Below are 115,343 nucleotides of genomic sequence, written 5' to 3' on the forward strand. Positions count from 1 at the left end.
TTCACAGCAAATTGATCAGTCAATTTACTATTATAATAATTTAAGACCGCACTTTTCCTTGAATTACAACATTCCAAGTCAGGTACACATCAATAATAATGTGAAATTGAAAACTTATAAAAAACAAAATCAGAATAGAAAGATTCTACTCTGATTTAATATATTTGATTTATTAAACTAGTCAACCTTTTTCAGGACTAGTCATTATGAAGTTTTAGGCTCTTTTTCTTTCTTTTTAGGAGACTTCTCTGCTTCAAGAGCATCTTTTGCCTCATTAAGCTTCAGAACGATTTTATCCCCTTCTTTCATCTGTTTGTTTACAAGCATCTCTGCAAGCAAATCTTCAATATATTTCTGAATTGCACGCTTCAAAGGGCGGGCTCCAAAATCTTTATCCCAACCTTTTTCCGCAATGAATTCTGTAGCTTCTTCGGAAAGCTCAACATGGTAGTCAAGTTTTTCCAGTCTGCTGTATAATTTGCCTAATTCCAGATTAATGATTTTCTTAATATCATCTTTTTCCAGAGAGTTGAAGATAATGATATCATCTATTCTGTTCAGAAATTCAGGAGCGAATGCTTTTTTAAGAGCGTTTTCAATGGTGCTTCTCGCTCTGGTGTCTGATGTAGATTTTTTAGCCGAAGTTCCAAATCCTACACCGTCACCGAAATCTTTAAGATCTCTGGTTCCGATATTTGAAGTCAGGATAATAATGGTATTACGGAAGTCTACTTTTCTGCCCAAGCTGTCAGTAACATGTCCTTCATCCAGAATCTGAAGAAGAATATTGAATACATCAGGGTGAGCTTTTTCAATCTCATCCAGAAGAACTACTGCATAAGGCTTTCTGCGCACGGCTTCTGTAAGCTGTCCACCTTCTTCGTAACCTACATATCCCGGAGGCGCACCAACTAATCGGCTCACAGCAAATTTCTCCATGTATTCACTCATGTCTATTCTGATTAGCGCTTCGTCTGAATCAAAAAGTTCACGAGCCATTACTTTGGCTAGTTCTGTTTTACCAACACCAGTTGTACCAAGGAAAATAAATGTTCCGATAGGTCTGTTCGGATCTTTCAATCCGGCACGGTTTCTCTGAATTGCTTTTACAACCTTGCGAACGGCATCTTCCTGACCGATAACTTTACCGTTAAGCATAGCATCCATCTGGGATAGTTTATCCAGCTCGTTTTTACCTACTTTGGTTACCGGAACACCACTCATCATAGATACAACTTCAGCAACATTCTCTTCAGTAACAACTTCTTTCTTCTCTTTTACCTCTTTATCCCAGTTTTCCTGAGCAAGGTTAAGTTCGATTTGCAGACGTTCTTCCTCATCTTTAAGCTTGCGGGCTTCAAGATAATCCTGTGCTTTTACAGCTTTCTGTTTTTGCTCTTTTACCTCTTCTATCGCTTTTTCGTACTCGATAATTTCGGTAGGAACTTTCATGTTTTTGATATAAACACGAGATCCGGCTTCGTCTAAAGCATCAATTGCTTTATCCGGTAGGAAACGGTCGGTAATATATCTTGCTGTTAAATTAACACAAGCTTTGATAGCATCATCAGTGTAAGTTACATTGTGATACTCCTCATATTTATCTTTAATCTGGTTAAGGATCTGAATACTTTCTTCAATAGTGGTAGGTTCTACCATTACCTTTTGGAAACGACGCTCTAAAGCACCATCTTTCTCGATGTACTGACGGTATTCGTCCAGAGTAGTAGCACCAATACATTGGATTTCGCCTCTTGCCAAAGCAGGTTTGAACATATTTGAAGCATCCAGAGATCCTGTAGAACTTCCGGCACCTACAATAGTATGAAGCTCGTCTATAAACAGAATTACATCTCTGTTTTTCTCAAGCTCAGACATAATAGCCTTCATTCTCTCTTCAAACTGTCCTCTGTACTTAGTTCCTGCAACAAGACTTGCCAGATCCAGAGTGATTACTCTTTTATTGAATAATACACGGGACACTTTTTTCTGGTGTATTCTTAATGCTAAACCTTCGGCGATAGCAGATTTACCTACTCCTGGTTCACCGATCAGAAGAGGATTATTTTTCTTTCTTCTGGAAAGAATTTGAGATACTCTCTCAATCTCTTTTTCACGGCCGATTACAGGATCCAGTTTTCCGTCTCTTGCCAGTCCGGTAAGATCTCTACCGAAATTATCAAGAACCGGAGTTTTACTTTTACCTGTTCCCAGATTTCCGGAAGGTTTCTTCATCTGACTGAATGCATCATCTTTGTCTTCGTCATCATCGAATGCCTGATTTTTAGGCAAATCGCCGTTTTCCTTCAGCATAGATTTATAATGCTTGGACACAGCTTGATAATCGATGTCATAAGACTCCAGAATGCTGGTTGTCGGATCTTCGGTTTTATACAAAATACCCAGTAACAGGTGTACAGTATTTACTTCTGTAGATTTATACAATCTGCATTCAAGTGCTGCACGTTTAATAGCCTGATCTGCCATCTTAGTTAACGGAATTTTCTCCGTTACCATAGCATTCGGGTTGTTACTAGTTATGTTAAGGCTTTCAATCTTTCTTCTTATTTGTGTTAAGTCGGCGTTGAAATCCTCAAGAATAGCGTAAGCGGAAGAATTTTCAGACTTTATAATACCCAATAATAAATGTTCAGTATTGAGGAATTCACTCTGCAATCTCTTGGCCTCATTACGGCTATTGTTGAACACTTGGTTCATCCCTTTTGAGAATTGATATTCCATGATTTTAAAATGTATACTAATTTAAAAGTTATTTCTGAAAAATTTCTTGTTTTGTTATAGAAGTTTTTCAGGTAATTGAAATTTGCAAACATCTTACCAAAGAAAAAATGTGCCGTTATGGCACAAAAATATTTGATTTTAAGCGAATTGTTTATTAGGTTTGCGCCAAAATTATATTCGTTATGAATGAAAGCTGGGTCGAAATTGTAGGTTATTTAGCGTCGGTACTAATAGTTCTGGGCTTTATACCGAAAGATGTATTAAAAATCAGACTTATTAATCTGGCGGGTTGTATTTGCTTTGTAATTTATGGTATTTACAGAGGGATGCTTTGGCCTGTTATTATACCCAATGCGATTATTTGCTTCATTCAGGTTTACTACCTTCTTCAGAAAAAGGTAAAAAAGTAGATTTATAATCATTTCTTCCAAAATCTTTACCTTTGCATAAAGCATTTTAATAATGACAATTCAAGAAAAACAGAAGGCTTTAGTAGATGATTTTGCTTTCCTGGAAGACTGGGAGCAGAAATATGAATATATCATTGATTTGGGTAAAGAATTAAAAGGATTATCTGAGGATAAGAAGACTGACGAGAACCTTATTCGGGGGTGCCAGTCCAAAGTATGGATTGATGCTGAATTTAAGGATGGAAAGTTATTCTTTCAGGCAGATTCCGACGGAATACTTCCTAAAGGTATTGTAGCAATGCTTACTCAGGTATACAGTGGCCACTCAACACAAGAAATTCTAGACTCAGATTTTAAATTTATTGAAGAGATAGGACTTCAGGAATTTCTTTCGCCATCTCGTGCAAACGGACTTATGGCAATGACCAAGCAAATTAAATTTTACGCAGTAGCATTTCAGTTAAAAAGTTGAAAACTATCTTGGCATACCGCTTCTCCGCATTTGGAGATGTAGCGATGACTGTACCAGTTTTTCGGGAATTTCTCGAACAAAATAAGGACGTCCGTATTGTAATGGTTTCCAGAAAAGGCTTTTCAGGGCTTTTTGAAGGGATCGAAGGAATTGAATTTGTTGGAATTAATATTGACGACTATAAAGGAATTCTTGGTATGCGAAAGCTTGCCAAAGAACTTCTGAAAAAATATAATCCCGATTTTATTGCAGATCTGCATGATGTGATCAGATCTAAAATTCTTTACCTGTTCTTTAAAAGGAGAGGTTTTAAGGTTTATAAGATTAATAAAGGAAAAGAGGATAAGGAAGAGCTTACTGATGTATGGAACTTGAATAAACACCAGTTGAAGAAAACAACGGAACGATATGCAGATGTTTTGCGCTCTATGGGCTATTCTGTAAATCTTTCTCATACATTAAGACCTTTAGTTGAAGATAAATCCGGAATAGGTTTTGCACCATTTGCTCAGCATAGAGGTAAAATGATGCCTCTTGAAAAATCTTTTGAACTTGTAAGAGAGCTAGCGAAAAGCGAGCATATTTACTTTTTTGGAGGTGGAGCATCAGAAGTGGAGGTTTTGTCCAAATGGGAAAAAGAAATACCCAATACAACGTCTCTTGCCGGTAAATTAAGCCTTTCTGATGAATTGAATATGATATCGAAACTCCGGGTAATGATATCTATGGATTCGGCTAACATGCATCTGGCATCTTTAGTGGGGACACGTGTGGTTTCTGTCTGGGGAGCAACACATCCATACGCAGGATTTTTAGGCTACGGACAAAAAGAAGAAGATGTGGTAGGAGTGAAGGATCTGACCTGTAGACCATGTTCTGTTTTTGGAGATAAAGAATGTTATCGCGGTGACTGGGCGTGTCTGGAAGAACTGAAAATACAGCAAGTAATAGATAAGATAAAGAAATAAGCAAAACTCCTGGGAAACTGGGAGTTTTTTTGTGCAGATTCTTAAATATTTTTAGAATTCTAAGAATACTTTTAGTAGATTATAGATAGGGAAGGGAGATGTTAAAGCATAAAAAAACTCTCAGAAAACTGAGAGTTTTTTTGTGGGTCCTGAGGGATTCGAACCCCCGACCCTCTGGGTGTAAACCAGATGCTCTGAACCAACTGAGCTAAGAACCCGAATTTTTTAAAGGATTTCGAACCTTTTGTGGGTCCTGAGGGATTCGAACCCCCGACCCTCTGGGTGTAAACCAGATGCTCTGAACCAACTGAGCTAAGAACCCTCTTTTAGAGTTGTTTTCTCTTTTTGAGTGGTGCAAATATACAACTTATTCGTGAATTGCCAAATTTTTTTCTAAAAAATCTCCAACAACAAAGTTACTTCCTCCAATAAAGATCATATCATCTGAAATACAATTTTCTTTAGCAGCTAAATAACCTGACTGTACATCGTTGAATATCTGGTAGTTTAAATTTTCTTTTTTGATAAGGTTTTCATATTCCTGAGGATTTCTTCCTCTGTGAATAGATGGTTTTACAAAATAAAATTTTTCATTTTTTGGAAGCAAAGGAATTACATCATCTATATTTTTATCATTTACAAAACCAAGAACAATATGTTTTGACTGGGAATAAGTTTTTAACTGATTAAATACATATTCCAATCCTGCCTGATTGTGTCCGGTGTCGCAAATGGTAAGAGGACTTTGGGAAAACTCGAACCAACGACCAATAAAATTGGTATTTTTGTGAACGTGTAAAAGACCTTTTCTTAATGACTCTTCTGAAATAGAAATATTCTGATGACGTAGTTCTTCGACTAATGCCAGAACAACTCGGATATTATTTTTCTGATAAGTTCCTTTTAAATCGGAATCTAATTCAGGATTCAGGCTTGTAGCGTCTATAAACTTAGCATTAAGCTCGTTTGCCTTTTGCTGGATAATATTCCTTACCGACGGATTTTCGTCGCCGGAAACAACAGGAATTTCTGCTTTTATAATTCCAGCTTTTTCTGTGGCGATTTCTTCTTTTGTATTGCCTAAAATATTGGTGTGATCCAACGCAACATTAGTAATGGCTGTAAGTATAGGCAAGATAATATTAGTTGCATCCAATCTGCCTCCAAGGCCTACTTCTATAATGGCATAATCTACTTTTTGCTGACGGAAATATTCGAATGCCATAATGGTCGTAAACTCGAAAAATGAAGGCTTTATTTCCTCAGGAAGATTCTTCAGCTTCTGAATAAAATTGTAAACAAACTCATCATCTGCATTCTTTCCGTTTACCTTTATTCTTTCTGTAAAATGAATAAGATGTGGAGAGTTGTATAATCCAATTTTATAGCCTTCTTCCTGTAATACAGATGCCAGCATATTGCTGGTAGATCCTTTACCGTTGGTACCACCGATATGAATCATCTTGAGTTCCTTTTGTGGATTCCCAAAATATTCACAAAGTCGGATAATATTATCTAATCCGGGTTTATAAGCCTTTATACCGTCCGTCTGATAATTAGGCATTTGTACAAAAAGCCATTCCAGGGCTTCTTGATATTCTGATTTTGTCATGATGGTTTCATCGATTTAGAAAGTGATGCGATAGGTTCCGGTAGAAGAAAAATTAGCTTTTTCAGCTTTTACATATTGTTTTACCCACTGGATAGAAGTAGAGACGATACATGGATCCGAAATACCCCCTGAACGTCTTACAGATATTACATTTCCGGCTTTATCTACAGTATAGGCCAGTGTAATAGAACCTGATGCTTTGCAGGAGTGTACAGGTTGAGCTCCACCACGTCCCATAGTACCAGGAATGTACCCAGTAAGTTTTCTGTCAACTCCGATTTTGCTGTCGCCATTACCATCTCCGCCTAAAGGATCGCCTGCATTTCCGGCTTTTCCACCGTCACCCTGAGAACCATCTTTTGTTCCGCGTCCTTTTAGTAGATTTCCTATAGCTGCAGTTCCTTTTCCATCACCGGTAGCTCCTTGTTTTTTATTAGGACCATCGGCTTTAGTATTTCCGGTAGTTGTTTTCTTAGCGTCGCTTTTTTTAGTCTCTTTAACGGAAGACTTGGTAGCTGTTTTTTTCTCAGCTTTTTCTACTTTGGCAACAGGTATTTTTTCGTTTTTACCTGTAATAATTTTCTCTTTGGCCTCAACAGGAGGCTCTGGCTTTGCAATTTCTTTTACGGGCTCTTCTTCTACAACAGGTTTGGTTTCGAGAGGAGCAAAGCTTCCTTCCTGTTCTTTAGGTTCTTCCGTTCCGTTACCATTACGGTTATCACCAAAATTTACAAGCATTGTATTAATAACTTCAGCTTCTTTCGGGAAGTTTACTTTAACAGAATACAGCGCAATAAAAAGTAGGAGTGTAGTCCAAACTATAGCGGTTATTACAGCACTTTTTAGTTTGTCTTTTCTTTGTTCCTTTTTATTTACTGAGAAATAACTCATCTTTTGTGTTTATTCAGCCTCTGTAGTAGTGGCAATCGCAATATTGTATTTGTGCTTTTCTGCAATTTCCATAACGAAAACTACATCTTTATGTAAGCAGTCTTTATCGGCTCTTATTGTAAAAGATGGACTTGTTACATTCTGTAATCTGTTTACAATAAGGCTCTCCAGTTCGTTTCTTTGTACTTGTTTTTCATCTATAAAATAAGATCCATCCGGCTTAATACTTACAGACAAAGGATTAGGAATATCCATTGCCTCGCTTTCTCCTTTAGGAAGCTTCACATCTATTGCATTTTGATTGGCTGCAGAAGAGGTGATCATGAAAAATATAAGAAGTAGCAATATAACGTCTGTCATTGCTGCCAAACTGAATTCAGGATTTGCTTTATTTCTTCTTGAAATTTTCATGATATTCTTACAAAGGTTTGTTGATGATATCTAAGAACTCTGTAGACAAATTTTGAATCTTTAGAATGAATTTGTCAATTTTTGTAAGCAACAGGTTGTAGAAGAAGTTAGCCGGGATTGCTACTGCAAGACCTGTAGCTGTTTGTCCTAATGCTGTATAAATACCCTCTGAAAGTGTTTTTGGAGAGAAAGAACCTGTAGAGTTAGACAAATTAAAGAAGGCTAGGATCATCCCGATTACTGTACCTAAAAGTCCTAACATAGGCGCAATACTCGGTACTGCTGCCAATAAGTTAAGATTCATTTCCATATTAGCAACCTCAGCTTGCCCTTGTCCTTCCATTGCATTTACAATATCTGACACCGGACGCCCAATACGGGAGAGTCCTTTTTCCAGAATTCTGGCTTCAGGAGAATCCTGACGCGAGCAATAGTCTATCGCAGCATCTACTTTTCCGTTTTTTAAGAAATCTTCAATATTTCTCATAAGATTTGGATCAGTATTAGAAGACATTCTTTTGATAAAGAAGAATCTTTCCAGAAACAGATAAAAAGAGAATATACCCAGTAATAAAACGGTTATCATTACCACATTGGCAAATATATTACCGTGGAACATTATTTTCCAGAAAGAAAATTCCTGGGTTGTTGCCGCCACCTGATTCTGTGCCTGCAATATGGTTGATATTTCTAAAAATGCCATTAATGAATTTGTTTAAATTTTTAAAACGCAAGTTTCCAATAGATATTGTTGAGAACAATATATTAGAATACTTGTTTACGGAAAAGTTAAATTTTACCCTTATTCGTCGTCTGCCTCGGGAGTATCCTGTCTGAAGTGACATTTTAGTTTAAAGGCAATTGGTTCGTCGGAAAAAGTATAAAAATCATCTATATTTCCTTGCCAGATTAACTGAAGATCTCCATTCTCATCTTGCGAGAATTTTAGCTCATTATCATGAATGAAGGCATCTTCGTCATCATATAAATCTACACCACAATAGGTTTCTTCTTCAGAATCATTCACATTGAATGTTTGCCCTATAAGTTTGTCTGTGTCAATAGGGAAATCCGAAATGCTTAAAGAAAGCTGTGGGAAATTATACTGCAAAGAGTCGTCATCAACGTGATCCAGATCATCATCTGTAATGATTTCTACTTCCAGGAAGTTTTGCTTATTACTATAGACTGCTTTGCAGTAACTACTTTTAATATTGTACTTAAGGGTTTCTTCCGGATGGTAGATTTTCAAAATCCCTTTCATAGGATAGTTTAAATGCTTTTAGTTAATTAATAATCAGTATATGGAACAAAGATAAAAAACATTTTTTTCCAGACAAGATACAAGGCTTTAAAATTATTTAAAATTAAATTTCACGGTGAACATAATCTGGCTTGGACGGATATACATTCTTCTGTATGTAGTTCCGATAGAGCTGTTGCCTATTTGTTCATATATCTTTGTATTGGCAATGTTTAGCCACTTTACTTCAAAGTCTATTTTCTTTTTAGCCCATGTGTATTGATATGTTAAATCATAGAACGGGTTTTGAAAACTTTGTCCACCTTGGGAGAAATTTGTCTGATCCCAGTTAAGTCCGATAGAATGATTCTCGATAGGGTAGAATATTAAGTTCAGATTTTGAGTCCAGTTGTTAGATTTTACTGTTGTCTCTCTTCCTTGTGTTGTATACAGGTTATTTCCCCACCCATAACTCATTGTATAATCTAAACTCATCCAGCTGAAGTAAGCATTGTTAAATTTGAATGCGATATTTTCATTGTTGTTTTTAGAGCGTTGAAGAATATTATCGCTTAAGCTTAAAGATTTGTTATTGCTATTTGTAAAACTTACAGAAGCATTCGTTTTAAACTTAGGGAAATATTTACCAACCTCAAAGCTTTGTGAGTTTGTATTAATATCATTATCTCTAACGATATAGGCAAGTGTTACGTTTCCTCCATTGTAAGAAGTGTTTGCCATAAGATTATTTCGGGTATTGGAAACGCTGCCCCGTATATTAAAGAATAAATTATTCAAAGGATTTCTATATTCTATTCTTGCTCCTGATGACTGCACTCTGTTTTGGGATAAAACACCATCTGCGGCTGTTGCTATAAGGCTTGATGGAGTTTGTAATATATAACCAGCATATACACTGTTAATAGTCCCGAAATTATAATTAATATTTCCGCTGACAGACGCTTTCCAAAATGATGCAAATTCATATTGAGCAAATAGACTCGGTTCAAACGTAGTTTTTTGAAGATCGATTGCTACCTTTCTTGCAGGATCTGTTGCTTTAATATTATTAAAGTTAACAGGAAGCGTTAGATACATGCTAAAGTTTGCTCCCTTATAATTAATCTGAGTTGAAGCTGTTGGAGTTGTGTTGGTGAACTCCAGGTTATTGGAATATTTATCTCCATAATTTTCTCTATAACCATTATTGTCAACACCAAACAGAGTTGTATTCAATTTATTGCTTATATATGAGATACCAATCTCCGGAGTGAATGTCCATTTTTTAGCAGAGAAACTAACATTTACAGCATTGTTGGTTTCAAAAGTTTTAGTTCTTAAATATTGTTCAGCAATTTTTGCGTTAGGTGAATAAGCAAAAATAGGCGTGAAAACAGGCTTTCCTAAAGAATCAAAAGACTGCCTGTCTGTAAATTTGATAGGATCTACACGAAGTGTTTGTCTGTCTGTTTGATAATTGATAAAAGATCTGACATTAATTAATTTTTCTTTCCAAGGAATAATAGTACTCAATGAGTTTTGAAAACTTGTTGTCGGTGATTCCAATGCTTCATTGGCAGGATTCGCAATAAATCCAGAGCTTTGACTAATGCTTCTGTCAATAACAGCGCGATCTCCATTCCAGAACTGAGAAAAGGTTGTGGTGTTTTTAAAGAAGCCTTTTTTAGCGTTTTTAGTAAAGATAACTTCTCCTTTTACTTTGTCTGTGTAAAAGTTGTTTTTTATCGCATTTGTTACTTTTGCCCCTTGGTTAAACTGTGGTATGTATTGTGTTTCATTATATGACTCTCTTTCTACAGCATTGTTAGTATAACTTGCATTGGCCTTGAACTCCCATTCTTTATTTTTATTCAGATTGGTTAATAGATTTCCGGACAGATAATGAACACTGTTCATTAAATATCTTTTCTGCGGAATATTAGGCGCATCAGAATTATCTACATTCAACCAACTATTTTGAGTAATATTTCTTCTGATACCTTCATAACGACCTCCGAAAGATAATATGTTTCCTTCATTTTCTACGGCATCACCATTATTATTGGATTTGTAATTGAACAACCATTGTATCTTATCGGTAAAGAGCATTGGCGTTAATTTTACATTCCATAAAAGAGGAGAGGCTCCTAGTCCGATTTCTCCCCGGCCAGTCATGGTTACGGATTTCTTTAATTTGATATTGATCGCAGCACGATCACTCGGAACTTTGTCCTGAAGGATTTTTACAGGCTGGTGATTTTCCATAATTTCTACCTTACCAATGGCGTCGATAGGTAAGGAATTGTTGATAGTACCATAGCCTCCCTCCATTAAGTCTTTTCCGTTGACATAGAATTTATTAAGTGGTTCACCTTGGTATAGGATAGTTCCGTCTTTGTTAACGTCGATCCCGGGAATCTTCTTAAGTGCATCTGCTAAAACACGGTCATTTTTATTAGCAAAAGCTTTAAGATCATACGCAATTGTATCTCCTCTTTTTGTAATGAGTTTCGTTTTTAGTACCACCTCTTTTATCTCGGTAACATCAGATGCAAGACTGAAATTAACAGTCTGATCCTGATTGCTGACTTCTTTAGCTTGTGATTTTTGATTAAATGCTTTAACCTTTATATTAATTTGGGGTAAATCTGTATTGAAGACAATTTTGTAATTCCCTTTGCTGTCAGTAATTCCGTAAGCGATAATTACAGGGTTCTCCGGATTTTCGATGGTGACACTTGCACTTGCAATTCCATTACCATTGGTATCCGAAACTTTTCCGGAAATAGTCTTCTGAGCAAATACGAAAAAGGTTGCCATGAAGAACAAAAGAGTTAAGAGTTTTTTCATATCAAATTTTATAACTAAATAATTAGTAAATGATTTTGTGACTTTGTTACAGATAAAAATAAATAAATTTCATAATAGTTAAGATAAATGATCATCCATAAAGTTAAATATAGCCTTAGAAAATCTAAAAAACAGCAATAAAAATCATGTTATATATTAACTTTACGGTATGGTCTTTGACGCAAAAGTTGTACTTTAGATGGCTATTTTATTCATAATAAATTAAATTAAAATGAAAGTAGAACAAATATATACAGGATGTCTTGCACAGGGAGCTTACTATATTGTCTCTCAGGGAGAAGCAGTTATTATAGACCCTTTAAGAGAAGTGCAGCCATATCTGGAAAAATTACAACAGGACAATGCAAAACTTAAATACATTCTTGAAACCCACTTTCATGCAGATTTTGTATCCGGTCATGTTGACTTAAGTGATAAAACAGGAGCTGCCATAGTCTACGGACCGACTGCAAAACCTGAATTTGAAGCAATTATTGCTAAAGACGAAGAAGTTTTTGAGGTAGGTAATATCAAAATAAAGGTATTGCATACACCCGGACATACGATGGAAAGCTCATGCTATCTGCTTATTGACGAAAATGGAAAAGAAACAGCTCTGTTTTCTGGAGATACATTGTTTTTAGGAGATGTTGGAAGGCCGGATCTTGCACAAAAAGGGAAAGACCTTACTCAGGAAGATCTTGCAGGAATGCTTTATGATAGCCTGATAAATAAGATTATGCCTTTGTCAGATGAAATAACAGTTTACCCTGCTCATGGAGCCGGAAGCGCTTGTGGTAAAAACATGCAGAAGGAAACGGTAGATACTCTAGGTAATCAAAAGAAAACAAATTATGCCCTAAATCAGCCAGATAAAGCAAGCTTTATTAAGGAAGTTACTGACGGATTAACACCGCCGCCTGGATATTTTGCCATGAATGTTGCCATGAATAAAAAAGGCTATGAAAGCTTAGATCATGTTCTTGAACAAGGGCTTAAACCATTGTCTGCTGAAGATTTTGAAGCTATAGCTGATGAAACAGGGGCTTTGATTCTGGATACAAGACCCGCAGCCGAGTTTCATAAAAATTTTATTCCTCAGTCTGTAAATATCGGAGTAAAAGGAGATTTTGCGCCATGGGTAGGGGCTATGATTGTAGATGTAAAACAACCATTATTACTGGTAACAGATGAAGGAAGTGAAGAAGAAGTTATTACCCGCCTTAGTCGTGTAGGCTTTGATAATGTATTAGGATATCTTGAAGGAGGAGTTCCGGCATGGAAATCAGCAGGAAAAGAAACTGACTCTGTGGACAGAATTACCCCTGAAGAATTTGCTCAAAGGTATTCTGAGAATGTAAAGGTAATAGACGTAAGAAAAGAAGGTGAATATATTGCAGAGCATGTAGCAGATGCCTATAGCCGCCCTTTAGCTTATATCAATACATGGATAAAAGATGTTGACCCGAAAGAACATTTCTTCCTGCACTGTGCTGGTGGTTACAGAAGTATGATTGCAGCAAGTATTCTTCAGGCGAGAGGATATCGTAATTTTACAGAAGTGGAAGGAGGCTTTGGTAAGATTAAATTAACAGAAGTGCCAACAACGGATTTTGTATGCCAAAGCAAATTATAGGAACTATACTGGTTATTCTGTTATCTGGTGGTATGATCTCTTGTTCGGTAACTCCAAAAACAGAGAACCAGAAAATAAGCAGACTGGTAAATGATAACAAAACATTTTTAGTAGATGTCCGTACTCCGGAGGAATATAATGCTGAAAAAATAGAAGGAGCTGTTAATATTCCATTGGATCAGATTGAAAGCAGATTATCTGAATTTCGAGGTAAGAAAAGCATTGTTGTTTATTGTCGCTCCGGAATAAGAGCTGGGAAAGCAAAAAATCTGATACAAAAAAATAATATCCAAAATGTTTATAGCGGAACTTCTTATCAGAATGTTTTGGAATTAAAAAAGAATAAAACTAAAAACTGAGAAAAATGTCAGCAAAATTTAATGAACTCATTCAGTCAGAGAGACCTGTTTTAATAGACTTTTTTGCAACATGGTGCCAGCCATGTAAAGTAATGTCTTCAGTTTTGAATACCGTTAAGCGGAATGTAGAAGAGGAGGCGAGGATTGTAAAGATAGATATAGATCAGTATCAGGCTATAGCTGCAGAATATGGTGTTAGAAGTGTTCCCACATTACTTATTTTTAAAAAGGGAGAACTCTTGTTCCGACAGAGTGGTGTAATGGATGTCAACAGTCTTACAGCTGAATTGAAAAAGCATATATAAGAAAAGAGCCTGATTTATCAGGCTCTTTTTTAGTCTAAAATGAATAAGAGCAAGTGATAGAAAAATTTCTTCCCGGTGACATAAATCGCTTTGTATATCCCGAGTTATACATAGTCTTATTTAGATATTCTGTATAAGCTCTGTTGAAAATATTTCTGAGCTGTAATGTAGCGTTGAAATTTTTGAAAAGTTCAACTCTGGCGTCAAGATTGAATAATGTAAAATCTTTGGTTGCGAATTCTCCGAATAAAGGATTTGTTCTGTTTTGTTGACCAGTATACCGCATCTCCGCACCCAAACTAAATATATTAAAGTTTCCTTCCAATCGCAATCGGGTTTCTAAGGGTGCAATTTCCGACAGCGGAACATCCTGGCTCATATTCTGAGCATAAGTATAAGCTGCACCGGCTTCAGTCCTCAAATAATTTGTGATATTCCATTGTACAGATCCCTCAATGCCAGCTTTGTAAGCATTGTCAATATTGGTCATCTGCCGTACACCTTTGGACATCATAGAAGTGGGTTTAATATCCGGAGTGATTTGCGATGATATAAAATCTTTCAGTCTGGAGTAAAATGCATCTGCCTGAAAGTTCAGGTTATCACCTTTATAAGAGTATACAATGTCGATCTGATAATTCTTTTCGGATTTAAGGAAAGGATTTCCTACATACTGATAGTTGTCATTTCCAAGAGGAAAGAAGTTGATATAACGTTCGGTAATACCCGCACTTCTTTCTCCACGTCCTATTAGCACAGTTATCTGTTGGTATTGATCTAGTACTCTGTTGTAAGAAAAGCTGAAACTATGAGTTGTTTGGTTAGCCGACAAATTATCTCCGTATTTCATTATGAAAAAATGAGAGGGATCATTAGCTGTAGCGTGAGAATAATCTAACCTGTAAGAAGCTGTGATTTTATTGCTTCCCCAATGTCTCTGATATTCATTGAACCATCCCAAGCGGTTAATTTGGCCGTTTTGCCACGCATTATTATGTCCCATTGCCATAGAATGCCCACTTCCGTTACCTGGCATTTCCATTTTTTGCTGAGGTACATCCTTTTCTCCATCATTACGGAAATCGGCACCTGTATAAAGCAGATTATTATTCCACTGTAATTTAAGTTCGGCACGTCCACCTCCGGATCTGCTTTTTATTCTGGAAATCATACTCATGTCAGGAGTTCCCATGGTATGGTCTACTTCTGATAAATAACTACTAAGGCTTAATTTTTTGAAAACAGAATTCTGAAAAGTCATATCATGTTTTAGAGAGTATAACCATGTATTATCTTTCAGAAGATCCATCATTCCAGTTGCAAACTTTACGTCTCTGGCCTGATTGGTTGTTATCTGTGCTGTAGTAATATTGCCTTCATTCCATTGATAAGAAACCCTCGAACCCATACTGTATCTTTCGAATGCAGATGGGACTTTATTATCATTGCCATCTTTATAATCGTTGGCTTTTTGGTAAGAGCCAAATAGGTCTATATTGAATTTTCGGGTAGAAAGACGGGTAATAAGCTCATTGCGCGTTCCATATCCATTGGTCTCATATCCGGTAGAAAGTCTGCCGCTAAAAACAGGCTTTTCGGTAAACTTTGGATCAATACTTACAAAATTAATGGTACCTCCAAAAGAATTTCCAAACCTGAACTGATACGGACCTTTGTAGATCTCAGCTTCTTTAACAAGATTTAGGTTGACCTGACTTGCCGGAGGATCCATTCTGCTTGGGCAAGCCTGTATACTTGTAAGAGATCCGTCATTGACGATATTAAGTTGCTCGAATTTAAATCCTCTTAAAACAGGATCTGTTGCATAGCTTCCGGCAATTCTCCGTCCGCCGATTTCCGGAAGATTAGTGAGAAAGTTTCCGGCGTCATGATTCAGGAAATCAGAGTGGCTTGCAGAGATTTTTTTACTAGTGTTGTTTTTGAGAATACGTACTACTTCAATATTTTGCTGAAGTATTGAATCTGATTTCTGAGCATATATATTGATTATGCCAAGGATTAAAAATGCTACGACAGCGATATTTTTATTAGATAATATCATAATGTATTATAATAAGTTTAATGATGATGTTATCTGATTACTAGAAGAATAACCAGTTTGAAATAAACGATGTACGGGCTGTACATGTTTATATTTTCGGAGAAATTAAACTTATAATACAGGAGGCCTTAAATGCAGGTGCAGAAATCCGAATAACGGAATCTGGATTTTATGAGAAACTTCCTGAGAACCATGTAAGGTTCTATGGATAGATGCCGAAATTTCAAAAGCAGGTAATCCAATAAATTCCGAAGCTATTTTTAGCCATGTAAAATTAGGATTGTGTGTTTCTTCTTTGCTCAACTGGCATTTTCCGTTACAGTGCAGTTCCGGTTTATTTTTATTGGTACAGTTTTCAAGATACCAGTCCATATTGATTTTATATTCCACCCAGATCCATGTCTTCTGAAACACCAAAAGGGTGCAGATAAAACTAAATAAATATGGAGTGAGTTTGTTCAAGAATATTATATCTATGCAAAATTAATAATTAATATTCCCTTTGTTATGAGGATTGTTAATGATTTTTATCAAGAGAAAAATCGTTCAATATTAAAAAATATGCCCTGCTTTCACCCAAAATTTCTAAATTTATCCGTCAAAAATATTTTTAGATGGCAGATAAAGGAAAATTTATTCAGGAGCTTACGGCTAGATATCAGTGCAATGGTGAACATATTGTACTAGGGAAAGGTATTTTTAATGGAGAAGTAGTTCCTGAAGTGGATGTGTGTATTCCTTTGAGCACAGTAAACCGTCATGGACTTATAGCAGGAGCAACAGGAACCGGAAAAACAAAAACGCTTCAGGTTTTTGTAGAGCAACTTTCCCGTAACGGAATCCCATCCATGGTTATGGATATTAAGGGAGATTTGTCCGGATTAGGAGCCGCAGGAGAAAACAATGCTAAGATCCAGGAGCGCTATGCAAAAACTCAACTGCCATATAGCCCACAGGCATTTCCTGTAGAATTTATGAGTATTTCCGATGAGAAAGGAGTACGACTAAGAGCTACGGTGACTGAATTTGGCCCCGTATTATTAAGCAAAATTTTAGGACTAAATGATACACAGTCAAGTATCATGTCTATTATCTTTAAATATTGTGATGATAAAGCTCTTCCTTTACTGGATTTGGATGATCTGAAGAAGGTACTGCAATATGTTACAGATGATCCACAAGGAAAATCGGAACTAAGCACCAACTATGGGAGCATTGCTTCGACATCGTTAGGTGCTATACTACGTTCTATTGTAGCTTTGGAGCAGCAAGGAGCAAGAGAATTCTTTGGAGAATTATCTTTCGAAGTAGAAGATTTGTTGCAAACACGAAACGGCTTGGGGGTTATCAATATTTTGCGTGTAACCGATTTACAGAGCAGGCCACAGTTGTTCTCTACATTTATGTTATCATTACTTGCGGAAATTTATGATAAATTCCCTGAGGTAGGAGATAAAGGAAGGCCAAAATTTGCGTTGTTTATAGATGAGGCACACTTGTTATTCAAAGAAGCACCTAAAGCATTGTTGAATCAGATTGAAACTATTGTAAAGTTAATCCGTTCCAAAGGAGTAGGTATTTACTTTATTACTCAGGTGCCTGGGGATGTGCCGGATGGCGTTTTGAGCCAGCTGGGTTTAAAAATTCAGCATGCGTTAAGAGGCTTTACAGCTAAAGATAAAAAGGAAATAGATAAAGCGGTTGAAAACTATCCTACAACGGAGTTTTATAAAGCATCGGAACTTATTCAGAACCTTGGGATTGGTGAAGCATTTGTAACGGCTTTAGATGAAAAGGGGATTCCTACACCTTTGGTAGATACATTCCTTATTTCTCCGGAATCCAGAATGGATATCCTTACACCTCAGGAAATAGATAATCTGGTTGGAGCTTCTTCTTTGGTACAAAGATATAAAGATGCCATAAACAGAGAGTCTGCATATGAGATTCTCAGCAACAGAATGAATCAGGTGGTGCAGAACCAACAACAGGCTCCGTCTTCAAATGGAAGACAGCCAAAGCCAGAGCCCGGAATGTTTGACCAGGTTCTTAAAAGTCCATTAGCAAAATCCGTAGGAAATACCATCGTAAGGGAGGGTATGAATATGCTGTTCGGAATGCTGGGATTGAAAAAAAGAAGATAATTTTATTTAATTAATAGAGAACATTGTATTCAATTATAGATATTGAAAGTAATGGCGGTGCTTTCAAGAAAGAAAGTATTATCGAAATTGCTATATACCGATTCGATGGACACGAAATCGTAGACCAGTTTATATCTCTGGTAAATCCGGAAGATGTGATTTCTCCGTATGTCCAAAAGCTGACAGGTATTACCGCTAAAATGGTAAAGACTGCGCCAAAATTCCACGAGATTGCAAAAAGAATTGTTGAAATTACGGAAGCAACCGTAATCGTGGGGCATAATGTAGAGTTTGATTACCGAATGATCAGACAATCGTTTCACAGGTTAGGGTATAATTATGAAAGAGAAACTATAGATACTATTCCGTTAGCAAAAAAACTAATTCCAAATGAAGAAAGCTACTCTCTGGGTAAGCTTTCTAAGTCTCTGGGAATCCCTCTCACAGACAGACATCGTGCTTCTGGTGATGCCAGAGCTACTCTGGAGTTGTTCAAAATATTACTGGCAAAAGATCAGGAAAAAGAAATTTTGAAACATCAGAAAGAAACTCAGGTATCTAATAATCTTAATAAAAAGATTGTAGCACTTACAGAGTTTCTTCCGGCAGAAAACGGAATTATCTATTTTCAGAATGCAAATGGTGAAATTCTGTATACCGATTATTCATCTAATATCTATCAGACAGCAACAAAAATTTTCCATGCCCGGACAAAGAAATGGGATAAATTGAAAGCTGAAACTACTCAGATTCATTATGAATTTACAGGAAATGAGCTTATTGCAAAGCTTATGATGCTGCAAAAAACTAAAAAGAAAACACCTTCGTTGCCTTTTGGATTGTATTATAAGAATGATAAATACATAATAGAAAGAACTAAAGGGCAGACAGATGATTTACTGAAGTTTAAATCTTTTTCACAAGGGAATAAGGTGAAGACTTTTATTAATGAGCAGGAACGTTTTCAGGATAATCCAACAGCTTTAAAAGAGTTTCTTTCATTAGATAACCGGAACGAAGTATGGATTTCGGAGGGAAGAACTAAAAGCGAAAAATCCTTTTTAGTCATGGAAAAAGGAAAACTGACAGGTTACGGATTTTATGAGCTTCATCACCAGATAAAGTCTTTAAATAAGATTAATAAACTGAAAATTGAAATTCATGCAGTAAATAATATGATATACAACGAATTAAAATTATCTTTGCTGCGCAATAATTATGAGATAAAAAATCTGCCAACAACATAATGTTAAGTACAAAAAGTACAAGAGAAGCCATATGACAAATCAAGAATTACTAAAAATTGCAGGAGAGTACGGAACACCCGTATATGTTTACGAAACTGATAAAATCAGAGAACAGTATGAAAAGCTTACCAAATCGTTCGATGATAAAACCAGATTTTTCTATGCAGCAAAGGCTTTAACCAATATCAACATTCTGAAGTACATACAAAAGTTAGGTGCTAATATCGACTGTGTGAGCATTAATGAGGTGAATTTGGGTATTAAGGCTGGATTTACACCAGAGAAAATATTGTTTACACCAAACTGTGTGGATATTACTGAGATTGAAGCAGCAATGAAGCTTGGTGTACACATCAATATTGATAATATTTCTATTCTTGAGCAATTCGGAAATAAATATGGTAATACATATCCGGTATTTATAAGAATCAATCCACATATTTTTGCCGGAGGTAACTACAAAATCTCTACCGGACATATCGATAGTAAATTTGGTATTTCTATTCACCAGCTTAGACACATTCAGCGTATTGTAAAAACAACAGGACTAAATGTTGAAGGCTTACATATGCATACCGGAAGCGAGATTAAAGATATCGATGTCTTTATCCAGGGTCTTGAAATAATGTTTGAGATGGTGGAGGACTTCCCGAATCTTAAATATATAGATATGGGAAGTGGTTTCAAGGTGCCATATCAGGAAGGAGAACTGGAAACTGATGTGAAAACATTGGGTAAAAAAGTTCTGAAAGCAGTGAACAATTTCAAAAAAGAAACAGGAAAAGATTTTGAACTATGGTTCGAGCCGGGGAAATATCTGGTAAGTGAAAGCGGACATTTCCTTGTAAGAACTAATGTTATCAAGCAGACTACAGCAACTGTTTTTGTTGGTGTTAATTCAGGATTCAATCACTTGATCCGTCCAATGTTCTATGATTCATACCACAAAATAGAAAACCTTTCCAACCCTACAGGGCCAGAGCGCATCTATACTGTTGTTGGGAATATTTGTGAAACGGATACTTTTGCATGGGACAGAAAAATAAATGAAGTAAGAGAGGGAGATATCCTTGTCTTCAGAAATGCAGGAGCTTATGGTTTTGAAATGAGTTCTAACTTCAATAGTCGCTTAAAGCCTGCTGAAGTAATGGTAATGGACGGAAATGTACACTTGATCAGAAAAAGAGATGTTTTTGAAGATCTTCTCAAAAATCAGATCGAAGTGTTGTAATTTTTAACATTCGGATAATACGATATAAAGGCATTAAAGACTATATTAGCAGACTCTTTAATGCCTTTTATTTATTCTCAAAAAGCTATTATTAATAAACCCAACACCAAAATATGAAATCACAGCTATTATTAGTTTTTACACTTATGTGTAACCTGTTTTTTTCTCAAAGTTCTGAAAAGCTCAAAGAATTTGTATTGGATAAATACCCTGATGATCAGGTCTTTTATAAAGGAGGATTAAAGGCTTTTTATCATGATGTACATAATGTTATAGAACAAAATAAAATAAAAGCTTGTGGTCAGGATGATCCGAATCAGTACTATAAGCTGAAACTTAAAATTTATCCTGACGGAAGAACAGAAAAACTTAAGAATGTAGATTCATTAATCAACGCAAAAAATGAATGTGCACGTGTATTAGCTAATAATGTTGTAAAAGATCTTAAAAACTGGAATCCCGGAGTACATCAAGGAAGACTGGTTCCGGCTATAGCAGAAATTTATATTTTCCCGTATGACTTATTCGGAAATTATAAAGAGGGGCTTAATTCTGTAGAAAACTTTAAATTACCAGAATTTCCCGGCGGTAAGCAAGCGATGATTAATACGATTCACAGAGAATTCTATACCATATTTAGGGATTTTGATATTCAGGGAAGTATTTTACTGAACTTTGATATCAATGAAAAAGGAGAAATGAACAACCTTACAGTGTGGCCCAAAATAATGGAGCAGAATTTTGTATGGGAAACGATGCGGACATTTAAAAGAATAAAAACTACCTGGAAACCAGCAATGAGAAACGGAGTTCCTATGGCTTATCATTTTGAATACGGAATGGGGATGTCGGTGGGATACAATTATGATAAAACAAACAAAGACAACAATCAATGAAAAGAATTTTAGCCGTTATTGGATTTATGCTGGTAACGATTTGTGTTACTGGGTGTGCCACCACTCAGAAAGAAATAGGTACCAACCTTAAACGACAATGGATGCTTGTTTCTATGAAGGAGTTTTCTAAAGACGAACTCATACATGCAAAAGCATCTGTAGATTTAACAAACAGAGAAGTAGGGGCTATAGGCTATTCCGCTTTTATGGGGTGTAATAACCTAAGATTTCGACTGAATGAAACAAACGGGAATAAGCTGTCTGTGTCTGGTCTTTCCGGAACAAAAATGTTTTGTCCGAATCACCTTGATTTAGAAAATCAGTTTATAGCCCTTTTTCCGACAATGAAGTTTTATAGTGTAGAAGGACATTTTCTTACACTGAGAAACATAGATGGTGAAGAAATGAAATTTGTAGCAGCCGACTGGGATTAATCAGAAGAAATAATCTGCCAGAATATATCAGCATTTCTGGGAAGCTTTATTTCATTGGAGTTTACCAGAAATATATCAGCATCCTTATGGTAGTGCGCTATATTTTTAAAATATTTTAGCAAATCGCTATTAGAAAAAACTATCCAGAACTCATTTCTGAGCTCCGGATTTTTGTGTACAAAGCAAAGATTGCCGGAATTATCCTCCGGAAGGTATTCCAGTTTTAATACCTTTTGTAGATAATCTTTTAATATTTGTATTTCGTCTCTCATAACACTATAAAATTAATAAAAAGTATAATTATACATAACAGTGTTACTAAGGGTTAAAATATGTTTTATATTTAATTCTGTAAACTTTATTTCACAATTCTTATTTTTGTATATGCTAGAAAAAAAAGAACATCAGTATGAAAAGGCGGTCTTGGTAGGTCTTATTACCAAAGATCAGGATGAGGAAAAACTAAAAGAATATATGGACGAACTGGAGTTTCTTGCTTACACAGCAGGAGCTACAGTCGAAAAAAGATTTACCCAGAAAATGTCCCAGCCGGACTCTAAAACATTTGTAGGTAAAGGTAAAGCTGAAGAAATTCGAGACTATGTAAAGGAAAATGAGATAGGAACTGTTATTTTTGATGATGAACTTTCTCCTTCTCAGTTAAAGAATCTTGAAAGAGATATAGAAGTTAAAATTCTGGATAGAACCAATCTTATTCTGGATATTTTCGCTCAACGTGCTCAGACATCCTATGCAAGAACGCAGGTAGAACTTGCACAATACGAATATCTATTACCACGTCTTACCAGAATGTGGACCCACTTGGAGCGTCAGCGTGGTGGTATCGGGATGAGAGGACCTGGTGAAACTGAGATTGAAACTGACCGTCGTATTATCCGTGACAGAATATCATTACTAAAAGATAAACTGAAAACAATAGACCGCCAGATGGCAACCCAGAGAAATAACCGTGGAAAAATGGTTCGTGTTGCTTTGGTAGGCTATACCAATGTGGGAAAATCTACTCTGATGAATTCCTTATCCAAATCTGAAGTATTTGCAGAAAACAAACTTTTTGCAACTCTGGATACTACAGTAAGAAAGGTAGTAATAGGTAATCTTCCCTTTTTGTTAACAGATACTGTAGGATTTATTCGTAAGCTGCCAACACAGTTGGTAGAATCTTTCAAATCAACATTGGATGAGGTGCGTGAGGCAGATTTATTGATTCATGTTGTAGATATATCACATGAAAGTTTTGAAGACCACGTTAATTCAGTAAACGAAATTTTACAGGAAATAGATGCACACAAAAAGCCTGTGCTTATGGTGTTCAATAAAATAGATGATTTCAGCTATGAGAAAAAAGCTGAAGATGATCTGACGCCAGCAACCCGCAAAAATATTTCCCTGGAAGAGTGGAAAAATACATGGATGGCAAAGTCTAAGCATCCTACTGTTTTCATTTCTGCCCTTACGAAGGAAAACTTCCCTGAGATGAAAAAAATGATTTATGATGAGGTACTGAAAATCCATATCTCAAGATTCCCGTATAACGATTTCCTTTTTGAATATTATGATGATGAAGAAGTAGAATAATAAATTAAAAAACACAAAAAGAAGAAAAAATAAGAATGGAGTTATATTATTCGTTTTCTGCACTCATAGTGCTGGCATCTATTTTTGCCTATATCAATTACAGATTTCTGAAGCTTCCCAGTACGATAGGGATTATGGTAATAGCGATTGCAGTTTCAACATTTCTGGTGCTATTCGGGGAAAGTGTATTGCCTAAAACATTTGTAAGGCTAAATCGTCTGATGGATAGTATTGACTTTACAGAGGTATTGATGGGCGCAATGCTTAACTTTTTATTATTTGCCGGTGGGATTCATATCAATATAAATGATCTAAAGGAACAATTCCGGCCGGTCTTTATATTTTCAACAGTAGGTGTTGTCATTTCCACTTTTGTAGTTGGATTCGGGGTTTATTATATATTTCCACTTGTAGGAGTACATATTCCTTTTCTGTATTGTCTTGTATTTGGAGCCTTGATTTCACCAACTGATCCTGTCGCAGTACTTAGTATCCTGAAGCAGGCAAAAGTGTCTAAATCACTCGAAACAAAGGTTGCCGGAGAATCTTTATTCAATGATGGTATGGCTGTCGTTGTTTTTACAGTAGTATTGCAGCTGGCTGTGGGTAAAGAAGTAGACCTTGGAATAGAGAATATCTCTCTTTTATTACTCCATGAAGCTGGCGGCGGATTGTTACTCGGCGTTTTATTAGGTTGGGTTACTTCCCGACTGATGAGAGAGGTGGATGACTATATTATTTCCGTACTTGTTACACTATCCGTAGTAATGGGAGGCTATCTTATTGCACGACAACTGCATATTTCAGGGCCATTAACGATGGTTGCTGCAGGTTTGTTTATGGGGAATTTCAATGTTAATTTCAAAATGAAATCTGTTACGCAGGATTACCTTATTAAATTCTGGGAATTGATAGATGAAATTCTGAATGCTGTTTTATTCCTTTTTATAGGTTTTGAACTTTTAATGATAAAGGATCTTCAGAACTTTATAATCCCAGGAATGATAGCCATAGTTGTGGTGTTATTAGCGAGAGTTATTTCTATATGGGGGCCAACGCAGTTTATGTCTTTCAGAAGCCGATTCAGCCCACAAACGATTAAGGTTTTGATATGGGGAGGAATTCGTGGGGGAGTTTCCATTGCTTTGGCAATGTCTATTCCGAAGAATGAATACAGTACAGCTATCCTTAGTATTACTTACTTTGTTGTAGTATTCTCTATTATTGTGCAGGGACTTACTATTGGTAAGGTGGCCAACCCTAAGAAGATTGCAAACGAAGAGAAAGAACAGGAACAGATTACAGAGTAATAATATATGAAAGGAAAAGCTGATCATATAGGACGACAGATAGAAGAAGCTCTCCAGATGCTGTCCACGCCAGAAAGGGCTGTTCAGATGCCGCGATATTTCAAAACCGGAAAAGGGGAGTATGGAGAAGGAGATATATTCTATGGTGTTTCTGTTCCAGATCAGCGAAGTATAGCGAAAGAATTTTATAAAGAGATTTCATTGCAAGAGCTTTCGGATGTATTGAAGTCTGAAGTGCACGAAATGCGCTTAACGGCAATCTTTATTCTGGTAGCTAAATATGAAAAAGCAAAAAACAGGACAGAAAAAAGGCAGTTGGTAGATTTTTATCTCAATCATCTTGAATATGTAAACAACTGGGATATTGTGGACTCTTCTGCGCACAAAATATTGGGAGATTATGCTTTTCGCAACGATGAGGAAGAAATATTATACAGACTCTCTTCGGATGAGAATATGTGGAAGAAGAGAGTAGCAGTTGTAGGTTCATTCTGGTCTATAAAGCATAAACATTACGAACTGACACAGAAACTAGTACTCAATAATCTTAAACATCCGCATGATCTGATGCATAAAGCTAATGGTTGGATGCTTCGGGAAATAGGGAAGAAGGATGAAAGCGTGCTGTTGAGTTTCCTGGATAAATATTATAAAGAAATGCCGAGAACAAGTCTTCGTTATGCTATTGAAAAGTTAGATGAGGAGCTCAGACAAGATTATCTTAAGGGAAATATTTAGAGTTTTCTCGCCATTTCCATTTTATAAGCCATAAGATTGGCAATATTATTGGCCTTGTATATAGCTAAGTCCGCATTTTTTCCAGAGAAGTTTTCTTCTACTGTTTCTGACCACAGCTTTATCCAATGTTCAAAATGCTCTTTATCAATAGCTTTTACTTCATTAATTGGAAAATGAACACGCATTGGATTTCCTTTATAAGTCATTTGACCAAAAAGAATAGATTCCCAAAAGTCATACATCTTGGGTAAATGCTTGCTCCAGTCGACTTTACCAATGTCGTTGAAGAATAAGCCTATCTTGTTGTCTGTCTGAATTTTCTGATAGAATTTGTTCACCAATAATTCTATATCTTCTCTGGTTTCCAGGTCATTCATTTCCACTATTTTCATCAAAGGTACAATGAGAAGCAATGCTTTACAAAATTTTGAAGACTGATTAATTACATATCCTTAATTTTGTAGCTTATTATGAATTTAAAATATTATGCCGAACAGGCTAAGCTAAAACATAAAGAACATAAAAAGTTTCTGGATTCTCTTAAAAAGAAACCTCCTAAAAATCTGGATTATGTTGTACAGGAAACTCACGATGAGGTTTTCGAGGAAATTGACTGTCTGCAATGTGCCAATTGTTGTAAAACAACAGGACCCTTATTTACTGAAAAAGATATAGAGCGGGTTTCGAAACATCTCCGTATGAAAGCTTCTGATTTTGAAGACAAGTTTCTAAGAGTGGATGAAGATCAGGATAAAGTTTTGCAGTCCTTGCCTTGTTTTTTTCTGATGGATGATAATAAGTGTTCTATTTATGAGGTAAGACCTAAAGCTTGCCGTGAATATCCACATACAGACCGAAAAAAAATTTACCAGATTAATAATCTTACATTAAAGAACACGATTATATGTCCTGCAGCCTATGCCTTCGTAGAGAAAATTAGAAGAAATTTGGAAAAAAAGTAAACGTATTCCCAATGAATATTAAATAATGTCAAAGTGCGTTAAAGTTATATAATGTGAACAATTTCAAATAGATAATGATCGTTTTAAAACTGAACACTAAAATTAATTTTAAAAACGAAACATTATGAAAAGGTTATTTTTCTCAGCCATTTTACTGGCTTTAGGTACAGGTGCTACATTTGCTCAGTCAACAACTCAGGACACTACTAAGAAAACTACTACAACGATACCAGAAGTAGCAACAACACCTTCTACAAGCACAACAACGACGACGACGACGCCTACGACAACAACTTCAACAGAAATGAGTACTTCTACAAATGTGAATACAGATGACAAGAAGCAGCCGGAAACAAATGATCCGAAAGCAACTCACGAGAAAAAGAAGAAAAAAGAAAAGAAAATTGAATAATCCAAATATTCGCTATTTAGTTTTTCTTCAAAATAAAAAGGATGGTTCAAAACCATCCTTTTTACTTCTTCATATTTTACTTTTTGTTTCTATACAACACCTTGTGCAAGCATAGCTTCTGCTACTTTCACAAATCCGGCAATGTTAGCTCCTTTTACATAGTTTACATAACCATCTTCATCTTTACCATAGTCTCTACAAGCTTTGTGGATACCAATCATGATTTCTTTCAGACGAGCATCTACTTCTTCAGAAGACCAGTTAAGACGTAAAGAGTTCTGAGTCATTTCAAGACCAGAAGTTGCAACACCACCAGCATTAGACGCTTTACCAGGAGAGAACAATACTTTGTTATCCAGGAAGTAGTTAATAGCATCTAGAGTAGAAGGCATGTTAGCAGCTTCAGTTACACAGATACATCCATTAGCTACAAGGTTTTGAGCGTCTTCTAAATCTAACTCATTCTGTGTTGCAGAAGGAATAGCAACATCACATTTTACTTCCCATGGTCTCTTACCAGCAACAAATGTTGCAGAAGGATATTTCTTAGCATAATCTTCAGCTCTGTTGTTTCCGGAAGCACGAAGTTCTAATAAATAGTCGATTTTATCCCCAGAAATTCCTTCCGGATCATAAATGTATCCATCAGGTCCCGATAAAGTTACTGCTTTACCTCCTAATTGATCAATTTTCTTAATTACACCCCATGCTACGTTACCGAATCCTGAAACAGCAAAGGTTTTACCGCTAATGCTTTCGCCAACAGTTTTTAGCATCTGCTCGCAGAAATATACTACACCATATCCTGTAGCTTCGGGACGGATAAGTGAACCTCCGTATGCAAGTCCTTTTCCGGTAAGTACACCGGTAAATTCGTTTCTTATTTTTTTATACTGACCAAATAGGTAACCGATTTCTCTTGCACCAACACCTATATCTCCCGCTGGAACGTCGGTATCTGGTCCGATATGTTTACAAAGTTCTGTCATGAAAGCCTGACAGAAACGCATAATTTCATTGTCAGATTTTCCGCTTGGATCGAAATCTGCACCACCTTTTCCTCCACCCATTGGAAGAGTTGTTAAGCTGTTTTTGAATACTTGTTCAAATGCTAGGAACTTTAGTACACTTAGATTAACTGTAGGGTGGAAACGTAACCCTCCTTTATATGGTCCGATTGCAGAATTCATCTGAATTCTGAAACCTCTGTTTACCTGGATTTCTCCTTTATCATCAAACCATGGAACACGGAAAATAATTACTCTTTCTGGTTCAGCCATTCTTTCCAATAGCTTGAATCCTTTGTACTGATCTTTTGAAAGAATGAACGGAATCACCGTTACTGCTACTTCACGTACGGCTTGGATAAACTCTGGTTCATTAGGGTTTTTGGCTTCAATATAAGCCATAAAGCGGTCAATTTCCTGTTGTACTTCTGCACTAAATTGTTCCATTAGAATTTGATTTTTGTCCGAACAAAGTTAAAATTTTTCCCATATCTACCAAGGAATATTTTGAATTTCAGTAAAATTTAAAAAAAATACGGGTTTGTTTTAAAAATTTTACAATTTACTTTTGTTTGTTAGAAAGTTTCATTCTTTATTCATTAAATAATATAATATTAAGAAATTGTTAATTCTCAGCTTGGGAAATATTGTCTCCCGGAAGAGGCTTTAATGTACCCCAAAAGTTCCAGATCCAATATTATGGGTAGAATTTTATAAACAGGAAGAGATACTTTTTCGGCAATTTCATCCGGATTTATATTAGGATAATCCGCAATAGCGGATAGGATCAGTTGTTGCTCCGATGTAAGGTTTGTGGGGATCTCTTTTTTATGAAATAACGGGAGTTGTTCCACAGACTTGGTAGCAAGACCAAGATAGTCAATCGTATCAGAAACGGAAACAATAATTCTTGCTTTGCTTTGCGAGATCAAAAGATTGCATCCTTGGCTGTACTTATCTTCAATGGGCCCCGGAAGAGCCAGTACTTCGCGGTTATATATATTGGCATAATTAGCTGTGCTTACAGAGCCTCCGCCATAAGCCGTTTCTGTTATGATTGTGGAGGGTGATATACCAGCAATAATTCTGTTTCTTTGGATAAAGCTTTCTCTTATCGGTGGCTGTGATGAATTGAATTCAGTAAAAAGACAGCCGTTGAGTTCCATGATTTTATCAGCTAATTTTCTGTTTTTATCAGGATACAGCATATGAAAACCATGTGCTAGTACTGCGACAGTGGGAATGTTGTTTTTTAAAGATTCTTCATGTGTACAAGTGTCTGTGCCTATGGCAAGTCCACTTACTGTTTGGATATTGTTATCTTTTAGAGAATACAAAAGTTCGATGATAAACTCTTTTCCGTACTTCGAGCTTTTTCTTGTGCCTACGATGCTAATATTTGTCCTGTGGTGGTCAAATTTTCCTTTCTGATAGAGTATAGCCGGTGTGTCATCACACTGATATAATAATTCCGGGAAATTTCCCTGATGAGAAAGTAGGATCTGAATGTTATTCTTATAGCAGAACTCTAGTTCTCTTTCTGCAAATTGTAAATGGGAATCTTTCCCTATGTCTTCCACTATTTTGTTTCCGATACCATACAATTTGACAAGTTCACGTCGGGGAAGGCTCCACGCTTCTTTTGCTGAACCAATTGTGGTAACTATTTTCTTGAAGTGTAAATCACCGATTTGCGGGCAATGTCTTAGTGCTATAGAATAAAGATGTTCTTCGGAAAACATTTCAAATGTATTTCCTTAAAAATAAGAAAATTATTAATTATTTATTTCTTATTTCATCTAAGAAATCCCAAATATCTTCTTTTTTTCTGTAAGGTAGTTCTCTGAAGTCTTCCGGGTTTTCCTGAATATATTTTTGCCAAAGAATATCATCTTTTTCGTTGTAGTACTCAGGATATTCCCAAATGAATTTTTTCCTTTTTTCTCCCTTATCTTTATAGATGAATGCCATAATAACTCCTATAACTGCTCCGGATAAATGGGATTGCCAGGAAATCCGGCTTGGCTCACTTAGAGTGAAGAGAAGCTCTTCGGGAATCATTCCCCAGATCATACTACCATAATAAAGGGCTACTATAAGCGATACCGTTAATAGTTTTAGGTTCCATCGAATAACACCGCTGGCAAAGAGAAAGAATGCCAATACATATATAACACCACTGGCACCAATAATACAAGAGGTATAGGTCTGGTGGTCGAATAAATTAATTGATGGTGTCATCCAAACTGCTAAACCGGAAAATAACCAGCCATAAAGCATGACTCTATCAGCTACGGATCCATAAAACTGGTAAAGTAACGAGCTTAGTACAACCAAAGGTAAAGAGTTGCCTAGTATATGCTCCCAACTGCCATGTAAGAAAGGAGAAAAGAAAATACCTTTAAGGCCAGAAGGAACCAATGGTATAATTGCACCATCACAACCTTCGATCAGTCCAAGGTTCTGTACGAGAAACCCTAACCATATTGCGGCTAAAAAAAGTAAAGGCATAATAATCGCCTTTGGATGTATAACTCCTTTGAACATAATGTGAAAGTGCGCAAAAGTTTTGCCATACTATTTACGATTTATTTTTGGCATCTTTTGACATAAATTGAGTGTTTATTAGTTTTTAAATAGTCCTAGAGGTGACAAAATTTCTTTTTTTATAAAGAAGTTGTATTTTTGAAGGAATTTTAAAAAGATTGGAAAAAATGAATAGGGTTTTAATAGGTACGTTGTTCTTCTTTGTTATGTTGGTTTCTGCTCAACATGCAAAAACAAAAGCTGTTATCGATTCTATTAATCAGGCTAAATGGAAAGAAAATAGCGTAAACGTTGATAGTCTTTCCAATTTCAGCATGGTGAAAATTCCAAGAATAAAAATAGATACTATTATTATTCAGCAGCCTGTAGTTATAGGAGCCCTGACAGAGCCAATTCCGGTAACTCCTTACCAGATTATGAAGTCTCCAAGTCTCAGGAGATGGTATGTATATGGGCAAAATAATGTCTTGTTCAATCAGGCAGCTTTTTCCAATTGGAATGCAGGTGGAAATAATAATGTCGGGATAAATGCTAAAGTAAATTATAGCCTGATTTATAAAAAAGGAAGACACTTTCTCGATAATAACTTTCAGTTAGGTTACGGACTTGTATCTTCTAAAGGGCAGTCTTCCAGAAAGACAGATGACTACATCAATATCATGTCTAACTATGGTTATGACCTTAGGAAGAATTATTACCTGTCTGCCGGTATCCAGTTTCTTTCACAGTTCTCTCCGGGATATAATTATTCTGCAACACCAGAACCGGTTTATAATGACAGAATATCAAAGTTTATGGCTCCGGGCTATCTGAATATAGGTCTCGGTATCTCTTACAATCCGAAAGAGAATTTTCAGGTGATATTCCGTCCGGCAACAGGAAGGTTTACTTTTGTTCTAGATCCTAAACTTCAGGTAGCAGGTAACTATGGCTTGGAAAGAAATGGGCAAAGTGTAAGAACGGAATTTGGTGCACTGGCAAACATTATGTATAAAGTTCAGGTTATGAAGGATCTTAGCTTTACTAACCAACTTAACCTTTTTTCCAGTTATACAAGCCACCCGGAACGTGTTGATATCGCTTATACAGGTGTAGTTAATATTAAATTCAATAAATTTATTTCTACTATTATATCTGTTGACTTATTGTATGATCATGATCAGATACAAAAACTACAGCTAAAACAGACCTTAGGAGTAGGTATTTCTTATAATCTCGGTTTACAAGCAGAGGACAGACCTGATGGTAAAAAATTCATCAAACCTTTTGGAACTGGAGTAAGAGGGTAATCACGTTCAGACGCTCCAAAATTCCCGATCCAGACTTCTGTATTGTATGGCTTCCGAAATGTGAACTGTAGACAGATTATGAGAACCCTCAAGATCGGCAATCGTTCTGGCAACCTTTAGTATCCTGTCGTAGGCTCTGGCAGAAAGGTTTAATTTTTCCATAGCTGTTTTCAGTAACTTCAGAGATGTTTCATTGAGTTCACAGAATTGTTCTATTTCTTTTGCACCCATTTGTGCATTGTAATTTATGTTTAGTTCAGTAAATCTGTCGGACTGAAGCTTTCGGGCATTAATAACGCGTTGACGAATTTCAGAGCTGGATTCTCCTTTCTTTTTGTCAGAAAGTTGTTCAAAATCTACTTTGTCAACTTCTATATGAATATCAATACGATCCAGTAAGGGCCCTGATATCTTGTTCATATACCTTTGCATTTCGAAAGTTGAGGAAGTATTGTTGGGATCGTCAGGGAAATAGCCTGACGGACTTGGATTCATAGAGGCAACTAACATAAAACTTGCAGGGTAGTTCACAGTAAACTTTGCTCTGGATATATTAACCTCACGATCTTCGAGAGGCTGTCGCATCACTTCCAGTACACTGCGTTTAAATTCAGGCATTTCATCCAAAAATAGTACACCATTATGCGCAAGCGAAATTTCTCCGGGCTGTGGATAGCTGCCACCGCCTACAAGAGCGACATCAGTAGTTATTTTGAATGTGGGGGTATAATTAAATATTTCTATATTAAAAATATTTGTAAATACCAAATTTAAACTGTTAAAATTTGCGTATGTCGTTTTTTTTTCGTATATTTGCATTATTATTTCTGTTTTTGACAAACAGAATATTTTCTCAGAGTTTAATATTTCTTTCAAAGTTTTTTACTTAATAAATATATTCTATGTTGTGTTATTAACATAATAGAAATATAGATTATTAAATACTGTTTATTCCAAAGTTCCATATTATATATTCAAAGTTAGCTGGTTAATTTACTAAATCACTATTAGGAATCTATAGAGAAGTCTCCTTAAAGGCTAGCAACCGAGAGACCTTTCTCCACGGTGCTTCACGAAGCTTATTTCAGTTTCAATGATTCGAGAGCATGTCCTCTACAATAAAAGGACTAAAGCTATGGCTTTGGGAGGCTTTTCTATTGATTCTTTTATACACATCCTTACGGTAATCGTTGGGATTTTTCATTTAAAATAAACATATAGTATGATAAATAAAATAGAAAGCTGTAAGAAAAGGCAAATCACGGATTCATTTCAGAATATAGGAGACGTTGTAAAGTTCATTAAGAATCCTCCTTCAGAACATATTAAATTGGTAAATCATGCCAGAACATTAGAACGAAATTCTGAAGAATACAAGAATATTAAAATCAATAGAATGCCTGCTGTTTCAGTAGGCTTTAATTTTGCAAATGGTTATATTAAAGGGAGTAATATGTCTTCTCCAACAGGCTATTTATATATAGATGTCGATGGGTATACTGAGGAAGATTTTGAGATTAATACCAGCTATGTTTGTGCTTACTGGAGAAGCCTATCCAACACAGGGGTATCGATAGTTGTAAAAGTTGAGGGTTTAACCTCAGAGAACTTAAAAATAGCCACTCATGAAGTAGCTAATATATTAGATATTCCATATGATGATAGGGCTGTATCCATTGATAGGCTTACAGTACTTACATATGATCCAAATGCCTATTATAATGATAATACAGAGATTATTCCAATACAAGAGTTGTTGCCAGATGATACAGAAGCTATAGTAGACTCAACAAAAAGTACCCATTTCAATACTATTATTAAAGATAATTTATTAGGGTATGAATGTAATGGGTCTAAATTGAGATTTAACAATTTAAATGAGCTATTGCAACCATTGGATATACAATTTGATGAGAATGGCTTCCATGATCTTGGAAAGGATAACAAACTGAAATATGCTCAAGTCTTTATTCCTTTTAAGGCTATCAATATTGGCAAAAGAGAGTCAATTTTAAAGAGTATTGCATGCCAGTTGGTAGCATTAAATAAGAATGCCCCCAAGGCCCTCACATTGAAATACTTACAAACAGTTAATGCTAAGGTTATGAGACCTCAATTATCAAGTACAGAAGTCAATACAACATTAAATAAGGTGTATAATAAAAGGAAAGATATACAGCCTAAGTTAAATGCAAGCAGAAGATTTATCTATGATAGTTCCAAGAATCTAACTACAACTGAGAAAAGACAGCTTAACGCAATACAGATGGGAAAAGATAAGGTCGATAAAACAAAACAAGAATTACTAACGGTGATGAAAAATTGGGATATTAAACAATATGGTAAAATGACAATAGACAAGATCAAAAAAGTTACTGGTAAAAATAAAAAGACTGTTCAAAAGTATTATACCGATTTGAAAAAGTATTTAAAAGAGATGACTCTCCCTCCTTTAGCTATTTCAAGCTGTCAAATGGAAGTTTCTTTACTGAAATCAACTCAGAATACATTTCGTTCATAGAAGTGTTTATAAAGAGCTAAAATAAGCTTTTATGACTATCCTGAAAGTTGTATATTTGCTTCAAGTACATCAACGAAAAAAGAGATAAGCTTTTGCTTTTGTAATACGAATCGGCAAAATTCAAAATTGACACAAAATGCAAACAGTTTAGCTCCTTGCTATTATATGGCGAGGGCTTCCTGTTTTATGTGTCAAGGCTTTGCCGAGCCTGTATTACTAAAGCGTGGAAAGTTCCTCGCTTTTTTTATTGGTATTCTATCAATTGTTATGATTAACCAATAATACATAGAATATGGCAAGATTTTCATTCTCCCTACTTCTCTTCCTATCGATGGGCATTATGATTAACGCTCAAAGAAATAGGACTGGCTGGATTGATCCCACAGATCAGGACTTCACACTCAGAGCATTAACCAATAAGCAGAACCAGTATAACAATAACAAAAGAGCCTTTCAGGTAATGATGGATGGTGTTAACAGAAAGCTGGATTTCATCATTAACAACAACATACAGTTTCCAGAGAAGCATGACGAGTATATCCGAAAACAGTTAAGGGATATTGAAACCTCATCTGTACGAACTGATTTCTCTTCTACAGAAGCTACTCGTGGTTGGGTAAACTACCTGAGAGGATTTATGGATTATCTGGATAAACTCATTGCTACCTATGGGAACTAAGATATTATACTACTGCTCTATAGCTCTGGTAATGCTTTCTTGTGAACAGCCGAAAAATAAAGCTATAGATAACAAATCTAATGAGAATTCAAACGATTCTATAGTGTGTAATAGGAACTGGCAAGATCATAAGGTAACACTTGATGAAAAGATTATTGGAGACTGGTATGAGGTACGAGACGAGAGGTATTATAAAATGTCTGAGTTTCCTGATCTGTCAATTGGTAGAACTACTACTGGAAAAGGACTCAGTTTTAAATATCTGGACGGGACAAAGGAGAAATTCAATGTGGATCGTACCGATGAGTATACCTACAAGACTTCTGGAAATGAACTAAGGCTTTATTCAATCTTTACCTATCCACAATCTACTAATAGAGAGATTGGTGAAAAGATGTCGGTAAAAGTTGAATTAGATGATAATGGAAATATGATTGTTTCAACCTTTAGTCTTTTCAGTATAGATAGCATTGGAAATGAAATGACTGATGATGAACTAAGTGAGTACTTTACTAAGAATGGCTCTGTAAAGTATTATAAAAGAAAACTATAACAATTTAAATTTCAACAATATGAAAAACATGTATTTATCCTTAGGGATCGCTATTCTTTCCTTATCATCTTGTGGAGCATATGTAAGGAGTATCTCAGGAACAACAAAGGGAAACCTCATCAAAACAGTTGCTCTCGAACAAGGTTGTCCAGAAGACAAAGTTAGAATCATTGATGAAGTTAGAGCATCAGCTTCTGCAACTTATTATCTGGATGCCTGTGGTAAGAAAGTAATCTATAAGCAACAAGGGTTCTATTTTATAGAGGCATCTCAAGCAAAGGAATCTAAGACGGTTTTGTAAGCAATAAAGATTCTATTATCATAAAAGATTAGCCTTTGTCAATCTTGGCAAAGGTTATTTTCTTTCTATCTGCTAAGCGTAAATTTCACAAAATGCATCTATTGTAATAAGATATGTTGTACAGTATAATAATTTAAAAAAAGAACAAGTTAAAGAGAGTACTACTATTTAAATAATGAAAAGAATGGAATTAATAATTACCGAATTCCTTTTGTACATTATTTGAATGTTACTATACAAAAAAAATAAATTTGAAAAGTGTGATAAGTTTTATGCTATCATGTTTAGAGTTTGAGATCCTAATTTTTGTAGGATCTCTTTTCTTTAAAACAAATACTAAACAACATTTTTAAAATTATTATATGAAAAAAAAGCATTTATTATTTTTGCTGGGGATTGGCATCGGATTATGTTCAATATCGTGTAACAGGGATGAAAATGGAAGATTTACAAAAGGGAACGATCTTAATGGAAAAACTGGTCGATTTGATAATAAACCCTTTTCATGGGATGTTCAAACAAAACAAAACCAAAATGATATCTTCTTAGGGGATTTAAATGTTGGAGTAAACACCTTAAACATGAGTGCTTCTAATGGTAATCTAGGAACAGCAAATGGAAATATCTTTATCAATAGTGCAAATGTATATCCTGGAGCTGTATTCCCTAAGCCTAGTATAGATAGCTATGCATTTGATGCTGAAATTAAGTATGATAAAAGTCCTTATGATTTAAACTTCATGTTCCCTATGCCTTATACGATAGAAGATATAGATAGCTCTAAGGGATTATCAAATTATAATAGGAAAATATCCGAGGCTCTAAATTCTACTAATTTTACTAATTATATTAATTCTGGATACAAGAAAGAAGTAGATTACTCTGCAACAGAGGTTTACAATTATGAAGATGTAAAGAAAGCTTTTTCATTTAACACAAAATTAGGTGGGCTTTTCTCTACAAAAATGACTGAAAATAAGCATAACCAGAAATATAGTAGTATATATTTTGCTAGACTTGTTAGTACATCCTTTGATGTTCTTTTTGATCAAAATAGAGATGGCTTTTTTAAATCGGGCGATATTAACAAAGATTTACAAAATGCAGGATCAAATGGTTCAGGAGGTGGAAGAAATGGTTTTGGATCATCAATATCTGGTACACCAAGCCAGTATTTTGCAAGCGGTGAACCTTATTTTATTAAGCAAATGTCATATGGGAAATTTGCCTATTTAGCAATAGAAAGTGAATACTCATACTCTGAGGTAAAAAGAACAATTGAGGCAACATTTGATGCATGGAAAATTTCTGGAAAAGCTGAATATAGTGAAGAAATTAAAAGAGTTCTATCCAAATCAACAGTAACTGTATTTTCAACTGGAGATTCAGGAGTGGAGTCTTATTGGGGGACTTCTCTTGATAATCTTTATTCAATGTTTAAGGTTATATATAATAGTAACTTTTATGGATATCCTGTTTATACTCAAATACGTTCAGTAAAAGATGATAAACTTTATACTCCTCCTGCTATTCTTTATAATGGAGATCGTGAGAATTCAAATGGAGGTTCATCTAGACCAGACAATGGATTTAAACCTAACCCCAATCCAGATACCAACCCAGGAAGTGGTTTTGGAAATGGAGGTAGACGATAAAATAATAAAAGTCAGACTTGTAAAAGCTGGCTTTTACTTTTTTAAATATTAAATATAATACTTAAGAAGAGGATCTATGATAAAATTTTAGGTTTATATCTTTAATTACATATGTAACTCTATATGATACAAATATACTTGGGTCTAGAATATACTTTATGTTATTATTTCAGTATTGTTCTCTCCCAGTTTTTATGTTGAATATTTTAACAATTGACAGTGAACCATACTGGAAAAATTATAAGCTATAGACAGGCTAAATGTACCCATTTCAATACTATTATAAAGTATACTTACTAGGGTATGAATGTAATGGGTATATTTTCATATTAAGCAATCTATCTTCATTAAAATAATGGACATGCTCACAAAAAAAACGAGCTATGTTCCCACAGCTCGAAAAAGTCACCTATTTAAGTAAAATTTGTTATAGATGCTAATAGTTTTAGTTTGAAATAACTTAGGTTAACATTTTTTTGTATTAAAAATATGGATATGAATGATAAAATAGGGTGACATTAAGTCACCCATGACTAATACAAATTACAAAATGACTGAACTTAATCAGATCATTTATTAACTGATAGCAATATTATCAATCCATTTACTTCCGTACAACTGTGAGAGTTAAATATTTCAGAATTATAGCACTCACAGTATAGAGTAGAAACCTTTTATAAACTGGAATTTTAAGAATTATACTTCATAATCTACTGCACTTATCCAAATTCAATATTTGGGAATAAATAATAAGTTTATTACTTCTTGATTAGATTCATTCTGATATTGGCAGATCTTAAGAACAAAATCTCAAATAATCTATAAGAATATGGCTTATAAATTACCATGTAGCATATTTGTATTGAATAAATAATTTATTGGTTATCAGTTGTTTTTATTTGTAAAATAAGATGTTAAGATACAAATACTAACTGTTTTATAATTCCGAAATCATTAATCCTGTTTCTTTTATTTTCTTCGTTTTGTCTTCAAATTTGCACTCGAATTTTAACACGCTATATATCAATATGATTAAATGTGTTATGCCAATAATTATTAATTACACACAAACAAAATGAGAAAATCAAAAGAAGAAGAGACAAAATTAGAGATTAAAAGAGAATACACATCTCCTGTATTGGAAGTTGTATTCATTGAAATGGAACAAGCAATTGCGGCAGGTTCTGCATCTGTAAATGTAGGTGTTGATGTAAGTGGTAATGCTAGTGCTGTAGATACAGATTGGGGAGGTAGTGATGATACTATAATAGATACTCCCTTCTAAGAGATTCTTAATAACAATTATTACACACTCACACATTTTACAATGAAAATATTACATAACAGATACAAAACTATTATTACGAGTTTTATATTAGTGATTACATCATTAATATTCTTATCATTATCATCTTGTCGAAGTGCAGATACAGATCAGGATAATACTTTAATCGGTTCTGGAAGAAGTGGCGGAATAGCTGCTGTAAATATTAATTTACTAGGAGCGAGGACTTTCTTAAAGAATTAAAGATTAACTAGTTAATCTTAACGATACATTTTTCATCGAAATGTGTGGTGTGAAGCTATTTGTACAAATAGCTAAGAAGGCGGCTAGCCGCCTTCTTTTTCTAAAATTTGGTGATATTCAAGCGCTAAGGTAAAAACATTGTAATTCAGCTATTATGAAAAAAAACATAAACATCAACAAAAGCATAAAACATATAAGCTTTAGTATTGCTATGCTATCCAACCTGTTCTCTATTAGCTCCTGTCGTAGTGCAGAACATGATAATATTGTTGTGGTAGGAGGAATAGCAGCCGTAAAGATTAATCTATTGGGTTCTGATTATGCTTCAGGTAAATCTTCAAATCAGGCTAATTTAAAAGAAATGGGTTTACCAGTAAATGGTAATGTTCAGCGTCAAAGTAAAATGATTACGCCAAGTCTGTTTTTTGAAGCAGAATTAGCTCCTTCAAACAATGATGCTAAAAAATCTGGTAATACATCAGCTGAATCCTCTGCTTTAGTAGCTGGAGATCAGATAGGGGCAGGTATGAAATTTCGGATTATAGCCTACAAACAGGATGATAATAGCTATCAGGCACATCAGGACTACACTGTTGGAGAACAGGCTCAGCCATTAATGTTAGATAGCGGAAAAGCTTATACAATTATTGCTTATTCTTATGGTAGTACTTCAGCATTGCCAGAAATAAGCACAGGAGAAATGACAAATCTTAGTCAGGCACAGATTGATTATGATGATAACAACAAAGATTTGATGTATCAGAAAACAGAAGGTTTTATACCTGATGGAAATAACCCTAATAATAAAGTTGATATAAAGCTAAGACATAAGCTAAGTCAAATTACGACTGTAATAAACTCTTATATAGGCAATATTAGTGAAATCAGTTGGGCAGATCTAAGGCCTCACCATCCTCAGGGTGTTTTATCATTATCTAATGGGACTATGTCAAGAACCTATGAGAGTACAGAGCGGTTAAATTTTTCAGGTTCATTTCCAACTACTACTGCAACTGCTAATCCAGTATTAATCAATGCAGATACTGGAGGAAGTCTAACAGGGCTATTTTCGGCAAACTTAACTGTAAGTGGTACAGTTAATAAGACCATAGATTTACCTAATATTTTCAAAATAACACCTGAATATAAAAGCAAACTGACTATAAATTTAAGAAAATGTGGGGCTTATTTTGGGCCAAATGATACCCAATGGAAAGAATTTATGTGCCAAAACTTAGGAGCTACAGAAGGAATTGACCCATTTAGTCCAGAAGCGGGTAATCATGGAGCAAAATATCAGTGGGGAGCTCAAACTGGAGAAGCAGGTAGATATATTTCTCAATCAGATGATCAAAGTAATTCTGGATCAATATCAGGTTGGAATTCCACACTAAAGCCTGTTGGTTCCTGGAGTGATACTAATAAAACAGCAAATGACCCATGTCCATCTGGGTATAGAGTGCCCACTGATAATCAATGGATGGATCTTGTATATAATACAAATATACTTGATAATCTTGAGAGAATCGGTTCTTGGATTAATGATAATACAAATTATACTACAGCTATTTACTTTAGAACTTCTTCAAAGATTCGCACATTAATGCTCCCTACTGCTGGTTATCGTGATGGCTTGTATGGAGATTTAAAACAAAGAGGTAATGGAGGCTACTATTGGAGTTCTAGTGGATCACCTGGTAGGTATCACTTTTTAGGTTTTAACAAAGATATTATGTTTGGGAGTGCTAGAGAAATGAATATCGGTATTTCCGTTCGCTGTATTGCAGAATAGATTCTATTATTTTAAACAAAATATTCTCGTAATAAAGAAACTAATTTTCATGAATTTAAATGGGGCAGACATAAATAGTCTTTTAATATTAAAAAACGAAGATAAAGTTGTTCTCTTTAGGATAATTGTTTTTTTATTGTTATTGACAGGAATCATATTCTGGTGTAAATATGACAAAGTAAAACATTGTACTAAGAATAAAAGCAAAGTGAAAAAATAAAATCTACAGTAATTATAGTAGCGTTTACGGTTGCTGCTACTGGAGCTCTTGTTAAGCAAATAATTTACTTCCTCTATTAGAAATGATACTCATAAACCCAGATGCCCCGTTAGCTGTATTACTGAAAAGAGGCATTATTGTGAATTAAATATAATTACCCAAAACAATAAATATCGATTATTATGAAAAAAAATGCTTTAATTTTATTTAGCCTATCAGCGATAGCGCTAATGTTGACTTCATGCGATGCAATGCTTTCTACGTATCAACCTAATAACTATCCCAACTATGGAAGCGGTCAACAAGCCGAGAATTTCAGTGGGAAGTACTCTAATCAAGGTGATGTGAACCGTGCAAGTAACTTTACCATGAATTTATCTCAGTCTGGAAATCATATTTCTGGAACTTCCAGAAATACTACTGGCAATGGAAATGATTCTGGTTTGCTTTCCGTAGATGGAAATGTGGATGGAAATATAGCAAATCTTCAGTTTTTTGATCAAAGAGGTAATTTGATAGCTAATGGGGTTTTGAGTCATAATGAAGATGCTTATAGTTTTATTCAAAACTCCAAATCTTTCTTTATCCCAGCTGAATCTTATTTGTATAGGGGTAGATAAGTTTATCGCATAAAAAAATACTTTATTTTCGATCATCTTTATGCTATTTCTTCAATGTAAAAAAGATGACCTAAATTAGATAGTACTATTGTATATAAGTAGAATACTATCAAGGGTAAGTTTAAGAAATTCTATATGATTTTTCAAAGAGAGTTAAACATAATCTCACCAGTGAAGATAAGAAAACCTTTCTTAAAGAATTAAAGATTAGCTAGTTAATCTTAACGATACATTTTTCATCGAAGTGTGTTTGTGTGAAGCTATTTGTATAAATAGCCAAGTAGGCGGCACTCCGCCTACTTTTTTCTAAAATCTAGTAATATTCAAACAGAATTTAATTGGTTGGTGGTTCAAATAAATATGGTAAAGTATAATAATCTGGTAGGGAAAACTAAAAATGAAGTTGTCCAGAAGCTTGGAGAAGGATTTAATTACTATCCAGATAATTACTGGTTCTATGATATGAAAAAGAGTTGGTGGGGAAAGAAAATCGCCTTATTACTGATATTTGGAAAGGATGGACGAGTAAAAACCATGAATTTAAAAACATACTTTTTTCTCTCATCTATTATACGTATCTAAAATCTTCTTCTTTATAAAAATTGTTAATAATATTCTCATCATTGTTTTGTTTCATTATAAAACATTAGCAGTTTTACGGGTGATTCTCTCTAGCAAACAGATTTTATTAATTTAGTGAGAATTGCCCGTTTTTTATTAGAGAGGGAAACGTTAGTATAGATGATACACGCTAATACACTACTTCTACACCTGAATCTTTTTACCTAATAAGTGGTGACTGTATTATATATAGGTTAATTTGACATAAAGCTTGCTCTGGTATAAAGTCATTCTTTGTATTCTTATTTCAGTATTGTTATCTCCCAGTTCTTATGTTACACCATAAACAATAAGCAATTAATTATACTGGAATAAAATCATAAAGTTATACATATACTAAAAAGTACCCATTTCAATACTATTATAAAGTGTATTTATTAGGGTATGAATGTAATGGGGTCTTTTTATGAATTTAATATGTAAATAGTACACCTATATAGATTCATCCCCCCTGTATTATTTCCAGTTTTGGTGGTACCCCCTGCCAGATAATAGTAAATTTTATAAAATTAATTCTTAGTCAAGTTTCATAAAAGAAAATTTGACTTTTTATTTTTTTGAGATGTATTTATTTTAGATCATGGTCTAAACTTAATACACTTATTCTTGTTGATAAAACCTAAATAAAAAGATAAAAATGTATCAAACATATATACTCTAAATTTGGTACAATTATTTTATTTTCGTACATTAGCAGTATGAAAAAGCCCTGAAGTGCGGGAACACGACAGGGCAAAGAGTTAATAAACGTTCAATGCTAATTAAAATTTATCAACATGACAAATTTACAAAATTGTTTAGATACATTCAGTATCTATGTGGGAACTTACAAAAAGTATAATGAGGGAAGCCTATTTGGTAATTGGTTAAGTCTGTCTGACTATTCAGATTATGACGAATTGCTAGAGGCTATGAAAGAACTTCACAATGATGAGGATGATCCAGAATTTATGTTTCAGGATTATGAATGCCCTTCTTTTATTCAGTCTCTAGGATTAATCAGTGAATCTCATATCTCAAATACTATCTATGATATAATGGGTCAAATAGAAGATTCCAGCTATGATTTAGAAGTGATTGAATCTTTTATCAATTGCTTCGGAATAAGTGATTTAAACGAGGTTATAGACCGAATTAACGACTGTTATGTGGGTGAATATTCAGATGATGAGACTTTTGTCCAGCTACTATTAGAAGAGACGGGAGATGTACCTCAAAATCTACCATCGTACATTTGTATTGATTGGGAAAGTACTGCAAGAAATGTAATGTATGATTATTGCACTAGTAACAACAACTACTTTAGAAATATTTAACTAATAATTAGCACCTCAACAAAAGAGGTGCTTTCATACCATATTAAAAATGAAAGCTAGATATATCAGGGTTTCAACAGGAAATCAAAATACAGAAAGGCAATTAGAAAAGAACCACCCAAATGAAAAGCTTTACATAGACATTGTGAGTGGGGCTATTCCTTTTAAAGAGCGGGAGCAGGGAAACAGGTTAATCCAAGATATAGAGACTGATTCAATAAAGTATATCAGTGTTCATTCAATTGATAGGTTAGGGAGAAATCTATTTGACATATTAGCCACATTAGAGCTGTTAAATGAGAAGAAAGTCACTTTAAAGGTAGATAACCTCGGTATTGAAAGTTTAGTCAATAATAAGCCTAATTCAGCCTTTAAATTGATTATTTCAGTAATGGCTAATATTGCAGAGATGGAACGTGAGACAATGCTGGAAAGACAAAAGGAAGGTATTAAGATTGCTATTGCCAAAGGAGTTTACAAAGGCAGGGTAAAAGGATCGAAAGAATCGGATGAGCAAGTTCTAGCAAAATACAAAGAAGTGGTCAAGTATCTAAAAAGAGGTCAATCTTTGAGAGATATAGCAAAACTGTGTAATGTTAGTTTAGGAACTGTGCAAAAGGTTAAGAAGATTTTGAACGGTTTTCAATAAATTCTAACCATTCTATCAAAGGCTTATCTTTGAATTTTTGATAGTCACTTACCATTTCCTTATAATATTCCTGAGTTTCATCTTTTGACATTATACTTACACCAGATTCTTTACAGAAAAGATGTGGATACTTTTCATAAAATTCACATATACTCTCTTTTGTCCATACAATAGTATTTTTTGGAAAAGTATAGTAAGGAATTATACTATTCATATGAAAATATATCATACCATCATCGGTAATATTATAGGGAGGTGTAGATACTGTATTTGTTGTTGGATCAATGTAGGTTCTTCTTATTATGCTTATATCTTCTGTTGAAATGAATTTTGTAGATTTTGGATTGAAAAATTTTGAATCAATAATAGTCCAATCTGAGTATGACATCAAGAGGTTACTTTGCTTTTCATATATATAGCTTTCATCCTTTAAATTAATTTTAAATTTAATTATCAATGTATAAATACTTATATTATTGGGGTTGTGTGATAGAACAGATATTGATTTGATATATTTATTTATAATCTCTTTTTTTTGCAAAAAGGATAGGTCAGTTGTGTAATGCTCGAATTCGCTAATATAATTACTTACTAGTTTATCACTATTGTGAGCGTTATAAATTTGGCTTTCAATGTCATTTATTAGGATTTCAGTTTCTTTAATTTTACTATCGATTTGGTTTTTTCTGGACATAATCTCTTCATCGATGAATAGTCCTTTTGCAACAGCATTAATCAAATTGGTTTTTTCTTTTTTCTCTGTCTCTATTTTTTTTCGAAGTCTTTGTAAATCCTTATTCAAAAGTTCTATTTTGTTATCATCTTTAATAAGATCCTTTTGTAATAAATTCAATAAGTCGTTTCCCTTGAAAAAGCGTGCCCATATAATACCTTCTATTTTATCAATGTTTATACTCTTATTACCACAACTCTCTCCTTTATAGCGCTTAGAGGAGCATTGATAGTAGTGATCCTTTTTATTAATCCTACTTCTTCCAACCATGTTTCTTCCACATTTGCCACAACTAAGTAATCCTTTTAGTAAATACCTGTGAATAACCTTTTTACCACTATTGTTTGCATTTTTAGAGAGGTTGGAATTTACCTCCTCCCAGTGTTCAGCAGAAATAATTGATGGAACATTGTAACTTTGTCCTTTCCATATTCTTGTGCCTTTGTAAATAGGATTGATTATAATATTTCTAATAGTACCTCCTCTCCATTTAGTTTTACTTTTTTCCAGTTTCTTTTCTTCTCCAGTATATTTATTTCTAACAGTATATGTTCCAGTATTTATTTTATTGTATCGAGTGGGAACACTTGCCTCATTTAGGGCATATGCAATGGAATCAACTCCAATACCATTTAATGATGATTTATATATTTGTTTGACAATATTTTCTTCATTTTCATCAATAATAAGGTAGCCATCATTATCTTTTGTATAGCCGTAAGGAGGAATTGCATGAGCTTTTCCTTCTTGGATATTACGCGTAAGCACTCCTTTTATTTTTCTACTTGCAACTTTTGTATAAAAGTTATTCATTAATGACGTAATATGTGAAAATAAGTAGTTTTCATCACTTTCGAAATCAAATTCAGGTACATCTTTAAATGATAATTTTATCTTTTTGTCTTGAAAAATTGAGTAAAGTTTTGACCATACATCTTTATTCCTTTCTAGTCTTGATTGATCATAAGCAAAGACATGAGTGATCTTCTTATTGAGAATATCCTCAATGAGTTGCATTAGTCCAGGTCTTTCTTCTACATCGAGGGTACCAGATAAGCCTTCATCAATATAAATTTCATAATTTAGGCCGAGATTGACTGCTAATTCTTTTCCAGATAAAACCTGATCATTAATAGATCTATCTTTTCCTTCTTCTTTCTCTTTGGAAATTCTTGCATAAATACCTAACATATAATAAGTTTATGCAAATCTATAAAATGGTTACATTCTATACAATAACATCTGAAATTGTGTGATGAGGATTTCGAAAAGGTCTTACTGTAATTAGTGAAGCATCATTCTCTATTTTTCCGGCAACGGAATGTATTTTTGTTGTTTCCAGAGCTTCTTTTAAATTCAGAGGAGGCAATATTCCGGGAAGTCTTTTAGCAAGCATGGTCTTTCCGCTTCCGGGGGGACCGATTAATATAATGTTATGTCCTCCTGCGGCGGCTATTTCTAAAGCTCTTTTCGCCATTTCCTGTCCTTTTACTTCACTAAAATCCGAACTAAAATTATCAGTCTTTTGTTCGAATTCTTTCTGAACGTCGAATTCTGTTTTGGGTAAAGGTTTACCCAGGTCGAAGAAATCTATAACCTCCTTAATATTAGTAATACCATAGACGTCCAGCTTATTTGTAATAGCAGCTTCCTGTGCATTTTGTTTAGGTAAAATGATCCCCTTGAAGCCCTCTTCAGCTGCCTGAAGGGCAATTGGAAGAATTCCTTTCAGAGGTTGTAAGCCTCCGTCCAGAGATAATTCTCCCATGATAATATATTTATCGAGATTTTCGGCTTTTATAGAATTGTTTGCGGCTAATATACCAATAGCAATTGTGAGATCATAGGCAGAGCCTTCTTTGCGAAGATCGGCAGGTGCCATATTAATGGTGATTTTTCTTCCGGGGAGTTTATATCCAACATTTTTTAAAGCAGCAGAAATTCTGTGACTGCTTTCTTTAATGGCATTATCCGGTAGGCCAACAAGATAATAGCCAACACCTTTATCGATATTGACTTCCACGGTAATACAACGGGCGGAGATACCATGTATGGCACTTCCATAAACTTTCACTAACATATATTTTCAATCATTTGTTAGTGAAAGATATAAAAAATAAATTAATATATAGAATTGTGTTTTATATTTGTGTTTATTTGGTTTAAAAAATTAATTTAAATCATCTTGTTTAATTAATAAAGGCGGATAACCTTTTTTGCTTCAGAATTATCCGCCATTTACAAACAAATGATGAAGTTGTTAAACTTATTTTCTATTTAAGTATTTGGAGTTGACGTAGTTCTTACACAACGGACCATACGACCCTCTGTTTTTGCTCCGGACCTCACTTCTGCATTACTCCAGCCTACAAACCATGCAAATCTGGAATAGCTCATATACCAATAATTGGCATTGTTGGTGTTAGCAGAAGTCGAAGACCAATAATATGCACCACCTCCACCCAGGGCTCCCAGAAAAATTCCTCCAGGAGAATCTGTTACACTTGTCCCTCCTAAAAATCCGGGAGAAGAACGGTATCCATAAAAAGAAAGAAAAAGCTTTTGAGAATTTGTAGGGAAAGATGTATTTAAATTATTTCCTGCATCCAGATTATACACGGCGCTAAAATTTGCACCTAAGAATAATCCATAATTTTCTTTTTTGTCATCAGGTTGTCCCAGATTACTGAACTCAGTACTGGTAGGCATACGCCACATTCCTTCAGGGTAAACTTTAGAACACGCATCAGTATTGTCAGATGAAGAACCTGTTGGTGTTGCTGCCATCCAGTTCCAATATTCTGTATCTTTATCCGGCTGAGAATATTCATTATCCGGTCGGAAACGGTATTTATCGGCTTGAGAGGAATAGATTAAGTTTGTACGCGCCCATAATAATCCTTTTAATCTAACACCTGACTCTATCAGGCGTACATTAAGTGTATAACGGTTTCCTAAAGCAGGCGTAACCGGAATATTGCTATATGGAACGATACTGTTGCTAAAGCTTCGTGTGCTGTTGTCATCCATATTAAGATCCAGCTGATTCAGTCTTATTCTTAGATTATTTGCAGGTACGGATATAGAACTTACAGTATAGAAAGTTGCTGTTTTTGTAGCTCCGGCTGCACCACCGGCGCCAGCTTTGTTGATCATATTGCCTCCTGTAACTGCAGATACATTTTGAAGATTAGAATATTGTCCGGTAAGAACATTCAGATCTCCTGTTTTAATTATGCTGGAAAAAGCAGATCCGGTACCTGTTCCAACCTCTACGGAGGTTGTATTATTGACGGTTCCAAACATTCCTCTTGTATCCAAGTCTAATTGTATACGTGCTGTGTTACGTTTAAGTACAATACTCATATTGTTTTGACCATATTGTGCATCTATAACTCCGTGGTTCCATAATACATCTTTATTGGCCAGTGAAGCTGCAGAAACAATTCCCGTAGAAGTATTTACTGATGGTGTTGAATTGTCATTAGTAGAGATGATATACCATTTGTATTGTTTTCCTGCATCTACCTGAATGTTTGGATTTGTTCCTGAGGTTGCATCTACATTTTTTATAAGTGTATTGCTAGCAGCATCATAAATTAACAAGCGATATTTTGTACCTGTTATCATAGGAGTGTTGGTTACTGCAGCTATAGCTCCTGTATATGAAGGTTTGAGAGATGCAGATAATCCTTGTGATTTATTGGCTGTAATTTGACCTTCAGCGCTGATTAGGGCATCGAAATTTTCTGTTGAAATTACTTTTTCAGAAGCAATTGAAGTCAACGAAGATTTCCCTGTATTTTTTACAGATGCAGTAGCGAGGTTCGTTATATTTTCCTCTTCCTCGATACCAGCAATGTTAAAGCTTATAAATGTTCCTTGCATTCCGGCATTTCCATCCGGAATTTTGGTTTCCTCATCTCTTGATGAACAGGAGACGAAGCTGAGCAATAAGGTTCCTGTAAGAATAAAAGAATTCGTTGTCTTAATAAAATTTTTGTGTATAGATGTATCCATAATTGTGTTTTACCTGATTAATGAGCTTTATTAATTATAAGTCAAAATCTTTACCGCCCAGACTTCCGCCATCGTTCCAGTCTTCGATCTGTGGTGTATTGGGAGAGCCTGCATCTCCTGGGTTTAAGGTGGCTGATGTTGCGGCAAAACCATGTTCCATCTCTATTAAAATGACTTCTAATACAGGTGGAGTGTATGTCTTTTTGCCGGAAGCATAAGTCTCAGGTAAGACCTCTTTGTTTTTCTCTTTTTTCATCACTCTGATTTTTAATGTTTTATGCTGTAAAATTAGAATGATGACAGGCTTGGCTGTTAGTATTGTAAAAGCAGAATTCTGGAAAATTGCTTTTATTTAAATTTTAATCTATTGTTTATCAGTGCTTTGTGGGGTTTTGTTTTTTCTTTTTAATGTTCTTATAAACTCGGAAGGGGAGAGTCCAACTTCTTTTTTGAAGATGTAAGCAAATCTGCTTTGTGAAGAAAAGCCACCTATATCGGCCAGATAACTGATTTTATAATTCTGAAATTTAGGTTCTTTACAGAGGCAGTGGACAATATATTTTATTTTCAGTCCATTAATATAATCGTTGAAATTTTTATTTCGGTGAGCCTTCAGGAGATAGTGTACGTACTTTGTGTTGGTATCAAGAATTGAGGCAAGATTTGAAAGAGTAAAGTTTTTTGCCATAAAATCGGTTCCGGTTTCAAATTGGTTCAGTTTTTCTAAAAGCTCGGATTCTTTAGCTTCAGAAATAAGAGTAGATGTCCGTGTAATATTCTCGTAATTGAGATTTATAAAACTAAAGTTTTCTGGAGGCAGTATGTCATTTTCAGGTATATGCTTTACTTCTTTAGTGAAGATAATTCCGACGTTTTCTGTATGATTTGGAGATCTTTTTTTATATATTTTTTTGTCCTTTATAATAATATATAAGGTTAAAATAGCGGTTAGCAGAATAAAAAAGCTTTTCCAGTGATCTATCTGGCTATTCTGATCGGTAACTTTCTTTTCTTCCCGCTCAATCTCCAGTTCATTTACCTTCTGAATTTCGGTTAAGATTTTTTTGAAAAACTCTTTAAAGTTTTTTGAACTGTGATCATCTAATTGTTCAATTTTGCTAATAATCTTTTCTTCAGCAATTCGCTTAGCTAATACCTGGTAACCTTTCTTTTCTGCAATTTTTTCCGCAGAATCAAACCACTTCCGCGCTTCCTCTCTTTTATTTTCTTTTGTTGCTATTATCGCTTTGCAGAGATCGTAATATGGCGTTTGATAGTGAGTGGAGATATTTATATTCTTTAAATAGGATTCAGTCTTTTCAAAATTTTTTTTAGCCTCATAGAGATTATTGTTTTTTAAATAATCATAAGCAATGATATTATGCTCCAAAGCGAGATCAATTTTTTCCTGAAAAATAGGAGATTTTGACTCAGAAAGGCTTAAATATTTTTTCTTTATCAAGCCTATGTTTTCCTGATGGTATAAAATGGCTAAATAAAACTGGTTACTATGTTCCATTCTTCGGGCCTTATACATGTTCGTCATTATATAAGAATCTATCCTGTCAAGAGAGTTGAAATATGAATATGCGATTCTCCAATATTCATTGGCTTTATTAGAAAAACCTATATTTTGGTATATCTCACTTAGGAAATAATTAATGACAAAACGCTCTTTGTTACGCTGATTCTTTATTGCATAATAATCGGCCTGCTCATAAAGCTTAATGGCTTCGGTATATCTTATCTGTTTGTACATAGAATCTGCCATTTGCATATATGTTAATATTTTTTCCTGATCTGTTTGTGGTGAAGAGGAGTGGGAATTAGTGTCTAAATAGTAGAGCTTTCGGATAGATCCGGAGATATTGAAGCTGTCTGTTGTTTGAGCAAATGTGAGCGCAGAAAATAGCACCAGAGCGTAAAAATATTTTATCATCATTCCTTTGTTTGTGTAAAAACAAAGAAAGGAAGAAGCTTTCTCTAATGCAGTGTTATTTGCATTAAATGTTGGACAGTTTTCTGGAATATTGTAAAAAAAGGAGGACTTAATTCCAGAAAACAGGTCATAATTTGACGGAATTTCTGAAAAATAAAAATAACAGGGTGAAATTCCCTGTTGTATGTTTGGCTATATCTTAATGTATATTGCAGAAAAACGCCGTAGAAAGATAAATTTTGTAGCGCTTTGGGCTAATCAAAGAAAAATAAAAATATAATTAGATGAATTTATCCCCCTTTTTTGTTGTTTTCAGATCGATTACATAATCTTTGATTTCCTGATCGTGACTTCGCGGGCAAATTAGTAATGCTTTATCAGTGTCTACAACAATATAATCGTTTAATCCGTCTATGATAACAGCCTTATTTTTATTTTTAATATGTATGATATTACCTGTAGAAGCATAAGACAATACATATTTAGAATTTTCAGCATTGTTATGTTCATTCTTTTCAGCATTTTCAAATACTGATGTCCATGTACCCAAATCGGACCAGCCTAAATCAGCTGGGATTACAGTTACATTTTTTGTCTTTTCCAGAATACCATTGTCAATGGAGATTTTCTGAACCTTTGGATAAATGGTTTCTATACAGGTTTTTTCAGACTCATTGTTGTATTCACATTCTGTAAATTGCTGATACATTTCAGGAAGGTTTTCCTGAAATGCCTTCAGAATATCCTGAACATTCCAAACAAATATCCCGGCGTTCCAAAGGAAATCACCAGATTCAATAAGTGTTTTGGCTACTTCTAGGGTAGGTTTTTCGGTAAAGGTTTTCACTTTGAACACATTTTGCCCTTTTTTCTCCAAAAACTGAATGTATCCGTAACCTGTTTCCGGACGCGTTGGTTGTATACCAATCGTTACAAGTGTATGATTTGTATTTGCCTCTTCAAAAGCAAGTTCTACGGTGTTTAAGAAAACGTCTTCTTTTAAAATAAGATGATCTGAAGGAAGGACTGTTATTACAGCATTCGGGTTAATTTCCGCAATTTTCATCCCCATAAAAATATTACATGCCGCAGTATTCTTCATTACTGGCTCGCCAACAATATTTTCAGGTTTTAATTCTGGTAACTGATTTTGGACTACGTTAACATGCTCGCTGCTGGTAATAACAAAAATATTTTCAACAGGAACAATTTTGCTGATCCTGTCATAAGTTTGTTGAATCATGGTACGTCCTACCCCTAATATATCCTGAAATTGCTTTGGAAACTTGGATGTACTGATAGGCCAGAATCTACTGCCTACACCCCCTGCCATTATTACACAATATCTGTTTTCAATCATCATGAGTCAATTTTTTAACCTGAACACAGGTTCGGAATAAATATTTTCTTCCCGAATGCAGGTTTTTGCAAATATAGCGTTTTTTCCTTACTTCGAGGATCTCAAAAGTCTGATTTTGATATTCAAAAATATGGCCAGGATCCAGATCTTCAATAAAATCCTCAGTCGTATTTTTACTAAAATAACGAACTATTTCCGGCGTTGCCATATAGTTTGCTTTTGGCGTTTTAGAAAAAGCCATTACCATTGGCCGGAAATCTTCTTTATAAATATTCAGACTCTCCAGTAAAAGGTTACGATAGCACGTTTTCCATTCTTTACCATGTGGTAATATTTTTCTGTCTGCAGAAAATGTAATGAGGTGTGCAATTTCGTGTGTTAATACAAAGAAAAAGAGCTGTGGTTCCAGATCTCCGTTAATTGATATTTGCTGGGTTTCGCCAGAGCGGTAACGATAATCTCCAAGCTTCGAGTGTCGCTTCTTTGTTATCCTGATATGGCAGGAATAAGGTTTCAGCCATTTTTCGATAAAGAAAACGGATCCTTCCGGAAGGTATTTTTGTAAGACTTGCAGACTCATGACTTTCAAACAAAGGTCTTAAATTTTTCAATAAAATCAATACCTTTATTTAATACATTTGTAAGAAACAACGACAGAAAATATGCTGAGTATAATTGTAGGTATTGTAATTCTTCTTCTTATAATTTGTTTTGTATTGGGTTATGGATATCTCTTTACAGCAGTAAGGAAAACTTATCTTAAAGGAAAGACCGGAGCGCATATTTTTGATGGTCAGGATTTTTCATCCAATATTATTGAAAATGGGAATGCTTCCCCCTGGGAGAAGGCAGAAGATTATAATCGGAGACCCCTTTCGCAGAACCTTATATCACATCTCAATAAAACCAAAAGCGTTTCTTTTCTTGTTATTAAGGAAGGGAAGCTTTTAAGTGAAAACTATTGGCAAGGAAATAATCAAGCATCCAGAACTAATTCTTTTTCTATGGCTAAAAGTGTCACCGTTATGCTTTTAGGATGTGCAATTCAGGACAAAAAAATAGAAAGTACAGCTACTAAATTATCCTATTTTTATCATGGATTTGCTAAAGACCCAAACGGTAAAGATTGTACACTCGGCAATCTTTCGGCAATGGAAAGTGGGTTGGATTGGGACGAAAATTATGCAAATCCGTTTAAACCAAATGCAAAAGCTTATTATGGGGATGATCTTGCGGATTTTATGCTGAAAAGAAAATTTAAAGCGGTATCCGGAACTCAGTTTGAATACCAAAGTGGTACCACACAGCTTTTAGGTTTTGCGGTTCGTAAAGCAATAGGAGAGAGCTTGAGTAGTTATGCTTCCGAAAAGCTTTGGAAACCATTAGGAATGGAGTACCCCGCTTTCTGGAATCTTGACAGAGAGAATGGGATGGAGAAAACCTATTGCTGTATCAATGCAGCATCAAGAGATTTTGCAAAATTGGGGCAATTACTTCTCAATAACGGCATGTATAATGGACAGCAGCTTCTGAGTCTGGAATTTGTAAAAAAAATGATTACCGGAACAAAATTGTCACAGGAATCCTATGGTAATGGGATTTGGGTGAATAATGATGCAAAAATCAAGCATTATTATTTGCGGGGATTATACGGGCAGTATGTGATTTGTATTCCTGATTATAATATGATCGTTGTGAGAACAGGCTCTTCCAGAGATGAAGCCAAAGATTCTAAAGAACGACCTGAAGAAGTTGAGATGTTTGTAAATGAAGCAGTGGCCTTATTCGGGAAGTAAATTTATATTTTGTTAAATTGCATACTTATAGCAGTCGCGTTATTCAGTTTATGGGTTTCATGATGGCGGAAAAATTATACAATATGATTCAGAATATTCCTTTTGAAAAAATCCTGTTTTTAGATATTGAAACAGTTCCACAGGCGGGTAACTGGTCCGATCTGGATGAGGCAACGCAGAAATTATGGGATAAGAAAACACGGTTTCAAAGAAAAGAAGATGTTTCAGCCGATGAATTTTATGAAGACAGAGGCGGGATAATGGCTGAATTTGGTAAGATTGTCTGTATTTCTGTGGGAATGTTGGCAAAGTCCGGAAAGCTGAAAATTCATTCATTTAGTGGACACGACGAAAAGAAGTTGCTGGAAGAGTTTGGGGAAATGTTTAATAACCCGCGAATGAATCAGGTTGTACTGTGTGCACATAACGGAAAAGAATTCGATTTCCCTTATATCTCCAGAAGAATGCTGATTAATCAGATACAGCCCCCGGTTCCGTTACAAATGTTTGGTAAGAAACCGTGGGAAATTCCACATATCGATACCATGGAACTCTGGAAATTCGGAGACTGGAAAAATTTTGTTTCATTAGAGTTGCTGGCACATATATTTGGTGTTCCTACACCTAAAGATGATATAGACGGATCTATGGTCGCATCAATTTATTATATAGAAAAAGACTTAGAACGTATTCGTGTGTATTGTGAAAAAGATGTCTTAACTTTGTGCAACGTTTTCAGGAAGATGCGGCAAGAAGATTTGTTGCAGCGTGAAGACTAAAAACAGGAGACAATTTATAATGGAGACACCTTATACAGACGAATTTATAGCAGAAATCGGAGATAATATCATAAGAGTTCTGAAGACTATTTTTGACCCGGAAATTCCGGTAGATATTTATGAACTGGGGCTTATTTATGATGTGCAGATTAGCGAAACAGGAGAAGTAAAAGTACTGATGACACTAACAGCACCTAACTGCCCGGTAGCGGATACTCTTCCGCTGGAAGTAGAACAAAAAGTAGGTATCGTAAAAGGAGTGACAAAAGCTTCGGTAGAATTAACATTCGAACCTACCTGGACAAAAGATATGATGAGTGAAGAAGCTCGATTTGAACTTGGGATGTTATAGTCCGTAATAAACTATTTTTATATATAGAAAGAGCCTTCATGAAGGCTCTTTTATTTTTATCCGTAAGTGAAGCTTACTGTTTTCTTAACATCCGGGTGAAGGCTTAGTGCAACAGGACAATTTAGTGCCGTTTGTTCAATAAACTGCTTTTCCTCGTCGCTGTAATTCGTTGGGAATTTCAGATCACATATAATCTCTGCAATCTTACGTGGAGCCGGGTTCATTACTTTTGTAATATCACAGGTTGCACCTTCTATATCTATATTCTTACCTTTTCCCAGAATAGCAATGGTAGTAAGCATACATTGTCCTAATGAAGTTGCACAAAGATCCGTGGGAGAGAATGCAGCACCTTGTCCGTGGTTATCTGTCGGAGCATCTGTAATAACGATGCTTCCGGATTGCAAATGCTGAGATTCGCATCTAAGCTGGCCTATATATTTTATTGCTGATGTCATATTTTTATAGATTTATTGAAATCATATATCTTTCTAAGTGGCTATACGATTTACAGTTTTACATTAAAAATGAAAGATATCTTTTGCCTGATTGTAAGAACTTTCAAAGTTTAACAGGTTAAGCCTGTTATCAATTTTTTCGATCTGAAGGAAATTAATGAGCTGTTCTGTAGGCATATTTCCGACAAGCTCATCTTTAGCCATAGGACATCCTCCAATTCCTTTAATTGCAGTGTCAAAACGTCTACATCCGTTATCATAAGCTGCTTTTAGTTTTTTATAGGAATCTTCATATCGATTGTGAAAATGAGCTCCGAATTCTATATCCGGAAACAAAGGCGGAATTTTGGAAAATAGAAGAGCAATTGTTTCAGCGTCTGAAACACCGGTAGTATCAGATAGCATCACTGTTTTTACTCCCATATCGCTAAAACGCTGTGCCCATTCTTCCACATCCTGCCATTTCCACATTTCTCCGTAAGGATTACCGAAAGCCATAGAGAAATATAAAATAAGGTCTTTGTTTTTACTTTTGGTCAGATCAAAGATTCGCTGTACTTCTGTAAAAGCTTCTTCTCTGCTTTTATTTGTATTTCTGTGTTGGAAGGTTTCTGAGATAGAAAAAGGGAAACCAAGATAATCTATCTTTTCATGTTCCAAAGCTTTTTCGGCGCCTCTGAAATTAGCAATAACAACAGAAAGTTTGGTGCTGGAGCGGCTTTTGTCAATGTTATCTACAACTTCACCGCTATCTGCCATCTGTGGAACCATTCGGGGATTTACAAAGCTGCCACAGTCCAGAATATCATACCCGACATCCATCAGGCTGTTCATGTAATCGATCTTCTTATTGGTCGGAATAAGTTCCGGCCAGCCTTGCATAGCATCTCTGGGGCATTCTGTTATAAACATATTCTAAAACTTTTATTAGGAAAACCCTGAAAAACAAGGGCTTCATAAAATTTGTCATTCGTTCTATAAATATATAAATTTGTTCAACACAAACAAAAAGTATGAAAACCTCAAAGAATCTGTAAGTTAATAGGATAAAAGAGGCTTTCACAGAATGTAATAACAGTTGCCGGAAGAGGCAAAATAAAAAATAGTAGAATGAATAAAGTAGAATTGAATAAGGAATGGGAAGAAAAACTTTTAGAAAGATTTTTGACCTATGTGAAAATATATTCAACAAGTGATCCGGAAAGTGAAAAGACACCAAGTACGGAACAACAATGGGATATGGTTAATTATCTTTATGAGGAATTACAAAGAATTGGCCTGGAAGATGTTTCCAAAGACGAAAATGGATATGTTTATGGTTTTGTTCCTTCTACCTTAGATAAGGAAGTTCCTCAGATTGGTTTTGTATCTCACTTCGATTCTTCACCAGACTTTAATGGTAAGGGTATTAAACCAATTGTATGGGAAAATTATGATGGCGGAGATTTGTTATTGAATAAAGAAACAGGATTTACACTTTCTTCAACTAAATTCAAAGAGCTGGCAAATTATAAAGGAAAAACTATTATCACAACAGATGGTACTTCTCTTTTAAGTGCGGATGATAAAGCTGGTATTGCTGAGATTGTAACAGCAGCTGAATATCTGATTGCAAACCCTGAGATTAAACATGGCCGTATTTCTATTGGTTTTACACCAGATGAAGAAATAGGACGTGGTGCTGATAAATTCAACGTTGCACATTTCAATGCAGAGTGGGCTTATACAATGGATGGCGGAGAGATCGGAGAATTGGAGTATGAAAACTTTAATGCTTCCGGAGCAGTAGTAAAGATTCATGGATTAAGTGTGCACCCTGGTTATTCTTACGGTAAAATGGTAAATGCTGGTTTATTGGCTGCTGAGTTTATCCAGAGTCTTCCGGCGAATGAAACTCCGGCAACAACACGTAGTTATGAAGGGTTCTTTCATTTAACAGATGTTAAAGCTGATGTTTCAGAAGCTAAACTACAATATATTATCCGTGATCACGATGATACTAAATACGAGCAGCGTAACGAATTCTTAAAACAGAAGGTTGCGGAATTCAACCAGAAACATGGAGAAGGAACCGCTGAAGTAGAGATTAAAGAGCAATATCTGAATATGCGTAAACATATTGAAGATAAAATGTACATCATTGATTTCGCTGAGGAGGCCATGAAGATATCAGGAGTTACACCAAATATAAAAGCGATTAGAGGTGGAACAGATGGTGCAAAGTTATCTTATATGGGATTGCCTTGTCCTAATATTTTTGCCGGAGGTCATAACTTCCACGGACCATATGAATATGTTCCGTTGCAGTCGATGTCTAAGGCAACAGAAGTTATTTTACATCTTGTACAGTTAGTAGCAGAAAAATAAGAATAGCGGGTAATTGCCCGCTATTTTTTTGAATTTTTCTTTTTCAAAAGAACCTTTTATTCTCTTTTATTAACTAAAACGTAAAGAAGTATTAATAATTCCTTAATCATAAATATGTTTCAGGTTTTTAATTTTGTCAAAACCCTGTTACAATGAGAAACAGTGAAGTTGTTATTATTTCAGATGTGCATTTGGGAACTTATGGTTGTCATGCAAAAGAGTTAATTTCTTATTTAAAAACCATAAAGCCTCGGTTACTGATACTTAATGGTGATATTATAGATGGTTGGGCATTCTCAAAAAGATATTTTCCGGCATCTCACATGGAAGTTATAAACGAATTCTTTCGATTATTGAAGGAAGGGACGAAGATTGTCTATATCACAGGAAATCACGATGAGTTTCTGCGCAGGTATTCCGATACTCAAATGGGAGAAATATGGCTGACAGACAAGCTATTATTTGAACTGGACGGAAAAAAACATTGGGTTTTTCACGGAGATGTGTTCGATAATACAACAAAAGGCTATGCAAAATTTATGGCCAAACTTGGCGGAAAAGGTTATGATCTCCTTATTCTGCTGAATCGGGCAATTAATTATACTTTCAGCTTATTTGGCAAATCAAAGATTTCATTATCCAAAAGAGTAAAGAATAGCGTTAAGGAGGCGATAAAGTTTATTGCAGATTTCGAACAGACAGCTGCAGAGCTGGCTATAGAAAACAAGTATGATATTGTGATCTGCGGACATATTCACCAGCCTGTAGACAAAATGATAGAAACAGAGAAAGGAAGTGTAAGATATCTAAATTCAGGAGACTGGATAGAAAATCTGACAGCTCTTGAATATCATAATGGCGAATGGAGTCTTTATAAATTCGACGAAAAGAATTACAAAGAGCCGGTTATATCAAAAGAAGATATCGGAATCAATATAGATGAACTTATCCGACCAAGCCAAATTGCGGCATTCTTAGGAAATAAAAAGGGAAGATTTATATAGGATAATATAGTAATATAACAGTGTAACAATAAATTGCTACACTGTTATATTAATTGTAGTTATTCTCCTTTGTTCAGGAAGGCATCCCATCCCTGAGCGGTAAGTTTTATAAGTTCGTTAGAACCTCTTGCAACCATATAGTTGCCCTGATTTGCATCTACAGCGTGACCGATAATAGTGAAATCGGGATGGTTCTTTATTTTATCATAGCTATCCGGACTGATGGTAAATAATAATTCGTAATCTTCTCCACCATTAAGTGCAGCAATTACCGGATTAAAATTAAGTTCCTCAGCAGTATTAATCATCTGTGTATCCATAGGGATCTTTTCTTCATACAGATGGAATCCTACCTTAGACTGATCTGAAAGATGAAGAATTTCAGAAGCAAGGCCATCCGATATATCAATCATAGAAGTTGGTACAATATCCATTTCTTCCAGAGTTGTTCTTATATCTGTACGGGCCTCAGGTTTCAGCTGACGCTGAAGAATATAATCATAGCCCTCCATTTCAGGTTGCATATCCGGATTTGCCAAATAAACAGCATGTTCTCTTTCCAGAATTTGTAATCCCATATAGGCACCACCAAGATCTCCGGTTACAACCAAAAGGTCATTTGGTTTGGCTCCGGATCTTTTAACAATTTTCTGTTCGTCCTGTAAACCTATTGCGGTAATACTCATTACAAGTCCGGCATTGGAACTTGTGGTATCTCCGCCTATAAGATCTACATGGTAATGCTGGCATGCCAAAGCAATACCGGTATACAACTCTTCAAAAGCTTCTACCGGGAAACGGTTAGAAGCAGCTAATGAAACCAGAATCTGAGAAGGTACAGCATTCATTGCTGCAAGATCACTCAGGTTAACAACTACAGCTTTATATCCTAAGTGCTTTAGAGGAGCGTATCCTAGGTTAAAGTGTACACCTTCGGCTAAAATATCTGTTGTTACAACTACTTTCTTTCCTTCTGGATTTATAACAGCGGCATCATCTCCCACACCTAATTCCGAAGAAGAGTTTTCCAATGGAAAGTTTTCTGTAAGGTGTTTAATAAGCCCAAATTCTCCAAGTTGGGAAACAGGGGTTAGTTGAGGTTTTTTATCTTCTAACATAATATTATTTAAAAACAGATGGATCTATATTTTCCGGACGGTTAGAAAGTTTTTTTAAATCTTCCTTGGTCAACAGTTCCGTTTGATCAGTCTTGTATTTTAGTAAACTTACCAGAATATCATCTGGTGGAGTTGTCATTTTACGGAGCATCATATCAATCCATACACCTGTAACTTTAGATGTTGCACAATGAGTACCGTCTGGCATATAAAACTTGTGAGTGAAAGAATAAATAGAGCTGTCTTCAGACATTCCGGAAATTTCCAGGCTTACATATACAGTCTGGTCTGCCGTAATCTCTTTAAAGAAAGAATATTCTTCATTCAAAATTACAGGTCCAATTCCCCAATGAACCAGCTTGGATACACCCATGTTATGAGCATTCATAAAGGCCATACGGGTTTGGGCACAATACATTACGTAAGATGAGTTGGCTAAGTGACGATTGGCATCGATATCCGACCATCTTACTTCAAATTTATGATAATATACAGACATGTTTATTTTGAATTTTTAATGAAAAAAAGACTTTGTTGATGATTTTTATCTAATCTTCAAAATTAAGGATAAATGATGGTTTATAAAAATTGTAATTTTGTGCCTTGCATTGTATTACTATGAATCTGGAAAAGAAAAAACTTGTTATTATCGGAGGTGGGGCTGCTGGCTTTTTTACAGCAGCAAATGTGGATGGAGAAAAATATGATATCCATATTCTGGAGCAGGCTTCAGATGTTTTGCAAAAAGTGAAAATTTCAGGCGGAGGCAGATGTAATGTTACCCATGCCTGTTTTGATCCTCGTGAACTTACTTCTTTTTACCCAAGAGGAAATAAGGAATTATTAAGTGTTTTCACAAAGTTTCAACCGGGAGATACAATGGGCTGGTTCGAAGAGCGTGGAGTTGCACTAAAAATTGAGGATGATAACCGTATTTTTCCGGAAAGTAATTCTTCATTAAGCATAATGAACGCCCTTGCAGACGCTGTAATTGCAAATGGAACAAAGGTTTCGACTAAACAAGTCGTTAAAAAAATAGAACAACAAGAAGAACAATGGATAATTACAACATCTTCTGAAGAATTTATTGCAGATCTGGTTGTTTTTTGCACCGGAAGCTCACCAAAATCTTATCAGCTTCTGAAGCCTTTGGACTTTAAAATAGTAGATCTGGTACCATCATTGTTTACTTTCAATATCAAAAATAAAAGTATAGAAGGATTAATGGGAACTTCGTTTCCGAATGCATGGGTAAAACTTCCGGCATTAAGGAAAGAAGAAAGTGGACCATTATTAATTACCCACTGGGGACTGAGCGGGCCAGCTGTGCTGAAATTGTCTGCATGGTGCGCGCGGGAATTATTCGCAATGGATTATAATTTTGATGTGATCGTTAACTTCCTGGGTATTGATATTTTAATTGCTGAAGATATTCTGAATCAGTTTAAAGCAGATAATCCTAAGAAGAGCGTAGGGCAGTCTAAAATTTTTGATATTACCAATCGTTTCTGGAACCATTTATTGGAGATTAACAACATCGATCCGCAAAAGCAATTAGGGAATATCAGTAATAAAGAAGTTCAGCTAATTTTAGAAAGTCTTTGTCAGAACAAAATGCAGGTAAAAGGGAAGAGTACTTTTAAAGATGAGTTTGTAACAGCCGGAGGGGTAGACCTGAAGGAAATAGATTTCAAAACAATGCAGAGTAAAAAGTACCCGAATTTTTATCTTGCAGGAGAAGTACTGAATATCGATGCAGTTACTGGTGGTTTTAACTTTCAGGCATGCTGGAGCGAAGCATGGTTAATTGCGCAGGATCTGAATACGAAATAATATTTGGGATTAATCACTAAGTGAATTTTCAATAAACATTATGTAGTTTTATGATAAAATATAGTGCCTTTGTGTTATGCATTAGATCTTAGTTTCTCAATAACAAAGGCAATTAAACAGCCAGCGCCATAACAAATTATATCAATCCAACTAAAACTGTTGCCTACAACAATGTAAGCAATACTTCCACGTTTTAATCCTAATAAATCGGCTATGTTGAAGTATTGTAATACTTCTATAAAAACAGAAAAGATGAAAACACCGATCAATAGTTTTCCGGGACTGATGTTAAGGAAGCTTTTTACAAATGTATAAATCAGAATAGTTACCAGAACATCCCCCAGATAAGCACGGACAAAGAATAAATCTTTGAAAACAGTAGCTATAAGGACTTCTGTGATGAACAGGATAATTGTGGCAATAAAATAATAGAGGTTGAATTTCATTTTGTTACATTTGTTCTATGAGTCACAAATATATCTTACTTTTTTCAATTTTATTCTCCGGATTTGCTTTTTCTCAGGAAGTAAAAAATACACCTACAGTTACTACTAGGCAGGTAGAATCACCGGATAATCTCACCACTTTCTATAGAGATTTAAGCCAGTCTTTTAATACACGTAATTTTGTAGGTAAAGGAGACTTGTCCTGTGTTCTTTCTTTTACAATTGAGAAAGACGGAAGTATGACCCGAATTAGTGCAGCAGGAGATAACCAAAAGTTTAATGATGAAGTAATTAAAACTTTAAAGCGCATCAGAACAAAAATAAAAGTAAAACTTGTAAATGGCCAACCTGTTGCGGCTAACTATAGATTACCTTTTAGGTTTAATGACAATTAAAATTTCAACTACTTCATTACTAATATACATTTCCTTAACTGCCTATCATTTTTTTGATAGAATTCAGCTTCATTAAAGCTTCAATAGGAGTAAGTGTATTGATATCGATTTTAGTCAATTCTTCACGAATATTTTCCAGAACCGGATCATCCAGCTGGAAGAAGCTTAATTGCATATTTTCTTCGGTAACTCTTTTTATTTTTTCAGATGAACCGCCTTGTGCTCTGGAATCCTCCAGTGTCTTCAGAATTTCTTCTGCGCGGTGAACAACTTTAGAAGGCATACCTGCAAGCTTTGCTACATGAATACCAAAACTATGCTCACTACCACCAGGGATTAGTTTTCTCAGGAATATAATATTCCCTTTATTTTCCTGGATGCTCACACTAAAGTTTTTTATCCGTTCAAAATTTACTGTCATTTCGTTTAGCTCATGATAGTGTGTCGCAAAAAGAGTCTTTGGCTTTGTTGAGTGCTGGTGCAGATATTCTGCAATTGCCCATGCAATTGAAACTCCATCGTAGGTACTTGTACCACGTCCAATCTCATCCAGCAATATTAGTGAGCGATCCGAAATGTTATTCAGAATGTTGGCAGCCTCGTTCATCTCCACCATAAAGGTAGATTCACCAGCTGCAATATTGTCGGAAGCACCAACACGGGTGAAAATTTTGTCCAGTAACCCTACTTCAGCATGCTTTGCCGGAACATAACTACCGATCTGAGCTAAGAGGCAGATAATAGCTGTTTGTCTTAATATGGCTGATTTACCGGCCATGTTGGGACCTGTAACCATAATAATCTGTTGTGAGTCCTGATCCAGATAGATATCATTCGGAATGTATTTCTCTCCTAAAGGTAAAGACTTTTCTATAATAGGGTGGCGTCCTTCCGAGATACTGATTACAAAGCTATCATTAAGAACAGGTTTTGTATATTGCTCCTGTACAGAAAGTTCGGATAGGCCTAACGCACAGTCTAATTGAGCAATTAGTGCTGAGTTCTCCTGTATAAGATCTATATATTGTAGTAAATAAGTGCAGGTTGCACGGTATAATTCTGATTCCAATAAAGAAATCTTTTCTTCAGCTCCCAAAATCTGGCTTTCATATTCCTTTAGCTCTTCAGTAATATAACGCTCTGCGTTAACAAGTGTTTGCTTACGGATCCAGTCTTCCGGAACTTTGTCTTTGTGAGTGTTTCTTACTTCAATAAAGTAGCCGAAAACATTGTTGAAATCTATTTTCAGACTCGGGATACCGGTACGTTCAATCTCACGATCGCGCATTTCATCCAGAAAGCCTTTGCCTTTAGACTGAAGATTTCTCAGGCGGTCTAATTCTTCAGAAACGCCTTCCTTTATTACATTTCCTTTGTTAAGGTGTACAGGAAGTTCCTCATTCAGGTGTTGGTATACATACTGAAGAATTTCATCCAGATCATTTAAAGGATCCAGCCATGCCAGAACATCCGGATGCGGAATCAGTAATTTTTTTATTTCCTGAATGCTTTCCAGTGACTGACGAAGGTATCCCAGTTCTTTAGGACTTATTTTTTCGGCCGCCAGCTTACCCATTAATCTGTCGAGGTCGGAAATAGTTCTAAGCCTTAAAGAAATTTCATATTTCAGCTGATCCTCTTTGTTCAGGAATTCAACAAGACTTAGTCTGCGGTTAATTTCATTGATATTTTTAAGGGGAAGGATTAGTCTTCTGCGAAGTAATCTTCCGCCCATTGGAGTTGAGGTTTTATCGATGATGTCGAGTAAGCTTTTCCCTTTCTGCTGACTGGAAAATACAATTTCCAGATTACGAAGGGTGAAAGCATCCATCATCAGATAATCTTCCTGAGGAATAGGCTGTATCTTGGTGATATGGTTCAGAAGGCTGTGATGAGTATCTTCTACCAGATAAGCAAAAATACCCCCTGAGGCTACAATCGCCAGTTTTTGATCCTCTATACCAAAACCTTTTAAAGATTTGGTTTTAAAATGTTGTGTGAGCTTCTCGTAAGCATAATCATACTGATATGCCCAATCCTCCAGTTTGAATGTATTTCTGTTTTTCAGAACAGCAGGAACTTCAGTACTTCTTTGAAGAATAATCTCACTAGGATCAAAGGTATTGACAATATGGAGTAATTTTTCAAGATTACCTTCGCTAACTAGGAATTCTCCGGTAGAAATATCCACCAATGCTATTCCGTATTTTTCTTTTTCTTTGTGAAGCGACAGAAGGAAATTATTTCGTTTGGCATTCAGAACCTGATCATTGAACGTAACCCCCGGAGTCACAAGTTCGGTAACTCCTCGTTTTACAATGCCTTTAACCATTTTCGGGTCCTCCAGCTGGTCGCATATAGCAACACGCATTCCGGCACGAACCAATTTTGGCAAGTAGCTGTCCAGTGAATGATGTGGGAAGCCGGCCAATTCTATATAAGAAGCAGAGCCATTTGCTCTTTTAGTTAAAACAATACCTAATATCTGAGATGTTTTAACCGCGTCCTGTCCAAAGGTTTCATAAAAATCACCAACTCTGAACAGTAAAAGGGCATCCGGATATTTTGCTTTTATACTGTTGTATTGTCCCATTAAAGGAGTTTCCTTCTTTTCTTTCGCCATTTTTTATAGGTATAGGTTCCAAATTTAAGGATTAAATTCAGGCTTTGAAAGTTTGTTCTTTGTAAAACTCATTTTCACATTTTATGACTTTATACGTATAATATTTTTACGTTCCCAAATGTAACTGTGTACCATAAGCTTTTTTGTAAATTTGTAACCGAAAAATGAAGTTTCATGGTAGAGAAGTTAAAACTGGAAGAACTCGGCAGAGTAGATATAGAAACCTTTAAACAATCGGAAAAAATTCCGTTGATTGTTCTGTTGGATAGTATCCGTAGTATGAATAATGTAGGAGCGGTATTCAGAACAGCTGATGCTTTTATTATAGAGAAGGTCGTATTATGCGGTATTACGCCGCAACCACCACACCGCGAGATTCATAAAGCAGCATTAGGCGCTACCGAAAGTGTAGACTGGTATTACGAGAAAGACGTTACCGACGCTTTGCAAAAACTAAAGTCGGAAGGATATAAAATTTTAGCTATTGAGCAGACTACAGGTAGTATTGCTCTGAATGAGCAGATAATTTCCAAAGACGAGAAATACGTGGTGATTATGGGAAATGAAGTAGACGGTGTATCGGATGAAGCATTCGCTTTATGTGATGGCTTTATTGAAATTCCACAGCTGGGAACAAAGCATTCACTCAATGTAAGTGTATGTGCAGGTATTATCATGTGGGAATTTTTTAAAAATCTGAAATAATGGAGTTCCCTGTTTTAGAAACCCAAAGACTTATTCTGCGTCAGCTTACATTAGCCGATGCAGAAGATATGTTTGAATACTTCTCACAAGATGAGGTTACAGAGTATTATGACTTGTATACTTTTAAAGGAATTGATGAGGCAGAGAAACTAATTCAGGATTTCAACAAAAACTTTGAATATAAAAAAGGAATCCGCTGGGCAATTCAGCTAAAGGATAGTGGTAAGATGATTGGAACCTGTGGTTATCATAACTGGGCTCATGAGCATTTTAAAACAGAGCTGGGTTATGAACTAAATCCTTTGTACTGGCGTCAGCATTATATGGAAGAAGCGATAACAACTATCCTTCCTTATGCTTTTTCAGAAATGAATGTTCATCGGGTAGAGGCGTTTACTGATCCTGATAATCTTGCTTCAGAGAGACTATTGCTGAAACTGAATTTTAAAGAAGAAGGATTGCTCAAAGATTTTTTCTTTGAAAAGGGAAGATTTGTAGACGCAAAAATATTTGGGTTGGTACCATAAAAAATAAACCTTATAGGTTTTTAAAACCTATAAGGTTTGAAAAGTAAGAGGCTGTCCGAAAAGTTTGGACAGCCTCATTTTTTGTAAATTTGTTCATAAACCTATTCAGGAAGCATGTTTGATAAAAAATAAACCAATAAGGTTTGAAAATTAAAAATCCTGCTTTCGCAGGATTTTTATTTATCGTAATAAAGCGTTGAAAGTATCGCCTTGTTTTATATCGCCGGTATTATAACCTTTCATAAACCATTCTACACGTTGTGCTGATGATCCGTGAGTAAAGCTTTCCTGATTCACATATCCGGAAGATCTCTTCTGAATATTGTCATCTCCAACAGCTTGTGCTGCACTTACTGCAGATTCAATATCTCCTGGCTCCAGGATTCCTCCCTGAACACGTTTGTTGTTCTTTTTAGCCCATAAACCAGCATAAAAATCGGCTTGTAATTCTACGGCTACAGATACACGGTTCATTTCTGCTTCCGAGTAACGGCCACTTCTTCTTAACTGATCTACTTTTTGCGTTGTTCCTAATAAAGTCTGTACGTGATGCCCTATCTCGTGTCCTAACACATATGCAACTGTAAATTCACTTACCTTGGCTCCGTATCGGGATTGTAATTCATTAAAGAAACTCATATCTACATATACAGATTGATCAGCCGGACAGTAAAAAGGCCCCATGGCAGATTGAGCAGGACCACACCCGGAATTTGTGCTATTACTGAACATGATAATTTTGGGAGCAACATATTTCATTCCGTTTTCCTGGAAGATTTGTGTCCATGTCTTAGTATTCCATGCATCCAGCATGCTTACCAGTTCGTAGAGTTGTTTATCCTGTTCACTGGATGGCTGGCGTTGCTCCGTACGTACAGGAGTTGCAGAGCCTCCGGAATTGAGTATGGCAGAGGGATCTCCACCCAGGAAGAATATAATAGCGGCAATGATCAGGGTGCCTAAGCCACCGCCAACCATCATTCCACCACCGCCCATGCCACGGCGGTCTTCTACATTTCCACCTCTTTCGTCAGTCCATTTCATTTTTTATTGTTTTTTGTGATGTTAAAAGTACAAAATTATCTGTTCAGTTTATTTTCCTTCAGCCATTTGGAAACTGTTTCATAAGTTGCAATCGTTTCATCTACAAATGGTTGTTTTGGCTGCTTTACTGGTATTTCTTCATAGTAAATATTAAACTCAGCTGGTAGGTCTGAAGGTTTTTGTTGTAGCTGGTATTGTTTTACTTTTCTGGTTGGAGAGATAATAGTTAAATAATTATCCTTAATATAACCCAGATCCTGATAGGTTGCTATATAAGCTCTGGGTATATAAGCTGGCTTCAGAACATCCTGTCCCAGAAATTTTGAAGTATAATTGAAATTTAAAAGTCCAAATACAGTTGGCATTAAATCAATTTGTGACATTAGTTTACCGAATTGCTGAGGCTGTACGGATCCGTCCGGAACGTAAACCATAGCAGGGATACGGTATTTATCCATTGGAAGCTCTGTTTTACCTGCACTGGATGCACAGTGATCGGCGACAATAACAAAGACTGTATTGTTATACCAGGATTGCTTTTTAGCCATCTCGAAAAACTTTCGAAGAGAATAATCAGTATATTTAACGCCTCCATCACGAGATTTTGCTGTTCCCGGAATGTCAATTCTACCATCAGGATAAGTAAACGGGCGGTGGTTACTTACTGTCATCCAGTGATTAAAAAAAGGTTTTCCGGTTTGGGCTTCCTGATTCATTACCTGAATGGCTTTCTTAGCCATATCTTCATCGGCAACACCCCAAACATTAGCAAAGCTTATTTCCTCTGGTTTGAAGTTGTTTCTGTCGACAATGTCATAACCATTTCCTCTGAAGAAATCTTCCATATTATCGAAATAACTGTAGCCTCCATATAAGAATTTTACATGGTAGCCTTTGGATTTGAAAAGGCTTCCTGTGGAGAATTTATTTTTATTGTTTTCTCTTTTTACAATACTTTCTCCGGCAGTTGGAGGAATGTTCAATGTAAGTGCTTCCAGCCCACGAACAGTTCTGTTACCGGTAGCGTAGAGATTGGTAAACATTAAACTTTTGTTAGCCAGACTATCCAGGAAAGGAGTAATCTTATCCTTATTTCCATAGTGTTGCATAAAATCTGCCGAAAGACTTTCTATAGAAATCAGAACTACATTCTTATGCTGTTCTGTAGAATCACTTGTAACAGGCCTTGGCATAGTTGGCGGAACAAACTGTGATAGATACAGTTTTTCAGCTTTATTTTCGACTAATGTCGGATAGAATTTAAAGTAATCCAGTTCACTATGCGTAAATGCATAATAGAACTTATATAATCCGTTAGACTGAATTTCTTCAGCAAAGTTGTTGTCGTCCTTTATTTTCTGGAACGGTGCTATTAAAAAGTAACAGCCAGTTGCTAATACAAGGTAAGAGAATAATAGAACAAGCTTCTGTTTAAATGTAGGAAGCTCAACAAGGTTTTCTTTTGTTCTTTTATAGATAAGCCATGTAATAAGTAATGTTACAGCAATTATTATAGAGAATAATGGAACAATAGGATAAGACTCCATAATGTTACCAATTACCTCATTGGTATAGATAAGGTAGTCTACAGCAATAAAGTTATAACGGACTCCAAATTCATTCCAGAAGAAATATTCACTAACAGCATTGAATATAATAAGCAATACATATAGGAAAATTGCAAAGAAGTACAGAATATTTCGGATAGCGAATCTTTGTCGGGGAAGGAAAAGCATTAAGGCGAATAATAACGTCTTGATGCCTAAGAATGCCAGAACAATCTCTGAAACTGAGCCTCCATACTGTTTGAAAATGTTATTGGGATAAAAAGCTACGTATAGAATTGCCAGGACTAAAATTGCCAAAATAATCTTTCCCCATGGTTTACTGTATTTAGAATCAGAGAGAAAAAGCGTATAAAGAACAAATAATGAGCTGGCCAGGACAAAGATGAAAAAATCATTAACAAAACCTATAGACAATACTTTAGTACATTCCCAAATACTAAAATTACTTGTTGTAATAGGATGGAAAATAAAAACGAATCTTAAAATAAAAGATACCAGAATATATAGTGCCCCAAGACAGAAAAATGGCTGTAACCTTTTTAGATACATGAAATAGTTTTATATCCCAAAATTAGACAAAAAAAGGAACATTTTGAATGTTCCTTGCAGATATGATATTTATTTTAATGTAAATTTTACAGGTTTGAAATATTCTGTATAATTTATTTTGTAAATAACACCATTTTCCTGTGATGTTCCCTGCGGTCTGTAGCCATGTATTTTTCTGGTTTCGGCAATGACATTAATATGGTAAGTATTGTCTTTTTTGTCGGATGGGTTTATTTCTTTTCTGATGCGGTTAATCACGACAGCAACGGGTTTTGCTCCATTACCTGTTGCCTCAAAAGTTACATCATATCCTCTTTCTCCTTTAATATCATATATTTTATACATTGCATTTGTTACCTTCTGTGTATCATTTGTAACATTGCTTTTACAGGCTCCGCAAATGAAAAGCAGAGTACCTGAAAAAAATAAGCTGTATATTAATCTCTTTTTCATACTTTTAATTTTGGATTTAAGATAAACAAATCTACCTGAAAAATATGAGATTTATAAATAAATTATTGTTTGTTTCTTTTACCGGAGCTATGTTGCTTACTTCTTGTAACAGAAATAACCCCGATCCTGTGGAACCTGAAAAGGCAAAGGAAGAGAATGATTTTGTATGGAGAGGACTCAATTCCTGGTATTACTGGCAGGAAAAGGTTCCGGAATTAGCAGATAGTTTTAAAAATTCAGCACAATATGTGAGTACGATCAACAGTAAGCCTACTACAGATGCTTTATTTTACAGCCTATTATATAAAGAAGAAGACAGAAATTCATGGATTATATCGGATATAGACAAACAGTTGGCAAATTCTAACGGAGTATCTAAAAGCAACGGAATGGACTTTACAATCTATTCTAAAGTTCCGAATGGAGATACAAAAGTAGGAATTGTGAATTATGTTGTCCCGAACTCTCCTGCATATAATGCCGGAATTAAAAGGGGAGATGTTATTACAAGGGTTAATGGGGCAGTTCTTAACAATTTTAATTACAGTCAGCTATTAAGCGATAGTTTCAGTGTTACTTTTGCTCAGAGTGCCAGTGGAGATGCTAGTTCAGGTATAATAACAACTAATGGTGAAAAAGCAGCAATTACACTTACAGCTGTGGATAATCTTGTAGAGCACGCTGTTGCCGCTCAACAGGTTTTTAATGAGGGAAATAAAAAGATTGGTTATCTGGTTTATAATGCTTTTCAGGATAGTGATAATGAGCTTGTAACAGCATTTGAAGATTTGAAAGGACAGGGAATTACAGATCTTATTTTGGATTTACGATATAATGGAGGAGGGTTTGTAAATACAGCAGCGGCACTTGGTAGTTTAATAACAGGGCAGTTTTCACAATCTCCCCCTTTTGTAATAATGGATTTTAATAAAAAGCAGGCTGCACAATGGAATGAAATAAAGCCACTAAGTTCTTATGGAAATAGTCTGAATCTGACAAATGTTTATGTCCTGACAAGTGGTGGAACAGCATCGGCAAGTGAACTGACGATAGACTGTCTGCGTCGCTATATCAGTGTAATTACAGTTGGTGAGGAAACCTATGGTAAGTTCGTAGGATCTAATACCATATATGACTCTCCGACAATGTATTCTTCTGCAGGAAGAAACTTGTCTCATAACTGGGCATTACAGCCTATTACATTTGCGTACTACAATAAAGATCGCATTGCTCCGGAATTAGGTCCCAAGGGAGGGTTACCAGCTCAATACCCGGTGCTGCCCGCAGAATATGCAGGCAGGCTTAAAGAATTTGGTGACAGATCAGATGTGGCTTTAGACAGAGCTATAAAATTAATTACCGGAGAGCTCCAGTTACCTTCAGGCAGTGCACTAGCTTCTACCAGAAGCCGTAGTGCATACTCTCCTGCTTTCGGAGGTGATTCTTTTGTTGCCAGTAAAAGAACAATGACTCCTTTTGGTACAGATGTATATACCAAACCTAAGCATAAATAATATTACTAAACACGAATTATAACTTTATATGAAAAGCTTAAATAAACTATCGCTGGTTTCTTTAATTGGACTTCTCTTTTTTACATCATGCGCAAGAGATACTATTTCGGCTGATACTGGAAGTGTAAAGACTACCCCTGAAAATGAATTTGTATGGAATGGTCTTAATTCCTGGTATTACTGGCAGAAAACTACTCCTACGCTTGCAGACGGATATAATAAAACTGCAAAATTTGCTGATCTTGTCAGTGGAAAATCTGCAGATGCTCTATTCTATAGTTTAGTAACCGATCCGTTCTCCTGGATAGAGAAAGATGGTGTTATTAAATCTCCTAGTGCGGCGCTCAATGCTGTTAAAAAAGGTTCCGGGATAGATTATACGTTGTTTAAAGTAAAGGATACCAATTATTATATAGGAATGGTAAATTATGTAGTAAAAGGGTCTCCTGCAGCAGATGCCGGAATTGTAAGAGGAAATGCAATTACGGAAATTCGCGGAGAAAAGATTACAACGAGCAATTATAGAGATCTTGAAAGTGACATGGTTACAATTACATATCAAGGTATGAGCAGAGACATCGAAAATAAAATTGTTTTCGGAGATAAGAAGACTGCGGTAATTGTTACAAGAAGTGTAAATGAGGATCCTGTAGCTTTTTATAAGCTTTTCAAAAAGAATGGAAAGAACATCGGGTATTTAGTTTATAATGCCTACGATGCAAATTTTAATAGTCGCTTAGATGCTGCATTTTTACAAATGAAACAGGACAATGTTACGGACTTAATATTGGATCTTAGGTATAATGGAGGAGGGTCTGTTAATACAGCCATAGGGCTTAGCTATTTAATTGCAGGAAGAAAAGGTAATCCGTTTGTATCATTAAAATATAACGAAAAACATCAGAGTCAAAATACTACTTATAATCTTGGAAATACTTTAGGTGGAGGAGCTAGTGAATCTTTAAATCTTAACAAAGTTTATGTTTTGACAAGTGATGGAACGGCTTCTGCAAGTGAATTAACAATGGACGGATTAGGTGCTTACATTGATGTTATAAGAATTGGAGGGACTACTTATGGTAAATTTGTAGGGTCAATTACTTTGTATGATTCGCCTGATAATGGTTATACAAGTGCGGATAATATTAAGCCACCTTATAATCATGGATGGACTATGCAGCCTATTGTCTTTGGATACTGGAATGCGAAGAATAATCCACATCCACAAAAAACAGATGATAACCCAAATGGTGGTCTTATGCCTACGTTCCCTATTAATTCTAATGATTATTTCGGTACTTTGAAAGAGTTTGGAGATGAAAATTCTGATATAGCATTGATTAAAGCTTTACAGGAAATCACAAATCAGACATCATCAATAGCCGCCCTTAAATTGATGGCATCTTTAAAAAGTTTTGGAAATCAAAGCGGAAATAGTGGTTCTGATCAGTTTCAATTTTTTGGTACACAAAAAACACTGACTCCTAATGGAACAAAAGCCCATCTTGATAAACCTTGATAAATATATAAAAACAAAGGAGCCTTTCGGCTCCTTTTGTTATTTTTTAGGCTGAGATTATTTAATCAGATTCTTTTTGAATTCAACCATTTCCATTGCTGTAACAGCAGCTTCAATACCTTTGTTTCCTAGTGTACCTCCACTTCGAGCAATAGACTGCTCCTTGTTATCATCTGTCAATAAACAAAAGATAGCGGGTGTATTTGTCATTAAATTGATATTAGTGATACCTTGGGTCACTCCGGAGCATACGTAGTCAAAATGAGCCGTTTCTCCGCGAATTACACATCCAATAGCAATGACTGCATCATACTTTCCGGTTTTTGCTAGCTGCATGGATGCATAACTTAGTTCAAAAGCACCCGGAACAGGAAATACATGGATGTTATTTTCTTTTAAACCTTCCTTTCTCAGAGTTTCAATTGCTCCGTCACGAAGATTATGAGTTACAAAATCATTCCACTCAGAAAAAACAATGCCGATAATCATTTCATCGGCATTTGTTATATGAAGTGGCTTATAAGCTGAAAGATCAGTTGTTGCCATTTTTTAATAATATTTTACCATTTCAATATAAGCATCAGATGCTCCATTGTCATAATCTTTATATTTTTCTTCAATTGAAGAAAAGTATTTTTTTGCAGCGTCATTCTTTTTTAGAGATAAAGACAGAAGACCAGCTTTTCTTGTAAAGTAGTATGATGTATAATCATCATCTGAAGAGCTTACTGCTTTTTCAAACTGAGAAAGCGCATCGTCACCTTTGTTAAGGTTAGCTAGACAATCTCCCATTACACCATATTTAAGAGCCATAAGAATCTTGTTGGAAGAACTGAAATTATCCATCATATCATATGCTTTCTGGAAATTCCCTTTTTTAAATTCTAAAACAGCAGCATTGTAAGCAGCAAGTTTACCTACTTTAGTTCCGGAATATTCATTATAAGTACCAATAAATCCAGGATTAGCAGCAGACTTTCCACCAAGGGCTACATCTTCTTTTCCTTGGCTTAGATTTTTCTGTGCAGCAAGAAACTCAGTTGTTGCCTCTTCATTTTTCGGACCTAATACAAATTGGTCATAAGCAAAGTAACCTAAGATACCAAGAAGAACAACACCTAGTGCAATCCCAATTTGCTTTGAGTATCTTTCAATGAATTTTTCAGAATTCAGATTTCTTTTGTCCAAATCTTCGAAAAACTCTACAGTTTCTTTTCCGCTGTTATTATTTTTAGTCATTTTCTGATTTTAATGAATTGCAAATTTAATGTTTCTCTGTTGATATACAAATAATTCATTTGAGATTTAAAACCTAAGCTTCGAAATTCTTTTATGCTACTTTATATTTTATCAGGAAACACTTTTTAAAGCTTCTAATTTTATTATTAGTCCTTTATATTTACCTAGTACGAAAGGATTTTATAAATGTCAGCATTGAACGGGCGAAGTTTTTCTTCCCCATTCAGAAAATCCAATCCAATTAAGAAGCTAAACTGAGAAACCATTGCCCCCTGTTTTTCGACAAGCTTTGCTGCTGCTTCAGTTGTACCACCTGTTGCAAGAAGATCATCATGGATTAGTACCCGTTGGCCGGCTTTTAGCTGATCAGCTTTCATTTCTATTTCAGAAGAACCATATTCCAGATCATATTTTTGAGAAATAAAAGGCGGAGGTAATTTTCCTTTTTTCCGGATCAGGATAAAAGGAACTTCCAGCTTTACAGCCAATGCAATTCCGAATAGAAAACCACGACTTTCGATTCCGCAAACAACATCAACTTTCCCACGGCTGAAATTAGCTAAATCATCAATTACCTCCTCATAGAGTTTTGGATTTAGAAATACAGGTGTAATATCCTTGAACTGTATTCCCGGTTTCGGGAAATCCGGAATATTTTCAATTGTTGCTTCTAGCTTTTGGATTAAGCTTTCAGATGCCATATTATTTTATTTTGCAGAATTTATTTTATAACCAGTAATCTTCCAGCCGTCAGCAGATGCTTTAAGCGTATAGGTAACATTCAGGTCTGTATTTTTACCAGCATTATCTGTTACAGTATAGTTCGCATTTACAGTTGCCTGATCCGCTGTTTTGTTAGCTGTATTTACAGATTTTACACTGATAGACTTTATAGCTCCAAAACCAGAATTTGCATTTGAGAAAGACTCATAAGATCCCCAGCTTGGGTTATTAGACATTTCATAAGCAGCTTTTAGATTTTTAGCCCCTATGCTTCCGATAAATTTGGAAACTGATGCTTTTGGATCTGCTAATGGTTTTGGAGTTTCTACTGGAGCAACTGGAGGGGTTGTAGCTCCTTCAGGATTAGTTGGAGTAGTTGTACCATCAGGATTGGTAATCGCACCATCAGGATTTGTTACAGGTTCTGTAGGCTCAGTAATTACAGGTTTATTTAGTGCATTAGGATTGAGAGAGATTCCTGTTTTAGTCATTTGCAATGTTTTCTTAGCTGTTTTTACACTTACTTTAACATCAATGCTGTTATCCATAATTCTGTCAAAAGGTAAAGAACTTAATTTTAAATAAAAACCTTTAAAGTTGTTATTCACCATCAAGTTTTTGGAGGTTGATATTTTGGCGCCACCACTTGATACTTCCAGTACTGTCTCTAATGCAGCATTACTAAATTCTATTTTATTGCCTTGTGCATCTACTAAGCGAGGAACAATCATCAAGGCTTTTGGACCAGAGACTGAATCTACACTTGCGGGTTGTACAGAAAGACTAATGGTAGAAGCCTGAATATCGTTCGGGTCGACTTCTGTAGGTTTACTTTCTTCGAAGATATTCATTTCTCCTAGTGAAGGTGGAGCTGTACTTGCCCATTCAATTCCCTGCTTTTGTGCAATACTATCCGCTAAAGCAAGAATCTCGGCGACATTCTTCCCATTAAGAAGTTTTGCTGTTGCATTCATCTGGTCGATATCTCCTTCTGCATTTGTTCCGAATTTCTTGATAATGTATAATGCCTCATTAAACTTTATCTGTTTAATGGTAGTAAGAGAAGAGGCCATATCATTTACACTACTCTGAAATGATTTTAGCGACTCACCATCTACTTTGTCTTTCTTACAACTCACAAGAAATAAAAACGACAATAAGAAAAGATATTTAAGGTATCTCATAATATAAGTTTAGTTTGTGCAAAATTAAAAAAAAATCCCGTCGTTGGACGGGATTAAATTTGTATTGATCAAAATTTTAGAATGGATATTCATAAATTTCGGATTCTTTTAAGAATGGATTACCTGTAGGTATTAGTTTCAACTTAGAAAGAGCAGACATTACGGCGAAGATAAATAAACCGATAATGAATAAAGTTGCTCCGATTTCCAGTAAACCAATATTCCAGAAAGGTCCTACTGTACCAGGCATTACAATGTTGAAATAATCTAACCAGTGTCCGCAGATTACAACAACTGCCATAGTACTTACTACTTTGTAGTTTCTCTTAATGCTACTACTTACTAATACCAATAATGGTAACAAGAAGTTAGGAATCAGCATTGGAAGGAAAGTCCAACGGTAGTATTCAAATCTTCCGTAGAAGTAGTTAACTTCTTCAGGTACGTTAGCATACCAGTAAAGCATGAACTGTGCAAACCAAAGGTAAGTCCAAAGCATACTTGTTGCAAATAAGAATACACCAAGATCATGTAAGTGATTATCATTGAACTGAGGTAATACTCCTTTTTTCTTAAGATAAACGCTGATAAGGATGATAATACCTACTGCAGTAGACAGACAGCTTACCATTGTATACCAGATATAAAGGGTAGAGTACCAGTGAGGGTCAATAGACATCATCCAGTCCCAAGCCCATGCTGCAGAAGCAAAACCGAAGAATGCGATATAACCCACACTCCAGTTATAGTATTTTTGATATACTGCTCTGGACTTAGTTTCATCTACTTGCTTAGAAAGAGATTTTAATTTGAATACGAAGAATGTTGCTCCTCCTACAAAGATAAGAGTTCTTACAAGGTAGAAAGGAATATTCAGGTATTTGCTCTTTTCATATAAAATTACATCAAAGTGTGGTGAATTTGGGTCAACAAGACTTCCGTCCATCCAGTGGTAAAGGTGGCTCCATCCAATTGTGTTTGCGATAACAATAATCAGCATTAATACCCCACCATAAGGAATGAAGGATGCTACTGCTTCCATAACTCTCAGGATAATGATAGGCCATCCTGCATGAGATGCATTTTGTACACAATAGAAGAACAATGCTGCACAGGCAATACCAAAGGCAAATACAGAAACCTGTAATAATGCTGCCATTGGTTCATTATGAACCTGATGTAAAGCAGTTTCTATATGCTCATTATGCGTTTTGTCGTGCTCCTGCATAGAGTTGGACTTTGGTCCATGCTCAAGATCAACGTGCTTCGCAGCAACCATTTGTTCTACTTTAGCCTCATCGATGCTGTGATTTACAGCGTAGCCAATACCAAACAGAACAAGCCCCACAACAATTAAAATAATGGAATACAGTCTTAATTTAGGTGAAAAACTATACATCTTTTTTCTTTTTATTTTTTAGTATTAGCATTATCAGCCGGAGCATCTTTAGCCGCAGCATCTTTATTTTCAGCTGCTGCCGGAGCTGCAGCTTGTTTTTTAAATTCGTTCATAACGTACATTGCCACTCTCCATCTGTCACCAGCATTTAACTGACCAGCGTAAGATCCCATGTTGTTACGTCCGTTCTCCAATACATAATGTACAGAACCTACAGTGATTTCTCTGTCTGCATAGTTAGGAACACCACTATAAGCTCCAGATTCTACGATAGGACCTTTACCATCTCCACCTGTACCATGACAAGCAGCACATGTATGATCAAATAATTTCTTTCCTCTTTCTAAATCCTTCTCTTTATTAGCAGGATTTAAAGGAGAAGAAGTTATTTTTTTAGACTCATCGTATAGTCTGTTATAATCTTCTGTATTTTTTGGTGCTTCAGATGGTAAAACACCATCCTTATTCTGAGCTACAGTTCCTTCAACAGGAGATAAACCTGTTTGTCCGTTTCTGGATGCAAATGCCGGAATTTCGTTCTCATGATCTGAATAAGGATCCTGAGCTTTCATTAAGGGGTCATATGCTACCGGAAAATACATGTCCGGGAAGTATACTAAAGGCGGTTCAGTTTTATCCCCGCAAGAATTTAAGGTAATTACTCCAACGCTAAGGATACCTGCTATTTTTAAAAAATTCTTTTTCATTTTAGGCATCTTTAATAGTTATTTCTTCAACTCCTGTATCCACAAGCAATTGCTTGATCGTTTCCACATCATCAGATACAAACTCAATTAAGAATTTATCATCTGTAGTTCTTGGATCCGGATTCTGAGGTTTAGCACCAGGATACATTTTATTTCTTACTAAGTAAGTTAGTGACATTAAGTGCGCAGCACAGAAAACCATTAACTCGAACATTGGTACTACGAAAGCAGGCATGTTATGTGCCCAGTCGAAGTTTGGTTTACCACCAATAACCTGAGGCCAGTCGTGGTTCATCATGTACCATGTTGTCAGAGCTCCGATACTTACACCATAACAAGCATAGATAAACGCAGCATCTGAAATTCTGGTTTTTTTCAAGCCTAAAGCTTTATCTAACCCGTGAACCGGGAATGGAGTATAAACTTCAGCAATTTCAATTCCTTTATCTCTGAACAATTTAACACCATGCATTAAATCGTCATCGTCGCCATAAAGGCCGTATATTCTTTTAGTGGTGCTCATCTCCTTCTTTTGCTTTATAAGTTTCACCAGAAATTTTCAAAATCGTTTTCAATTCCGCCTGTGCAATTACAGGGAATGTTCTTGCATATAATAGGAATAATACAGAGAAGAATCCGATAGTTCCTAAATATACACCCACGTCTATAATAGTTGGCTTAAACATTGTCCATGAAGACGGTAAGTAGTCTCTTGAAAGGTTAATAACGATGATATCAAAACGCTCAAACCACATACCGATGTTAATGATTAATGCTACTATAAATGTCCAGATAATATTGGTTCTTAATTTCTTAAACCAGAATGATGCAGGGATAACAAGGTTACAGATAATTAACGCCCAGAATGCCCACCAATAAGGACCGGTTGCTGCTCCCGGAGATAAATATGTAAAGTCCTCGAATCTTGAACCTGAATACCATCCGATGAAATATTCAGTTGCATAAGCTACAGTTACCATACCACCAGTTACAATGATTACGATGTTCATAATCTCGATGTGGTACATTGTAATATATTGCTCCAAGTGACATACTTTTCTTGCAACTAAAAGAAGGGTCTGTACCATTGCGAATCCTGAGAAGATCGCACCCGCAACGAAGTACGGAGGATAGATGGTAGAGTGCCATCCTTTGATTACTGAAGTGGCGAAGTCAAATGATACCGTGGTGTGTACCGAGAATACAAGTGGCGTTGCTAAACCTGCAAGAACTAATGAAAGTTCTTCAAATCTTTGCCAGTGCTTTGCTTTACCTCCCCAACCAAATGCAAGGATAGTGTAAATCTTTTTAGTGAATGGAGTCTTTGCTCTGTCACGGATCATTGCAAAGTCAGGAATAAGTCCCATGAACCAGAATACTACTGATACTGAGAAATAAGTTGAGATTGCAAATACGTCCCAAAGTAGAGGCGAGTTAAAGTTTGGCCAAAGAGATCCAAACTGGTTTGGTAATGGGAATACCCAGTATCCAACCCAAACACGACCCATGTGAATTACCGGGAATAACGCTGCCTGAACAACGGCAAAAATTGTCATTGCCTCTGCAGAACGGTTAACCGACATTCTCCATCTTTGTCTAAATAATAATAGTACGGCAGAGATCAATGTACCGGCGTGACCAATACCTACCCACCATACGAAGTTGGTAATATCCCAACCCCAGTTGATAGTCCTGTTTAACCCCCATGCACCAATACCTGTACCAATTGTATATGCTATACATCCAACTCCGTAGATAAATAGTACAAGTGCTGCATAAAGTGAGTACCACCATAATTTTCCGGCTCTTTCCTCGATTGGACGAGCAATATCTTCCGTAATATCATGGTAAGTCTTGTGACCAATAATAAGCGGTTCCCTAATCGGGGCTTCGTAATGTCCTGACATTTGTTACTTTATTTATTATTTAAACTTCTTTTTCTTCTCTATTTCTAATTTTCGTATGGTAGAAAACGTTTGGTTTTGTACCAATTTCCTCTAGCAGGTAATATCTTCTCTTGCTACCGAATAAGCTTCTTACATGAGATCCATTGTCATTCATGTCTCCGAACTGCATAGCTCCTGTAGAACAAGCTTTAGAACAAGCTGTCTGGAATTCTCCGTCAGCAACTCTTCTGCCATCTTTCTTAGCTTCAAGGATTGATGCCTGAGTCATTTGGATACACATTGAACATTTCTCCATTACCCCTCTGGTTCTAACCACAACATCCGGGTTTAGCACCATACGGCCAAGGTCATTGTTCATGTTATAATCAAACTTATCGTTTAATGCATAGTTGAACCAGTTGAATCTTCTTACTTTGTAAGGACAGTTGTTTGCACAATATCTTGTACCAATACATCTGTTGTATGCCATTTGGTTCTGACCTTGCTTACCGTGAGATGTTGCCGCTACCGGACATACAGTTTCACATGGAGCGTGGTTACAGTGCTGGCACATTACCGGTTGGAAGATTACGTCCGGAGTCTCAGATGGTTCGATAAGAATATCGTAAAGCTGAGGAACGTTAAGTCCTTTATCCAGACCTTCTTTAGTTTCGATTTTCTCTTTAGAAGAATAGTAACGGTCAATTCTTAACCAGTACATATCACGAGACATTCTGATCTCTTCTTTACCTACTACAGGAACGTTGTTTTCTGCCTGACAAGCAATTACACAAGCTCCACAACCTGTACATGAGTTAAGGTCGATAGAAAGGTTGAAGTGAGGGCCATCAGTATCATCATTATTATCCCAAAGGTCGATCTTACCCATTGGTAAAGTACCTCCGTAAGTATGCATCTCTAATGGCTTATTCCAGTCATTAACATCTTTGTGTAAGAATGTTTGTAAAGGAACTTCTTTTGCAATTTCATAACGTCCCATTAGGGTGTTCTGAAGCTGCATACCTGCAAACTGGTGCATTTCACCTGTTTTTTCAAGTTTAACACCTGAAAGTGCAAGATTAGATCCGTCGAATAACGGATAAGCGTTGATACCTGTTTTAGCTACTTCACCATTGTCTGCTTTACCATATCCAAGTGCTAAACCAAGAGAGCCTTCGGCTTGTCCTGGCTGGATGAATACAGGAACGTCTTTTAATGTTACATCATTTACAGTAAGGTTAACGATAGAACCGTCTAACTGCATTCTGGCATTAAGATCATTATCTATACCTAATTTCTTAGCATCGGCAGGAGAAATAGTGATATAGTTATCCCAAGACATTCTGGTGATAGGATCTGGTAATTCTTGCAACCAAGGGTTGTTAGCTTGTGTACCATCTCCAATCGCAGTATTGGTGTTTAATACTAATTCTAAATCAGAAGCTTTGAATGCTTGTAGTTCAGAAATTGCCTGAGAAGCATTACCTCCTGAATAAGAAAGGTTACTGCCACCACTTACATTATTGAAACCATTGTATAATGCCTGATTGAATGATGTTCCACCAAGAATTGTTACAGCGTTTGCTTTAAGATAATCGTAGTAATTATTAGGAGCTCCTTTTCCGTTTGTCCAGATTAAAAGAGACTCTTCAACTTGTCTTGATTTGTAAACCTTCTGGATAGTAGGCTGCATTAGAGTGTAAACACCTGTTTCAGGCATTACATCACCCCAAGATTCTAACCAGTGCGTTGCAGGGATAACAACTTTAGCTGCTTTAGCTACTTCGTTATTTTTATCTGCAATTGCGACTACAAAGTTTGCTTTTGATAAAGCAGCCTTGAACTGAGCACCTTTGTTAGAAGAGTATACTGGGTCGATGTTATTTGTAATAACAACACCTACCTGTCCACCATTTAACCAGGAAAGGAATTCATTATAACGAGCTCCGTCATATTCTTTCAGGTAAGAAGCCTTACCAGTGAAAGCATTAGAAGCTAATTTTTGGTTAATTAAGTGTGCTAAAACGTGTGCCGCTTTAGAACCATCAGCAAATACTACTGCATTGCTTCCTTTAGCCTGAAGTTCTTTAACGATAGAAGCAGCAATCTTATCAGATGTACCTCCGTTTAATCCGTTATAAACCTCTACTAAAGTTTTGTATACCTGAGAAGGCTTTTGCTTAATTCTTGTATCAGCGTTGGCTCCTGTTAAAGACATGTTAGATTCAATCTGTACGTGTCTTAACATTTTGTCTCCAGGAACTCTTGCTGCTGCATAAGAAGTCTCTAAGCTCGCTCCGTTAAAGTCTCCTAAGAAATCTGCGTTGAAAGATACTACCAATTGAGATTTGCTTAGATCATAAACCGGAATGTTTCTGCTTCCGAATACTTCCTGTGCTGCATCTAGCGCTGCTGCATATGGAAATGCATCGTAAGTTACTAACTCAGCATTAGGATATTTAGCTTTGAAGTCACCAAAAAGTTTTTTGAAAGTAGGGCTTGGCATAGAATGAGAAAGTAAAACTACTTTCTTGTTAGATGCCTGAGCATCTGCCAAAGCCTTAAGCACAGTGTTATCTACTTCATCAAAAGTAGCTTCCTTACCGTTAACTTTTGGTTGCTTTAGTTTATCATTGTCATAAAGAGAAAGAACACTTGCCTGAGCTCTTGCATTTGTTTTACCAAGGTTGCCTGCAGCCGGGTTTGGTTCAATTTTGATTGGACGCCCTTCTCTTGTTTTTACCAATACACTTGCAAAATCGAATCCATCAAAATAAGATGATGCATAGTAGTTCGGTACACCCGGGATAATATCGTGAGGTTTCACAACATAAGGAATAGTCTTAACTACCGGAGCTTCACAAGCAGCAAGTGTTACTGCTGCTGTAGAGAATCCTAAAAGTTTTAGGAAATCTCTTCTGCTGGTAGAAGAACCATTCATTTTTTCCTCATTCCCTAGGAATTCATCTACCGGAATTTCTTCGGCAAATTCTTTCTGAGCCAACTTGTTTGTTAAAGTTGGATCTTTTAGTTCGTGAATACTTCTGAATTGTATTTTATTTGAAGCCATTGATACTTCTAGTTTTCGTTATTAATAATGACATTTACCACATTCGATACCTCCAATAGCATCTACAGTAATCTTAGCACCGCTACCATATTGTTTCTTCAACTTGTCGTGAAGTTTCTCAAAGTAAGCCTGGTTGTAAGTGTTACCCATATCTACTTCTGTAGTTCTGTGGCACTCGATACACCATCCCATAGTGAAGTCGTTAGCCATTTGTACTACGTTCATAGTATCGATTTTACCGTGACAAGCTTTACATACTACATCGATTTGCTCGTTAGGATGCTTTTTGTTGAATGAATTGATAATTGCTTGTTCTCCGGCAATAACGTGCTGAGAGTGATTGAAGTATACAAAATCCGGCATGTTGTGGATTCTTGTCCATTCAACTGGAGTCTCTTTTCCTGTATATGCCATTTTTGCTGGATCCCAACCTGTTGCAGCATAAAGTTTTTTGATTTCTCCGTTGTAGAAATCTCTGTCGTGACCTGGCTCCAGATATTCACCTTTGTATTCAGGGATAGCTTTGTGACAGTTCATACACACATTAAGTGAAGGGATTTCAGATACTTTACCATACTTAGCACCAGAGTGACAAAGCTGACAGTCGATTTTGTTGATTCCTGCGTGAATTTTGTGAGAGAAGTAGATAGGTTGCTCAGGCTTGTAACCTTTGTAAACACCGATCCACATTAACCAGTTCCATACACCATATGCTGCAAGGATTGCTAAAAGAGCAACAACACCTTGTCCTACAATTTTGTATTTTGCATAAAGCTCGCTGAAAGACTGAATTCTTGTAGCATTAAGAGCGGTAATCTCTTCGGATTGGTTAAGTTTTACTAGCTGTCTTATTTTGAATAAGATCCAGATTAATAGACCTGCAATAGCGAAAAGTGAAATCATTACGATTTTAGCATTTCCTTCGCTAGCTTTAGCTGCGTTTACAGCGTTTAGATCTGGGGAATCAGTAGCTTTAGCATCTTTCTTTGCATCAGCTGCTGGTTCAGCAGGAGGATTGGATGTATAGGCTAAGATATCATCGATATCTTTTTCAGAAAGATTCGGGAATTGTTGCATCTCAACTTTTCCGTTTTCTTCGAAGATTTTGTTTGCGTACTTGTCACCGGAAGCTCTTAAAGCTTTGTTGTCTTTAATCCACTTTTGGAACCAGTCGCGTCCTAGACCTTCCTCTGCTTTTACCTTTTCTACAATGCCTTTTAATGGTGGCCCAATTAGTTTTGAGTCAAGTTTGTGGCAGGCTGTACAATTTGTTTTAAAGAGCTCTGCCCCTTTTGCAGGGTCGCCTTCCTGTGCGTTATAAAGAGCACTGGTTGATAGCAAAATACCAATTGCAATCAGCCCTTTCTTGTAATGCTTTCTCCAATTAATCATTTAATTAATCTTGATTAGTTAATCTTTGATACTATATCATTCAATTCGGCAAAAATACTATTTTAACACTACATTAACAGGGCTAAAATATGTCTAAATGTCATTTTTCGGTAATTTATATCAATTCTAAATTAGTTTCAGGAATTAGTCTTATTTTTGCATAAATTAACTATTAATAGATGAAAAAGATATTTCAGATAGGAGCTGTTATGATGTTGTTTTGTTTTCAAAATATTTATGCTCAGAAGATTATCAGTAAGAAAGATAGTGTGAGCGGTAATGTTTATACTGCGCAAATGGATAGCAGAATAGACGAATTGTTGACCAGATCTGAAGAGAGCTGCAATCGTCCTGCAGGTCCTAAAATTGTAAATAATACTGGTGGCGGATCGGTAATAAGCGAGGATAGAATTGTTACAAGTACTCCTCGTGTTATCAATACAAAAACACTCTCTACTGCAGATATTTGTAGAAACAGACCTAAGCTTAGTGGTTATAAGATTCAGATTGCTGTGACTAACAATAGCAATGATGCAAATAAGATAAGATATGAGGTAAGACAAAGTTTTCCGGATCTTAGAACAGAGCTTGACAGTAGCCTTAGACCTAACTATAAAATTCTTGCCGGTAGCTTCTTTAGTAAGCAAAGCGGTAGCGAGGATCTGAGAAGGGTAAAAAGAGTATACAGCGGAGCGATACTTATTCCTTACAGAATCTTCTGTGTGGAAGCAAAATAAAAATAAAAAAGGGAGCCAATCGGCTTCCTTTTTTATTGTAATCAGTGCTTAGTTTTTTACTAAAAGTCTGAATCCTTCACCGTGTACATTGATGATCTCCAAACCTTCATCTTCTTTTAGAAGTTTACGAAGTTTAGCAATGTAAACGTCCATACTTCTCGCTGTAAAGTAGTTCTCTTTCTTCCAGATTTTTCTTAGTGCCAGATCACGAGGCATAAAATCATTTCTGTGGATACAAAGAAGCTTTAATAGCTCATTTTCTTTTGGAGAAAGCTTATATTCCTGATCGTTTACACGTAGCTGACGCAACATAGAGTCGAAGAATATATTACTGATTTTAAATTGTTCCTGTTCTTCGTCTTCAATGGAAGAACTTCTCTGAAGGATTGCTTTTATCTTGTAAAGCAATAGTTCAGTATCAAAAGGTTTGGTGATATAATCATCGGCTCCGATTTGGTATCCTTTCAGGATATCTTCGCGCAAGTTTTTAGCGGTAAGGAAGATGATCGGAATATTTTTATCAATTTTTTTAATTTCTTCAGCTAAAGAGAAACCATCCTTTTTTGGCATCATTACATCGGTAATGCAGATGTCAAATTCGTTTTCGGTAAATTCTTTTAGTCCTTGTTCGCCATCGGCAGCCAGAGTTACATCGAAGTTATTAATAGTTAAATAATCCTTCAGTACAGCTCCGAAGCTTTGGTCGTCTTCTACGAGTAAGATTCTGTTGTTCATTTTTTTAATATTTTGTTGTTAGACGATTAACGGAAGTTTTATGGTAAAGGTGCTTCCTTTTTCCTTTTGCGATTCTACAATTATTTGTCCTTTATGGAGTTCTATAATCTTTTTAACATAAGAAAGGCCTAGTCCTTGTCCCTTTACATTGTGAATATTTCCGGTTTCTTCACGGAAGAATTTCTCAAAAATCCGGCTCTTGTTTTCTGTTTCCATCCCCATTCCTTTATCAGAAATTTCTATGACATACCAGTTGCCCTCATTTCTGGTTTTTATTCTTATATCTGGCTTTTCTGGAGAGTATTTGTTTGCGTTGTCCAGTAAGTTCACTAAGGCATTTGAAATGTGAAACTCATCAATTTTGAAGTTATATTTCTCTGCCTTGAATTCTTCTGTAAGAGAGCCTTCTCTTTGTTCGACAATCAGGCGGAATGAACGGGTTATTTCCTTTATCAGCTCTCTTACATTTGTGGTTTTCAGGAAAAGCTTCATTTCATTACGTTCCAGTTTAGACATGTTCAGTACATTCTCAACCTGTTTTTTCATGCGCAGATTTTCCTGCTTAATAAGGCTTGAATAGTATTTTACTTTTTCCGGATTGGTTGCTATTTTATCATTGTTCAGAGAGTCTGTTGCAACTGAAATGGTGGCTAGTGGAGTCTTGAACTCATGCGACATATTATTGATAAAATCAGTCTTTACTTCAGAAATTTTCTTCTGCTTGCTCATATAGTTGATAGAGATGATGTAAATCCCCAAAATTGTAAGCAGAGATAGCATTGTTCCCAGAAGCATTGGCAGATTATTTTCCACAAGTGAATAATCCTTGCTCGGGAAAATTAATGCCAAAGTATAGAGTGTTTTATACTGATTGTCAGTGAAAAGTTCAAACGTATAATTTTGTTTATCTGGCTGTGCTAAAAAATTATTATTAGCAACCTTTGTAGGGTTGTTATTCTTATCTAAAATGGCGAATCCAATTGGGGTATTAATGCCCTTCATGCTTAATTCACGTTTGATGAGACTGTCTAGTTCCTTAGTATTTATACGCTGCTGTATAGGCATATTGCTGGCGTTAATTTTAACCAATTGCTTAAGGGTAAAATTATTGCTGGATAAATCCTGATTCATTTCAGATGTCAGAGGCTTTGGCGCCGCATTTTTTAGCTTTATCAGCCCTTCATCTCCATACAAGTTCGTTAACTCTACATTGTCCCCCGGAGTAGGTAGCGGAATATCTTTCTTTTCAATAATATTTTTAGAGAATGCAATAACTCTTTTGTTATTAGTAGAGTCTGTAGTGGACTGAATATATTGTTGGGTAGCCTGTCCACTGGAATTTTTTATAGCTTCCGAAAAATTGGTTTTGTTGTTAGCGTAATATTTATCCACCTCCATTTCATTTACCTTTTCACGGATATTTTCCATGGAAGAATATACCTTGTTAGAGAACTCCTGTTCCAAAGCTCTGTAATACTCCTTCAGCCAGTATAGCTGCATAGATACGAAGACGATAAGGGAGATCGTCATAAAAACGGATATGATAGGAATGAACTTGTTATTCATTGTTTACTCAAATATTTGTTAAAATTAAAAATAAATTGAATATTAAGGAAAATAATTTGATTAAAATTGCTTTTATTTTCTTAAAAAAATGTTTTTTAACACAAAATTTAGATTTCTCATGTGCGCCAAAACCATGCCAGAAAATACTTTTAGTACTTTATTAAATAAAAAAAAGACACTGTTTTTTAACAATGTCTTTTTACCTTTATTCTTCAAAAAGTTCTTCGTCGATAAAATACTGGATAATAGATTTTCTCATCAAAACACTTTGTTCATTAGGTTTTAATTCCGGGACCTCCTGGAGCTGTTCATATTGAGGCCAGCCATCATCATAACCATTGAATTTGTAATAGCCATAAGGTTCTAATAATCTGCAGACAGCGATATGTATAAGATTTAGTTTGTCATCTTTAGAATATTTTTGTTGTCCGCTCCCTAATTCCTGAATGCCAATAAGAAATAAAATTGTTTCTATTGGAGGATTGGGTTCCATATCAAAGTTTTTCTGAAAAAAAGCTTCTACTTTTTTCCATAGTTCCTGTTCTGTCATTTTTAGTTTTTTTTGAAGTTAAACTTCGATTTTATTCTCCATTTTGAGAAGGAAAGCATATTCAAATGCATCATCTTTCAGAGACTCAAAGCGTCCTGAAGCGCCACCGTGACCAGAAGACATATCAGTTTTGAAAAGCAGAAGATTATCATCTGTTTTAAGTTCACGAAGTCTTGCAGTCCACTTTGCAGGTTCCCAGTATTGTACCTGAGAGTCGTGGAAGCCAGTGGTGATTAAAATATTTGGATATTCTTTCTCTTCGATATTATCATATGGAGAGTAAGATTTCATGTAATCATAATATTCCTTTTCATTAGGATTTCCCCATTCGTCATATTCCCCTGTGGTTAAAGGAATGTCCTCGTCGAGCATTGTCGTCACAACGTCTACAAAAGGTACCTGCGCTACAATTCCGTTAAATAGTTTAGGTTCCATATTAATTACGGCACCCATTAGTAATCCGCCTGCACTTCCGCCCATTGCATAAAGATGTTCTGCAGAAGTATAGTTCTCTTTAATCAGAAACTTGCCAGCATCTATAAAGTCATAGAACGTATTCTTCTTGTGCAGCATTTTTCCGTCTTCATACCATTCTCTGCCCAGATATTCCCCACCGCGTATATGAGCAATTGCATAAATGAATCCTCGATCCAGTAAAGAAAGACGTACATTGGAGAATGCTGCATCTACTGTATAACCATAGCTGCCATATCCGTATAGCAAAAGTGGTGTATTCTCGCTTTTCGAAGTGTCTTTATGGTAAACAAGAGAGATAGGTACTTTCTGTCCGTCTCTTGCTGTTGCCCATATCCTTTCAGAGATATAGTTTTCGGCCTTAAATGTCCCGCCTAAAACCTCCTGTTCCTTAAGGATTTTATTGGTTTTAGTTTTCATATTGTACTCAAACGTAGTTGATGGGCGGGTCATGGATGTATATCCATATCGCAGAACCTCTGAATTGAATTCAAGATTTATACTGATATAAGCAGTGTAAGTAGGGTCATGGAATGGTAAATATTCTGTTTCTCCGGTTTTCCAGTTGCGAATATTAATCTTAAGAAGACCCTTTTCTCTTTCCTCAATTACAAGGTAATCGTTGAAAATCTCGAAGCCTTCCAGAAGGATTCCTTCTCTGTGCGGAACGATATCTGTCCAGTTTTCCTTTGTTGTTTTATCAACAGGTGTTTTTACAAGTTTGAAATTGGTAGCTCCATCAACATTCGTTATGATATAAAAATCATTTTCAAAATGTTCTACAGAGTATTCCAGGTCTGCTTCACGAGGCTGAATAATCTTCCATTCTGCAAAAATATCATTGGCTGGGACAAAGCGCATTTCGTCGGAAATTGTACTCGAGCTGGAAATAATGATATATTCAGATGATTTTGTTTTGAATACATTAACATCGAAAGTATCATCCTTTTCATGATAAACCAGAACATCTTCTTTGGAGTCTGTTCCTATTTTGTGTCGAAGGATCTGGTAGGCGCGAAGGCTTTTATCTTTACGTATATAGAAAACATATTGTCCGTCTGCAGACCATACGGCTTTTCCGGTTGTATTTTCTATTTTGTCTTCCAGTATTTCGCCAGTTTCAATATTCTTGAAGTATATGGTATAGATTCTTCTGCTCAGTTTATCATAAGAATAAGCGATCATATTGTTGTCTTCGCTTACGCTAAGGCTTCCAATTTCAAAGAAGTCCAGACCTTCTGCAAGAATGTTGGAATCCAAAAGGATTTCTTCATTAGCTTCCAGGGTAAGATGCTTTCTGCAAAAAATAGGATATTCTCTGCCTTCTTCATAACGTACAATGTACCAGTATTCATTAAAGAAATAGGGGAGTGAAGAATCATCTTTTTTGTAACGGGATTTCATTTCTTCATAAAGAAAATTCTGGAAATCTTCAGTATCTCTCATTATTTCGGAGGTGTACTGGTTTTCTTCATTTAGGTATGCGATAACTTCTGGGTTATCCCTTTCGTTTAGCCAATAGTAAGGATCGATTCTTTGATCGCCGTGCTTACTAAGGATTTTATCTATCTTTTTTGCCTTTGGCGCTTTCATTTATAAGTGAATAAAAAATTAAAGTTAAATAAAAAACCATCACAACCCGAAGGTAATGATGGCTTTTGTATTATTTATAGATTTTTACTTGTTGTTAGCTTTGATAAACTTTTCCAAAGCCATTGTCATAGAAGGAGATTCTTTTGTAGGAGCCATAAGATCTACACGAAGTTTAAGCTCTTCTGCTGCCTGCTGGGTTGTTAGCCCGAATACCCCGATCTTCGTATCTTCCTGTTTGAAGTCCGGGAAATTCTCGAATAGAGAACGTACCCCCTGTGGACTAAAGAAAATCACAAGATCATACTCTTTTATGTTAACATCCTGCAGGTTGCTGCAAACTGTTCTGTACATAATAGCTCTTTTCCATTCTACGCCTGCTTCATTTAGTACATTCGGAATGTCTTCTGTGAAAACGTCTGAAGATGGGAGAAGGTATTTTTCAGTATTATGCTTCTTTAATAATGGTAAAAGATCTTTTGCTGTTTTTTCGCCAAAGCTGATTTTTCTTTTTCTATAGACAATGTGCTTCTGAAGGTAGTTAGCTACAGCTTCAGACTGGCAAATGTATCGCATAGAATCTGGTACAGCAAAGCGCATCTCTTCTGCTAAGCGGAAGTAATGGTCTATAGCATTTTTACTGGTAAAAATAATACCAGTGTACTGACTAAGATCTATTTTTTGAGAACGAAGTTCTTTCGCATCTGCTCCTTCTACATGTATAAAAGGTCTAAAATCAATCTTCACCTTTTCTTTTTTAGCTATCTCACCATAAGGGGATGTAGCTAAATTAGGAGCTGGCTGAGAGACTAGAACGGACTTTACTTTCATCAATTTATTTTTATAATGACTAAAAAAATAAAAACTTCCATACTACCAAATGAGGTAAAATTTGGAGTGTGCAAATATACAAAAATTTATAATACCATTCTTTAGGAAGAGTAGGATTCCTGTTAAAAAGTAGAAATGCTATTTTGCCGGCAAAGATAAAAACCAGCATTCCTATGTAATAATTGAACACCCGGAAACGATCTATAGGGTAGAAATAGTGAACAAGTGTAAGTACACAAAATAGCAAAATAATAATACGAAAGAATTTGTTGATGTTGAAAGTATATGACTTCCAGCGGTCTGCATTGCCGGAGCTGGCAAAAAACAGATAGGATAAAACACATTTTACTCCGTATAATAATAAATAGGTAATAAAGATAAAACCAAATTTATTTAGGGTATAGCCACCAAGGTTTATATTATCATTAATAAATCTTGGTACTACAGGAATATATTGTGATAAAAAAACCGATAAAATGAAGACATAAATAAAACCGGAAATAAACCAGTTGATAAAGATATTGCTGCTATCCTCTATAGAAAGCCGAAGATGTTCTACAAAAGAAATATCCTTATTCAGTACCCTGGACGATATAATATATATTATAGCAATACCTAAGATACTGTAGATTACCCAGTCATTGTTTTCTACAATTCTAATCAATGATTTTTTTTGCAAAAGTACACACATTCATCTCCTGTACAAAATTTAGATCAGAATAACTTATCTTTGTGCTCGATTTGTATGAAAAAATTAGTCGTTATCCCAACTTTCAACGAGAAAGAAAACATTGCCGATATTATAAAAGCTGTAATGGATTTGCAGCAGGATTTTCATATTCTGGTGGTAGATGATTCTTCTCCGGACGGGACTGCCAGTATTGTCGAGAATCTTATGCTTGTTTATGCAGGGCAGGTTTTTCTTAGCGTAAGACAAGTAAAAGACGGATTAGGGAAGGCTTATATCCATGGATTTAAATGGGCTTTGGAGCACGGGTATGATTATATATTCGAGATGGATGCCGATTTTTCACACAACCCGGATGATCTGCCAAAGCTATATGAAGCTTGTCAGGATGCTGATATGACTATTGGATCGCGTTATTCAAAAGGGGTAAATGTAGTAAACTGGCCTATGGGCAGAGTACTGCTTTCTTACTTTGCTTCCAAATACGTACGTTTTATTTTAGGAGTGCCAATTCATGATACAACTGCCGGATTTGTATGCTTCTCAAGAAAAGTGCTGGAAGAAATAGGTTTAGACAAAATTAAATTAAGAGGTTACGGATTTCAGATTGAGATGAAATTCCGAACCTATAAAAAAGGTTTTAAAATTGTTGAAGTTCCTATTATTTTTACGGACAGAACTAGAGGCGAATCGAAAATGAGTGCAAACATTTTTCAGGAGGCTTTATTCGGAGTGCTTAACCTGAAATGGAAAAGTATAATAAACAGATTATGAGAAAACTGTTTTTTTTCATATTTATAGTGTTCCTATCTGCATGCTCGCAGGTGGATAAACCAAAAAAGCTTATTTCTAAAGACGAAATGGCGGATATTTTTGTGGAGATGGCCATTTATGATGGAGCATTGAATATAAATCCGCAGGCTAATATGGAGGGAACAAGCAAATATATTTTGCAGCAGCATAAAATTACAGGAACTGTTTTTATGGATAGTTATAACTACTACCTATCCCAAAAACAAATGGAATCTATTTTTGAATCTGCAGAAAAAAAGCTGATGAAAAAAGATCCGAAACTGGAAGCATATATTAAAAAGAAAAATAAAGGAACTGAAGTTCCGAAATAACATATGGAGAAGTTTTTTGAAGTAGAACAATTTTCAGCAAAAGGTAAAGCCAGAGCTGGTGTTATTACAACAGATCATGGTAAAATACAGACGCCTATATTTATGCCGGTAGGTACTGTAGCAACAGTAAAAACTGTTCATCAGAGAGAACTGAGAGATGATATCAAAGCTCAGATTATCCTTGGGAATACTTACCACCTATACCTGAGGCCAGGAATGGATGTTATGCAGAATGCAGGCGGATTACATAAATTTATGAACTGGGAACTTCCTATTCTTACAGATAGTGGCGGTTTTCAGGTTTTTTCACTGGCCTCCAGTCGTAAGATGACCGAAGAAGGGGTGAAATTCAAATCTCACATCGACGGAAGTTATCATTTTATTTCTCCTGAAGTTTCTATGGAAATTCAGCGTAAAATCGGTGCAGATATTTTTATGGCATTCGATGAATGTACTCCATATCCATGTGAATACAATCAGGCCAAGCTTTCTATGGAACTTACACACAGATGGCTGAAGAGATGTATTGAATGGACAGAAAATAATCCTGAATATTATGGACACAAACAAAGGTTGTTTCCAATCGTTCAGGGATCTGTATATTCGGACCTTAGAAAAGCTTCCGCTGAAGTTATTGCTGAGGCAGGGGCTGAAGGAAATGCTATTGGAGGGCTTTCTGTTGGTGAGCCGGAAGAGGAAATGTACAGAATTACAGATGAAGTAACAGATATTCTTCCTAAAGATAAACCTCGTTATCTGATGGGGGTGGGGACACCATGGAATATTCTGGAATCCATAGGCAATGGTATCGATATGATGGATTGTGTAATGCCTACCCGTAATGCAAGGAATGGTATGTTGTTCACATGGGGTGGTGTTATCAATATTAAGAACGAAAAATGGAAGAATGATTTTTCTCCGTTAGACGAATTTGGTACATCGTATGTAGATCAGGAATATACAAAAGCATATGTAAGACACTTATTCTCAGCAAGAGAATACTTAGGGAAGCAGATTGCTTCTATTCATAATCTTGCTTTTTATTTAGATTTGGTAAAAGTTGCAAGAGAACATATCTTAGCGGGAGATTTCTATGAATGGAAAGATAGCATTATTCCACAACTAAAAAGCAGAATGTAGTCCTTGAAGATTATAGATAAATATATTATCCGGAAATTCCTGGGAACCCTGGGATTTATGTTGGCATTGCTGTCTATTATTGTATTGGTAATAGATGTTCAGGCAAAGATTCCGCGTATTGAAAGTAATGGTTTTACAACAAGTTACTTTCTGATTCATTTTTACCCATACTGGTTAATATATCTTGTTATAACCTTTATGTCTATTCTGGTATTTATTTCGGTTATTTTCTTTACATCGAGAATGGCCAATAATACCGAAATCGTGGCTATTATTAGTAGTGGAGCCAGTTTTCACAGATTTGCCAAGCCTTATCTTATTGCCGCTTTATTACTTGCTTTTTCTGCATTGGCTATTAATCACTTTATATTGCCATGGGCGAATATTAAGAAAAACAAACTAATCATCTATACCTATAGTGCGGCTAACAGAAGTAAATTTACAGATAGCCGTCAGATTTCTACGCAGTTATCACCTACAGAATATGTTTTTATCAATAGCTATAATCCTAAAGAGAAAAGAGGCTTCTCCTATCTTTATCAGAAATTTGATAAAAACAGACGACTGATTTATCAGCTTACTTCAAGCGATATGGTTTGGGAGGAGAAAAAGAAAAGCTTCATGCTGACCAATTATTACGAAAAGTGGGTGAATAAAGATGACACGGAAAAACTAGCTAAAGGAGACACCAAGTATCAGAAGCTGGGTGCATCTCCCGAAGAGATTTTTCCGGATGAACTTGTTGGTGAAAACAAAACAACACCCGAACTTATTAATTTTATCAATAATGAAAGAAGAAAAGGTAATGCAAATGTCGCCGCTTATCAAAATGAGTTGCATTTGCGCACCGCCATGCCTTTTTCTATTATTATACTAACCTTTTTGGCGCTCTCACTTTCTTCCCAGAAGAAAAGAGGCGGGCTTGGAGCAAACCTGGCAATTGGTATTGCCCTGGCCTTTGTATTTGTATTCTCATTCGAAGTATTGAAACTGGTTTCTTCTTCGCAAACTTTATCGCCTTTGGTGGCTATGTGGCTTCCAAATATTGTATTTGCTCCGATTGCGTTCTACCTATACTGGAAGCGAGCTAATCAGTAGAGTAGGGTGATTTCTTTGTGGAAAAACTTTTTCATTTCATCTTCATTTTCCAGTTCTACATTTAGATAACCATCTTTGTCAACATATCTAATGATGCCATTTTGTCTGATATTGTTAATCTCAAACACGGATATCTGGTCTTTTCGGAAAAGTGCCTCGTTGTATCTTGCCAGTATCTCTTCATCTGAGGGGAACTGTACAAGCTGCTCAGAAAAATGGCTGTGCATTCCTTTTGCAAAATGGTGCAGGTCGAAGCTTAAACCGGTTTGTGTCTTTATAGAACCCGCTTTTGCAATCTCCTCAAAATTATCCTGAAGAACATTTACACCAAAACCGGCTATATAATAATCTAAATGCTCCACTGTAATTTTCTCTATGAGAATTCCCACAATTTTTTTATTTTGCAGGATTATATCATTGGGCCACTTCACTTTTGCCTCTTTATCGGTAATTTTGACAATAAAGTCACGAAGTAACAAAGCGGTATAGAAGTTGAATAGATTTGGAGACAATCTCACTAGCTTTGTTGGTAAGATAAAAGAATAAGCTACGTTCTTATCTTTTGGGATTTTCCAGGTGTTGCCATATTGTCCACGTCCTTTGGTCTGGTCAAATGTATATACTGAGGATATTCCTGTAGCGTTTGGATTTGCAAGTTCAGAAACGATATCGTTTGTGGATCCAACACTTGGAAGGTAAAGCAGGCTGTTCATTTTTTAAAGCTAATTAAAGAGGATTTGAGATAAAAAAAAGTAACTTTGCAAATATTACAATTTTTTGAATGAGTAAAAATACAGAAAAACAGCAACTAATAGACAAAATACTAGAAGCGATTCAGGATACTAAAGGTGAGGATATCCAAGTTCTTGATCTCTCGCATATTGAAAATACAGTTGCCGATACATTTATTATATGTAGTGCCAATTCTAATACACAGGTTTCAGCAATCGCAGGAAATGTAGAAAAGAAAGTAAGAAATGAACTACAGGATCGTCCATGGCATGTGGAAGGTGCTGAAAACTCATTGTGGGTATTAGTAGACTATGTATCGGTTGTTGTGCATATCTTCCAAAGACATATTCGTGAATATTATGATATCGAAAGCCTTTGGGGAGATGCCAAAGTCACAAAAATAGAATCTTAACAGAGAGAACCCTCTCCTAATTATTTAAAAGAAGTAATGAAAAGTAAAGGATTTAATTGGTTTTATTTAATCTTTGCAGCAGTATTGCTTATGCTTTTCCTTCCTGGTTTAATGTCTTCATCGGACACCAGAAAACTAGACGAGAAAAGTTTTTATGCATTATTGAGCCAAAATAAAATCAAAAATGTTGTCGTATTAAAGGATACAGACGTTGCTCAGGTTTTTTTAACACCTGAAGCTAAAAATGATCCTGCATTGGCTAAGAAGAAAACGACTCCGTCGCCAATGATGGGATTCATGAAAGAAAACCCGGATTTTACTGTAAATATTGGTGACCTGAAGTATTTTCAGGAACGCTATAACGCTATAACAGATAAAGATTCAAATATCAAATCCAAACTTACGTTCGATACGGAAAGTTCTCCATGGAGTAGCTTCCTTATGAATATTCTTGTGTGGGTAGGTATTATGGTTTTGTTCTATTATATCTTCTTCAGAAAGATAGCTGGTGGCTCAGGTGGAGCTGGTGGCCAAATCTTTAACATTGGAAAATCGAGAGCGAAACTTTTTGATGAAAAAGAAAAAGTAAATGTTAGCTTCAAAGATGTTGCTGGTTTAGAAGGTGCTAAAGAAGAAGTACAGGAAGTTGTAGACTTTTTGAAAAACTCTGACAAATACACCAAGCTGGGTGGTAAGATACCAAAAGGCGTTCTTTTAGTAGGCCCTCCGGGAACAGGTAAAACCTTATTGGCGAAAGCTGTAGCAGGTGAAGCAAAAGTTCCTTTCTTCTCACTTTCAGGTTCCGATTTTGTGGAAATGTTTGTAGGGGTAGGAGCGTCCAGAGTACGTGACCTTTTTGCACAGGCAAAAGCGAAATCCCCGGCGATTATATTTATCGATGAGATCGACGCTATTGGTAGAGCCAGAGGTCGTGGAAATATTACAGGTGGTAACGACGAAAGAGAAAATACACTAAACCAGTTGTTGACAGAAATGGATGGTTTCGGTACAGATACCAACGTTATTGTAATGGCAGCGACTAACCGTGCAGATATCCTTGATAAAGCATTAATGCGTGCAGGACGTTTTGACAGATCTATTTATGTGGATCTTCCGGAATTGCACGAGCGTAAGCAAATCTTTAATGTTCATCTTAAGAAAATTAAACTGGATTCCTCTGTAGATGTTGACTTCCTTGCGAAGCAAACACCTGGATTCAGTGGAGCGGATATTGCCAATGTTTGTAACGAAGCAGCTCTTATCGCAGCTAGAAATGGACATGAATCTGTAAATAAACAAGACTTCCTGGATGCTGTAGACAGAATTATTGGTGGTCTTGAAAAGAAAAATAAAGCTATTAAACCATCTGAAAAACGCAGAGTGGCTTTCCATGAAGCAGGTCACGCTACTGTTAGCTGGTTGGTAGAGCATGCAGCACCTTTACTAAAGGTTACAATTGTACCTAGAGGGCGTTCTCTTGGAGCAGCATGGTATCTTCCGGAAGAAAGACAACTTACTACAACCGAACAAATGCTGGACGAAATGTGTGCAACATTAGGAGGTAGAGCTGCAGAGCAGGTTGTATTCGGAAATATCTCTACAGGTGCCCTTTCCGATTTGGAAAGAGTAACAAAGCAGGCACAGGCAATGGTAACAATCTATGGACTAAGTGATGCTGTAGGTAACCTGTCTTATTATGACAGCTCAGGTCAGCAGGAATACTCTTTTGGAAAACCATATTCAGAAGAAACTGCTAAGCTTATTGATAAGGAAATTTCCAAAATTGTAGAGTCTCAGTATCAGAGAGCTGTAGAAATTCTTTCAACTCATCGCAATAAATTGGATGCTTTAGCGTCTAAGTTATTAGATAAGGAAGTTATTTTTAGAGAAGATCTGGAGGAAATCTTTGGAAAAAGAGCCTGGGATCCGGAGTTAACAGAGCAGCCACTTTCTGCAACGACAGAGAATGATACTGTTAGCCCAATAAATGAGGAAGCAAAAGAGCTTTAATTAAAAATAATTTTTATTTTTGTTAGGCTAATTAAAAATATTCAGATTGAGCATTTTTAAAAAAATTGTTAATAAACTGTTTAATAAAGACGAGGAGGAGGAAATAACTTCTGTTCGTCTGGGGGATCAACTGAAAAATGCTGATCTCGACTATAAATTTGCTCAACTTTTCACACATTCAGGAGGTTATTTTAACTATTGTGCGGACGAGGCAGAGGCTCTTCAAGCTTTGAATAGTATACTCAAACTTGAACAGGTAAAATCTGTTTTCTGCTGCGATGAAGACTTACAAAACTTCCTGGATGTTGTAAAAGTTCCTTACACCGAAAGTCTGGAACTTATAAACGATACTGCCTTTATTTCATGCGAATATCTTATCGCTTTCGATGGCAGAATCATGTTGTCTTATAACAATATCAGACATTTCCCTTCATCTTCATTACCCGAGAAGATCATTATTATAGCAAACGTCTCTCAGATTGTGGCTAACCTTAATGACGCTATGATGAAAGTTAAGCGCAGAGGAACCCTGAAAAATCTTACATCAATTAGTGGAAATATTTCCAAATTAGATTCTCCTAACCCGGATAATACTAAACTTTTCTTACTTTTGCTGGAAGATTAAAAGGCATCATTTTGGATAAAAATCTCATACAGCGTCTTATTTCAGGACTGATATACGGATTGGTTATTTTTCTGTGTACAACCCATTATGGATCCACACTTATTTTAAAAACATTTTCAGTATCTGTTAATCAGTCTTATCTGTATTACGGATTGATGACTTTTTTTGTAGTCGTTGGCGTTTATGAATGTGTGAAGATTACAAAATTAAAATCCTGGTTATGGATTCTTATAACCGTTATTCTTGGCGGATACATTTATTACAGATTTTCTTATAAATTTTTCTATCAGTATTTCTATTTAGGAATTAATATGATGGATATTTTTGGTATTATACTTATGGCATTGGCCATGATTACTATTTTCAAGTTTCCGCAGGAAATTAAAAATGATAATGGTAAAATGATCTTTACTATCCTGTATGTAACAATTCCTTTTGGTTTTGCACTTGGGTTGCCAGATTTTTTACCTTATGATACCCACTTCAGCTGGGAGGCATTTATGCTTTTTGTCCTGATCTGGAGTAGCGATTCTTTTGCATATTTTGCAGGTAGATTGTTTGGTAAGCATAAGATGGCACCAACGATCAGTCCAAAAAAAACATGGGAAGGTTTTGCCGGTGGTGTTATATGTACAGTGATTTTAGGGTATTTTATTGAATATAAATTCCCTGAAATGAAAGGAAACTGGATGGTGGTTGGACTTTTAGTTGCTATCTTTGCACCGTTGGGAGATTTGGTAGAGTCGCAGCTCAAAAGAACTTTCAATGTAAAAGATTCGGGGAATATAATCCCGGGGCACGGAGGTGTATTGGACAGGCTGGACAGCTTTATACTTTGCGCTCCTGTCGTTTATGTTTATTTTATGATTTTAACAAGGTTTTAGATGAAATTTCACAAAGAAGGTAAAGGTACTTTACTTACGGTTTTATTAGCCATTATTATTATTTCAGGAGTCAGTATCTACTTTCTGGAGATGTGGTCATTGCTTATTATTATACCATTACTGGTATTGTATGGTTTTGTAATGTGGTTCTTCAGAAATCCTGAAAGAAATATTCTGGATCAGGTGGATAACGTTATTGCTCCGGTAGATGGTAAAGTAGTAATGATAAAGAAGGTTTTCGAAGGAGAAGTTCTTCAGCAGGAATGTCTGCAGATTTCTATCTTTATGTCACCGCTTAATGTACATGTTTGCCGTTATCCGGTTACAGGGGAAGTAACATATAAAAAATACCATAAAGGTAAATATCTTGTGGCATGGCATGAGAAATCCTCTGAACTTAATGAAAGAACAACTATGGCAGTTAAAACTTTAACGGGTGCCAATGTTGTATTCAGACAGATTGCAGGATATGTGGCTAGACGTATTGTATTCTATCCGGAAATCGGAGATTCTGCAAAAGCCGGGCATGAATATGGTTTTATTAAATTCGGTTCCAGAATGGACGTTTTCCTGCCTTTGGATACAGAAGTGATCTGTAAGATAGGAGATATTACAAAAGGAGGTATAGACATTATTGCAAAGCTTCCTACAGAAAATAAATAAATCTTCGTTAGCAAGATTAGAATAATAAAAAAACAGGTCCCGTTTTCAGGACCTGTTTTTTTGTTGTATTTTTAACTCATGGCAAAAGCATTAATTTCACAACAGAACTATTATACAGATGTTGAATTGGATTCTTACAGAGTTCACGTAGATGAACCTAAGAATGTCGGAGGTCAGAATCTTGGCCCAAAACCAACAGAACTTTTAGATGCAGCACTGGCTTCATGTACGGCAATTACACTAAAGATGTATGCAGACCGTAAACAATGGGAACTTGGTGATCTGTACGTAGAAGCTAAGAGAATAGTAAACACAAAAGGAGAAAGCACTTTCAGAATAAGCTTGTCAACAAATGTTGAGCTTAGCGAGGAACAGAAAGATAAGCTTCTGGAAATAGCAGACAAATGCCCTGTTCATAAAATGCTGGACCAGAATGAAATGAAAACATCCTGGGTTTAAAAAATAACAACTTATGTTAAATATAAAGGCACAAAAGAAATTTCTTTTGTGCCTTATAAAATATTTTAGTTTTTGGTCAGACTTGATTAATCAAAGTTCTGAAGATCTACTAATTTACGGTATACACTATTATTATCCATCAGATCATGATGGGTACCCTGCTCAACAATAACACCCCGTTCCATCACAACGATCCAGTCTGCTTTCTGGATTGTAGATAGTCTATGGGCAATCACCAGAGAAGTTCTGTTCTCCATCATTTTTTCCAAAGCTTCCTGTACAAATCGTTCAGATTCTGTGTCCAGAGCTGATGTAGCCTCATCCAGGATCATGATTGGTGGATTCTTCAGTACAGCACGGGCAATTGAAACTCTTTGTTTCTGACCGCCGGATAGCTTGTTGCCATCGTCTCCAATATTAGTTTCATAACCGTCGGGAAGACTTTCTATAAACTGATGTGCATTAGCAATTTTTGCTGCTTCAATAATTTCCTCACGGGTAGCATTCTCTTTACCCATGGCAATATTATTATAGATGGTATCATTGAATAATACTGACTCCTGAGTTACCATACCCAGAATAGCGCGGTATTCTTTTAATTTCAGATCTTTGATGTTGTTACCGTCTACTGTTATAGTACCTTCAGTTACATCATAGAAACGTGCCAGCAGGTTGGCAATTGTTGTTTTTCCGCTACCACTTTGTCCTACCAAGGCAACAGTGCTTCCTTTTGGAATGCTAAGATTGAAGTTTTTCAGAATCAGGTTCTCCTTGTTATAATAGAAACCTACATTTTTAAATTCAATACGATCTTTCAGCTCAGAAACCGGAATAGGATTCGCTATTTCGTCAACTTTAACGTCAGCATCTAATATGTCCATTACTCTTACAAGCGAAGCTTCACCTTTTTGAATATTGGATATAGATGTTGCCAAGCTCTTTGCAGGAGGCAAGATCTGAAAGAACATACCCAGGAAAACTAAAAAGTCCTGTGGTAGCATATTCTTATTTACCAAAATTTGGTAACCTCCGTACCATGTGATAATAAGGAAAGTAATAGCTCCTAAGAATTCACTCATAGGAGAGGCCAGCTCTCTTTTTCTGCCAAGGCTTATGGAGTGGTTGATCCATTTGGTCATGGAACCGGTAAAACGATTATCCAGTAACTTATCAGCATTGAAAATTTTGATAATCTTTGCCGACTTCAATGTTTCGTCTACAATGGAGAAAACATTCCCTAGTTCATTCTGAGCTTTATGAGAATCCTTTTTCAGACTTTTCCCTATAAGAGAAATTAATGTTCCCATTACAGGCAATACCAATAAACTGAAAAGCGTTAGCTGTGGATTCAAAAAGAATAAAGAAGCCAATGTGCCTATCAGCATAAACGGTGAGTTTACAAGGTCTACAAGGCTTCCCAGAATATTATTTTCTACTTCGCCAACATCATTAGACATTCTGGACATAAGATCTCCTTTTCTTTGCTCCGAAAAGAAAGAAACAGGAAGTGTAAGAATCTTTCTGTACATAGATCCTCTAAGATCTTTTGTCACTCCAACGCGGTAGAAGATCAGGAGATAAGCTCCAAGATAACGGACAATATTTCTCAGAAAGAAAGCAACACCGGTGATAATACAAAGCCAAAGCAATACATTTAAGCTGCCATGCTTTTCTATTTCATTATTAATAAAAGTGTAAAGCGTTCTTTTAAGGTTGTCAGAAAAACCATCTCCTTTTATTTCCTGCTTCTCTGTGCCGAAGAGTATTCCCAGTACAGGTAAGAGTGTTCCGATAGATGCTATCTGAAGAAGAGAGTATAAAATATTGAAAAATAAACTCCCGTAAATATATTTTTGGTGTGGTTTAGCAAATTTTAGAATCCTAAAGTATAAGTTCATCAATTTTTAGATTAAGCTACAAATGTAGTGCATTTACATTTACTATACAGCATACATGAAAAAACCGTCCCTTTCAGGACGGTTCTCACTCAAAAAAATCGTTGTAAGTCTACCGGAATCTGTCTACAGATTTTACAAGTTTCTCATCTTTTTTAATGTAGATGTTTGCTATAATCAAACCTACAATTGCGATGAGCGGAAATGTTAACTCAATACCCTTCTCAGGAAAACTAATTCCTCCGGGTAAGTTTAGTAGCCAGTAAGCCAATAAGCCGATCAACAAGGCGTTTATAAAAATGCTGATATTATTCAGCAAGATTTGTCTTTTTCTGTTTTTATAACTGAAAATGCTTAGCAAAGAGATTAATATCAATATGACTGTTGCAATAGTTATAACAGGAGTTGTTCCTAATACATCTACATCCTGCCCTGTATAAAATAAAAAAACAGCGGCTAATACAGCAAGAAACATCCAGATAGTTTGTATTCTTTGAAGCATCTATGCAATTAATTTATGCAAAAGTAATAATATTTTTTTGGTTTTTATAAAAAATGTGTAGATTTGCATTACACAGAATCGCAAAATGGACATTATCAATCTGATAGGTTCACTCTCATAAAGATTTTAAATTACAATTTTATACCTTACATACATTATTAATTTCATATGTTTGACATTGAAAGTCTAAAGTCAAAATCGGATACCGAATTGACGAAAATCTCAAAAGATTTAGGTATTGGTGTGAAGAAAACTTCCGATATTAACGAAAAAATTTACGCTATATTGGATTTTCAGGCATCTAACCCTCAAACGATTAAGGATTACCTCGGACCACAGGATAAAGGAAATGATGCCGGAAATGAAGAAGCTGCACAACCTAAGAAAAGAGGAAGGAAGCCTGCTGCTAAAGCTGAAGTTATAAAAACTCCAGAGGAACCAGCTAAGCCTGAAGCACCTGTAAAGGAAGTTAGAAAAAAGGCAGAGACTACTAAAGCTGAAGTTCCTGTAGAGGAAGCTGTTAAAGTTACCGAGGAAACTAGTCAGCCAGAAAAAAAGCAAAGAAGAAGAGTTACAAAAACTCAACCGCCTGTAGAGGCAAAAGCAACACCGGAAGAAACTGCTCCGGAAGCTTCAGAACCTGTTGAAGTTGTGGCACCTGCCAAAAAAGAAACACAAGCTGTTCCTCAGCAAAAAAATAACAACCAGAACAATAACAACAATAATAATCAGAACAGACAGCATCACCATAATCAGAATAGAAATAATGGCGATGCAAAACATTCTGAACCTCAGAAGAAGGAATATAGCTTCGATGGTATTGTAACTGTAGAAGGTGTTCTGGAAATTTTACCAGATAATTATGGATTCCTTAGATCTTCAGACTTTAGCTATATCTCGTCTCCGGATGATGTATATGTGTCTACAAGTCAGATTAAGAACTATGGGTTAAAAACTGGTGATACCGTAAAAGGTATTGTTCGTTTGCCTAAAGAAGGAGAGAAATATTTCTCTTTGCAACGTCCTACAGAAGTTAACGGAAGAGACCTTGCTTATATTAAGGACAGAGTAGCTTTCGAATTTTTAACGCCACTTTTCCCACAGGAGAAATTTAATCTGGCAGGAAAAAATGCAACACTATCAACAAGAATTGTAGACCTTTTTGCACCAATTGGTAAAGGGCAGCGTGCGATGATTGTAGCACAGCCTAAAACTGGTAAAACAATGTTGTTGAAGGATATTGCCAATAGTATTTCTGCAAATCACCCGGAAGCTTATATGATGGTCTTATTGATTGACGAAAGACCGGAAGAAGTTACTGATATGCAGAGAAGTGTAAATGCAGAAGTTATTGCATCTACATTCGACGAAGCTGCTGACAAGCACGTAAAAGTTGCCAACCTTGTATTATCTAAAGCTCAGAGACTTGTAGAATGTGGACACGATGTAGTAATCCTTCTGGACTCTATTACACGTTTGGCCAGAGCTTACAATACAGTAACTCCTGCATCCGGAAAAATACTTTCTGGTGGTGTGGATGCTAATGCATTGCACAAACCAAAGAGATTCTTTGGTGCAGCGAGAAAAATTGAAGGTGGTGGTTCTTTAACTATTATTGCAACTGCTCTGATTGATACAGGTTCTAAAATGGACGAGGTGATCTTTGAAGAATTCAAAGGAACAGGTAACATGGAACTTCAATTGGACAGAAAAATTGCTAACAAGCGTATTTATCCTGCTGTAGATCTTATCTCTTCCAGTACACGTAGAGATGATCTGTTACTCGACGAAGTAACTCAGCAAAGAATGTGGATTATGCGTAAGTACCTTGCCGATATGAATCCTGTAGAAGCAATGGAGTTTGTAAAAAAACACATGCAGTCTACCGTAAATAACGAAGAATTCTTAATGTCCATGAACAAATAATCATGAAGATTTTTCTTAAAATATTACCTGCGTTTTTGTTGCTACTTTCAGTAGCAGCAAAAGCTCAGCTAACAGTACACCCAATGGTACATGCCGGATATGCTTATCAGAACCAAAGTTTTGGAGAAGTAGGCGGACGTCTATTATTTTTAACTAACGATGACACTCTTTTCAGAGTTGGAGCAGCTGCAATGATGGGGGAGACTAACGGTAAGTTTGCTGTTATGCCAAAAGTACAGGCAGATATTTTACTAAACTTCGAAAAGAATGTAGATATTTTTCATTCGTGGTATTTTCTTCTTGGTGCGGAAAGTACGAACAAATACATTGCACCAAAAGCAGGATTTAGCCTTTTCGGGATTATAGATCTTACCGGAGGTTATGCCTTTAATTATGGAGATGCTACTTTAAACGGGAAACAGCTAAAAGGCTTTAATTTTAATCTGACTTTTAATATTCCTTTAGTAGCTTTATCTAAAAAATAGCACGATTTCTTTTATTAAAAGTTGGTGTTATTAAATAATTTTATAATTTAGCAGTTCAAACAAACAAATAATATTACTATAAGCAGAACATTTACTTTAAAACAATGAGTCGAAGAGATGGCAAATTAATTTTGCTACTGTTTCTCGGCATTTTAAAGTAAATGAATAATGAAGACACTGCCAGATAGTAAACTTATTGCTGACTTCCAGAAAGGAAATGAAGCTGCCTTAGAAATTCTCTTAAAGCGCCATCAGCGCGATATTTACACTTTTATTTTTTATAAATTAGGAGATGAGGACCTAGCCAATGATATTTTTCAGGATACATTCATGAAAATTATTATTACCCTGAAAGAAGGGCGTTATAAAGATGAAGGTAAGTTCTCATTATGGGCTAAGCGGATTGCTCATAATCTTGTTATAGATCACTACCGGGTAAGAGCAAAAAACTTTAAAATATCTGAATCTTCTTATGATAATGACGAGTTTTCTATTTTCGATATTATAAAGGAGCCAGATGCAAATATAGAAGATAGACTTATTCAGATCCAGATTAATGACGATTTGTATAAAATGATAGAATGCCTCCCGGAAAATCAAAGAGAGGTATTGGAACTCCGCTTTTTTAAAGAATTAAGTTTTAAAGAAATTGCCGAGCACACCAATTCCAGTATTAATACGACCTTGGGAAGGGTTCGTTATGCTCTTATTAATCTGCGGAAAATGGCGGATGAACATCAAATTATTCTTACGAAATAATAAATTGGAAATCGTTGCGTTATATAAATATAACAACGAAACGATTTTCTATGAAACAACTCGATTCTTTAGGAATGGCTAAATTAAAGCCGAGAAAGTCTACAATAGATTTTCTCTTAAGCTATTCTAAAAATATTAAAATAGTGGATACACATACTATAAAAGTTGTATTCTCTAAAAACTAACTAGCAATTTTCTTTAAATTTGTGTCTAAGTTTACATTATGAAATTTAGACACATTTTTTTTGACCTCGACAATACTTTGTGGGACCACCGCAAAAATGCATACTTAACACTTAAAGATCTTTTCAATCGCAAAGAAATAAATAGTCTTTACGGAATAGACTTTGAGGAATTTCATCACAAATATGATGAAATCAATGAGAGATTATGGGAGCAGATAAGGGATGGTGAAATTGATAAAGAATATCTGAGAAAGCACAGATTCTACGATACTTTCTTGTTCTTCGGTATAGACGATGCAGAACTTGCAGAATATTTTGAAATAAACTTCCTGGATGAAATTGTAGAATACAACGAACTTGTAGACGGAACAAAGGAAGTATTAGATTATCTTAAAGATAAAAATTACAACATCCACATTATTTCGAATGGATTCTACGATGTTACGCACCGCAAAATAAAAGGGTCGGGTCTTACTCCTTATTTTGAAACTATAACAAGTGCAGATGATGTAGGGGTTAGAAAGCCAAATCCAAAAATATTTGAGTATGCACTGGGAAAAGCGAATGCTCAAAAAGATGAAAGCATTCTGATAGGAGACGACTGGATTGCCGATGTAAAAGGTTCACAGGGATTTGGTATGGATGTGATTTTCTTTGATGCTTTGAAGGAAGATAAGCAAGAAGAAAAATTAAAATCTGTAAAACACCTTCTGGATATAAAAAGTTTTCTGTAAGCGGAGTGTATGCTTCAACTTTTGAAAAATTAAATATTGCTTCAATATACAAACGTCATAGGCTCTTAAAGCCTATGACGTTTTTCTTTAGAATCTTTTATGATTTTTGAACAATCTCTGTCAGAGATCTACAAAGGAAGTGCAGAAATCTGATGTTGGTCTCTGAATGTTGTAAACTCACCTAATGAATATTCCGGACAGGCACCTTCCTGCGCCGTAATAAAAGCTCCCAATGCAACTGCCTGATGCATAATCTGGTGAGCTGTAGTACCCGTTTCTAAACGTTTAGACAAAAAACCGGCAAGAAAAGAATCTCCACTGCCTACGGTGTCTTTTACTTCAACAGATACTGTTGGATACAAATAGAAATTATCTCCATGGGCATATAATGCTCCTTTGCTACCTTTAGAAATAATTATTTCATTCAGACCAAATGCATCCTGAAGGTATTTTATACTGTCTTTTTCAGTAATGTAATCTTTACCCATAAAATCCAGCATCATGCGAAGCTCCGCTTTGTTGAATTTTGCCAAATGAGTCATATGCAACAAATCTTTAATCAAATGTATATCATAATAAGGCGGGCGTAGGTTAATATCGAATACATTATAATTGCTGGCTTCTGTTAATTCGAACAATGTATTTTTAGATTTTTCAGTTCTGGCTGCCAATGTTCCGAATACCAATGCGTCAGTTTCTGTCAGAAGGTTTAGGTCGGCAGGTCTGGTTTCAATATAATCCCAGGCTACATGCTGTACAATATCATACTTTGCATCATTATTTTCATCTATGCTTGCTATAACAGTACTGGTTGGATATTGATTATTCACCTGAATTCCGCTGACAGACATATCCCAGCTTCGTATTTTTTCCAGTAATTCATTTCCTAAATCATCGTTACCAACACTGCTAATCATATAAGCTTCTACACCCATTCTGGAAAGGTGGTAGGCTACATTAAACGGTGCACCTCCAATTCTTCGTTGGCCTCCCGGAAATATATCCCACAGCACCTCGCCATAACAGGCAATTTTTATTTTATTTTCTTTCATTGTAATTATTTAATAGCCTGTTTTATCTTCTTTAGCAGAATCCATAGTTTTCATTTTTTATTAAAATTAATATATTTCCTTTTATAAGTGTAATATTAAAAAGAATATACCTGAACTGAAAACTGAAGAAGCGCACGATTATCTACAGGATTCCACATGCCCCATAAGCCTATTGGAATTTTATAGCTACCTATTGTCAGAGGTTTTGATATCATAAGGCTGACCTCATTGAAACCTGCTTTTTTTGAAAAGAAATTATTCTGTTCTTCAGGATTGTTTAGCGCAAAACTATAACCAAGTCTCCCACGTACTTCCAGATCATTGTTTTTGTATACCGGATATTCTGCAAAAACAAAAGTAGAATATTTATTATGAGTGTTTTCTTTATTTCTGTCCCTGCCGGAGATTACAGTATTCCAGCTTAGGATCAGGGGTATACGGTCACTGATGGTATAATAAGATCTGAAATCCATGAAGCGCCCAGTCTCCCTGGCATTGTAATTAAAGAACTCTTTGTTATTGTAGGTCGCATTAGGAGAGAAATTATAAATATCCCATAGCTCCAGTGTTAGATGTTTATTTTTGAATCCGATATAGTTATTGAATTCTTTGTAATCGCCATTCGCTGTTCCGCCTGCCCAGAATCCCCCATAAAAATTCTTATAATCCAAATGGATATCTCCGGTATATACTAGACCAGAGGCTACTTCTATACCTCTCCACAAATGGTTATTACGAATTTGTAATGCAGAGTGTATTTCCTGTCCATAAAATAATATGCTTCCTGTGATCATTGAAAAAATGATCATTAATTTAAATTTATACATAAGTGTGTCTGGTTTTAGTTTTACTGAATAATATCCTTGGGTCTTATACGGGAGCCGAAAAGTGCATAAGAAAGCATGAGTAACTCGCATATAACAGTGAGAGACCATGTCCATCTCCATGAGCCAAATATATCTGCAAGTCCGCCCTGTATCAGAGTGAATACAGCTCCTCCGAAAACAGCAGATATGAATACACCGGATGCTTTGGAAGTATATTTGCCCAAACCTTTTATAGCAAGAGAGAAAATACAACTCCACATGGTGGAATGTAACAGACCAATAGCTACCAGATACCATAAATTTTGGGTAAGCATAGAAATAACAGCCAGTATAGTTGCTAATAGGGTTGTTACTGTAAGCTGCGTTTTTGCGGAGATTTTACTAAAGAAACTGGAAATTGCTCTTCCAACTAAAAAGCCACCCCAATATAATGTAGATAGCAGAGCGTGTATTCCCAAATCCATTCCGCCGATAATAATGTCGCTTTTTCCAAAGAATGTCATCGGATTTCCGGATTCAGCAAGCTCGAATGCATGCAGATTAATATTAGCACCTATAGCTACTTCAGTTCCTACATAAAAGAATATAGCCAGTACACCTAGTACAAAATGCCTGAAAGACCATATACTTCTTTCCAGTTTTTCGCCAGTTTTTGCTCGGGTATTGGCAATATCCGGAAGATGTAGCTTCTTAGTAATTAAAGTTACAATAAGAACCGATGTTATTAATATTACTAGAGGCAGTATAAGCTGTCGGATCTCGATATTTGCGATAGAAACTCCACTGAACATAACAACTGTTACAAAAAATGGAGCGGAGGTAGTACCAATAGAGTTGATGGCAGTTAAAATATTTAAACGTTGTACAGGTTGTGTTCCTGGCAGCTCATAAGCCGCAGCGTATGGATTGACAACAACCTGTATAATAGCAGCTGAAGTTCCCATAAGATATGAGCCAATAACAAAAATTATAAAACCATAAGGCAATGCAGCATTACCAAAATGTATTGCCAGATTTGGATACTGATAACCAATCCATGATGAACAAAGATACATACATAAACCAGACATCATAAATAGTAAACCTCGAAGAATGGTATTTTTATAACCATAAGCGTTAACCCATTTACTCCCCAGAGTACCGTTGAGCAGATATCCCAGAAAGAAAAAGAATGAAATGAGAGTTGTAAAGGTATTTTTCAGGCTTCCTGCTTCTGCAAGAAATGTAAATTTTAACGGAGCCTGTAATTGTTCGTTTACTGTGGTAAGAAAACCTACAATAAAATAGATGAAGGTAATAGTTGCAAAGGGCAATAGGCTGTTGCGATGTTTAGTTTCCATAATTTTATGAGCTTATCTTAGGTTGAACAATAATGGATTGTAGTACCGGCTTGATCCCTTCGTTTTTGATCCTTTCTGTAAAAGATATATAGGGTGTACTGAAAGTACTTACAGTACCAAGGTTGATGCTTCTGAATGCAGAAATATTCAAAAAGTCAAGGGGATTGTCACTGGAGATGAGTTCCTGATCTTCCGGGGTGATCCAGGGTTCTGCAATTTCATAAGATAAACCATTGTCATCTACTTTGTACTTCAGATAATGTCGGTAGACAGCGATAAGGAATGCTACTCTGGAAAGATCCTGCTCGTGGTTAATCATCTTCATCAGATTAGGCATTATATAAACAGGGAATTTAGAGATACCATCAGAGCATAATCTGCTGATCTGGTCACTTACAGAACTATTGGCAAATCTTTCTATTAAAGTTTGTTTGTATTCGTCCAGATTTACACCTTCCGGAGCCGGAACATGAGATGTGATATCAATATCCATAAAACTGCGGATAAAGCTTACAATATCTTGATCATGCATTGCTTCGTCTACTTTGCGGTATCCGGCTAAAAATGAAGGATAGGATAGTAGGGTATGAGAGGCATTAAGCAAGCTCAGCTTCATATTTTCGTAAGCAGTTACATCTTTTGAAAAAGTAACCCCAACTCTTTCCCATGCAGGTCTTCCGGCAACAAAATTATCTTCTATTACCCATTGCGCGAAATCTTCACAATATACTGGTGCTTTATCTGCGATACCACTTTTTTCATTTAGTTTTTTTACATCTTCTGCTGTGGTTACAGGTGTTATTCTGTCTACCATACTGTTTGGGAATGTTACGTTTTGCTGAACCCATTCTGCTAAATCTTTATCCTGAGCTTCAATAAATGCAGAAAATGCATTTCGGGCAGTATTGCCGTTATGCTGTAAATTGTCACAGGAGAGAATGGTAATACTGCCATTGACATTAGATTTTCGCAGACGAAGACCTTCGGCAATGAAACCGAAAACGGTAGTCGGAGATTCAGGATTCTTCAAGTCATGCTGTATACTTTCATTATTCAGTATAAACTCGTTTGTTGCTTTGTCCAGATTATAACCACCTTCAGTAATTGTTAGTGTAATAATTCTGGTGTTGCTATCCGCTATTTTATTCAATAAATTCTGTGGAGCTTTTATTGCCCAGATGAGGTCATTTATAGCTCCGATTTTATAAACTTCATCATTGCCATCTCTTCCACATACTGTTAAAGTATACTCCAGGTCTTGTGATTTTAGATTGGTGACAATTTTCTCATCCGAAGGCAATAAACAGGCACCACATATCCCCCAGGAATATTGGTCTTCATCTTTTAGCAGCTGATTTGTATAGAATGCCTGGTGGGCACGATGAAAGTTCCCAACGCCGATATGTAAAATACCCGTTTGGATAGTTTTTCGATTGTAATAATAATCTGATACTTTCATAATTACATTGATTTTTTTAACTTAAACATCTCAAGTTTAGGACAATAAGTTTATTGCTAAATCATTTGTGCTAAAAAAAAGTATATGGGAACGTTCCCAAAGTTCAGGGAACGTTCCCGGTAATAATTGTTTTTATTATTTTTGATTAAAATGTAATCCTAGTTTATGAAACGTATCACCATTAAAGACTTGTCTAAATACCTTTCGATATCTAAGTCTACGATATCCAGAGCTTTAATGAATGATAAGAACGTTCATCCGGAAACGAGGGAAAAGATATTGGCAGCAGCTCAGGAATTAGGATATAAGCCTAATCCTGCAGCACTTAACCTTAGATATGGACAATCTAAAAGTATTGGTTTTGTTGTTCCGGAGATGACAACTCCATTTTCATCGAAAGTACTTCGTGGTATTCAGAATATTTTATATCCGTTGGGGTACAGAGTAATTATTACACAGTCCGATGAAAATCCTTTAATTGAAAGAAAAAATCTTCTTTTACTGGAAGAATTTAATGTAGACGGAATTATTATTAATCCATGTCATGAAAATTATAATAAAGATATATACCAGCAAATAATAGAACGGGGAACACCTGTAGTCTTTTTTGACAGGATTCCTGATAATTCTCTGGATGCTTCTAAAGTAATGGTGAACGATCAGCTTAAGGCTTCTCTGATGACAGAACATTTGGTAAGTACCGGGAGAAAAAGAATTGTTCATATTACGGGTCCGGATACTATACGGAATGCTGCTGAAAGAATTTCCGGTTATAAACGAATATTGACAAAGCACAATATTTTTGATCCGGAACTACTCATAAAGCCTGAAGGAATGATGTTTGAGCATGGACGGAATGCTGCCAAACAGTTGTTGGATAGAGAAATTGAATTTGACAGTATTTTTGCTTTTACCGATACATTAGCTATTGGAGCGATGAACTATCTGTTGGAACAGGGAATAAAAATTCCGGATGATGTTGCTGTTGCAAGTTTCTCAGGAACGGAACTGGCTACAATTGTATATCCGCAGTTAACCAGTGTGGAGCAGCCGTTAACAGAAATTGGTGAAACTGCTGCAGGGCTAATTTTGGATAAAATAAAAGATACTTCAACATTAAGCAAAACTATTACGATGGATGCCGAATTAGTTTACAGAGCTTCAACAGGTAAATAAAAAAAACTCACAAGTCAAACTTGTGAGTTTTTTTATTCTTTTCATAGGTATTAATACCCTAAAGCTTTTCTTGTTTTGTCTAGTGTTGTTCGGGCAATAACTCTTGCTTTTGCAGCACCTTGTTGCAGCTTTTCTTCCAGCTCATCAAGATGGGACATGTAGTAACTAAAAAGTTCTCTTTCTTTTGCAAAACGCTCCAGAATAAGATTCAGAAGTTCTGTTTTAGCATGTCCGTATCCAAAGTTTCCGGCAAGATATTTCTCACGTAGAGATTCAGTTTGTTCCGGGGTAGCAATAAGAGAATAGATTGTAAATGTCTTATCCGTTTCAGGATCCTTAGGCTCTTCCAGACTTTTACTATCCGATTCAATAGACATAACCTGCTTTTTTAGTTCTTTTTCTGATAGGAAGATATTGATGATATTTCCTCTGGACTTACTCATCTTGTGGCCATCGGTTCCGGGAACATACTTAGTACTTTCCTGAATCTCTGCGCCAGGTAGTACAAATACTTCTCCCATTTGTCTGTTGAATTTTTCTGCAACATCCCTTGTAATCTCCAGGTGTTGTAACTGATCTTTACCTACAGGTACAACTTCGGCATCATATAATAATATGTCTGCAGCCATAAGAATAGGGTAGTTGAACAGACCTGCATTTACATCCTGAAGTCTGTCTGCTTTATCTTTAAAGGAGTGAGCTAATGTTAATCTCTGGAAAGGGAAAAAGCAATCCAGATACCATGTTAACTCACATGTTTCAGGGATATCACTTTGTCTGTAAAAAATTGTTTTCTCAGTATCTAAACCACAAGCAAGCCACGCAGCTGCAATCTCGTAAGTATTTTGTCTTAGCTGTGCTGCATCTTTTATCTGCGTTAGTGTATGTAAATTGGCAATGAAAAATAATGAATCATTTTCAGGTTTTTTTGCCAATTCGATAGCAGGAATAATGGCTCCTAAAAGGTTTCCCAAATGGGGCGTTCCTGTTGCTTGTATTCCGGTTAGAATTCTCATATATTAAATTATAAATTAAGATTTATATCTGTTGATATGCAAATTTACAGGGTTTTAGCGCGATAAAAAATTTATTTGCTACTTTATTTCCTGATAAATAGTGGTCAAAAACATTCCGTAAGATTTTTCGAGTCTTATGATATCTCCGGATTTCAGGTTAATTCCTGCCTGCCCGTAAGGATTAGACTTCACTTTGAAACCTGAAACCTGAAAATAATTAGTATTCTCATTATCCGAAGCTGTAAGCTTTATAGATGATCCCAGAAATTTTAATGTAGAAATGGTATAGATTTCTCCGGGATTTAGTTTTATCTTTTTAAAGGAGCGCTCCGGAAGTGTAATTCTTTCTTTGTTTACACCAATTTTTTGAGAAACAGAAGGACTGCCTATAAGAAAAGCAATGTTGTTTTCTTCTTTTTCAGCAGATTCAGAAGGCACGTAATAAACACTCAGGAAATAGTGGTTCGGATCAAAAGGTTGCAGTTTTCCGTCTATAGTTTCAATAGGTCTCAGCTTAAATGCATTTGCACCCATTTTCTTTGCTTTGGAATAGATATTACTAAACATCAATGCATCATCATTGCTAAAGCCTCCGATCTCGATTTCACCCAGATATTCTGCCTTATTGGTATCTTCTATTTTATAAAGATGTTTGTCTTTATTTTCATGAATGTTTGCCATTTTAGAGATGGTAACCGATTGTGCTCCTATCATTGTAAAAGATAGGAGTGAAAA

General features: G+C 35.8%; 110 protein-coding genes, 2 tRNA genes and 3 pseudogenes (1 of these 115 running past the window's edge). 57 read left to right on the forward strand and 58 right to left on the reverse strand.

The window, feature by feature from the left end:
• Window positions 1-154 (forward strand): annotated as a pseudogene (locus tag BAZ10_RS18835) (IS3-like element ISElsp1 family transposase); the annotation flags it as partial.
• A gap of 50 nt (window positions 155-204) precedes the next feature.
• On the opposite strand, the gene BAZ10_RS13480 reads toward BAZ10_RS18835, so the two are convergent.
• Entirely contained in the window at window positions 205-2,742 is a 2,538-nt protein-coding gene (locus BAZ10_RS13480; protein ID WP_009090303.1) for an ATP-dependent Clp protease ATP-binding subunit, read from the reverse strand.
• Window positions 2,743-2,924: 182 nt separating this feature from the next.
• Here BAZ10_RS13480 and BAZ10_RS13485 point away from each other — a divergent pair, with 182 nt between their 5' ends.
• From BAZ10_RS13485 to BAZ10_RS13495, 3 genes are read left to right on the forward strand one after another with little or no spacing between them, the layout of a single operon-like run.
• Entirely contained in the window at window positions 2,925-3,152 is a 228-nt protein-coding gene (locus BAZ10_RS13485) for a uroporphyrinogen decarboxylase (protein WP_078772494.1), read from the forward strand.
• A gap of 52 nt (window positions 3,153-3,204) precedes the next feature.
• Window positions 3,205-3,624: a SufE family protein gene (locus BAZ10_RS13490; RefSeq protein WP_009090307.1), complete on the forward strand. Its 420-nt coding sequence runs from the start codon at window positions 3,205-3,207 to the stop codon at window positions 3,622-3,624.
• Window positions 3,621-4,592 carry a glycosyltransferase family 9 protein gene (locus BAZ10_RS13495; protein WP_078772495.1) on the forward strand — a complete coding sequence of 324 codons (972 nt, stop codon included), beginning with the start codon at window positions 3,621-3,623 and terminating at the stop codon, window positions 4,590-4,592. Before BAZ10_RS13490 ends, BAZ10_RS13495 begins: the two co-directional genes overlap by 4 nt.
• 143 nt (window positions 4,593-4,735) lie before the next feature.
• Here BAZ10_RS13495 and BAZ10_RS13500 read toward each other — a convergent pair.
• The 8 genes from BAZ10_RS13500 to BAZ10_RS13535 form a co-directional block, all read right to left on the reverse strand.
• Window positions 4,736-4,810 (reverse strand) — tRNA-Val (locus tag BAZ10_RS13500).
• Between the two features lie 29 nt (window positions 4,811-4,839).
• Window positions 4,840-4,914, reverse strand: a tRNA-Val gene (locus BAZ10_RS13505).
• A 45-nt stretch (window positions 4,915-4,959) separates the two neighbouring features.
• Window positions 4,960-6,204 (reverse strand): bifunctional folylpolyglutamate synthase/dihydrofolate synthase, encoded by a 1,245-nt coding sequence (locus tag BAZ10_RS13510; RefSeq protein ID WP_078772496.1) that lies wholly within the window; start codon window positions 6,202-6,204, stop codon window positions 4,960-4,962.
• Window positions 6,205-6,219: 15 nt separating this feature from the next.
• Entirely contained in the window at window positions 6,220-7,095 is an 876-nt protein-coding gene (locus BAZ10_RS13515; RefSeq protein ID WP_078772497.1) for an energy transducer TonB, read from the reverse strand.
• A 9-nt stretch (window positions 7,096-7,104) separates the two neighbouring features.
• On the reverse strand, window positions 7,105-7,506 hold the full coding sequence (locus BAZ10_RS13520) for an ExbD/TolR family protein (protein ID WP_009090321.1): 402 nt from the start codon (window positions 7,504-7,506) through the stop codon (window positions 7,105-7,107).
• Window positions 7,507-7,513: 7 nt separating this feature from the next.
• Window positions 7,514-8,209: a MotA/TolQ/ExbB proton channel family protein gene (locus BAZ10_RS13525; protein WP_078772498.1), complete on the reverse strand. Its 696-nt coding sequence runs from the start codon at window positions 8,207-8,209 to the stop codon at window positions 7,514-7,516.
• A 99-nt stretch (window positions 8,210-8,308) separates the two neighbouring features.
• Complete coding sequence (locus BAZ10_RS13530) at window positions 8,309-8,770, reverse strand: hypothetical protein (protein ID WP_078772499.1); 462 nt, start codon at window positions 8,768-8,770, stop codon at window positions 8,309-8,311.
• A 93-nt stretch (window positions 8,771-8,863) separates the two neighbouring features.
• Window positions 8,864-11,599, reverse strand: a complete 2,736-nt coding sequence (locus tag BAZ10_RS13535; RefSeq protein ID WP_185116409.1) for a carboxypeptidase-like regulatory domain-containing protein — start codon at window positions 11,597-11,599, stop codon at window positions 8,864-8,866.
• A 232-nt stretch (window positions 11,600-11,831) separates the two neighbouring features.
• Here BAZ10_RS13535 and BAZ10_RS13540 point away from each other — a divergent pair, with 232 nt between their 5' ends.
• From BAZ10_RS13540 to trxA, 3 genes are read left to right on the forward strand one after another with little or no spacing between them, the layout of a single operon-like run.
• Window positions 11,832-13,235: an MBL fold metallo-hydrolase gene (locus tag BAZ10_RS13540; RefSeq protein WP_078772501.1), complete on the forward strand. Its 1,404-nt coding sequence runs from the start codon at window positions 11,832-11,834 to the stop codon at window positions 13,233-13,235.
• Window positions 13,217-13,594 carry a rhodanese-like domain-containing protein gene (locus BAZ10_RS13545; RefSeq protein ID WP_078772502.1) on the forward strand — a complete coding sequence of 126 codons (378 nt, stop codon included), beginning with the start codon at window positions 13,217-13,219 and terminating at the stop codon, window positions 13,592-13,594. Before BAZ10_RS13540 ends, BAZ10_RS13545 begins: the two co-directional genes overlap by 19 nt.
• Window positions 13,595-13,599: 5 nt before the next feature.
• Complete coding sequence (gene trxA / locus BAZ10_RS13550) at window positions 13,600-13,899, forward strand: thioredoxin (protein ID WP_009087475.1); 300 nt, start codon at window positions 13,600-13,602, stop codon at window positions 13,897-13,899.
• Window positions 13,900-13,933: 34 nt separating this feature from the next.
• Here the strand turns inward: trxA and BAZ10_RS13555 are convergent, their stop codons facing one another.
• Together BAZ10_RS13555 and BAZ10_RS13560 are read right to left on the reverse strand one after the other, a co-directional pair.
• Complete coding sequence (locus BAZ10_RS13555) at window positions 13,934-15,961, reverse strand: TonB-dependent receptor domain-containing protein (RefSeq protein WP_078772503.1); 2,028 nt, start codon at window positions 15,959-15,961, stop codon at window positions 13,934-13,936.
• 111 nt (window positions 15,962-16,072) lie between these two features.
• Window positions 16,073-16,333 carry a hypothetical protein gene (locus BAZ10_RS13560; protein ID WP_078772578.1) on the reverse strand — a complete coding sequence of 87 codons (261 nt, stop codon included), beginning with the start codon at window positions 16,331-16,333 and terminating at the stop codon, window positions 16,073-16,075.
• Between the two features lie 242 nt (window positions 16,334-16,575).
• Here BAZ10_RS13560 and BAZ10_RS13565 point away from each other — a divergent pair, with 242 nt between their 5' ends.
• The 5 genes from BAZ10_RS13565 to BAZ10_RS13585 all read left to right on the forward strand — a co-directional run bounded on the left by BAZ10_RS13565 (window position 16,576) and on the right by BAZ10_RS13585 (window position 21,913).
• Window positions 16,576-18,105 carry a helicase HerA-like domain-containing protein gene (locus BAZ10_RS13565; RefSeq protein ID WP_078772504.1) on the forward strand — a complete coding sequence of 510 codons (1,530 nt, stop codon included), beginning with the start codon at window positions 16,576-16,578 and terminating at the stop codon, window positions 18,103-18,105.
• 23 nt (window positions 18,106-18,128) lie between these two features.
• A complete protein-coding gene (locus tag BAZ10_RS13570) occupies window positions 18,129-19,352 on the forward strand; it encodes a 3'-5' exonuclease (protein ID WP_078772505.1) in 1,224 nt (407 codons plus the stop codon).
• 31 nt (window positions 19,353-19,383) lie between these two features.
• Window positions 19,384-20,583, forward strand: a complete 1,200-nt coding sequence (lysA, locus tag BAZ10_RS13575) for a diaminopimelate decarboxylase (RefSeq protein ID WP_059322798.1) — start codon at window positions 19,384-19,386, stop codon at window positions 20,581-20,583.
• Between the two features lie 113 nt (window positions 20,584-20,696).
• Window positions 20,697-21,479, forward strand: coding sequence for an energy transducer TonB (locus tag BAZ10_RS13580; protein WP_078772506.1), 783 nt, complete (start codon window positions 20,697-20,699; stop codon window positions 21,477-21,479).
• Entirely contained in the window at window positions 21,476-21,913 is a 438-nt protein-coding gene (locus BAZ10_RS13585; RefSeq protein WP_078772507.1) for an META domain-containing protein, read from the forward strand. Before BAZ10_RS13580 ends, BAZ10_RS13585 begins: the two co-directional genes overlap by 4 nt.
• Here the strand turns inward: BAZ10_RS13585 and BAZ10_RS13590 are convergent.
• Window positions 21,910-22,185 (reverse strand): hypothetical protein, encoded by a 276-nt coding sequence (locus BAZ10_RS13590; RefSeq protein ID WP_078772508.1) that lies wholly within the window; start codon window positions 22,183-22,185, stop codon window positions 21,910-21,912. The genes BAZ10_RS13585 and BAZ10_RS13590 overlap by 4 nt on opposite strands.
• 112 nt (window positions 22,186-22,297) lie before the next feature.
• Between BAZ10_RS13590 and hflX the strand changes: the two genes are divergently transcribed.
• The 3 genes from hflX to BAZ10_RS13605 are packed head-to-tail and all read left to right on the forward strand — an operon-like array spanning window position 22,298 to window position 25,560.
• Window positions 22,298-23,512 carry a GTPase HflX gene (hflX, locus tag BAZ10_RS13595; RefSeq protein WP_078772509.1) on the forward strand — a complete coding sequence of 405 codons (1,215 nt, stop codon included), beginning with the start codon at window positions 22,298-22,300 and terminating at the stop codon, window positions 23,510-23,512.
• A 35-nt stretch (window positions 23,513-23,547) separates the two neighbouring features.
• A complete protein-coding gene (locus BAZ10_RS13600; RefSeq protein WP_078772510.1) occupies window positions 23,548-24,822 on the forward strand; it encodes a cation:proton antiporter in 1,275 nt (424 codons plus the stop codon).
• Between the two features lie 6 nt (window positions 24,823-24,828).
• Window positions 24,829-25,560: a DNA alkylation repair protein gene (locus BAZ10_RS13605; RefSeq protein ID WP_078772511.1), complete on the forward strand. Its 732-nt coding sequence runs from the start codon at window positions 24,829-24,831 to the stop codon at window positions 25,558-25,560.
• Here BAZ10_RS13605 and BAZ10_RS13610 read toward each other — a convergent pair.
• The gene (locus BAZ10_RS13610) at window positions 25,557-25,937 is read right to left on the reverse strand and encodes a group III truncated hemoglobin (RefSeq protein ID WP_078772579.1); all 381 of its coding nucleotides are present in this window, start codon (window positions 25,935-25,937) and stop codon (window positions 25,557-25,559) included. The two genes, BAZ10_RS13605 and BAZ10_RS13610, sit on opposite strands and share 4 nt — an antisense overlap.
• A gap of 93 nt (window positions 25,938-26,030) precedes the next feature.
• On the opposite strand from BAZ10_RS13610, the gene BAZ10_RS13615 reads away from it, so the two are divergent.
• Both BAZ10_RS13615 and BAZ10_RS13620 read left to right on the forward strand, forming a co-directional pair.
• Window positions 26,031-26,522: a YkgJ family cysteine cluster protein gene (locus tag BAZ10_RS13615; protein ID WP_078772512.1), complete on the forward strand. Its 492-nt coding sequence runs from the start codon at window positions 26,031-26,033 to the stop codon at window positions 26,520-26,522.
• 124 nt (window positions 26,523-26,646) lie between these two features.
• Complete coding sequence (locus BAZ10_RS13620; RefSeq protein WP_078772513.1) at window positions 26,647-26,934, forward strand: hypothetical protein; 288 nt, start codon at window positions 26,647-26,649, stop codon at window positions 26,932-26,934.
• Window positions 26,935-27,023: 89 nt separating this feature from the next.
• Here the strand turns inward: BAZ10_RS13620 and gdhA are convergent, their stop codons facing one another.
• The 3 genes from gdhA to BAZ10_RS13635 form a co-directional block, all read right to left on the reverse strand.
• A complete protein-coding gene (gene gdhA, locus BAZ10_RS13625; protein ID WP_078772514.1) occupies window positions 27,024-28,388 on the reverse strand; it encodes an NADP-specific glutamate dehydrogenase in 1,365 nt (454 codons plus the stop codon).
• Between the two features lie 185 nt (window positions 28,389-28,573).
• On the reverse strand, window positions 28,574-29,683 hold the full coding sequence (dprA, locus tag BAZ10_RS13630) for a DNA-processing protein DprA (protein WP_078772515.1): 1,110 nt from the start codon (window positions 29,681-29,683) through the stop codon (window positions 28,574-28,576).
• A 37-nt stretch (window positions 29,684-29,720) separates the two neighbouring features.
• Window positions 29,721-30,488, reverse strand: coding sequence for a rhomboid family intramembrane serine protease (locus tag BAZ10_RS13635; protein ID WP_009086441.1), 768 nt, complete (start codon window positions 30,486-30,488; stop codon window positions 29,721-29,723).
• Between the two features lie 167 nt (window positions 30,489-30,655).
• Between BAZ10_RS13635 and BAZ10_RS13640 the strand changes: the two genes are divergently transcribed.
• On the forward strand, window positions 30,656-31,777 hold the full coding sequence (locus tag BAZ10_RS13640; RefSeq protein WP_078772516.1) for a DUF3078 domain-containing protein: 1,122 nt from the start codon (window positions 30,656-30,658) through the stop codon (window positions 31,775-31,777).
• Window positions 31,778-31,783: 6 nt separating this feature from the next.
• On the opposite strand, the pseudogene BAZ10_RS13645 reads toward BAZ10_RS13640, so the two are convergent.
• Window positions 31,784-32,506 (reverse strand): annotated as a pseudogene (locus BAZ10_RS13645) (YifB family Mg chelatase-like AAA ATPase); the annotation flags it as partial.
• Between the two features lie 493 nt (window positions 32,507-32,999).
• Here BAZ10_RS13645 and BAZ10_RS13650 point away from each other — a divergent pair.
• From BAZ10_RS13650 to BAZ10_RS13700, 11 genes are all read left to right on the forward strand, one after another.
• The gene (locus BAZ10_RS13650) at window positions 33,000-34,298 is read left to right on the forward strand and encodes a BT4734/BF3469 family protein (RefSeq protein ID WP_078772517.1); all 1,299 of its coding nucleotides are present in this window, start codon (window positions 33,000-33,002) and stop codon (window positions 34,296-34,298) included.
• Between the two features lie 292 nt (window positions 34,299-34,590).
• The gene (locus BAZ10_RS13655) at window positions 34,591-34,977 is read left to right on the forward strand and encodes a hypothetical protein (protein WP_245803815.1); all 387 of its coding nucleotides are present in this window, start codon (window positions 34,591-34,593) and stop codon (window positions 34,975-34,977) included.
• Window positions 34,967-35,530: a hypothetical protein gene (locus tag BAZ10_RS13660; protein ID WP_245803816.1), complete on the forward strand. Its 564-nt coding sequence runs from the start codon at window positions 34,967-34,969 to the stop codon at window positions 35,528-35,530. The genes BAZ10_RS13655 and BAZ10_RS13660 overlap by 11 nt, the downstream gene beginning before the upstream one ends.
• Before the next feature lie 28 nt (window positions 35,531-35,558).
• Complete coding sequence (locus BAZ10_RS13665; protein ID WP_245803817.1) at window positions 35,559-35,831, forward strand: hypothetical protein; 273 nt, start codon at window positions 35,559-35,561, stop codon at window positions 35,829-35,831.
• A gap of 362 nt (window positions 35,832-36,193) precedes the next feature.
• Window positions 36,194-37,486 (forward strand): hemolysin, encoded by a 1,293-nt coding sequence (locus BAZ10_RS13670; protein WP_078772519.1) that lies wholly within the window; start codon window positions 36,194-36,196, stop codon window positions 37,484-37,486.
• 1,075 nt (window positions 37,487-38,561) lie between these two features.
• Window positions 38,562-38,771, forward strand: coding sequence for a hypothetical protein (locus tag BAZ10_RS13675; protein ID WP_078772520.1), 210 nt, complete (start codon window positions 38,562-38,564; stop codon window positions 38,769-38,771).
• A 397-nt stretch (window positions 38,772-39,168) separates the two neighbouring features.
• Complete coding sequence (locus tag BAZ10_RS13680) at window positions 39,169-40,806, forward strand: FISUMP domain-containing protein (RefSeq protein WP_078772521.1); 1,638 nt, start codon at window positions 39,169-39,171, stop codon at window positions 40,804-40,806.
• A 402-nt stretch (window positions 40,807-41,208) separates the two neighbouring features.
• The gene (locus tag BAZ10_RS13685; protein WP_078772522.1) at window positions 41,209-41,646 is read left to right on the forward strand and encodes a hypothetical protein; all 438 of its coding nucleotides are present in this window, start codon (window positions 41,209-41,211) and stop codon (window positions 41,644-41,646) included.
• A 360-nt stretch (window positions 41,647-42,006) separates the two neighbouring features.
• Window positions 42,007-42,228 carry a hypothetical protein gene (locus BAZ10_RS13690; protein WP_165690099.1) on the forward strand — a complete coding sequence of 74 codons (222 nt, stop codon included), beginning with the start codon at window positions 42,007-42,009 and terminating at the stop codon, window positions 42,226-42,228.
• Window positions 42,229-43,043: 815 nt separating this feature from the next.
• Complete coding sequence (locus tag BAZ10_RS13695) at window positions 43,044-43,583, forward strand: antirestriction protein ArdA (protein ID WP_078772523.1); 540 nt, start codon at window positions 43,044-43,046, stop codon at window positions 43,581-43,583.
• Between the two features lie 49 nt (window positions 43,584-43,632).
• Entirely contained in the window at window positions 43,633-44,232 is a 600-nt protein-coding gene (locus tag BAZ10_RS13700; protein WP_078772524.1) for a recombinase family protein, read from the forward strand.
• Here BAZ10_RS13700 and BAZ10_RS13705 read toward each other — a convergent pair.
• The 7 genes and pseudogenes from BAZ10_RS13705 to BAZ10_RS13735 form a co-directional block, all read right to left on the reverse strand.
• A complete protein-coding gene (locus BAZ10_RS13705) occupies window positions 44,204-46,156 on the reverse strand; it encodes a recombinase family protein (protein ID WP_078772525.1) in 1,953 nt (650 codons plus the stop codon). The genes BAZ10_RS13700 and BAZ10_RS13705 overlap by 29 nt on opposite strands.
• 46 nt (window positions 46,157-46,202) lie before the next feature.
• Window positions 46,203-47,045: pseudogene (locus BAZ10_RS13710) on the reverse strand (YifB family Mg chelatase-like AAA ATPase); the annotation flags it as partial.
• A 197-nt stretch (window positions 47,046-47,242) separates the two neighbouring features.
• Window positions 47,243-48,985, reverse strand: a complete 1,743-nt coding sequence (locus BAZ10_RS13715; protein ID WP_078772527.1) for a fibrobacter succinogenes major paralogous domain-containing protein — start codon at window positions 48,983-48,985, stop codon at window positions 47,243-47,245.
• A gap of 34 nt (window positions 48,986-49,019) precedes the next feature.
• Entirely contained in the window at window positions 49,020-49,241 is a 222-nt protein-coding gene (locus BAZ10_RS13720; RefSeq protein WP_078772528.1) for a hypothetical protein, read from the reverse strand.
• Window positions 49,242-49,349: 108 nt separating this feature from the next.
• A complete protein-coding gene (locus BAZ10_RS13725; protein WP_245803818.1) occupies window positions 49,350-50,927 on the reverse strand; it encodes a helix-turn-helix domain-containing protein in 1,578 nt (525 codons plus the stop codon).
• A gap of 277 nt (window positions 50,928-51,204) precedes the next feature.
• Window positions 51,205-52,287, reverse strand: a complete 1,083-nt coding sequence (locus BAZ10_RS13730) for a mannose-1-phosphate guanylyltransferase (protein ID WP_078772530.1) — start codon at window positions 52,285-52,287, stop codon at window positions 51,205-51,207.
• Window positions 52,277-52,864: a SprT-like domain-containing protein gene (locus BAZ10_RS13735; protein ID WP_078772531.1), complete on the reverse strand. Its 588-nt coding sequence runs from the start codon at window positions 52,862-52,864 to the stop codon at window positions 52,277-52,279. Before BAZ10_RS13735 ends, BAZ10_RS13730 begins: the two co-directional genes overlap by 11 nt.
• Before the next feature lie 82 nt (window positions 52,865-52,946).
• On the opposite strand from BAZ10_RS13735, the gene BAZ10_RS13740 reads away from it, so the two are divergent.
• From BAZ10_RS13740 to BAZ10_RS13750, 3 genes are all read left to right on the forward strand, one after another.
• Entirely contained in the window at window positions 52,947-54,080 is a 1,134-nt protein-coding gene (locus BAZ10_RS13740; protein WP_078772532.1) for a serine hydrolase domain-containing protein, read from the forward strand.
• A gap of 83 nt (window positions 54,081-54,163) precedes the next feature.
• Complete coding sequence (locus tag BAZ10_RS13745; protein WP_078772584.1) at window positions 54,164-54,859, forward strand: 3'-5' exonuclease; 696 nt, start codon at window positions 54,164-54,166, stop codon at window positions 54,857-54,859.
• Window positions 54,860-54,878: 19 nt separating this feature from the next.
• Window positions 54,879-55,211, forward strand: coding sequence for an SUF system Fe-S cluster assembly protein (locus BAZ10_RS13750; RefSeq protein WP_009086500.1), 333 nt, complete (start codon window positions 54,879-54,881; stop codon window positions 55,209-55,211).
• Between the two features lie 56 nt (window positions 55,212-55,267).
• On the opposite strand, the gene BAZ10_RS13755 is transcribed toward BAZ10_RS13750, so the two are convergent.
• Together BAZ10_RS13755 and BAZ10_RS13760 are read right to left on the reverse strand one after the other, a co-directional pair.
• Complete coding sequence (locus tag BAZ10_RS13755; RefSeq protein WP_009086503.1) at window positions 55,268-55,669, reverse strand: OsmC family protein; 402 nt, start codon at window positions 55,667-55,669, stop codon at window positions 55,268-55,270.
• 63 nt (window positions 55,670-55,732) lie between these two features.
• Window positions 55,733-56,581: a hydroxymethylglutaryl-CoA lyase gene (locus BAZ10_RS13760; protein WP_078403251.1), complete on the reverse strand. Its 849-nt coding sequence runs from the start codon at window positions 56,579-56,581 to the stop codon at window positions 55,733-55,735.
• A gap of 198 nt (window positions 56,582-56,779) precedes the next feature.
• Between BAZ10_RS13760 and pepT the strand changes: the two genes are divergently transcribed.
• Both pepT and BAZ10_RS13770 read left to right on the forward strand, forming a co-directional pair.
• A complete protein-coding gene (gene pepT / locus BAZ10_RS13765; RefSeq protein ID WP_078772533.1) occupies window positions 56,780-58,036 on the forward strand; it encodes a peptidase T in 1,257 nt (418 codons plus the stop codon).
• 152 nt (window positions 58,037-58,188) lie between these two features.
• Window positions 58,189-59,040 carry a UDP-2,3-diacylglucosamine diphosphatase gene (locus tag BAZ10_RS13770; protein WP_034869902.1) on the forward strand — a complete coding sequence of 284 codons (852 nt, stop codon included), beginning with the start codon at window positions 58,189-58,191 and terminating at the stop codon, window positions 59,038-59,040.
• A gap of 59 nt (window positions 59,041-59,099) precedes the next feature.
• Here BAZ10_RS13770 and thiL read toward each other — a convergent pair whose 3' ends face one another.
• The gene (thiL, locus tag BAZ10_RS13775; protein WP_078772534.1) at window positions 59,100-60,158 is read right to left on the reverse strand and encodes a thiamine-phosphate kinase; all 1,059 of its coding nucleotides are present in this window, start codon (window positions 60,156-60,158) and stop codon (window positions 59,100-59,102) included.
• A gap of 4 nt (window positions 60,159-60,162) precedes the next feature.
• Entirely contained in the window at window positions 60,163-60,657 is a 495-nt protein-coding gene (locus BAZ10_RS13780) for an acyl-CoA thioesterase (RefSeq protein WP_034869905.1), read from the reverse strand.
• Window positions 60,658-60,776: 119 nt separating this feature from the next.
• On the opposite strand from BAZ10_RS13780, the gene BAZ10_RS13785 reads away from it, so the two are divergent.
• Window positions 60,777-61,991: a BaiN/RdsA family NAD(P)/FAD-dependent oxidoreductase gene (locus tag BAZ10_RS13785; RefSeq protein ID WP_078772535.1), complete on the forward strand. Its 1,215-nt coding sequence runs from the start codon at window positions 60,777-60,779 to the stop codon at window positions 61,989-61,991.
• 74 nt (window positions 61,992-62,065) lie between these two features.
• Here the strand turns inward: BAZ10_RS13785 and BAZ10_RS13790 are convergent, their stop codons facing one another.
• Window positions 62,066-62,437, reverse strand: coding sequence for a ribosomal maturation YjgA family protein (locus BAZ10_RS13790; RefSeq protein ID WP_078772536.1), 372 nt, complete (start codon window positions 62,435-62,437; stop codon window positions 62,066-62,068).
• 17 nt (window positions 62,438-62,454) lie between these two features.
• On the opposite strand from BAZ10_RS13790, the gene BAZ10_RS13795 reads away from it, so the two are divergent.
• Window positions 62,455-62,832, forward strand: coding sequence for an energy transducer TonB (locus tag BAZ10_RS13795; RefSeq protein WP_078772537.1), 378 nt, complete (start codon window positions 62,455-62,457; stop codon window positions 62,830-62,832).
• Between the two features lie 34 nt (window positions 62,833-62,866).
• Here the strand turns inward: BAZ10_RS13795 and mutS are convergent, their stop codons facing one another.
• Window positions 62,867-65,455: a DNA mismatch repair protein MutS gene (gene mutS, locus BAZ10_RS13800; RefSeq protein WP_078772538.1), complete on the reverse strand. Its 2,589-nt coding sequence runs from the start codon at window positions 65,453-65,455 to the stop codon at window positions 62,867-62,869.
• Window positions 65,456-65,629: 174 nt separating this feature from the next.
• On the opposite strand from mutS, the gene BAZ10_RS13805 reads away from it, so the two are divergent.
• Both BAZ10_RS13805 and BAZ10_RS13810 read left to right on the forward strand, forming a co-directional pair.
• Window positions 65,630-66,160, forward strand: coding sequence for an RNA methyltransferase (locus BAZ10_RS13805; RefSeq protein WP_078772539.1), 531 nt, complete (start codon window positions 65,630-65,632; stop codon window positions 66,158-66,160).
• Entirely contained in the window at window positions 66,160-66,687 is a 528-nt protein-coding gene (locus BAZ10_RS13810; protein WP_069148497.1) for a GNAT family N-acetyltransferase, read from the forward strand. The genes BAZ10_RS13805 and BAZ10_RS13810 overlap by 1 nt, the downstream gene beginning before the upstream one ends.
• 180 nt (window positions 66,688-66,867) lie before the next feature.
• Here BAZ10_RS13810 and ypfJ read toward each other — a convergent pair whose 3' ends face one another.
• From ypfJ to BAZ10_RS13825, 3 genes are all read right to left on the reverse strand, one after another.
• The gene (gene ypfJ / locus BAZ10_RS13815; RefSeq protein ID WP_078772540.1) at window positions 66,868-67,731 is read right to left on the reverse strand and encodes a KPN_02809 family neutral zinc metallopeptidase; all 864 of its coding nucleotides are present in this window, start codon (window positions 67,729-67,731) and stop codon (window positions 66,868-66,870) included.
• 35 nt (window positions 67,732-67,766) lie between these two features.
• Window positions 67,767-69,848, reverse strand: coding sequence for an LTA synthase family protein (locus BAZ10_RS13820; protein WP_078772541.1), 2,082 nt, complete (start codon window positions 69,846-69,848; stop codon window positions 67,767-67,769).
• A gap of 69 nt (window positions 69,849-69,917) precedes the next feature.
• Window positions 69,918-70,301 carry a hypothetical protein gene (locus BAZ10_RS13825; RefSeq protein WP_078772542.1) on the reverse strand — a complete coding sequence of 128 codons (384 nt, stop codon included), beginning with the start codon at window positions 70,299-70,301 and terminating at the stop codon, window positions 69,918-69,920.
• Window positions 70,302-70,345: 44 nt separating this feature from the next.
• On the opposite strand from BAZ10_RS13825, the gene BAZ10_RS13830 reads away from it, so the two are divergent.
• Both BAZ10_RS13830 and BAZ10_RS13835 read left to right on the forward strand, forming a co-directional pair.
• On the forward strand, window positions 70,346-71,815 hold the full coding sequence (locus BAZ10_RS13830; protein WP_078772543.1) for a S41 family peptidase: 1,470 nt from the start codon (window positions 70,346-70,348) through the stop codon (window positions 71,813-71,815).
• A gap of 28 nt (window positions 71,816-71,843) precedes the next feature.
• A complete protein-coding gene (locus tag BAZ10_RS13835) occupies window positions 71,844-73,334 on the forward strand; it encodes a S41 family peptidase (protein ID WP_078772544.1) in 1,491 nt (496 codons plus the stop codon).
• 57 nt (window positions 73,335-73,391) lie between these two features.
• Here the strand turns inward: BAZ10_RS13835 and ribH are convergent, their stop codons facing one another.
• The 10 genes from ribH to BAZ10_RS13885 all read right to left on the reverse strand — a co-directional run bounded on the left by ribH (window position 73,392) and on the right by BAZ10_RS13885 (window position 84,934).
• Window positions 73,392-73,880: a 6,7-dimethyl-8-ribityllumazine synthase gene (gene ribH / locus BAZ10_RS13840; RefSeq protein WP_078772545.1), complete on the reverse strand. Its 489-nt coding sequence runs from the start codon at window positions 73,878-73,880 to the stop codon at window positions 73,392-73,394.
• A gap of 3 nt (window positions 73,881-73,883) precedes the next feature.
• Complete coding sequence (locus BAZ10_RS13845; RefSeq protein WP_059322761.1) at window positions 73,884-74,573, reverse strand: tetratricopeptide repeat protein; 690 nt, start codon at window positions 74,571-74,573, stop codon at window positions 73,884-73,886.
• A gap of 164 nt (window positions 74,574-74,737) precedes the next feature.
• Window positions 74,738-75,274, reverse strand: coding sequence for an adenine phosphoribosyltransferase (locus tag BAZ10_RS13850; protein WP_078772546.1), 537 nt, complete (start codon window positions 75,272-75,274; stop codon window positions 74,738-74,740).
• 6 nt (window positions 75,275-75,280) lie between these two features.
• Complete coding sequence (locus tag BAZ10_RS13855; RefSeq protein WP_078772547.1) at window positions 75,281-76,480, reverse strand: hypothetical protein; 1,200 nt, start codon at window positions 76,478-76,480, stop codon at window positions 75,281-75,283.
• Window positions 76,481-76,556: 76 nt separating this feature from the next.
• Window positions 76,557-77,879, reverse strand: a complete 1,323-nt coding sequence (locus tag BAZ10_RS13860) for a hypothetical protein (protein WP_009086543.1) — start codon at window positions 77,877-77,879, stop codon at window positions 76,557-76,559.
• 11 nt (window positions 77,880-77,890) lie between these two features.
• Window positions 77,891-78,595: a c-type cytochrome gene (locus BAZ10_RS13865; protein WP_078772548.1), complete on the reverse strand. Its 705-nt coding sequence runs from the start codon at window positions 78,593-78,595 to the stop codon at window positions 77,891-77,893.
• Complete coding sequence (locus BAZ10_RS13870; RefSeq protein WP_009086545.1) at window positions 78,588-79,109, reverse strand: DUF3341 domain-containing protein; 522 nt, start codon at window positions 79,107-79,109, stop codon at window positions 78,588-78,590. The genes BAZ10_RS13865 and BAZ10_RS13870 overlap by 8 nt, the downstream gene beginning before the upstream one ends.
• On the reverse strand, window positions 79,096-80,493 hold the full coding sequence (gene nrfD / locus BAZ10_RS13875; RefSeq protein WP_034869924.1) for an NrfD/PsrC family molybdoenzyme membrane anchor subunit: 1,398 nt from the start codon (window positions 80,491-80,493) through the stop codon (window positions 79,096-79,098). The genes BAZ10_RS13870 and nrfD overlap by 14 nt, the downstream gene beginning before the upstream one ends.
• Window positions 80,494-80,512: 19 nt before the next feature.
• Window positions 80,513-83,542 (reverse strand): TAT-variant-translocated molybdopterin oxidoreductase, encoded by a 3,030-nt coding sequence (locus tag BAZ10_RS13880; RefSeq protein ID WP_078772549.1) that lies wholly within the window; start codon window positions 83,540-83,542, stop codon window positions 80,513-80,515.
• Between the two features lie 21 nt (window positions 83,543-83,563).
• Window positions 83,564-84,934, reverse strand: coding sequence for a c-type cytochrome (locus BAZ10_RS13885; protein WP_059154462.1), 1,371 nt, complete (start codon window positions 84,932-84,934; stop codon window positions 83,564-83,566).
• Between the two features lie 179 nt (window positions 84,935-85,113).
• Between BAZ10_RS13885 and BAZ10_RS13890 the strand changes: the two genes are divergently transcribed.
• Complete coding sequence (locus tag BAZ10_RS13890) at window positions 85,114-85,671, forward strand: SPOR domain-containing protein (protein WP_078772550.1); 558 nt, start codon at window positions 85,114-85,116, stop codon at window positions 85,669-85,671.
• Between the two features lie 48 nt (window positions 85,672-85,719).
• Here BAZ10_RS13890 and BAZ10_RS13895 read toward each other — a convergent pair whose 3' ends face one another.
• From BAZ10_RS13895 to BAZ10_RS13920, 6 genes are all read right to left on the reverse strand, one after another.
• A complete protein-coding gene (locus BAZ10_RS13895) occupies window positions 85,720-86,406 on the reverse strand; it encodes a response regulator transcription factor (RefSeq protein WP_034869927.1) in 687 nt (228 codons plus the stop codon).
• Window positions 86,407-86,424: 18 nt separating this feature from the next.
• Complete coding sequence (locus tag BAZ10_RS13900; protein WP_165689674.1) at window positions 86,425-87,972, reverse strand: sensor histidine kinase; 1,548 nt, start codon at window positions 87,970-87,972, stop codon at window positions 86,425-86,427.
• Between the two features lie 205 nt (window positions 87,973-88,177).
• Entirely contained in the window at window positions 88,178-88,522 is a 345-nt protein-coding gene (locus BAZ10_RS13905; RefSeq protein WP_078772552.1) for a hypothetical protein, read from the reverse strand.
• An 18-nt stretch (window positions 88,523-88,540) separates the two neighbouring features.
• Window positions 88,541-90,589 (reverse strand): S9 family peptidase, encoded by a 2,049-nt coding sequence (locus tag BAZ10_RS13910; protein ID WP_078772553.1) that lies wholly within the window; start codon window positions 90,587-90,589, stop codon window positions 88,541-88,543.
• A gap of 84 nt (window positions 90,590-90,673) precedes the next feature.
• Window positions 90,674-91,417: a uroporphyrinogen-III synthase gene (locus BAZ10_RS13915; protein WP_009086556.1), complete on the reverse strand. Its 744-nt coding sequence runs from the start codon at window positions 91,415-91,417 to the stop codon at window positions 90,674-90,676.
• A gap of 19 nt (window positions 91,418-91,436) precedes the next feature.
• Window positions 91,437-92,081: a DUF4271 domain-containing protein gene (locus BAZ10_RS13920; protein ID WP_245803819.1), complete on the reverse strand. Its 645-nt coding sequence runs from the start codon at window positions 92,079-92,081 to the stop codon at window positions 91,437-91,439.
• 81 nt (window positions 92,082-92,162) lie between these two features.
• Here BAZ10_RS13920 and BAZ10_RS13925 point away from each other — a divergent pair, with 81 nt between their 5' ends.
• From BAZ10_RS13925 to BAZ10_RS13940, 4 genes are read left to right on the forward strand one after another with little or no spacing between them, the layout of a single operon-like run.
• Window positions 92,163-92,879, forward strand: a complete 717-nt coding sequence (locus BAZ10_RS13925; RefSeq protein WP_078772555.1) for a polyprenol monophosphomannose synthase — start codon at window positions 92,163-92,165, stop codon at window positions 92,877-92,879.
• The gene (locus BAZ10_RS13930) at window positions 92,876-93,229 is read left to right on the forward strand and encodes a DUF4296 domain-containing protein (protein WP_245803820.1); all 354 of its coding nucleotides are present in this window, start codon (window positions 92,876-92,878) and stop codon (window positions 93,227-93,229) included. Before BAZ10_RS13925 ends, BAZ10_RS13930 begins: the two co-directional genes overlap by 4 nt.
• Before the next feature lie 3 nt (window positions 93,230-93,232).
• Window positions 93,233-94,369, forward strand: coding sequence for a tRNA guanosine(34) transglycosylase Tgt (gene tgt, locus BAZ10_RS13935; RefSeq protein WP_059154469.1), 1,137 nt, complete (start codon window positions 93,233-93,235; stop codon window positions 94,367-94,369).
• Window positions 94,370-94,372: 3 nt separating this feature from the next.
• Window positions 94,373-95,467 carry an LptF/LptG family permease gene (locus BAZ10_RS13940; RefSeq protein ID WP_078772557.1) on the forward strand — a complete coding sequence of 365 codons (1,095 nt, stop codon included), beginning with the start codon at window positions 94,373-94,375 and terminating at the stop codon, window positions 95,465-95,467.
• On the opposite strand, the gene BAZ10_RS13945 is transcribed toward BAZ10_RS13940, so the two are convergent.
• A complete protein-coding gene (locus BAZ10_RS13945) occupies window positions 95,461-96,180 on the reverse strand; it encodes a biotin--[acetyl-CoA-carboxylase] ligase (RefSeq protein WP_078772558.1) in 720 nt (239 codons plus the stop codon). The two genes, BAZ10_RS13940 and BAZ10_RS13945, sit on opposite strands and share 7 nt — an antisense overlap.
• A 68-nt stretch (window positions 96,181-96,248) precedes the next feature.
• Here BAZ10_RS13945 and rsfS point away from each other — a divergent pair, with 68 nt between their 5' ends.
• From rsfS to BAZ10_RS13975, 6 genes are all read left to right on the forward strand, one after another.
• Entirely contained in the window at window positions 96,249-96,611 is a 363-nt protein-coding gene (gene rsfS / locus BAZ10_RS13950) for a ribosome silencing factor (RefSeq protein ID WP_009086569.1), read from the forward strand.
• 36 nt (window positions 96,612-96,647) lie between these two features.
• The gene (ftsH, locus tag BAZ10_RS13955) at window positions 96,648-98,621 is read left to right on the forward strand and encodes an ATP-dependent zinc metalloprotease FtsH (protein ID WP_059154472.1); all 1,974 of its coding nucleotides are present in this window, start codon (window positions 96,648-96,650) and stop codon (window positions 98,619-98,621) included.
• A 46-nt stretch (window positions 98,622-98,667) separates the two neighbouring features.
• On the forward strand, window positions 98,668-99,246 hold the full coding sequence (locus BAZ10_RS13960) for an LUD domain-containing protein (RefSeq protein WP_024568232.1): 579 nt from the start codon (window positions 98,668-98,670) through the stop codon (window positions 99,244-99,246).
• 11 nt (window positions 99,247-99,257) lie between these two features.
• Window positions 99,258-100,130, forward strand: coding sequence for a phosphatidate cytidylyltransferase (locus tag BAZ10_RS13965; protein WP_059345918.1), 873 nt, complete (start codon window positions 99,258-99,260; stop codon window positions 100,128-100,130).
• Window positions 100,131-100,793 (forward strand): phosphatidylserine decarboxylase family protein, encoded by a 663-nt coding sequence (locus tag BAZ10_RS13970; protein ID WP_059322746.1) that lies wholly within the window; start codon window positions 100,131-100,133, stop codon window positions 100,791-100,793.
• 78 nt (window positions 100,794-100,871) lie between these two features.
• Entirely contained in the window at window positions 100,872-101,252 is a 381-nt protein-coding gene (locus BAZ10_RS13975; protein WP_078772559.1) for an OsmC family protein, read from the forward strand.
• Between the two features lie 86 nt (window positions 101,253-101,338).
• On the opposite strand, the gene BAZ10_RS13980 is transcribed toward BAZ10_RS13975, so the two are convergent.
• Both BAZ10_RS13980 and BAZ10_RS13985 read right to left on the reverse strand, forming a co-directional pair.
• Complete coding sequence (locus tag BAZ10_RS13980) at window positions 101,339-103,150, reverse strand: ABC transporter ATP-binding protein (RefSeq protein ID WP_059322744.1); 1,812 nt, start codon at window positions 103,148-103,150, stop codon at window positions 101,339-101,341.
• Window positions 103,151-103,259: 109 nt separating this feature from the next.
• Window positions 103,260-103,649: a DUF4293 family protein gene (locus tag BAZ10_RS13985; RefSeq protein WP_034869951.1), complete on the reverse strand. Its 390-nt coding sequence runs from the start codon at window positions 103,647-103,649 to the stop codon at window positions 103,260-103,262.
• Between the two features lie 168 nt (window positions 103,650-103,817).
• Between BAZ10_RS13985 and rho the strand changes: the two genes are divergently transcribed.
• The 5 genes from rho (at window position 103,818) to BAZ10_RS14005 (ending at window position 107,738) form a co-directional block, all read left to right on the forward strand.
• Complete coding sequence (gene rho / locus BAZ10_RS13990) at window positions 103,818-105,575, forward strand: transcription termination factor Rho (protein ID WP_078772560.1); 1,758 nt, start codon at window positions 103,818-103,820, stop codon at window positions 105,573-105,575.
• Window positions 105,576-105,577: 2 nt separating this feature from the next.
• Window positions 105,578-106,060 carry a hypothetical protein gene (locus BAZ10_RS13995; protein ID WP_034869954.1) on the forward strand — a complete coding sequence of 161 codons (483 nt, stop codon included), beginning with the start codon at window positions 105,578-105,580 and terminating at the stop codon, window positions 106,058-106,060.
• A 168-nt stretch (window positions 106,061-106,228) separates the two neighbouring features.
• Window positions 106,229-106,819 (forward strand): RNA polymerase sigma factor, encoded by a 591-nt coding sequence (locus tag BAZ10_RS14000; protein WP_078772561.1) that lies wholly within the window; start codon window positions 106,229-106,231, stop codon window positions 106,817-106,819.
• 50 nt (window positions 106,820-106,869) lie between these two features.
• A complete protein-coding gene (locus BAZ10_RS19375; RefSeq protein WP_260262818.1) occupies window positions 106,870-107,004 on the forward strand; it encodes a hypothetical protein in 135 nt (44 codons plus the stop codon).
• Between the two features lie 38 nt (window positions 107,005-107,042).
• Window positions 107,043-107,738, forward strand: a complete 696-nt coding sequence (locus BAZ10_RS14005; protein ID WP_078772562.1) for a YjjG family noncanonical pyrimidine nucleotidase — start codon at window positions 107,043-107,045, stop codon at window positions 107,736-107,738.
• Between the two features lie 128 nt (window positions 107,739-107,866).
• On the opposite strand, the gene BAZ10_RS14010 is transcribed toward BAZ10_RS14005, so the two are convergent.
• The 4 genes from BAZ10_RS14010 to BAZ10_RS14025 all read right to left on the reverse strand — a co-directional run bounded on the left by BAZ10_RS14010 (window position 107,867) and on the right by BAZ10_RS14025 (window position 112,416).
• The gene (locus BAZ10_RS14010; RefSeq protein ID WP_078772563.1) at window positions 107,867-108,790 is read right to left on the reverse strand and encodes a carbohydrate kinase family protein; all 924 of its coding nucleotides are present in this window, start codon (window positions 108,788-108,790) and stop codon (window positions 107,867-107,869) included.
• A 95-nt stretch (window positions 108,791-108,885) separates the two neighbouring features.
• Complete coding sequence (locus BAZ10_RS14015) at window positions 108,886-109,599, reverse strand: hypothetical protein (protein WP_245803821.1); 714 nt, start codon at window positions 109,597-109,599, stop codon at window positions 108,886-108,888.
• A gap of 38 nt (window positions 109,600-109,637) precedes the next feature.
• Window positions 109,638-110,957 carry an MFS transporter gene (locus BAZ10_RS14020; protein ID WP_078772565.1) on the reverse strand — a complete coding sequence of 440 codons (1,320 nt, stop codon included), beginning with the start codon at window positions 110,955-110,957 and terminating at the stop codon, window positions 109,638-109,640.
• 4 nt (window positions 110,958-110,961) lie between these two features.
• Complete coding sequence (locus BAZ10_RS14025) at window positions 110,962-112,416, reverse strand: mannitol dehydrogenase family protein (RefSeq protein ID WP_078772566.1); 1,455 nt, start codon at window positions 112,414-112,416, stop codon at window positions 110,962-110,964.
• Window positions 112,417-112,581: 165 nt separating this feature from the next.
• On the opposite strand from BAZ10_RS14025, the gene BAZ10_RS14030 reads away from it, so the two are divergent.
• Window positions 112,582-113,592 carry a LacI family DNA-binding transcriptional regulator gene (locus BAZ10_RS14030; protein ID WP_078772567.1) on the forward strand — a complete coding sequence of 337 codons (1,011 nt, stop codon included), beginning with the start codon at window positions 112,582-112,584 and terminating at the stop codon, window positions 113,590-113,592.
• 50 nt (window positions 113,593-113,642) lie between these two features.
• On the opposite strand, the gene trpS is transcribed toward BAZ10_RS14030, so the two are convergent.
• Window positions 113,643-114,608 carry a tryptophan--tRNA ligase gene (gene trpS, locus BAZ10_RS14035; RefSeq protein WP_078772568.1) on the reverse strand — a complete coding sequence of 322 codons (966 nt, stop codon included), beginning with the start codon at window positions 114,606-114,608 and terminating at the stop codon, window positions 113,643-113,645.
• Window positions 114,609-114,686: 78 nt separating this feature from the next.
• On the reverse strand, window positions 114,687-115,343 hold the 3' portion of the coding sequence (locus tag BAZ10_RS14040; protein WP_078772569.1) for a hypothetical protein. 21 nt of this gene lie beyond the right edge of the window; the window shows 657 of its 678 coding nt (coding positions 22-678); its start codon lies off the right edge, out of view; it ends in the stop codon at window positions 114,687-114,689.

It is taken from the genome of Elizabethkingia occulta, from assembly GCF_002023715.1.
Lineage (GTDB): Bacteria > Bacteroidota > Bacteroidia > Flavobacteriales > Weeksellaceae > Elizabethkingia > Elizabethkingia occulta.

Coding starts and splice junctions, on each gene's coding strand:
- BAZ10_RS13480 (WP_009090303.1), bottom strand. CDS start 2,742: ATGGAATATCAATTCTCAAAAGGGATGAACCAAGTGTTCAACAATAGC.
- BAZ10_RS13485 (WP_078772494.1), top strand. CDS start 2,925: ATGAATGAAAGCTGGGTCGAAATTGTAGGTTATTTAGCGTCGGTACTA.
- BAZ10_RS13490 (WP_009090307.1), top strand. CDS start 3,205: ATGACAATTCAAGAAAAACAGAAGGCTTTAGTAGATGATTTTGCTTTC.
- BAZ10_RS13510 (WP_078772496.1), bottom strand. CDS start 6,204: ATGACAAAATCAGAATATCAAGAAGCCCTGGAATGGCTTTTTGTACAA.
- BAZ10_RS13515 (WP_078772497.1), bottom strand. CDS start 7,095: ATGAGTTATTTCTCAGTAAATAAAAAGGAACAAAGAAAAGACAAACTA.
- BAZ10_RS13520 (WP_009090321.1), bottom strand. CDS start 7,506: ATGAAAATTTCAAGAAGAAATAAAGCAAATCCTGAATTCAGTTTGGCA.
- BAZ10_RS13525 (WP_078772498.1), bottom strand. CDS start 8,209: ATGGCATTTTTAGAAATATCAACCATATTGCAGGCACAGAATCAGGTG.
- BAZ10_RS13530 (WP_078772499.1), bottom strand. CDS start 8,770: ATGAAAGGGATTTTGAAAATCTACCATCCGGAAGAAACCCTTAAGTAC.
- BAZ10_RS13535 (WP_185116409.1), bottom strand. CDS start 11,599: ATGAAAAAACTCTTAACTCTTTTGTTCTTCATGGCAACCTTTTTCGTA.
- BAZ10_RS13540 (WP_078772501.1), top strand. CDS start 11,832: ATGAAAGTAGAACAAATATATACAGGATGTCTTGCACAGGGAGCTTAC.
- BAZ10_RS13545 (WP_078772502.1), top strand. CDS start 13,217: ATGCCAAAGCAAATTATAGGAACTATACTGGTTATTCTGTTATCTGGT.
- trxA (WP_009087475.1), top strand. CDS start 13,600: ATGTCAGCAAAATTTAATGAACTCATTCAGTCAGAGAGACCTGTTTTA.
- BAZ10_RS13555 (WP_078772503.1), bottom strand. CDS start 15,961: ATGATATTATCTAATAAAAATATCGCTGTCGTAGCATTTTTAATCCTT.
- BAZ10_RS13560 (WP_078772578.1), bottom strand. CDS start 16,333: ATGGACTGGTATCTTGAAAACTGTACCAATAAAAATAAACCGGAACTG.
- BAZ10_RS13565 (WP_078772504.1), top strand. CDS start 16,576: ATGGCAGATAAAGGAAAATTTATTCAGGAGCTTACGGCTAGATATCAG.
- lysA (WP_059322798.1), top strand. CDS start 19,384: ATGACAAATCAAGAATTACTAAAAATTGCAGGAGAGTACGGAACACCC.
- BAZ10_RS13580 (WP_078772506.1), top strand. CDS start 20,697: ATGAAATCACAGCTATTATTAGTTTTTACACTTATGTGTAACCTGTTT.
- BAZ10_RS13585 (WP_078772507.1), top strand. CDS start 21,476: ATGAAAAGAATTTTAGCCGTTATTGGATTTATGCTGGTAACGATTTGT.
- BAZ10_RS13590 (WP_078772508.1), bottom strand. CDS start 22,185: ATGAGAGACGAAATACAAATATTAAAAGATTATCTACAAAAGGTATTA.
- hflX (WP_078772509.1), top strand. CDS start 22,298: ATGCTAGAAAAAAAAGAACATCAGTATGAAAAGGCGGTCTTGGTAGGT.
- BAZ10_RS13600 (WP_078772510.1), top strand. CDS start 23,548: ATGGAGTTATATTATTCGTTTTCTGCACTCATAGTGCTGGCATCTATT.
- BAZ10_RS13605 (WP_078772511.1), top strand. CDS start 24,829: ATGAAAGGAAAAGCTGATCATATAGGACGACAGATAGAAGAAGCTCTC.
- BAZ10_RS13610 (WP_078772579.1), bottom strand. CDS start 25,937: ATGAATGACCTGGAAACCAGAGAAGATATAGAATTATTGGTGAACAAA.
- BAZ10_RS13615 (WP_078772512.1), top strand. CDS start 26,031: ATGAATTTAAAATATTATGCCGAACAGGCTAAGCTAAAACATAAAGAA.
- BAZ10_RS13620 (WP_078772513.1), top strand. CDS start 26,647: ATGAAAAGGTTATTTTTCTCAGCCATTTTACTGGCTTTAGGTACAGGT.
- gdhA (WP_078772514.1), bottom strand. CDS start 28,388: ATGGAACAATTTAGTGCAGAAGTACAACAGGAAATTGACCGCTTTATG.
- dprA (WP_078772515.1), bottom strand. CDS start 29,683: ATGTTTTCCGAAGAACATCTTTATTCTATAGCACTAAGACATTGCCCG.
- BAZ10_RS13635 (WP_009086441.1), bottom strand. CDS start 30,488: ATGTTCAAAGGAGTTATACATCCAAAGGCGATTATTATGCCTTTACTT.
- BAZ10_RS13640 (WP_078772516.1), top strand. CDS start 30,656: ATGAATAGGGTTTTAATAGGTACGTTGTTCTTCTTTGTTATGTTGGTT.
- BAZ10_RS13650 (WP_078772517.1), top strand. CDS start 33,000: ATGATAAATAAAATAGAAAGCTGTAAGAAAAGGCAAATCACGGATTCA.
- BAZ10_RS13655 (WP_245803815.1), top strand. CDS start 34,591: ATGGCAAGATTTTCATTCTCCCTACTTCTCTTCCTATCGATGGGCATT.
- BAZ10_RS13660 (WP_245803816.1), top strand. CDS start 34,967: ATGGGAACTAAGATATTATACTACTGCTCTATAGCTCTGGTAATGCTT.
- BAZ10_RS13665 (WP_245803817.1), top strand. CDS start 35,559: ATGTATTTATCCTTAGGGATCGCTATTCTTTCCTTATCATCTTGTGGA.
- BAZ10_RS13670 (WP_078772519.1), top strand. CDS start 36,194: ATGAAAAAAAAGCATTTATTATTTTTGCTGGGGATTGGCATCGGATTA.
- BAZ10_RS13675 (WP_078772520.1), top strand. CDS start 38,562: ATGAGAAAATCAAAAGAAGAAGAGACAAAATTAGAGATTAAAAGAGAA.
- BAZ10_RS13680 (WP_078772521.1), top strand. CDS start 39,169: ATGAAAAAAAACATAAACATCAACAAAAGCATAAAACATATAAGCTTT.
- BAZ10_RS13685 (WP_078772522.1), top strand. CDS start 41,209: ATGAAAAAAAATGCTTTAATTTTATTTAGCCTATCAGCGATAGCGCTA.
- BAZ10_RS13690 (WP_165690099.1), top strand. CDS start 42,007: ATGGTAAAGTATAATAATCTGGTAGGGAAAACTAAAAATGAAGTTGTC.
- BAZ10_RS13695 (WP_078772523.1), top strand. CDS start 43,044: ATGACAAATTTACAAAATTGTTTAGATACATTCAGTATCTATGTGGGA.
- BAZ10_RS13700 (WP_078772524.1), top strand. CDS start 43,633: ATGAAAGCTAGATATATCAGGGTTTCAACAGGAAATCAAAATACAGAA.
- BAZ10_RS13705 (WP_078772525.1), bottom strand. CDS start 46,156: ATGTTAGGTATTTATGCAAGAATTTCCAAAGAGAAAGAAGAAGGAAAA.
- BAZ10_RS13715 (WP_078772527.1), bottom strand. CDS start 48,985: ATGGATACATCTATACACAAAAATTTTATTAAGACAACGAATTCTTTT.
- BAZ10_RS13720 (WP_078772528.1), bottom strand. CDS start 49,241: ATGAAAAAAGAGAAAAACAAAGAGGTCTTACCTGAGACTTATGCTTCC.
- BAZ10_RS13725 (WP_245803818.1), bottom strand. CDS start 50,927: ATGATGATAAAATATTTTTACGCTCTGGTGCTATTTTCTGCGCTCACA.
- BAZ10_RS13730 (WP_078772530.1), bottom strand. CDS start 52,287: ATGATGATTGAAAACAGATATTGTGTAATAATGGCAGGGGGTGTAGGC.
- BAZ10_RS13735 (WP_078772531.1), bottom strand. CDS start 52,864: ATGAGTCTGCAAGTCTTACAAAAATACCTTCCGGAAGGATCCGTTTTC.
- BAZ10_RS13740 (WP_078772532.1), top strand. CDS start 52,947: ATGCTGAGTATAATTGTAGGTATTGTAATTCTTCTTCTTATAATTTGT.
- BAZ10_RS13745 (WP_078772584.1), top strand. CDS start 54,164: ATGATTCAGAATATTCCTTTTGAAAAAATCCTGTTTTTAGATATTGAA.
- BAZ10_RS13750 (WP_009086500.1), top strand. CDS start 54,879: ATGGAGACACCTTATACAGACGAATTTATAGCAGAAATCGGAGATAAT.
- BAZ10_RS13755 (WP_009086503.1), bottom strand. CDS start 55,669: ATGACATCAGCAATAAAATATATAGGCCAGCTTAGATGCGAATCTCAG.
- BAZ10_RS13760 (WP_078403251.1), bottom strand. CDS start 56,581: ATGTTTATAACAGAATGCCCCAGAGATGCTATGCAAGGCTGGCCGGAA.
- pepT (WP_078772533.1), top strand. CDS start 56,780: ATGAATAAAGTAGAATTGAATAAGGAATGGGAAGAAAAACTTTTAGAA.
- BAZ10_RS13770 (WP_034869902.1), top strand. CDS start 58,189: ATGAGAAACAGTGAAGTTGTTATTATTTCAGATGTGCATTTGGGAACT.
- thiL (WP_078772534.1), bottom strand. CDS start 60,158: ATGTTAGAAGATAAAAAACCTCAACTAACCCCTGTTTCCCAACTTGGA.
- BAZ10_RS13780 (WP_034869905.1), bottom strand. CDS start 60,657: ATGTCTGTATATTATCATAAATTTGAAGTAAGATGGTCGGATATCGAT.
- BAZ10_RS13785 (WP_078772535.1), top strand. CDS start 60,777: ATGAATCTGGAAAAGAAAAAACTTGTTATTATCGGAGGTGGGGCTGCT.
- BAZ10_RS13790 (WP_078772536.1), bottom strand. CDS start 62,437: ATGAAATTCAACCTCTATTATTTTATTGCCACAATTATCCTGTTCATC.
- BAZ10_RS13795 (WP_078772537.1), top strand. CDS start 62,455: ATGAGTCACAAATATATCTTACTTTTTTCAATTTTATTCTCCGGATTT.
- mutS (WP_078772538.1), bottom strand. CDS start 65,455: ATGGCGAAAGAAAAGAAGGAAACTCCTTTAATGGGACAATACAACAGT.
- BAZ10_RS13805 (WP_078772539.1), top strand. CDS start 65,630: ATGGTAGAGAAGTTAAAACTGGAAGAACTCGGCAGAGTAGATATAGAA.
- BAZ10_RS13810 (WP_069148497.1), top strand. CDS start 66,160: ATGGAGTTCCCTGTTTTAGAAACCCAAAGACTTATTCTGCGTCAGCTT.
- ypfJ (WP_078772540.1), bottom strand. CDS start 67,731: ATGAAATGGACTGACGAAAGAGGTGGAAATGTAGAAGACCGCCGTGGC.
- BAZ10_RS13820 (WP_078772541.1), bottom strand. CDS start 69,848: ATGTATCTAAAAAGGTTACAGCCATTTTTCTGTCTTGGGGCACTATAT.
- BAZ10_RS13825 (WP_078772542.1), bottom strand. CDS start 70,301: ATGAAAAAGAGATTAATATACAGCTTATTTTTTTCAGGTACTCTGCTT.
- BAZ10_RS13830 (WP_078772543.1), top strand. CDS start 70,346: ATGAGATTTATAAATAAATTATTGTTTGTTTCTTTTACCGGAGCTATG.
- BAZ10_RS13835 (WP_078772544.1), top strand. CDS start 71,844: ATGAAAAGCTTAAATAAACTATCGCTGGTTTCTTTAATTGGACTTCTC.
- ribH (WP_078772545.1), bottom strand. CDS start 73,880: ATGGCAACAACTGATCTTTCAGCTTATAAGCCACTTCATATAACAAAT.
- BAZ10_RS13845 (WP_059322761.1), bottom strand. CDS start 74,573: ATGACTAAAAATAATAACAGCGGAAAAGAAACTGTAGAGTTTTTCGAA.
- BAZ10_RS13850 (WP_078772546.1), bottom strand. CDS start 75,274: ATGGCATCTGAAAGCTTAATCCAAAAGCTAGAAGCAACAATTGAAAAT.
- BAZ10_RS13855 (WP_078772547.1), bottom strand. CDS start 76,480: ATGAGATACCTTAAATATCTTTTCTTATTGTCGTTTTTATTTCTTGTG.
- BAZ10_RS13860 (WP_009086543.1), bottom strand. CDS start 77,879: ATGTATAGTTTTTCACCTAAATTAAGACTGTATTCCATTATTTTAATT.
- BAZ10_RS13865 (WP_078772548.1), bottom strand. CDS start 78,595: ATGCCTAAAATGAAAAAGAATTTTTTAAAAATAGCAGGTATCCTTAGC.
- BAZ10_RS13870 (WP_009086545.1), bottom strand. CDS start 79,109: ATGAGCACCACTAAAAGAATATACGGCCTTTATGGCGACGATGACGAT.
- nrfD (WP_034869924.1), bottom strand. CDS start 80,493: ATGTCAGGACATTACGAAGCCCCGATTAGGGAACCGCTTATTATTGGT.
- BAZ10_RS13880 (WP_078772549.1), bottom strand. CDS start 83,542: ATGGCTTCAAATAAAATACAATTCAGAAGTATTCACGAACTAAAAGAT.
- BAZ10_RS13885 (WP_059154462.1), bottom strand. CDS start 84,934: ATGATTAATTGGAGAAAGCATTACAAGAAAGGGCTGATTGCAATTGGT.
- BAZ10_RS13890 (WP_078772550.1), top strand. CDS start 85,114: ATGAAAAAGATATTTCAGATAGGAGCTGTTATGATGTTGTTTTGTTTT.
- BAZ10_RS13895 (WP_034869927.1), bottom strand. CDS start 86,406: ATGAACAACAGAATCTTACTCGTAGAAGACGACCAAAGCTTCGGAGCT.
- BAZ10_RS13900 (WP_165689674.1), bottom strand. CDS start 87,972: ATGAATAACAAGTTCATTCCTATCATATCCGTTTTTATGACGATCTCC.
- BAZ10_RS13905 (WP_078772552.1), bottom strand. CDS start 88,522: ATGACAGAACAGGAACTATGGAAAAAAGTAGAAGCTTTTTTTCAGAAA.
- BAZ10_RS13910 (WP_078772553.1), bottom strand. CDS start 90,589: ATGAAAGCGCCAAAGGCAAAAAAGATAGATAAAATCCTTAGTAAGCAC.
- BAZ10_RS13915 (WP_009086556.1), bottom strand. CDS start 91,417: ATGAAAGTAAAGTCCGTTCTAGTCTCTCAGCCAGCTCCTAATTTAGCT.
- BAZ10_RS13925 (WP_078772555.1), top strand. CDS start 92,163: ATGAAAAAATTAGTCGTTATCCCAACTTTCAACGAGAAAGAAAACATT.
- BAZ10_RS13930 (WP_245803820.1), top strand. CDS start 92,876: ATGAGAAAACTGTTTTTTTTCATATTTATAGTGTTCCTATCTGCATGC.
- tgt (WP_059154469.1), top strand. CDS start 93,233: ATGGAGAAGTTTTTTGAAGTAGAACAATTTTCAGCAAAAGGTAAAGCC.
- BAZ10_RS13945 (WP_078772558.1), bottom strand. CDS start 96,180: ATGAACAGCCTGCTTTACCTTCCAAGTGTTGGATCCACAAACGATATC.
- rsfS (WP_009086569.1), top strand. CDS start 96,249: ATGAGTAAAAATACAGAAAAACAGCAACTAATAGACAAAATACTAGAA.
- ftsH (WP_059154472.1), top strand. CDS start 96,648: ATGAAAAGTAAAGGATTTAATTGGTTTTATTTAATCTTTGCAGCAGTA.
- BAZ10_RS13970 (WP_059322746.1), top strand. CDS start 100,131: ATGAAATTTCACAAAGAAGGTAAAGGTACTTTACTTACGGTTTTATTA.
- BAZ10_RS13975 (WP_078772559.1), top strand. CDS start 100,872: ATGGCAAAAGCATTAATTTCACAACAGAACTATTATACAGATGTTGAA.
- BAZ10_RS13980 (WP_059322744.1), bottom strand. CDS start 103,150: ATGAACTTATACTTTAGGATTCTAAAATTTGCTAAACCACACCAAAAA.
- BAZ10_RS13985 (WP_034869951.1), bottom strand. CDS start 103,649: ATGCTTCAAAGAATACAAACTATCTGGATGTTTCTTGCTGTATTAGCC.
- rho (WP_078772560.1), top strand. CDS start 103,818: ATGTTTGACATTGAAAGTCTAAAGTCAAAATCGGATACCGAATTGACG.
- BAZ10_RS13995 (WP_034869954.1), top strand. CDS start 105,578: ATGAAGATTTTTCTTAAAATATTACCTGCGTTTTTGTTGCTACTTTCA.
- BAZ10_RS14000 (WP_078772561.1), top strand. CDS start 106,229: ATGAAGACACTGCCAGATAGTAAACTTATTGCTGACTTCCAGAAAGGA.
- BAZ10_RS19375 (WP_260262818.1), top strand. CDS start 106,870: ATGAAACAACTCGATTCTTTAGGAATGGCTAAATTAAAGCCGAGAAAG.
- BAZ10_RS14005 (WP_078772562.1), top strand. CDS start 107,043: ATGAAATTTAGACACATTTTTTTTGACCTCGACAATACTTTGTGGGAC.
- BAZ10_RS14010 (WP_078772563.1), bottom strand. CDS start 108,790: ATGAAAGAAAATAAAATAAAAATTGCCTGTTATGGCGAGGTGCTGTGG.
- BAZ10_RS14015 (WP_245803821.1), bottom strand. CDS start 109,599: ATGATCATTTTTTCAATGATCACAGGAAGCATATTATTTTATGGACAG.
- BAZ10_RS14020 (WP_078772565.1), bottom strand. CDS start 110,957: ATGGAAACTAAACATCGCAACAGCCTATTGCCCTTTGCAACTATTACC.
- BAZ10_RS14025 (WP_078772566.1), bottom strand. CDS start 112,416: ATGAAAGTATCAGATTATTATTACAATCGAAAAACTATCCAAACGGGT.
- BAZ10_RS14030 (WP_078772567.1), top strand. CDS start 112,582: ATGAAACGTATCACCATTAAAGACTTGTCTAAATACCTTTCGATATCT.
- trpS (WP_078772568.1), bottom strand. CDS start 114,608: ATGAGAATTCTAACCGGAATACAAGCAACAGGAACGCCCCATTTGGGA.